Origin of the sequence: Paucibacter sp. PLA-PC-4, from assembly GCF_026241155.1 — a bacterium.
GTDB lineage: Bacteria > Pseudomonadota > Gammaproteobacteria > Burkholderiales > Burkholderiaceae_C > Roseateles_E.
On record NZ_JAPFGP010000006.1, the window covers coordinates 108,904 to 216,686 of the forward strand.

Annotated in this window: 116 protein-coding genes and 1 pseudogene (2 of these 117 only partly in view); 60 read left to right on the forward strand and 57 right to left on the reverse strand. The window is 66.7% G+C overall.

Features of this window, described 5'->3' with window-relative positions; all coding sequences use genetic code 11:
• Together OOZ63_RS11075 and proC are read right to left on the reverse strand one after the other, a co-directional pair.
• Positions 1-450 carry the 5' portion of a chorismate--pyruvate lyase family protein gene (locus OOZ63_RS11075; protein WP_266005534.1) on the reverse strand. The gene continues 84 nt to the left of window position 1, outside the view, so only the first 450 of its 534 coding nucleotides appear in the window; the start codon lies at positions 448-450; the stop codon falls past the left edge of the window.
• A gap of 10 nt (positions 451-460) precedes the next feature.
• Positions 461-1,273, reverse strand: a complete 813-nt coding sequence (gene proC, locus OOZ63_RS11080; protein WP_266005535.1) for a pyrroline-5-carboxylate reductase — start codon at positions 1,271-1,273, stop codon at positions 461-463.
• 230 nt (positions 1,274-1,503) lie between these two features.
• Between proC and OOZ63_RS11085 the strand changes: the two genes are divergently transcribed.
• Positions 1,504-2,352, forward strand: coding sequence for an AraC family transcriptional regulator (locus OOZ63_RS11085; protein WP_266005536.1), 849 nt, complete (start codon positions 1,504-1,506; stop codon positions 2,350-2,352).
• Positions 2,353-2,394: 42 nt separating this feature from the next.
• Entirely contained in the window at positions 2,395-3,294 is a 900-nt protein-coding gene (locus tag OOZ63_RS11090; RefSeq protein WP_266005537.1) for an SDR family NAD(P)-dependent oxidoreductase, read from the forward strand.
• Positions 3,295-3,341: 47 nt separating this feature from the next.
• Here the strand turns inward: OOZ63_RS11090 and OOZ63_RS11095 are convergent, their stop codons facing one another.
• The 3 genes from OOZ63_RS11095 to OOZ63_RS11105 are packed head-to-tail and all read right to left on the reverse strand — an operon-like array spanning position 3,342 to position 5,894.
• Positions 3,342-3,977 carry a general secretion pathway protein GspB gene (locus OOZ63_RS11095; protein WP_266005538.1) on the reverse strand — a complete coding sequence of 212 codons (636 nt, stop codon included), beginning with the start codon at positions 3,975-3,977 and terminating at the stop codon, positions 3,342-3,344.
• Between the two features lie 6 nt (positions 3,978-3,983).
• Positions 3,984-5,729, reverse strand: a complete 1,746-nt coding sequence (locus OOZ63_RS11100) for an ExeA family protein (protein ID WP_266005539.1) — start codon at positions 5,727-5,729, stop codon at positions 3,984-3,986.
• 24 nt (positions 5,730-5,753) lie between these two features.
• Entirely contained in the window at positions 5,754-5,894 is a 141-nt protein-coding gene (locus OOZ63_RS11105; protein ID WP_266005540.1) for a hypothetical protein, read from the reverse strand.
• 58 nt (positions 5,895-5,952) lie between these two features.
• Here OOZ63_RS11105 and OOZ63_RS11110 point away from each other — a divergent pair, with 58 nt between their 5' ends.
• Positions 5,953-6,288: a hypothetical protein gene (locus tag OOZ63_RS11110; protein WP_266005542.1), complete on the forward strand. Its 336-nt coding sequence runs from the start codon at positions 5,953-5,955 to the stop codon at positions 6,286-6,288.
• 16 nt (positions 6,289-6,304) lie between these two features.
• On the opposite strand, the gene OOZ63_RS11115 is transcribed toward OOZ63_RS11110, so the two are convergent.
• The gene (locus tag OOZ63_RS11115) at positions 6,305-6,778 is read right to left on the reverse strand and encodes an Lrp/AsnC family transcriptional regulator (RefSeq protein WP_266005543.1); all 474 of its coding nucleotides are present in this window, start codon (positions 6,776-6,778) and stop codon (positions 6,305-6,307) included.
• 371 nt (positions 6,779-7,149) lie between these two features.
• Here OOZ63_RS11115 and OOZ63_RS11120 point away from each other — a divergent pair, with 371 nt between their 5' ends.
• The 3 genes from OOZ63_RS11120 to OOZ63_RS11130 are packed head-to-tail and all read left to right on the forward strand — an operon-like array spanning position 7,150 to position 10,023.
• Positions 7,150-7,542, forward strand: a complete 393-nt coding sequence (locus tag OOZ63_RS11120; protein ID WP_266005544.1) for a hypothetical protein — start codon at positions 7,150-7,152, stop codon at positions 7,540-7,542.
• 25 nt (positions 7,543-7,567) lie between these two features.
• Complete coding sequence (locus OOZ63_RS11125) at positions 7,568-8,008, forward strand: c-type cytochrome (protein WP_323055741.1); 441 nt, start codon at positions 7,568-7,570, stop codon at positions 8,006-8,008.
• Positions 8,005-10,023 (forward strand): DEAD/DEAH box helicase, encoded by a 2,019-nt coding sequence (locus OOZ63_RS11130; protein WP_266005545.1) that lies wholly within the window; start codon positions 8,005-8,007, stop codon positions 10,021-10,023. Before OOZ63_RS11125 ends, OOZ63_RS11130 begins: the two co-directional genes overlap by 4 nt.
• Here the strand turns inward: OOZ63_RS11130 and OOZ63_RS11135 are convergent.
• Positions 9,956-10,276, reverse strand: coding sequence for a hypothetical protein (locus OOZ63_RS11135; protein ID WP_266005546.1), 321 nt, complete (start codon positions 10,274-10,276; stop codon positions 9,956-9,958). The two genes, OOZ63_RS11130 and OOZ63_RS11135, sit on opposite strands and share 68 nt — an antisense overlap.
• Before the next feature lie 83 nt (positions 10,277-10,359).
• Positions 10,360-10,656 (reverse strand): DUF1016 N-terminal domain-containing protein, encoded by a 297-nt coding sequence (locus OOZ63_RS11140; RefSeq protein WP_266005547.1) that lies wholly within the window; start codon positions 10,654-10,656, stop codon positions 10,360-10,362.
• A 231-nt stretch (positions 10,657-10,887) separates the two neighbouring features.
• Here OOZ63_RS11140 and OOZ63_RS11145 point away from each other — a divergent pair, with 231 nt between their 5' ends.
• Positions 10,888-11,133 carry a hypothetical protein gene (locus OOZ63_RS11145; protein ID WP_266005548.1) on the forward strand — a complete coding sequence of 82 codons (246 nt, stop codon included), beginning with the start codon at positions 10,888-10,890 and terminating at the stop codon, positions 11,131-11,133.
• Positions 11,134-11,208: 75 nt separating this feature from the next.
• Here the strand turns inward: OOZ63_RS11145 and OOZ63_RS11150 are convergent, their stop codons facing one another.
• A complete protein-coding gene (locus OOZ63_RS11150; RefSeq protein WP_266005549.1) occupies positions 11,209-11,622 on the reverse strand; it encodes a RidA family protein in 414 nt (137 codons plus the stop codon).
• A gap of 180 nt (positions 11,623-11,802) precedes the next feature.
• Here OOZ63_RS11150 and OOZ63_RS11155 point away from each other — a divergent pair, with 180 nt between their 5' ends.
• From OOZ63_RS11155 to OOZ63_RS11170, 4 genes are all read left to right on the forward strand, one after another.
• Entirely contained in the window at positions 11,803-12,741 is a 939-nt protein-coding gene (locus OOZ63_RS11155) for a LysR family transcriptional regulator (protein WP_266005550.1), read from the forward strand.
• 120 nt (positions 12,742-12,861) lie between these two features.
• A complete protein-coding gene (locus OOZ63_RS11160; RefSeq protein ID WP_266005551.1) occupies positions 12,862-13,794 on the forward strand; it encodes a LysR family transcriptional regulator in 933 nt (310 codons plus the stop codon).
• A 242-nt stretch (positions 13,795-14,036) separates the two neighbouring features.
• Entirely contained in the window at positions 14,037-14,756 is a 720-nt protein-coding gene (locus OOZ63_RS11165) for an SDR family NAD(P)-dependent oxidoreductase (RefSeq protein ID WP_266005552.1), read from the forward strand.
• 30 nt (positions 14,757-14,786) lie between these two features.
• A complete protein-coding gene (locus tag OOZ63_RS11170) occupies positions 14,787-15,026 on the forward strand; it encodes a tautomerase family protein (RefSeq protein WP_266005553.1) in 240 nt (79 codons plus the stop codon).
• Positions 15,027-15,083: 57 nt separating this feature from the next.
• Here OOZ63_RS11170 and OOZ63_RS11175 read toward each other — a convergent pair whose 3' ends face one another.
• The gene (locus OOZ63_RS11175; RefSeq protein ID WP_416234723.1) at positions 15,084-18,683 is read right to left on the reverse strand and encodes an L-glutamate gamma-semialdehyde dehydrogenase; all 3,600 of its coding nucleotides are present in this window, start codon (positions 18,681-18,683) and stop codon (positions 15,084-15,086) included.
• A gap of 100 nt (positions 18,684-18,783) precedes the next feature.
• Here OOZ63_RS11175 and OOZ63_RS11180 point away from each other — a divergent pair, with 100 nt between their 5' ends.
• On the forward strand, positions 18,784-19,248 hold the full coding sequence (locus tag OOZ63_RS11180) for an Lrp/AsnC ligand binding domain-containing protein (protein ID WP_137944351.1): 465 nt from the start codon (positions 18,784-18,786) through the stop codon (positions 19,246-19,248).
• A gap of 165 nt (positions 19,249-19,413) precedes the next feature.
• On the forward strand, positions 19,414-19,617 hold the full coding sequence (locus OOZ63_RS11185) for a hypothetical protein (protein WP_266005554.1): 204 nt from the start codon (positions 19,414-19,416) through the stop codon (positions 19,615-19,617).
• On the opposite strand, the gene OOZ63_RS11190 is transcribed toward OOZ63_RS11185, so the two are convergent.
• The 3 genes from OOZ63_RS11190 to OOZ63_RS11200 form a co-directional block, all read right to left on the reverse strand.
• Positions 19,550-20,269, reverse strand: coding sequence for a phosphatase PAP2 family protein (locus OOZ63_RS11190; RefSeq protein ID WP_266005555.1), 720 nt, complete (start codon positions 20,267-20,269; stop codon positions 19,550-19,552). The genes OOZ63_RS11185 and OOZ63_RS11190 overlap by 68 nt on opposite strands.
• 33 nt (positions 20,270-20,302) lie before the next feature.
• Entirely contained in the window at positions 20,303-22,552 is a 2,250-nt protein-coding gene (locus tag OOZ63_RS11195) for a putative bifunctional diguanylate cyclase/phosphodiesterase (protein WP_266005556.1), read from the reverse strand.
• 151 nt (positions 22,553-22,703) lie between these two features.
• Complete coding sequence (locus tag OOZ63_RS11200) at positions 22,704-24,764, reverse strand: NADPH-dependent 2,4-dienoyl-CoA reductase (RefSeq protein ID WP_266005557.1); 2,061 nt, start codon at positions 24,762-24,764, stop codon at positions 22,704-22,706.
• Positions 24,765-24,905: 141 nt separating this feature from the next.
• Between OOZ63_RS11200 and OOZ63_RS11205 the strand changes: the two genes are divergently transcribed.
• From OOZ63_RS11205 to OOZ63_RS11215, 3 genes are all read left to right on the forward strand, one after another.
• Positions 24,906-26,186, forward strand: a complete 1,281-nt coding sequence (locus OOZ63_RS11205) for a DUF4397 domain-containing protein (protein WP_266005558.1) — start codon at positions 24,906-24,908, stop codon at positions 26,184-26,186.
• A gap of 129 nt (positions 26,187-26,315) precedes the next feature.
• Complete coding sequence (locus OOZ63_RS11210; protein ID WP_266005559.1) at positions 26,316-27,269, forward strand: DMT family transporter; 954 nt, start codon at positions 26,316-26,318, stop codon at positions 27,267-27,269.
• Positions 27,270-27,315: 46 nt separating this feature from the next.
• A complete protein-coding gene (locus OOZ63_RS11215) occupies positions 27,316-28,080 on the forward strand; it encodes a substrate-binding periplasmic protein (RefSeq protein ID WP_266005560.1) in 765 nt (254 codons plus the stop codon).
• On the opposite strand, the gene OOZ63_RS11220 is transcribed toward OOZ63_RS11215, so the two are convergent.
• Positions 28,052-28,363, reverse strand: coding sequence for a DUF2834 domain-containing protein (locus tag OOZ63_RS11220; protein WP_266005561.1), 312 nt, complete (start codon positions 28,361-28,363; stop codon positions 28,052-28,054). The two genes, OOZ63_RS11215 and OOZ63_RS11220, sit on opposite strands and share 29 nt — an antisense overlap.
• Before the next feature lie 121 nt (positions 28,364-28,484).
• On the opposite strand from OOZ63_RS11220, the gene OOZ63_RS11225 reads away from it, so the two are divergent.
• Positions 28,485-29,249 (forward strand): helix-turn-helix domain-containing protein, encoded by a 765-nt coding sequence (locus OOZ63_RS11225; RefSeq protein ID WP_266005562.1) that lies wholly within the window; start codon positions 28,485-28,487, stop codon positions 29,247-29,249.
• 83 nt (positions 29,250-29,332) lie between these two features.
• Here the strand turns inward: OOZ63_RS11225 and OOZ63_RS11230 are convergent, their stop codons facing one another.
• Positions 29,333-29,530, reverse strand: coding sequence for a glutathione binding-like protein (locus tag OOZ63_RS11230; RefSeq protein WP_266005563.1), 198 nt, complete (start codon positions 29,528-29,530; stop codon positions 29,333-29,335).
• An 80-nt stretch (positions 29,531-29,610) separates the two neighbouring features.
• A complete protein-coding gene (locus tag OOZ63_RS11235; protein WP_266005564.1) occupies positions 29,611-30,234 on the reverse strand; it encodes a hypothetical protein in 624 nt (207 codons plus the stop codon).
• A gap of 151 nt (positions 30,235-30,385) precedes the next feature.
• Here OOZ63_RS11235 and OOZ63_RS11240 point away from each other — a divergent pair, with 151 nt between their 5' ends.
• Positions 30,386-30,796, forward strand: coding sequence for a TfoX/Sxy family protein (locus tag OOZ63_RS11240; protein ID WP_266005565.1), 411 nt, complete (start codon positions 30,386-30,388; stop codon positions 30,794-30,796).
• On the opposite strand, the gene OOZ63_RS11245 is transcribed toward OOZ63_RS11240, so the two are convergent.
• From OOZ63_RS11245 to OOZ63_RS11270, 6 genes are all read right to left on the reverse strand, one after another.
• Entirely contained in the window at positions 30,779-31,672 is an 894-nt protein-coding gene (locus OOZ63_RS11245) for an alpha/beta fold hydrolase (RefSeq protein WP_266005566.1), read from the reverse strand. The genes OOZ63_RS11240 and OOZ63_RS11245 overlap by 18 nt on opposite strands.
• Positions 31,673-31,718: 46 nt before the next feature.
• Positions 31,719-32,720: an NADP-dependent oxidoreductase gene (locus OOZ63_RS11250; RefSeq protein WP_266005567.1), complete on the reverse strand. Its 1,002-nt coding sequence runs from the start codon at positions 32,718-32,720 to the stop codon at positions 31,719-31,721.
• A gap of 70 nt (positions 32,721-32,790) precedes the next feature.
• A complete protein-coding gene (locus OOZ63_RS11255) occupies positions 32,791-33,393 on the reverse strand; it encodes a TetR/AcrR family transcriptional regulator (RefSeq protein WP_266005568.1) in 603 nt (200 codons plus the stop codon).
• Between the two features lie 9 nt (positions 33,394-33,402).
• Positions 33,403-33,681, reverse strand: coding sequence for a hypothetical protein (locus OOZ63_RS11260; RefSeq protein ID WP_266005569.1), 279 nt, complete (start codon positions 33,679-33,681; stop codon positions 33,403-33,405).
• 229 nt (positions 33,682-33,910) lie between these two features.
• On the reverse strand, positions 33,911-34,912 hold the full coding sequence (locus OOZ63_RS11265) for a S41 family peptidase (RefSeq protein WP_266005570.1): 1,002 nt from the start codon (positions 34,910-34,912) through the stop codon (positions 33,911-33,913).
• A 42-nt stretch (positions 34,913-34,954) separates the two neighbouring features.
• Positions 34,955-35,239, reverse strand: coding sequence for a YciI family protein (locus OOZ63_RS11270; RefSeq protein WP_266005571.1), 285 nt, complete (start codon positions 35,237-35,239; stop codon positions 34,955-34,957).
• Between the two features lie 131 nt (positions 35,240-35,370).
• Here OOZ63_RS11270 and OOZ63_RS11275 point away from each other — a divergent pair, with 131 nt between their 5' ends.
• The 3 genes and pseudogenes from OOZ63_RS11275 (at position 35,371) to OOZ63_RS11285 (ending at position 36,687) form a co-directional block, all read left to right on the forward strand.
• Positions 35,371-35,646 carry a winged helix-turn-helix transcriptional regulator gene (locus OOZ63_RS11275; RefSeq protein ID WP_266005572.1) on the forward strand — a complete coding sequence of 92 codons (276 nt, stop codon included), beginning with the start codon at positions 35,371-35,373 and terminating at the stop codon, positions 35,644-35,646.
• A gap of 131 nt (positions 35,647-35,777) precedes the next feature.
• Positions 35,778-36,209, forward strand: a pseudogene (locus OOZ63_RS11280) (VOC family protein); the annotation flags it as partial.
• A 43-nt stretch (positions 36,210-36,252) separates the two neighbouring features.
• Positions 36,253-36,687: a response regulator gene (locus OOZ63_RS11285; RefSeq protein WP_266005573.1), complete on the forward strand. Its 435-nt coding sequence runs from the start codon at positions 36,253-36,255 to the stop codon at positions 36,685-36,687.
• A gap of 9 nt (positions 36,688-36,696) precedes the next feature.
• Here OOZ63_RS11285 and OOZ63_RS11290 read toward each other — a convergent pair whose 3' ends face one another.
• Complete coding sequence (locus OOZ63_RS11290) at positions 36,697-37,413, reverse strand: DNA alkylation repair protein (RefSeq protein ID WP_266005574.1); 717 nt, start codon at positions 37,411-37,413, stop codon at positions 36,697-36,699.
• A 51-nt stretch (positions 37,414-37,464) separates the two neighbouring features.
• Between OOZ63_RS11290 and OOZ63_RS11295 the strand changes: the two genes are divergently transcribed.
• Positions 37,465-38,019 (forward strand): DUF1697 domain-containing protein, encoded by a 555-nt coding sequence (locus tag OOZ63_RS11295; protein WP_266005575.1) that lies wholly within the window; start codon positions 37,465-37,467, stop codon positions 38,017-38,019.
• Positions 38,020-38,104: 85 nt separating this feature from the next.
• On the opposite strand, the gene OOZ63_RS11300 is transcribed toward OOZ63_RS11295, so the two are convergent.
• Together OOZ63_RS11300 and OOZ63_RS11305 are read right to left on the reverse strand one after the other, a co-directional pair.
• On the reverse strand, positions 38,105-39,559 hold the full coding sequence (locus OOZ63_RS11300; RefSeq protein ID WP_266005576.1) for an HD domain-containing phosphohydrolase: 1,455 nt from the start codon (positions 39,557-39,559) through the stop codon (positions 38,105-38,107).
• 76 nt (positions 39,560-39,635) lie between these two features.
• Positions 39,636-40,400 carry an alpha/beta fold hydrolase gene (locus OOZ63_RS11305; protein ID WP_266005578.1) on the reverse strand — a complete coding sequence of 255 codons (765 nt, stop codon included), beginning with the start codon at positions 40,398-40,400 and terminating at the stop codon, positions 39,636-39,638.
• A gap of 464 nt (positions 40,401-40,864) precedes the next feature.
• On the opposite strand from OOZ63_RS11305, the gene OOZ63_RS11310 reads away from it, so the two are divergent.
• On the forward strand, positions 40,865-42,418 hold the full coding sequence (locus OOZ63_RS11310) for a thioredoxin family protein (protein WP_266005579.1): 1,554 nt from the start codon (positions 40,865-40,867) through the stop codon (positions 42,416-42,418).
• Here the strand turns inward: OOZ63_RS11310 and OOZ63_RS11315 are convergent.
• The 5 genes from OOZ63_RS11315 to OOZ63_RS11335 form a co-directional block, all read right to left on the reverse strand.
• On the reverse strand, positions 42,399-42,974 hold the full coding sequence (locus tag OOZ63_RS11315; RefSeq protein ID WP_266005580.1) for an NUDIX hydrolase: 576 nt from the start codon (positions 42,972-42,974) through the stop codon (positions 42,399-42,401). The genes OOZ63_RS11310 and OOZ63_RS11315 overlap by 20 nt on opposite strands.
• Entirely contained in the window at positions 42,971-43,579 is a 609-nt protein-coding gene (gstA, locus tag OOZ63_RS11320; protein ID WP_266005581.1) for a glutathione transferase GstA, read from the reverse strand. Before gstA ends, OOZ63_RS11315 begins: the two co-directional genes overlap by 4 nt.
• A 47-nt stretch (positions 43,580-43,626) precedes the next feature.
• The gene (locus OOZ63_RS11325) at positions 43,627-45,363 is read right to left on the reverse strand and encodes a putative bifunctional diguanylate cyclase/phosphodiesterase (protein WP_266005582.1); all 1,737 of its coding nucleotides are present in this window, start codon (positions 45,361-45,363) and stop codon (positions 43,627-43,629) included.
• On the reverse strand, positions 45,356-46,906 hold the full coding sequence (locus OOZ63_RS11330; RefSeq protein ID WP_266005583.1) for a PAS domain-containing methyl-accepting chemotaxis protein: 1,551 nt from the start codon (positions 46,904-46,906) through the stop codon (positions 45,356-45,358). Before OOZ63_RS11330 ends, OOZ63_RS11325 begins: the two co-directional genes overlap by 8 nt.
• A 157-nt stretch (positions 46,907-47,063) precedes the next feature.
• Positions 47,064-47,711 (reverse strand): Crp/Fnr family transcriptional regulator, encoded by a 648-nt coding sequence (locus tag OOZ63_RS11335; RefSeq protein WP_266005584.1) that lies wholly within the window; start codon positions 47,709-47,711, stop codon positions 47,064-47,066.
• A gap of 153 nt (positions 47,712-47,864) precedes the next feature.
• On the opposite strand from OOZ63_RS11335, the gene OOZ63_RS11340 reads away from it, so the two are divergent.
• Positions 47,865-48,749: a tetratricopeptide repeat protein gene (locus tag OOZ63_RS11340; RefSeq protein ID WP_266005585.1), complete on the forward strand. Its 885-nt coding sequence runs from the start codon at positions 47,865-47,867 to the stop codon at positions 48,747-48,749.
• Positions 48,750-48,759: 10 nt separating this feature from the next.
• Here OOZ63_RS11340 and OOZ63_RS11345 read toward each other — a convergent pair whose 3' ends face one another.
• Positions 48,760-49,092 carry a hypothetical protein gene (locus OOZ63_RS11345; protein ID WP_266005586.1) on the reverse strand — a complete coding sequence of 111 codons (333 nt, stop codon included), beginning with the start codon at positions 49,090-49,092 and terminating at the stop codon, positions 48,760-48,762.
• Between the two features lie 147 nt (positions 49,093-49,239).
• Between OOZ63_RS11345 and OOZ63_RS11350 the strand changes: the two genes are divergently transcribed.
• The 9 genes from OOZ63_RS11350 (at position 49,240) to OOZ63_RS11390 (ending at position 57,170) form a co-directional block, all read left to right on the forward strand.
• A complete protein-coding gene (locus tag OOZ63_RS11350) occupies positions 49,240-50,586 on the forward strand; it encodes a DUF1800 domain-containing protein (protein ID WP_266005587.1) in 1,347 nt (448 codons plus the stop codon).
• 4 nt (positions 50,587-50,590) lie between these two features.
• The gene (locus OOZ63_RS11355) at positions 50,591-51,739 is read left to right on the forward strand and encodes a DUF1501 domain-containing protein (protein ID WP_266005588.1); all 1,149 of its coding nucleotides are present in this window, start codon (positions 50,591-50,593) and stop codon (positions 51,737-51,739) included.
• Positions 51,740-51,757: 18 nt separating this feature from the next.
• Positions 51,758-52,192 carry a DUF3106 domain-containing protein gene (locus tag OOZ63_RS11360; protein WP_266005589.1) on the forward strand — a complete coding sequence of 145 codons (435 nt, stop codon included), beginning with the start codon at positions 51,758-51,760 and terminating at the stop codon, positions 52,190-52,192.
• A complete protein-coding gene (locus OOZ63_RS11365; protein ID WP_266005590.1) occupies positions 52,189-52,797 on the forward strand; it encodes an RNA polymerase sigma factor in 609 nt (202 codons plus the stop codon). Before OOZ63_RS11360 ends, OOZ63_RS11365 begins: the two co-directional genes overlap by 4 nt.
• Entirely contained in the window at positions 52,794-53,111 is a 318-nt protein-coding gene (locus OOZ63_RS11370) for a hypothetical protein (protein WP_266005591.1), read from the forward strand. The genes OOZ63_RS11365 and OOZ63_RS11370 overlap by 4 nt, the downstream gene beginning before the upstream one ends.
• Positions 53,112-53,170: 59 nt before the next feature.
• Positions 53,171-53,644, forward strand: a complete 474-nt coding sequence (locus OOZ63_RS11375) for a MaoC family dehydratase (protein ID WP_266005592.1) — start codon at positions 53,171-53,173, stop codon at positions 53,642-53,644.
• A gap of 108 nt (positions 53,645-53,752) precedes the next feature.
• A complete protein-coding gene (locus tag OOZ63_RS11380) occupies positions 53,753-55,210 on the forward strand; it encodes an alpha/beta hydrolase (RefSeq protein WP_266005593.1) in 1,458 nt (485 codons plus the stop codon).
• On the forward strand, positions 55,207-55,995 hold the full coding sequence (locus OOZ63_RS11385) for an ATP-binding cassette domain-containing protein (RefSeq protein ID WP_266005594.1): 789 nt from the start codon (positions 55,207-55,209) through the stop codon (positions 55,993-55,995). Before OOZ63_RS11380 ends, OOZ63_RS11385 begins: the two co-directional genes overlap by 4 nt.
• Complete coding sequence (locus OOZ63_RS11390) at positions 55,992-57,170, forward strand: ABC transporter permease (protein WP_266005595.1); 1,179 nt, start codon at positions 55,992-55,994, stop codon at positions 57,168-57,170. Before OOZ63_RS11385 ends, OOZ63_RS11390 begins: the two co-directional genes overlap by 4 nt.
• A 17-nt stretch (positions 57,171-57,187) precedes the next feature.
• On the opposite strand, the gene OOZ63_RS11395 is transcribed toward OOZ63_RS11390, so the two are convergent.
• The gene (locus OOZ63_RS11395) at positions 57,188-57,460 is read right to left on the reverse strand and encodes a hypothetical protein (RefSeq protein ID WP_137945381.1); all 273 of its coding nucleotides are present in this window, start codon (positions 57,458-57,460) and stop codon (positions 57,188-57,190) included.
• A gap of 251 nt (positions 57,461-57,711) precedes the next feature.
• Here OOZ63_RS11395 and OOZ63_RS11400 point away from each other — a divergent pair, with 251 nt between their 5' ends.
• From OOZ63_RS11400 to OOZ63_RS11420, 5 genes are all read left to right on the forward strand, one after another.
• A complete protein-coding gene (locus OOZ63_RS11400) occupies positions 57,712-58,425 on the forward strand; it encodes a helix-turn-helix transcriptional regulator (protein ID WP_266005596.1) in 714 nt (237 codons plus the stop codon).
• A 111-nt stretch (positions 58,426-58,536) separates the two neighbouring features.
• Entirely contained in the window at positions 58,537-58,704 is a 168-nt protein-coding gene (locus OOZ63_RS11405; RefSeq protein ID WP_266005597.1) for a hypothetical protein, read from the forward strand.
• 59 nt (positions 58,705-58,763) lie between these two features.
• Positions 58,764-60,002, forward strand: a complete 1,239-nt coding sequence (locus OOZ63_RS11410; RefSeq protein WP_266005598.1) for an HlyD family secretion protein — start codon at positions 58,764-58,766, stop codon at positions 60,000-60,002.
• 7 nt (positions 60,003-60,009) lie between these two features.
• Entirely contained in the window at positions 60,010-62,148 is a 2,139-nt protein-coding gene (locus OOZ63_RS11415) for a peptidase domain-containing ABC transporter (RefSeq protein WP_266005599.1), read from the forward strand.
• A 93-nt stretch (positions 62,149-62,241) separates the two neighbouring features.
• Positions 62,242-62,454 (forward strand): DUF2061 domain-containing protein, encoded by a 213-nt coding sequence (locus tag OOZ63_RS11420; RefSeq protein ID WP_266005600.1) that lies wholly within the window; start codon positions 62,242-62,244, stop codon positions 62,452-62,454.
• On the opposite strand, the gene OOZ63_RS11425 is transcribed toward OOZ63_RS11420, so the two are convergent.
• Together OOZ63_RS11425 and OOZ63_RS11430 are read right to left on the reverse strand one after the other, a co-directional pair.
• Positions 62,441-63,367: a Bug family tripartite tricarboxylate transporter substrate binding protein gene (locus OOZ63_RS11425; RefSeq protein WP_266005748.1), complete on the reverse strand. Its 927-nt coding sequence runs from the start codon at positions 63,365-63,367 to the stop codon at positions 62,441-62,443. The two genes, OOZ63_RS11420 and OOZ63_RS11425, sit on opposite strands and share 14 nt — an antisense overlap.
• 108 nt (positions 63,368-63,475) lie before the next feature.
• Complete coding sequence (locus OOZ63_RS11430; protein ID WP_266005601.1) at positions 63,476-63,730, reverse strand: YkgJ family cysteine cluster protein; 255 nt, start codon at positions 63,728-63,730, stop codon at positions 63,476-63,478.
• A gap of 114 nt (positions 63,731-63,844) precedes the next feature.
• Between OOZ63_RS11430 and mnmG the strand changes: the two genes are divergently transcribed.
• The 4 genes from mnmG to OOZ63_RS11450 are packed head-to-tail and all read left to right on the forward strand — an operon-like array spanning position 63,845 to position 68,029.
• Positions 63,845-65,788: a tRNA uridine-5-carboxymethylaminomethyl(34) synthesis enzyme MnmG gene (gene mnmG / locus OOZ63_RS11435; protein WP_266005602.1), complete on the forward strand. Its 1,944-nt coding sequence runs from the start codon at positions 63,845-63,847 to the stop codon at positions 65,786-65,788.
• 1 nt (position 65,789) lies between these two features.
• Positions 65,790-66,437, forward strand: coding sequence for a 16S rRNA (guanine(527)-N(7))-methyltransferase RsmG (rsmG, locus tag OOZ63_RS11440; RefSeq protein ID WP_266005603.1), 648 nt, complete (start codon positions 65,790-65,792; stop codon positions 66,435-66,437).
• Positions 66,438-66,497: 60 nt separating this feature from the next.
• Entirely contained in the window at positions 66,498-67,268 is a 771-nt protein-coding gene (locus OOZ63_RS11445; RefSeq protein ID WP_266005604.1) for a ParA family protein, read from the forward strand.
• A complete protein-coding gene (locus tag OOZ63_RS11450; protein WP_266005605.1) occupies positions 67,268-68,029 on the forward strand; it encodes a GNAT family N-acetyltransferase in 762 nt (253 codons plus the stop codon). Before OOZ63_RS11445 ends, OOZ63_RS11450 begins: the two co-directional genes overlap by 1 nt.
• Before the next feature lie 13 nt (positions 68,030-68,042).
• On the opposite strand, the gene OOZ63_RS11455 is transcribed toward OOZ63_RS11450, so the two are convergent.
• Both OOZ63_RS11455 and argC read right to left on the reverse strand, forming a co-directional pair.
• Positions 68,043-68,477, reverse strand: a complete 435-nt coding sequence (locus OOZ63_RS11455; protein ID WP_266005606.1) for a GNAT family N-acetyltransferase — start codon at positions 68,475-68,477, stop codon at positions 68,043-68,045.
• Positions 68,477-69,418, reverse strand: coding sequence for an N-acetyl-gamma-glutamyl-phosphate reductase (argC, locus tag OOZ63_RS11460; RefSeq protein ID WP_266005607.1), 942 nt, complete (start codon positions 69,416-69,418; stop codon positions 68,477-68,479). Before argC ends, OOZ63_RS11455 begins: the two co-directional genes overlap by 1 nt.
• A 51-nt stretch (positions 69,419-69,469) precedes the next feature.
• Here argC and OOZ63_RS11465 point away from each other — a divergent pair, with 51 nt between their 5' ends.
• From OOZ63_RS11465 to OOZ63_RS11485, 5 genes are all read left to right on the forward strand, one after another.
• Positions 69,470-70,006: an RBBP9/YdeN family alpha/beta hydrolase gene (locus OOZ63_RS11465; RefSeq protein ID WP_266005608.1), complete on the forward strand. Its 537-nt coding sequence runs from the start codon at positions 69,470-69,472 to the stop codon at positions 70,004-70,006.
• Positions 70,007-70,022: 16 nt separating this feature from the next.
• A complete protein-coding gene (locus tag OOZ63_RS11470) occupies positions 70,023-70,940 on the forward strand; it encodes a ParB/RepB/Spo0J family partition protein (protein ID WP_266005609.1) in 918 nt (305 codons plus the stop codon).
• A 397-nt stretch (positions 70,941-71,337) separates the two neighbouring features.
• Positions 71,338-73,260, forward strand: coding sequence for a PrkA family serine protein kinase (locus tag OOZ63_RS11475; RefSeq protein ID WP_266005611.1), 1,923 nt, complete (start codon positions 71,338-71,340; stop codon positions 73,258-73,260).
• 14 nt (positions 73,261-73,274) lie between these two features.
• The gene (locus tag OOZ63_RS11480) at positions 73,275-74,555 is read left to right on the forward strand and encodes a YeaH/YhbH family protein (protein ID WP_266005612.1); all 1,281 of its coding nucleotides are present in this window, start codon (positions 73,275-73,277) and stop codon (positions 74,553-74,555) included.
• An 86-nt stretch (positions 74,556-74,641) separates the two neighbouring features.
• On the forward strand, positions 74,642-76,150 hold the full coding sequence (locus OOZ63_RS11485; protein ID WP_266005749.1) for a SpoVR family protein: 1,509 nt from the start codon (positions 74,642-74,644) through the stop codon (positions 76,148-76,150).
• A gap of 13 nt (positions 76,151-76,163) precedes the next feature.
• Here OOZ63_RS11485 and OOZ63_RS11490 read toward each other — a convergent pair whose 3' ends face one another.
• Together OOZ63_RS11490 and OOZ63_RS11495 are read right to left on the reverse strand one after the other, a co-directional pair.
• Entirely contained in the window at positions 76,164-77,585 is a 1,422-nt protein-coding gene (locus OOZ63_RS11490) for an FAD-binding oxidoreductase (RefSeq protein WP_266005613.1), read from the reverse strand.
• Positions 77,586-77,667: 82 nt separating this feature from the next.
• The gene (locus tag OOZ63_RS11495; protein WP_266005614.1) at positions 77,668-80,172 is read right to left on the reverse strand and encodes a penicillin acylase family protein; all 2,505 of its coding nucleotides are present in this window, start codon (positions 80,170-80,172) and stop codon (positions 77,668-77,670) included.
• A gap of 141 nt (positions 80,173-80,313) precedes the next feature.
• Here OOZ63_RS11495 and OOZ63_RS11500 point away from each other — a divergent pair, with 141 nt between their 5' ends.
• From OOZ63_RS11500 to OOZ63_RS11510, 3 genes are all read left to right on the forward strand, one after another.
• Positions 80,314-81,816 (forward strand): OmpP1/FadL family transporter, encoded by a 1,503-nt coding sequence (locus tag OOZ63_RS11500; protein ID WP_266005615.1) that lies wholly within the window; start codon positions 80,314-80,316, stop codon positions 81,814-81,816.
• A gap of 73 nt (positions 81,817-81,889) precedes the next feature.
• Positions 81,890-82,132 (forward strand): hypothetical protein, encoded by a 243-nt coding sequence (locus OOZ63_RS11505; protein ID WP_266005616.1) that lies wholly within the window; start codon positions 81,890-81,892, stop codon positions 82,130-82,132.
• Between the two features lie 60 nt (positions 82,133-82,192).
• Positions 82,193-82,789 (forward strand): cob(I)yrinic acid a,c-diamide adenosyltransferase, encoded by a 597-nt coding sequence (locus OOZ63_RS11510; RefSeq protein WP_266005617.1) that lies wholly within the window; start codon positions 82,193-82,195, stop codon positions 82,787-82,789.
• On the opposite strand, the gene OOZ63_RS11515 is transcribed toward OOZ63_RS11510, so the two are convergent.
• Entirely contained in the window at positions 82,774-83,754 is a 981-nt protein-coding gene (locus tag OOZ63_RS11515; protein WP_266005618.1) for a helix-turn-helix transcriptional regulator, read from the reverse strand. The genes OOZ63_RS11510 and OOZ63_RS11515 overlap by 16 nt on opposite strands.
• A 125-nt stretch (positions 83,755-83,879) precedes the next feature.
• Between OOZ63_RS11515 and OOZ63_RS11520 the strand changes: the two genes are divergently transcribed.
• A complete protein-coding gene (locus OOZ63_RS11520; protein WP_266005619.1) occupies positions 83,880-84,917 on the forward strand; it encodes a hypothetical protein in 1,038 nt (345 codons plus the stop codon).
• A 6-nt stretch (positions 84,918-84,923) separates the two neighbouring features.
• Here OOZ63_RS11520 and OOZ63_RS11525 read toward each other — a convergent pair whose 3' ends face one another.
• The 12 genes from OOZ63_RS11525 to OOZ63_RS11580 form a co-directional block, all read right to left on the reverse strand.
• Complete coding sequence (locus tag OOZ63_RS11525; RefSeq protein WP_137945357.1) at positions 84,924-85,142, reverse strand: hypothetical protein; 219 nt, start codon at positions 85,140-85,142, stop codon at positions 84,924-84,926.
• Positions 85,143-85,185: 43 nt separating this feature from the next.
• Positions 85,186-85,647, reverse strand: a complete 462-nt coding sequence (locus tag OOZ63_RS11530; protein WP_266005620.1) for a hypothetical protein — start codon at positions 85,645-85,647, stop codon at positions 85,186-85,188.
• Positions 85,644-86,015: an AbrB/MazE/SpoVT family DNA-binding domain-containing protein gene (locus OOZ63_RS11535; RefSeq protein ID WP_266005621.1), complete on the reverse strand. Its 372-nt coding sequence runs from the start codon at positions 86,013-86,015 to the stop codon at positions 85,644-85,646. Before OOZ63_RS11535 ends, OOZ63_RS11530 begins: the two co-directional genes overlap by 4 nt.
• Before the next feature lie 144 nt (positions 86,016-86,159).
• Positions 86,160-86,678, reverse strand: coding sequence for a GNAT family N-acetyltransferase (locus tag OOZ63_RS11540; RefSeq protein ID WP_137945355.1), 519 nt, complete (start codon positions 86,676-86,678; stop codon positions 86,160-86,162).
• 103 nt (positions 86,679-86,781) lie between these two features.
• On the reverse strand, positions 86,782-87,447 hold the full coding sequence (locus tag OOZ63_RS11545) for a PolC-type DNA polymerase III (RefSeq protein ID WP_266005622.1): 666 nt from the start codon (positions 87,445-87,447) through the stop codon (positions 86,782-86,784).
• 20 nt (positions 87,448-87,467) lie between these two features.
• Complete coding sequence (locus tag OOZ63_RS11550) at positions 87,468-87,782, reverse strand: nucleotide pyrophosphohydrolase (RefSeq protein WP_266005623.1); 315 nt, start codon at positions 87,780-87,782, stop codon at positions 87,468-87,470.
• A gap of 228 nt (positions 87,783-88,010) precedes the next feature.
• Complete coding sequence (gene queE / locus OOZ63_RS11555) at positions 88,011-88,646, reverse strand: 7-carboxy-7-deazaguanine synthase (RefSeq protein ID WP_266005624.1); 636 nt, start codon at positions 88,644-88,646, stop codon at positions 88,011-88,013.
• Positions 88,643-89,776 (reverse strand): 6-carboxytetrahydropterin synthase, encoded by a 1,134-nt coding sequence (locus OOZ63_RS11560; protein WP_266005625.1) that lies wholly within the window; start codon positions 89,774-89,776, stop codon positions 88,643-88,645. Before OOZ63_RS11560 ends, queE begins: the two co-directional genes overlap by 4 nt.
• Positions 89,777-90,125: 349 nt before the next feature.
• Positions 90,126-90,938, reverse strand: a complete 813-nt coding sequence (locus OOZ63_RS11565) for an alpha/beta fold hydrolase (RefSeq protein WP_266005626.1) — start codon at positions 90,936-90,938, stop codon at positions 90,126-90,128.
• Positions 90,939-91,033: 95 nt separating this feature from the next.
• Positions 91,034-92,740: a hypothetical protein gene (locus OOZ63_RS11570; protein WP_266005627.1), complete on the reverse strand. Its 1,707-nt coding sequence runs from the start codon at positions 92,738-92,740 to the stop codon at positions 91,034-91,036.
• A 114-nt stretch (positions 92,741-92,854) separates the two neighbouring features.
• Entirely contained in the window at positions 92,855-93,763 is a 909-nt protein-coding gene (locus OOZ63_RS11575) for a c-type cytochrome (RefSeq protein WP_266005629.1), read from the reverse strand.
• Between the two features lie 101 nt (positions 93,764-93,864).
• Positions 93,865-94,560: a class I SAM-dependent methyltransferase gene (locus OOZ63_RS11580; protein ID WP_266005630.1), complete on the reverse strand. Its 696-nt coding sequence runs from the start codon at positions 94,558-94,560 to the stop codon at positions 93,865-93,867.
• Positions 94,561-94,655: 95 nt separating this feature from the next.
• Between OOZ63_RS11580 and OOZ63_RS11585 the strand changes: the two genes are divergently transcribed.
• The gene (locus OOZ63_RS11585) at positions 94,656-95,576 is read left to right on the forward strand and encodes an amino acid ABC transporter substrate-binding protein (RefSeq protein ID WP_266005631.1); all 921 of its coding nucleotides are present in this window, start codon (positions 94,656-94,658) and stop codon (positions 95,574-95,576) included.
• Positions 95,577-95,612: 36 nt separating this feature from the next.
• On the opposite strand, the gene OOZ63_RS11590 is transcribed toward OOZ63_RS11585, so the two are convergent.
• From OOZ63_RS11590 to OOZ63_RS11600, 3 genes are all read right to left on the reverse strand, one after another.
• Positions 95,613-96,281, reverse strand: a complete 669-nt coding sequence (locus OOZ63_RS11590; protein WP_266005750.1) for a glutathione S-transferase family protein — start codon at positions 96,279-96,281, stop codon at positions 95,613-95,615.
• Positions 96,282-96,329: 48 nt separating this feature from the next.
• Positions 96,330-96,821 carry an RcnB family protein gene (locus OOZ63_RS11595; protein WP_266005632.1) on the reverse strand — a complete coding sequence of 164 codons (492 nt, stop codon included), beginning with the start codon at positions 96,819-96,821 and terminating at the stop codon, positions 96,330-96,332.
• 79 nt (positions 96,822-96,900) lie between these two features.
• Positions 96,901-99,102, reverse strand: coding sequence for a helicase-related protein (locus tag OOZ63_RS11600; RefSeq protein WP_266005633.1), 2,202 nt, complete (start codon positions 99,100-99,102; stop codon positions 96,901-96,903).
• 243 nt (positions 99,103-99,345) lie between these two features.
• Between OOZ63_RS11600 and OOZ63_RS11605 the strand changes: the two genes are divergently transcribed.
• Positions 99,346-99,702, forward strand: a complete 357-nt coding sequence (locus OOZ63_RS11605) for a cupin domain-containing protein (RefSeq protein WP_266005634.1) — start codon at positions 99,346-99,348, stop codon at positions 99,700-99,702.
• 62 nt (positions 99,703-99,764) lie between these two features.
• Entirely contained in the window at positions 99,765-99,896 is a 132-nt protein-coding gene (locus OOZ63_RS11610) for a hypothetical protein (RefSeq protein WP_266005635.1), read from the forward strand.
• A gap of 114 nt (positions 99,897-100,010) precedes the next feature.
• On the opposite strand, the gene OOZ63_RS11615 is transcribed toward OOZ63_RS11610, so the two are convergent.
• Positions 100,011-100,457, reverse strand: coding sequence for a methyltransferase family protein (locus OOZ63_RS11615; RefSeq protein WP_266005636.1), 447 nt, complete (start codon positions 100,455-100,457; stop codon positions 100,011-100,013).
• 96 nt (positions 100,458-100,553) lie between these two features.
• Between OOZ63_RS11615 and OOZ63_RS11620 the strand changes: the two genes are divergently transcribed.
• From OOZ63_RS11620 to OOZ63_RS11630, 3 genes are read left to right on the forward strand one after another with little or no spacing between them, the layout of a single operon-like run.
• On the forward strand, positions 100,554-101,177 hold the full coding sequence (locus OOZ63_RS11620; protein ID WP_266005637.1) for a Crp/Fnr family transcriptional regulator: 624 nt from the start codon (positions 100,554-100,556) through the stop codon (positions 101,175-101,177).
• A gap of 46 nt (positions 101,178-101,223) precedes the next feature.
• Positions 101,224-101,673 carry an SRPBCC family protein gene (locus OOZ63_RS11625; RefSeq protein WP_266005638.1) on the forward strand — a complete coding sequence of 150 codons (450 nt, stop codon included), beginning with the start codon at positions 101,224-101,226 and terminating at the stop codon, positions 101,671-101,673.
• A gap of 51 nt (positions 101,674-101,724) precedes the next feature.
• Entirely contained in the window at positions 101,725-102,123 is a 399-nt protein-coding gene (locus tag OOZ63_RS11630) for a VOC family protein (RefSeq protein WP_266005639.1), read from the forward strand.
• 79 nt (positions 102,124-102,202) lie between these two features.
• Here the strand turns inward: OOZ63_RS11630 and OOZ63_RS11635 are convergent, their stop codons facing one another.
• Positions 102,203-102,574: a hypothetical protein gene (locus OOZ63_RS11635; RefSeq protein ID WP_266005641.1), complete on the reverse strand. Its 372-nt coding sequence runs from the start codon at positions 102,572-102,574 to the stop codon at positions 102,203-102,205.
• 167 nt (positions 102,575-102,741) lie between these two features.
• Between OOZ63_RS11635 and OOZ63_RS11640 the strand changes: the two genes are divergently transcribed.
• The 3 genes from OOZ63_RS11640 (at position 102,742) to OOZ63_RS11650 (ending at position 106,807) form a co-directional block, all read left to right on the forward strand.
• Positions 102,742-103,869, forward strand: coding sequence for a DSD1 family PLP-dependent enzyme (locus tag OOZ63_RS11640; RefSeq protein ID WP_266005642.1), 1,128 nt, complete (start codon positions 102,742-102,744; stop codon positions 103,867-103,869).
• A 91-nt stretch (positions 103,870-103,960) separates the two neighbouring features.
• Positions 103,961-105,934 carry a GGDEF domain-containing protein gene (locus tag OOZ63_RS11645; RefSeq protein WP_266005643.1) on the forward strand — a complete coding sequence of 658 codons (1,974 nt, stop codon included), beginning with the start codon at positions 103,961-103,963 and terminating at the stop codon, positions 105,932-105,934.
• Between the two features lie 84 nt (positions 105,935-106,018).
• The gene (locus OOZ63_RS11650) at positions 106,019-106,807 is read left to right on the forward strand and encodes a substrate-binding periplasmic protein (RefSeq protein WP_266005644.1); all 789 of its coding nucleotides are present in this window, start codon (positions 106,019-106,021) and stop codon (positions 106,805-106,807) included.
• Between the two features lie 24 nt (positions 106,808-106,831).
• Here the strand turns inward: OOZ63_RS11650 and OOZ63_RS11655 are convergent, their stop codons facing one another.
• A protein-coding gene (locus tag OOZ63_RS11655; RefSeq protein WP_266005645.1) for a sensor histidine kinase crosses the window boundary here: on the reverse strand, positions 106,832-107,783 show its final stretch. Its footprint extends 1,142 nt past the window's final position; the window shows 952 of its 2,094 coding nt (coding positions 1,143-2,094); the start codon falls outside the window, past its right edge — the gene reads right to left on this strand; it ends in the stop codon at positions 106,832-106,834.

Sequence of the window (107,783 nt, forward strand, 5' to 3'; positions counted from 1 at the left end):
GTTGCGCGACCACAGCATCTGCGGCGAGGCCTCGGTGCCCGTCGCGGAGAACCACTGCTTTTGCATCTGGCGTCGCGTGTGGCCATGGCGCGAGAGCCGGCGTGGCTGCAGCTCGCTGCGCGCGACACGTCGGTCGGCATAGAGCAGATGGCCCAGCGGCTTGGCGCCCAAGCCCTTCAGCGCCTTCCAAGGCCCGGCCAGCGCGCTGCCGTGCAGCGCCGAGCGGGCCCAGACCAGGGGTTGGCCGTCAACGCGCAGAATCACCTCGCGCACCACGGTACAGCCGCGTCGCGGCAGGCCCAGCGCGGCACGCTCGGGGCCGCGCAGCGGAGCCACCTGCTGCCGCAAGACCTGGACCTCGTAGCGCTGGCCCAGCGCCGCCAGCCGCCGGCTCAACGAGCCCGGCGCGCGCAACCAGTCGCGCAGGCCGCTGCGGCATGCAATTCCCATCGCAGCAGACTCAGCGCCCGAACTCTTCGCCCAGCTCGCGCGCACGCTGCTCGGCGGCGCGCACCGCGCGCACGATGGCGGCGTCAACCCCGTCGGCCTGCAGGCTGCTGATCGCCGCATGGGTAGTGCCGCCCTTGGAGGTGACCTTCTCGCGCAGCAGGGTCGGCGAATCGCTCGATTGCAGGCCGAGCGCCGCCGCACCGCCACAGGTGGCCAGCGCCAGCTTGCGGCCCTGCTCGGCCGACAAGCCCATCTGCTGAGCGGCCACCATCATCGCCTCGACGACAAAGAAGAAGTAGGCCGGGCCGGAGCCCGACAGTGCGGTCACCCCGTCGAGCTGCGCCTCTTGGTCCACCCACAGCGTCGCACCCGTCGGGGCCAGGACTTGCTCGACGCGGGCCCGGTCGGCCACCGACACAGCGGCGCGCGCAAACAGGCCGGCAATGCCCTGGCCGATCAGGGCCGGGGTGTTGGGCATCGCACGCACGACCCGCTCGCTACCGGTGGCAGCGGCGAGCGCATCGCTGCGGATGCCAGCCATCACCGAGAGCTGCAGGGCCTGGACCAGCAGGCCGGCACAGGGCGCGGCAGCCTCGGCGAAGAGCTGGGGCTTGACGGCCCAGACCACCAGGCCGGCGCCGGCCAGGCTGGCATCGGGGCTCGCCAGTGCACGCAGGCCGAAGTCGCTTGCGAGCTTGGCACGCTGCGCCTCGAAGGGCTCGACCACGATCAGGGATTGCGCTGCCCGACCGGCCCGCAACAAGCCGCCGATGATGGCGCTGGCCATATTGCCGCCGCCGATGAATGCAATGGGGGTACTCATGGAGCGCAAGTGTAGGGCCCGGCTCGCCGCCCCACTCCATGCACCAGCCGGGTGCAGGTCTTGCCCCCGAACAGGGTGGGCGCACCGCTACGGGCAAAAAAAGGGCCCGGGGCGTGAGCCCCAGGCCTGAATCCATCCAGGCGGATGGAGGAGACAAACGAAAGTACTTTCCCTACAGCAGCTTCCGTGCCAGCTTGCTGCCGTCTCAGCCGCTAGCATCGGTCCAAGCCATGAACGAACGCCTGTTTCTGCGTCTGGAAGACGACGAGCTGCATGGGCCCGAGGCCCACATGCCGCCGGGCACGCTGCGCGCCTGCACGGTCGAGGTGCCGCTGCGCCCCTATGTGTCGCACATCCTGGCCTACAGCGAGACCATCCCGGCCGGCTCCGAGATCCTGGAGCGGGTGCTGCCGGACGGAGCGCTGCGCCTGATCGTCGAGTTCGGCGATGCGCCGACCGTACAGGTGCTGGGTGCCTCGGCAGCGCCGGTGCTGCTGCACTTGCAAGGTCGTCTTGAGGGACTGTCGCTGACCCTGCGGCCGGGTGCGGCAGCGGCCTTGCTCGGGCTGCCGGCCGGCGAGCTGACGGGTCAGGTCTTGCCACTGGACAGCCTGTGGCGGGGTGCCGGCGCCGAGCTGGGCGAAAGGCTCTCCACCACCTGCGGCGACGCAGCCCGTTTGACCGTGTTGCAGGGCTTTTTGCAAGGGCGCTTGCCGGACCCGACGATCAACGACCGCCCGGCGGTGATGCAAGCGCTGCAGCTGATTGGCACGTCCGAGGGGCGCCGGCCGCTGCGCGAGATCGCGGCGGCGCTCGGCGTCGGCGAGCGCCGGCTACAGCAGCTGTTCCAGCTCGAGGTGGGTCTGTCGCCGCGGGCCTGGAGCCGGCTGGCCCGGCTGCAGGCTTGCCTGCGCCGGCTGCGGCTGCAGGGCGCGACGCCCGGCTGGGTCGGTCTGGCGCTGGACAGCGGTTTCTACGACCAGGCCCATCTGGTCAAGGAATTCCGCGCGCTGTGCGGCCTCAGCCCCACAGAGTTTCTGGCTCGAGCCGTTTCGGGTTCTTCCAAGACAGGGTCCTGAGCCGGCGCTACCGTGTGGCCTCGACATCAGCAAGGACAAGCCATGCAGGACTCTCCAACACCGCAACCGCTGCACGGCCGCGTCGCCGTGGTCACCGGCGCCAGCCGCGGCGCCGGGCGCGGCATCGCGCTGGAGCTGGGTGCGGCCGGTGCCACCGTCTATGTGACCGGGCGCAGCACCCGCGAGCAGCCGGCCGATGGCTATGGCCAGATCCTGGCGCTGTCCGGGCTAGAGCGCCTGCCCGGCACGATAGACGATTGCGCCGAGGACCTGAACCGGCTGGGCGGGCGCGGTATCGCCGTGCGTTGCGACCACACGCAGGACGAACAGGTGGCCGCACTGTTCGCCCGGGTCTGGCACGAGCAGGGCCGGCTCGATCTGCTGGTCAACAACGCCTGGGGCGGCCATGAGTGCTTTGACGGCGTTTTTGAGGCGCCGTTCTGGCAGCATCCGCTGGCGCAGTGGGACGCGATGATGGAGCGTGGCGTGCGCAACCATCTGCTGGCCGGCCGCCATGCGGCGCCGCTGATGGTGAAACAGGGCCACGGCCTGATCGTCGGCACCACCTTCTGGGACCGCGACCGCTATTTGCGCGGCAATCTGTTCTACGACCTGGCCAAGGCTGCGATCAGCCGGCTGGCCTTCGGCATGGCCGAGGAGCTGCGGCCGCATCGCGTGGCCTCGCTGGCGCTCTCGCCGGGCTGGATGCGGACCGAGTTCGTGCTCAGCGGGCACCGGACCGACGAAGCCCACTGGCAGGACAGCCCGGCGCTGGCACGCACGGAGTCGCCGCGCTATCTGGGCCGCGCGGTGGCAGCACTGGCGGCCGACCCGCAGGTGTTGGAGCGCAGCGGGAGGGTGCTGAGGGTCGCAGATCTGGCACGCGAGTACGGCTTCAGCGATATCGATGGCCGCCAAGTCGGAGCCTTCGAGCTGCCGTAGGGCGGAGGCAGCCCTTGCGCTTGCCGGTCGATAGGACCGCGGATGCTTCAGTAACTGACGCTGAAGCGCTGCCCGCGCGCCAAGAAAATTGCGCGCTTGAGCTGGATCTGCTCAAGCACCAGTCCATCGGCGATCTTGTCGCCCTCGCGGAACAGCTGCCCGTTGACGATCAGCATGCGCTGGGCAGGCGCGTCGGAGTACATCGCGCCGCTGGTCGCCAGCGGCGGCAAGCCGCGGCGGAAGGCCTCGGGCAGCTCGGCCAATGCAGGCACCGCGCGTTCGGTGACGGTAGGCGCGGTCGTCGAGGCGCTGGTCACGATGGGCAGGGCCGGGCTCGGTTTGGTTTCGACTGGCGTCTCGATGATCAGCGGGGCCGGCTCCAGCCGCTTCAGCTCGGGACCGGGCTGGGGCGCGGCGGCCGGCGGTCGCGGCATCGGTGGCGAGGGGGGCGCGATGGCCACTTGCACCGGTGCGCTGGGGACACCGGCCGAAAGCAGCCAGGCAGCAAGGCCTGCTGCGCCAAGCAGTAGCACAGCCGCGCCCCACAGCCAGCGCCTTGCCGGCGCGGCCGCCTCGTCATCATCGGCATGGTCGGCGGGCAGGGGGTTGGCGTGCAGGCCCGGCACGCCGCCGCGCTCCCGTTCGGATTCAGCGCGCCGCAAGGCATCGAGAATGTATGACATGGTGCTTCAGTGCCCGGCCAAGGCTTGTTGAAGACGCGGCTCGCCGATGCCGCTGGCGCGGTTGAGCAGCATCAGCGTGACGGGGCCGGCCAAACCGTCGCTCTTGAGGCCCTGGGCGCGCTGGAAGGCTGCCACCTTGGCACGCAGCGCCTGGTCGTACTTGACGCTGAGCGGCACAGGTGCACCATCGGCAGCCGGCGCGCCGGAGAAAGCCTGGTCGAGCTGGGCATCAAGCCATGCCGGCAGCGGGCCGCTGGTGATGCGGCCCTGGTAGGCCGGCGGCGCGCGCCACAGGGTTCTGAATTCGCCGCGCCACTGCCGGTCCAGCGCCAGCAGGCTGACGGTCTGTGTGTGGCCGCCGGCGCTGACGGTGGCGTGCTGGCTCCCCAGGCTTTGCAGCAGCACATAGGCGGGCTCGCCGCTGGCGTCGTGCAGGGTCAGGATGGCCGGGCGGTCCAGCAGGCGCAGCAGGGCCAGGCCGCCATCGGCAGCGCTGCTCTGGGTGAAACACTGGGGTGCCGGATCGGCGCGGGTCTGCGCGGCCTTGCGCAGGCCCGCGCAGAGCTCGGCGAAGTCGGCGTCGGCCTTGGGCGGCTGCAGCGCCCAGGCCGCCGCCAGTTCGCGCCAGGCATCGGCCTCGCTGCGCAAGGCCAGCGTGATCGTCGCGGCCGGGTCGGGTCGGGGCGCCGGGGCGGAGGCCGCTTCGGCTACGGCCGTGCTGGCCGCAGACGCAGCAGCAACGGAAGATGCGCCCGACGCGGCGCTCGCTGGGGCCGATGCAGCCGCAGCGGTAGCAGTGACAGGCCGTCCGGCCTCGGGCCCCAGTGAGCGCGTGGCCAGTGCGAACACCGCTGCGGCCGTCAGTGCGCCGCCGGCTCCGAGCATCCACGCCCGCCGTCGCCCAAAGCCGGAATTGCGCCGCGAGGCCGCATCGTCGAACACCTCGGCGGCGGCCTTGTCCAGCGTGGCGCGGTCGATGCGTTTGCGGCCCTGGGCATAGGCGCCCAGCAAGGCCCGGTCGCACAGCAGATTGATGCGTCGCGGCACACCGCGCGAGAGCCGGTGGATCTGGCGCAGCGCCGTGCGATCAAAGGGCAAGGCCAGCGCCCCACCGAAGCCGGCAACGCCCAGCCGATGCCGCACATACTGCGCGGTCTCGGCCTCGGACAGGGCCTGCAGGTGAAAGCGCGCGATCACGCGCTGGGCCATTTGTTCCAGCTCCGGGGCGGCCAACATGGTGCGCAGCTCGGGCTGGCCGATCAGGATGATCTGCAGCAGTTTGCGCTCGCGGGTCTCCAGATTGGTCAGCAGGCGCAGTTGCTCCAGCAACGAGGGCGCGAGGTTTTGCGCCTCGTCGATGATCAGCACTGTGTTACGGCCGGCGCCATGCTGGGCCAGCAAAAAGTTGTTCAGCGCGTCGACATACGGCTTGACCGTCTGGAGCTCGCCCGGGCCGAGCTCGATGTGATATTCCTCGCACACCGTCTTCAGCAGCTCGGTGACGGTCAGCTTGGGGTTGAAGATGTAGGCGACATTGCAGTCCTGGGCCGGGATCTGCTCCAAGAAGCAGCGGCAAACCGTGGTCTTTCCGGCACCGATCTCGCCGGTCAGCAGCACGAAGCCGCCACCACCGCGCAGGCCGTAGAGAAGATGGGCCAGCGCCTCGCGATGGCGCTCGCTCATGAACAGATAGCGCGGGTCCGGCGCGATCGAGAACGGCTCTTGCTGCAGGCCGAAGAAGTTCGCGTACATGGTGACGATGTCAGCCCCGGTGCATCAGCCCAGCACGCGGGCCAGTCCGTAGATGGACAGCGCGCCCGAAACGATCAGGGCCAGAGTCTTGGCCGAGCGGTTGCCCAGCACGGCACCGATGACGCTGCAGGCCAGGATGGCGCCGAAGAGATAGCTTGTTTTCATCCGGCGATGGTAAGGGCTGGCGCAGGCATTTTCTTTGGCCGCGACAATTGCGGCTGCCATGCCGCCGCGCCCGCGCCAACACCATCACCACGTCTATGTCGTCGAGCTGTCCGACCGCGTTTGGAACCTGGCGAGCTTTCGCCGCGCCAATCCCGACCACGATATCCGCAAGCCCTGCGTCTATGTCGGCATGACCGGGCTCGACCCGGACCTGCGCTTCGACCGCCATAAAGCTGGTGTGCAGGCTAACCGCCTGGTGCGCGACTACGGGCTGCGCCTGCTGCCCGAGCTCTACGCGGTCTACAACCCCATGCCTTACGAGGCCGCCCGGGAGATGGAGGTCGAGCTAGCGATCGGACTGCGCGAGGCTGGTTACGCGGTTTGGCAGGCCTGAGCCCAGATGTCGGCGCTTAAGCAGCCAGATGGACCGGCACCACCGAGTCCTTGAGCACGCTGCGCAGCACAAAGCTGCTGTGCACACCCGTCACCCCGGAGATGCGGGTCAGATGACCCAGCAGCAAGGCCTGGTAATGGTCCATATCGCGCACCGCCACTTTCAGCTGGTAATCCGCGGCCTGGCCGGTGATCAGCAAGCACTCCAGGACCTCGGGCAGCAAGGCCACCGCCGCCTCAAAGCCGGCAAAACGCTCCGGCGTGTGCACATCCATCGAGATATGGACAAGGGCCATCAAGGTCAGGCCCAGCTTCTTGGCGTTCACCACCGCACGATAGCCACTCACCAGCCCAGCCTCCTCCAGCGCCCGCACGCGCCGCAGACAGGGCGAGGGCGACAGCCCGATCCGGTCCGCAAGCTCCTGGTTGTTGATGCGACCTTCCTTCTGAAGGATTTCCAGAATCTGCCGGTCAAACTTGTCAATCTCCAATTAGTCACCTCAAAGAAATCATTAATTGGCAGATTATTGCGCGTTGGAAAAAATCCAAGCCATCTTCGCAATCATCTGCCAAGCCCTGTTGCATACACTGAAGGCACTGAGTTATCCACTCCGACAGCGCCCAGGCCATCCGCCCGATCTCGCGTCAGGACCACCGCTTCACAAGAGCACCGGTTCGAACGCCACCCAGACCCCAAGCACAGCAATGTGGCTTGGGGTTTCGCTTTGGGGGCATGCCGCCGCGCCAGGTGGCTCAAGCCGTATTCATCCGCGAGGCGGCGCCGTCGTTGGCGCTGGGATACTGTCGCCATCAGCCCTGCCCCTCGCGGTGGCCGATCAACGCAATCCATGAGACCACTCACATGCGCAAACCCGCCATCGCCGTATTGCTGATGCTCGCCGTCTCGGCACATGCGGCCAACAACGCGACCTGTGATCGAGCAAGCTTGCTGGCAAAGTTCAACCAGGCGCCGGCACTTGGCGGCGCACCGGAAATTCCGGCAAAGCTCGAGACCCAACTCAAGCGCTTCGTTCTGTTCGACTCGCCGTTGGCGATGGATGGCTACAAATACAACGGGCTGGTCGACATGGGCGGGACGCGGGCATGGATCATTCGCTTCGGTGGCATTGCCGGGGCGGTCGAGTGGTTCGGGCCTGTGACTGTCGAGCCGGCCAAGTTCGTCGGCTGCCCTGACAGCCCTGGGACCAAGCATCCCTCCGGTAGTACCGAAAGCGGCAGGCAGATCAAGTCCTGACCCCGACACCCTGGAGCTCGCGGCCTTGCCTTCTTGGACCTTGTCGACGTCGACCTACACCGGCCTGACTCTCGCCGCGCTGCTCGCGCTCGGCCCCTCAGACGCTGGCGCAGCCGGCCCTGCGGGCACTATCGCAGCCGGCAAGGCGACTTTCGTGGCCGCCTGCGCGTCATGCCATCAGGTCGGCCCCTCGGCGCGCGGCGGCTTCGGGCCACAGCTCAATGGCATCGTCGGGCGGCAGGCCGGGTCCACGCCGGACTACAGCTACTCGGCCGCGATGAGGAAATCCGGCATCGTCTGGTCGGAGACCAGCCTAGCAGCCTTCATCCGAGATCCGCAGCGTAGCGTGCCGGGCACCAAGATGCGCTTCTTCAGCATTGGCTACAACGACCAGAAGATGGCGAATCTGCTGGCCTATCTGGCGAGCGTGCCAGCCACCCCGCCCTCCTCGCCCACTGCCCGATGAGCCTGGCCGACCTGCGCGAGGCGCTGGCCGCCGAGCTGGCGGCGACGCCCGAGTTCTACGACTTCAAGGTGCTGCGCAGCGAGCGCGAGGGCGCGCTGTGGCGTGTCACGCTGGAGCCGGGCTATGTCTATGCCGAAGGCCAGCGGCCGGGCGCCGCCTCGGCCCAAGCCCTGCTGGACGACAGCCTGGACGGGGCCTCGGCCTGGTGGGGCGCGCCGGTCAAGGGCGGAGCCAGCGTTCTGGCCGTGCTGGCCGAGGAGGACCAGCTGCTGCTGCACAACGCCAGCAGCGCGCCGCCGGGGCCGGACTGCCTGATACGCCTGTACCCGACCCGCTTTCTGAACGCCGTGGCCGATGCCTGGTGGGACACACCCTGGGCCGAACGTGCGCTGGCCTGCCTGCCCGATCTGGGCCAGCCTCGCCCGGTGGACGCCGCCACGGCGTTGAACGGTGCGCCGTTTCGCTGGCTGCGCCCGGCCCAGCGCGCAGCGCTGGCGCTTGTGCAGCACAGCAGCGCCTTTCTCTGGGGCCCGCCCGGCACCGGCAAAACCACAACGCTGGGCGTCTTGCTGGCCGAGTATCTGGATCGCCGGCCCGAGGCCCGCGTGCTGCTGCTCTCGACAACCAACCAGGCGGTGGACCTGGCCACCATCGCAGTCGACAAGGCGCTGGTAAAAGGCCGGCGCGAGCATTGGCGGGCCAGCGTGCAGCGCCTGGGCACCCGCTTCGATGCCGCAGCCTATGCCGGCCGCGAGCACCTGCTCCCGAGCGACGACCAGGGCCTGATCGGTCGGCTGGCTCGGGCCGAGGCGGCGCGGCCTTCGGCGCGCGGCGATGGCACTGCGCTGAAGGCTTGGGCTGACCGCGTCGCGGCGCTGCGCGAGGAGCTTCGCGCAGCCTCGCTGCAGGTGATGCGGCGCTGTAGGCTGGCCAGCATGACCACCACCCGCGCCGCCTTTACGCTGAAGACGCTGCGCGAGCTGAGTGACGATGCCGACGAGCCGCCGTTCGACCTGCTGGTCTTCGACGAAGCCAGCCAGGTCAGCCTGGCCCATGCGCTGGCGCTGATGCCGCTGGGCCGCGCCAGGCTGTTCGCTGGCGACCCGCGGCAGCTCTCGCCGGTGCTGCGCAGCCCGGATCGCGGCGCGCGCCGCTGGCTAGGCCGCTCGGCCTTTGCCGAAATGCCGCGCCAGGGCCCATCGGTAGCCCTCCTGGACGAGCAGTCGCGCATGGCCGCGCCAATCAGCGAGCTGGTCAGCGCGCTGTTTTACGAGGGCGCGCTGCGGGTAGCCGTCGACGCGCAAGCCGCGCCAGCCTGGGCAACGGCGCGCCGGCGCGCGCTGGGCGAGACCGATGCAAGCACCCATGTGCAGCTGCGCCGTGTCAAAAGCGACGGCGCCTGGTCGGCGGCCGAGCGCGGGCCAGTGCGGCGCGAGTCGGCAGAGGCGATGGCCGATGCCGTGGCGGCCGCGCTGCACGGCGGCGACTGGCTGGAGCAGGAGCTGATCGTGCTGACGCCGTTTCGCGCCCAGCGCGCGCTGATACGCCGCTGCCTGCGCGAGCGCGGCGTGCCCGATGCGGCCGTCAAGGTCAGCACGGTGCACCGCGCGCAGGGCAGCGAGGCACCGGTGGTGCTGTTCGATCCGGTGGACGGCAGCCAGCCTTTTCTGCATGGCGAGGAGGCGCAGCGCCTGCTCAATGTCGCATTCAGCCGTGCCCAGGCCAAGCTGATCATTTATCTCTCGGCCAGCGACGCGGCCAGCCCCTTGCTCGCGCCCCTGGTGCAGCGCCTGCGCCTGGCCGGCGATGCGCGGGTGGCGCTGGACCTCAGGGATCTGGCGCGGCAACCGGACTTCCCGGCCAATGCCCTGGGCCGGCGCGTGCGGGCCGGCCGCCACACCGGCGAGGTCAGCAGGCTGAGCCTGGACGGACAGCAGTTCTGGCTGGTCAACGAGGTGAGCGGCACCGAGCAGTTGATCGATGCGGGGTTCTGGCGCGCTCGAGCCAGCGAATGAGGACCGTGCCATGGGCTTGCCTCGTGGGCTGGCCCGCCACCCTCAGCGTCTCCTCCAGCTCTGTGCGCAGGACCTCCCGGTCCGGCAGATAGAGCTGGTACTTCTGTACAAAGAGCTGGCTGCTCATGCCGCACGTCGCGTGTTCGACCAGCAGGGTTTCAAACTCGGTCTGCGAGACCTGGTGCGGCTCGGGGATCTTGAGGAACTCGAACACATAGGGCGTGCGCAGCAGGTCGGCCGGCCGCTCCGCCACCAGGCCCTGCTGGGCCAGCTGCAGGATGCCGGGCTTGTCGTGGCTGGCGGCCAGACGCAGAAACAGGCGACGGCCTTCTGTCGCTACAGTTCCGGCACTGACCAGCGCTCGGCCCGGGCCTGTTGCTCGTAGAAGCCGCGCTCCAGCGCGTCTTCGATCTTGAGCAGCTCCACGTAGTGCGACCAGCTCAATTGGTAAGAAGGCTTCTGACTTATCGGCGCGCTGGCTGGGTAGGGTTGGTACAGCGGGCGCAGATAAACCAGAATGCGGCGGCTGAAACCAATGCCATGCCGCAGGCCCAAGTCAACGGCGAGAGTCTGGATCAGCGCCGTGCCGTATTCGGCCTGCTGCTCCGTGAGGTGCTGGTCAGTTCCATGCAAAACCCTGTTTCTTCAGGTGCTCGTCGGCTTGGCGGGTACTGGCAATCGACCATTGTGCCAATGACACCGGCAGGCCCGAACTCAGGGCTCAGACGTGTGCCGGCTCGGGGCAGCAGTTATGGAGCCGCGCCGCGCACTGGGGAGAAAAGGCCGCACAGTTGCGATGACGTAGAGGCTACCATCCGTAGCATCCAGTGCAGGCACAAGCCCCACATAGAGCGGAGGTTTACGATGACTTCAACAGACCACAGTCCAACGTCAAAGCTCGTCTTGTCATCGGGCGTGATCGCCGTCCTTTGCTACGCCATGGCAACCGTCGGCCAGGTGCTGTCCGGCTCCACAAGCCTGGCCGTGGCGTGGCTGATCAAGCTATTGCTCGCTCTCGGTGCCAGCGTGGTGGCCGCAGCGTGGGTTAACCGGCGCGGTGTTGATCGCGAGACGGGGGTGCCTGCCCAGTCCTACCGAAACGATTCTTGACGGATGGATGTCGCTGGCCGCGCCGAAAGGCGCCGTGTTGAGGAACGTCGGCGGCGAGCGTTGGGACCTCTGGCATTATCGCGTCGAGCGCGCAAAGGCCTCTGGCAGCTTAGCGATTACCTTGATCTCGAACTGGAAACCGGACAACCAGGTGACGCCAATGGCGGTCGCGGTCGGATACGGCGCCTCGCCCCAGTACTCTGCGGCCACGGCCCAGGCACGTTCGAAATGCTCTTGCGGGTTCACCATGAAGACTGTCACATCGATCACGTCGGCGAAGCTGCAGCCGGCCTCGGCCAGGATGGCATTGAGATTGCGGAAGGCCAGGCGCACCTGCTCATCGAGCTGCGGCTCGGGCGAGCCATCGGGCCGGCTGCCGACCTGGCCCGAGACAAACAGCAAACCATTGGAGCGGATGGCCGGCGAGTAGCGGTGCAGCTCGTAGAGCGCGTGACGGCCGGCGGGGATGACAACATCGCGTGTGGACATGCGGGAACTCCTTGAAGGCATGAATGAAGTGAAAAGGGATCGGATGTCGAGACTTTAGGAAGTCCGCGCCGCGCGATAAACAAGCAGCTCGCACAATGACTGTTTGGCGATTCGGGACAATCGCCGCCGAGCCCTCATTCCATTCCCCACCTCTTTCGCCACACCAGCCAACCCGAGCCGATGGACCGATTCGACACGCTGCAAGCCTTCGCCCGCGTGGTGGAGGCCGGCAGCTTCACCAAAGCGGCTCAGACCCTGCACCTGAGCAAGACCTCCGTGACGCAGCTGGTGCAGCAGCTGGAGGCACGGCTGCGCGTCAAGCTGCTGCACCGCACGACCCGGCGGGTGACGGTGACGCCCGAGGGGGCCGCGTACTACGAGCGCGTCGTGCGCGTGCTCGCGGACCTGGAGCAGGCCGATGCCGGGCTGGCCGGCCTGACGGCGGCGCCGCGCGGCCGCCTGCGAGTGGACGTGCCGAGCCCGTTTGCGCGCCTGATCCTGATGCCGGCGCTACCCAAGTTCCATGCGCGCTATCCGGAGATACAGATCGATATGGGCGTCAGCGACCGCATCGTCGATGTGATCGGCGACAACGTCGACTGCGTGCTGCGCGGCGGCGAAGTCACCGTGCCCTCGCTGATCGCACGCCGCGTCGGCGAGCTGCAGCTCGGCATCTATGCCGCGCCCGACTACCTGCAGCGCGCGGGAACACCCAACCATCCCGCCGAGCTGAACGACGGCGCTACGCCTCACCGCATCGTCGGCTTCCTGCGCTCCGGCAGCGGCCGGGTCGCGACGATGCCGATGCAGCGCGGCCGGGGCGCCGCGGAGGAATCCGTCGAGGTCTGCGGCCGCTACGTCGTCGCGGCCGACGACGGCAACGCCTATCTCGCGGCCGGCCTCGCCGGCATGGGCGTGCTCTGGCTGCCGCGCTATCTGGCCGAGCCCCATGCTGCGCGCGGCGAGCTGCTGCCCCTGTTCGACGGCTGGCAGCTTGACGCTATGCCCCTGTACCTCGCCTACCCGCCGACACGGCATGTCAGCGCCAAGCTGCGGGTGTTCATGGACTGGATTGATGAGTTGATGGCGGGGGATGCGCTGGGGTCGAGCCGTCCGTGAGCGGCCTGTCCCGGCCGGCACGGCGAGATTGCGTGTGCCGTCGGATCGCCCAGCGGCAAGCGGATCAACTGGCCCCAGCTGCTCCATAGAATCACGAATCCCGACCGCGCGACGCAAGCCATGGAACGCAACCTCAACGACGTGATGCTGGGCAGTCTCGAACTGTTCTGCCTGGCGGCCGAGTTGCAGAGCTTCACGGCGGCGGCGCAGGCGGCGGGGCTGAACCCAGCGGCGGTCAGCCGGTCGGTGGCTCGTCTTGAAGTGCGCTTGGGTGTGCGACTCTTTGTGCGCAGCACGCGGCGCATCCACCTGACCGACAGCGGGCGCACCTACTACGACCACTGCCGTCAGGCCCTGAGCCTGATGCGTGACGCCGAAGCCAAGCTGACCGGCGCGCAGACAGCGCCCAGCGGCCTTCTACGCATCAGCATGGCCTCGCCCTACGGGCATTGCCGGGTGCTGCCGCTGCTGCCGAAATTCCGCCTGCGCTACCCGCTGGTGCAGTTCGAGCTGAACCTGAGCAACCGCAACGTCGACTTCACCGCCGAGGACTTCGACCTGGCTATCCGCGGCCGCACGCCGCCCGACTCCACGCTGATCGCCCGCAAGCTGGAGGATGCGGAATTGGTGCTGGTGGCCTCGCCCGACTACCTGGCCCGCGCCGGCGTGCCACGGTCGCTAGACGACTTGTCGCGGCATGACTGCCTGCAGTTCGTACTGCCCAGCACGGGGCAGTTCGTGTCATGGCAATTCCGCGTCGATGGCCGGGAGGTCGACCTGGCCACGCCGCCCAGCTACCGCTGCGTCGAGGACTACCTGGGCATGGTGACGCTGGCGCGCCAGGGGGCGGGGCTGCTGCAGACCTACCGCTACATCGTCCAGGAAGACCTCGCCTCGGGGCGGCTGCAGGAGCTGCTCCCGGCCTTCGGCGGGCGCTCCCGCGCCTTCTCGCTGATCTACCCCAACCGCGAGCACACCGCGTTGCGGGTGCGAGCCTTGATCGAGTTCCTGATCGAGGAACTCGCACACGGCCCCGTCAGCGCCGAACGCTGAAGCCTGGGTTCAGCGGCTGACCGCCGCCCCTCGAAGCGCTCGCGCAGCGCGTTGATCCTGTCGAGCCTGTCCGCAGCGCCGGCGTAGCCCGCCAAGACCGGGTGACCTCAGCGCGCAATTCAGTCGTTCCATCGTGGTGACTTCTGCTGCCGGCCCGACATCCCTAGATTCAGGCCATGGTCGATTTCGGCCACGGAGCCGTCGCCACTCTCTCCATGGCGTCCCATCAGGAGCAATGAAACATGAGCAACCGTCATCAACAGCATAGAGTCGCCGTCATCACTGGCGCATCGCAAGGCATCGGCGCCGGCGTCGTCAAAGGGTTGCGTGAGCACGGCTACCGCGTCGTCGCCACGTCCCGCTCGATCAAACCGTCCGACGATCTGGGCGTGGTCACCGTGGCTGGCGACATCGGCTCGGCCGACACCGCCCGACGCGTCGTCGACGAGGCCTTGCAACGCTTCGGCCGCATTGACCTGCTGCTGAACAATGCGGGCATCTTCACCGCCAAGCCCTTCACGCAGTACACGCTGGAAGACTTTGAAGCGAACATCTCGACCAATGTCGCCGGCTTCTTCCACATCACGCAGGCCGTAGTCGCCCAGATGGAGCGCCAGGGCTCGGGCCATGTGGTGAGCATCACTACCAGCCTGGTCGACCATGCGAACTCGAACGTGCCGTCGGTCACTGCCTCGCTGACCAAGGGCGGACTGAACGCCGCGACGAAATCGCTGGCCATCGAGTACGCCAAGAAAGGCATCCGCTTCAACGCGGTCTCGCCCGGCATCATCAAGACGCCGATGCATCACGAGTCGACGCACGAATGGCTGGCCGCACTGCACCCGGTCGGTCGCAACGGAGAGATCGCCGACATCGTCGACGCAGTGCTCTACCTCGACGCTGCCAACTTCGTGACCGGCGAGATCCTGCATGTCGATGGCGGCCAAAGCGCTGGCCACTGACATCGAGTCGACCCAAAGGAGAAACCCATCATGCCCATCGTCACCATCCAGATCACCCGCGAGGGTTCCAAGCCCGGCCAAGATCGCGCCACTGCCGAAGAGAAGGCCTGCCTGATCCGGGGCGTCAGCGAACTACTCAGGGATGTCCTGGGAAAGCCGCTCGACAGCACCTTCGTCGTCATCGACGAAGTCCCAACCGAAAATTGGGGCCGGGGCGGTCTGCCAACCCTGGAGCACCGACGGCGGCTTGCCGAAGCTGCCGGCAACTGACGACCGACATCGCAGCAGCTGCAGGCACGCGCTGGCAACGACTCAAGCCGCCGCCACTCAATGCCCTCCCGCCAGCAACGCCGCATTGCCCCCGGCGGCGGCGGTATTGATCGTCAAGGTCTGCTCTGCCGCAAAGCGGTAGAGCTGGCCGACGCTGCAGGCTTCGAAGGCGGTGATCAGCGGGAGGATAGCTCCGGGGCGTTCGGCCAGCTGGCGTTGGACCTCGCGGGCCAGCGCGGCGTCGGGCGTGGCCAGGCAGACGCCGGCGATGCCGGGACTGGCGATCCAGGCGGTCTGACCCTCGTGGCCGATGAGTTGCACCAATCTCAGGTCCAGGCCGGTGCCGCTGAGCGCATGCAGCAGCTTCTCGGCAAGGGGCCGGCTGTGCTCATCCACCAGCACGGCCAGCGCATTGCCGGCCAGCAGTGCACTGGCGACCACACCACTCAGGCCGCGCTGGCCGGCGCCGGCAGCCAAGGCAACGAAGACGCCGCGGGCATGCTGGCGCAGCTCGTTGCTCTCGCCGGTGGGGCCCGGCAGCGTCTTGGGGTCCAGGTCTTGCTCGGCCTGCTGAGCCAGCGCGGCGATCAGCGCGGCGCTGGCGGTGTCCAGGCCCGCGCCGGCGCGCTTGAGCAGCGCGGCGCGTTCGGCCACCGGACGCTCGCTCCAATGCGCCTGGGCCTGCTGCAGTGCGGCCAGCGCATCAGCGGGAACCGGTGCCGGGCCGCTACTGCCTGAAGTGGAGACGACCGCTGCGGACGATTCGAGGCCGGCCTCGGCCACCGCGGCAAAGCGCTGCAGATAGTGCGGACCGCCGGCCTTGGGGCCGGTGCCGGACAGGCCCTCGCCGCCAAAGGGCTGGACGCCGACCACGGCGCCGATGATGTTGCGGTTCACATAGACATTGCCAATCTTGGCAAGGCTCGCAAGCCGCTGGGCGCGGCTGTCGATGCGGGTCTGAATACCCAAAGTGAGACCAAAGCCCAGTGCGTTGATCTGCTCGATGACCGCATCCGGCTCGCCGCTCCAGCGCACCACATGCAGCACTGGGCCGAAGATCTCGGCGCCCAGTTGATCGATGCGGCCCAGCTCGAAGGCCACCGGCTGCACCAGGCGCGGCATGCTGTCGTGCACCGGCGCCTCGGCGATGAGTGTCGCCTCGCGCTTTAGGCGCTCGACATGGCGGCTGATGTTGGCGAAGGCCTCGTCGTCAATCACCGGGCCAACATCAGTGGCCAGATCGTCCGGCCGGCCGACCCACAGCTCGCGCAGCGCGCCGGCCAGCATCTCGATCAGGCCGTCGGCAATGCTCTCGTGCACGCACAACAGGCGCAGCGCCGAGCAGCGCTGGCCGGCCGAGCGGAAGGCGCTCTGCACGACGGCGTCGATGACCTGCTCGGGCAAGGCGGTCGAGTCGACCAGCATCGCGTTGATGCCACCGGTTTCGGCGATCAGCGGCACGATTTTGCCCGGCTTGGCGGCCAGCGTCTTGTTGATGATTTGCGCAACCTGGGTCGAGCCGGTGAAGCAGACACCGGCCGTCAGCGCATGGGCCACCAGCCCGGCGCCGACGGTCTCACCGGCGCCGTGCAGCAGCACCAACGCATCGGCCGGCACGCCGGCGGCGTGCAGCAGCTCGACCAGCTTCAGCGCGACAAACGGGGTCTGCTCGGCGGGCTTGGCCGCCACCGTGTTGCCGGCCACCAGGGCCGCGACCACCTGGCCGGCAAAAATGGCCAGCGGGAAGTTCCAGGGGCTGATGCAGACGAACACGCCACGGCCGCTCAAAGGCGAAGGCTGGGCCTGTGCCTCGTCAGCGTAGTAGCGCAGGAAGTCGACCGCCTCGCGCACCTCGGCGATGCAGTCGCCGGCGGTCTTGTAGGCCTCCTTGACCAGCAGGCCGCTGAACTCGTGCAGCCGCGCATCAAGCGCATCGGCAGCTCGACGCAGGATGGCGGCGCGTTCGGCCACCGGCGTGGCGTTCCAGGCTGGGAAGCCGGCCGCCAGGCCCTGCATTGCGGCCTCGACCTCGGCGGCCGAGGCCTCGGCCACCGGCGCGATGCGCGCAGCAGCAATCGCATCGACAAAGGGCTGGCGCTGGCCCGGCGCGGTCAGGTCGGCGCCGGTGGAGTTGGCGCGGCGGCTGCCGTACAGCGCCGCGGGCAGCGGCAGGGCGCCCTGGGCAGCCACCTGCTGTAGCGGCGAGCCCAAGAGCTCGGGGACCTGCACATTGACATCGGCCAGCTGGTGGACGAAGGAGCTGTTGGCACCGTTCTCCAGCAGGCGGCGCACCAGATAGGCCAGCAGATCGCGGTGCTCGCCGACCGGGGCGTAGACGCGGCAGGGGATGCTGCCGTCCTTCAAGACCTCACGGTAGACGCCCTCGCCCATGCCATGAAGGCGCTGCATCTCGAACGGGGCCTTGGCCTTGCGCGCCATCTGCACGATGGCCGCGATGGTGCCGGCGTTATGGCTGGCGAACTGCGGGTAGATCACACCGGCATGCGCGATCAGTGCCTGGGCGCAGGCCAGATAGGACACATCAGTGTGCTGCTTGTGCGTGAACACCGGGTAGGAGGCCAGGCCCTGCTCCTGGGCGCGCTTGATTTCGCCGTCCCAGTAGGCGCCCTTGACCAGGCGTACCATGAAGCGCAGCCCATGCTTGCGGGCAATCGCCGCCACCTCGTTGACCACGTCCAGCGCACGGGTCTGGTAGGCCTGAACGGCCAGGCCAAAACCGCGCCACTGCGGGTAGTGGCCGGCGATGCGGGCCGCCAAGGTGTCCAGCACATCTAGCGAGAGCTCAAGGCGGTCGACCTCCTCGGCGTCGATGGTCAGATTGATATTGGCCTGAGCGGCCAGCTCGATGAGCTGCCAGACCCGCGGCAGCAACTCGGCGAAAACGCGCTCGCGCTGCAGCACCTCGTAGCGCGAGAACAGCGCGCTGAGCTTGATCGAAATGCCGTCGGCGGACTCCGGCGAGGCCGCCTTGGCGCCGGCGGCGATCGCCTTGATTGCACCGACGTAGGCAGCTTGGTAGCGGCGCGCGTCGCTCTCGGTGCGGGCGCCCTCGCCCAGCATGTCGTAAGAAAAGCGCAGCATCGGCTCGGCCTTGCGGGCGTCCGTCGCCTCGCCCATCGCCTCCTGGATATTGCGGCCCAGTACGAACTGCCGGCCCAGCAGCTGAATCGCGCGGACAGTGGCCGCGACCACGGTCTGCGCGCCCAGGCGGGTCAGCAGGCCGCCCTCGCCCTCGGCATTGGGCAGGAACTTCTTGGACAAGGAGATGGCCGAGGCGGACAGGCTGGCCAGCATCTTGTGCGGGCCCTCCGACGCGCCATCAAACTGCCCCCGACCCAGTTGGTCGGCCGTCAGCGCAATCGCGGTCGGCACATCGGGCACGCGCAGCAGCGCCTCGGCCAGGCGCATCAGCGCCAGGCCCTCGCTGCTGGTGATCGGATACTCGCGCAGCAGTGATTCCATCGCCCAAAAGGGCGCGGGGTTGGCGCGCACCTGCTGCACCCAAGGGCCGGCGTGATTGATCACCGCCGGCCAGTCGAGGCTGACGCTGGCGGCCAGCGCGGTGACCACCGGGATCTCGGCGCGGTAGGGGTCGGGCAGACGGGCAACTTCGGTCGGTAGGGCAAAGGCGGTCATGACGGTCCCCAGAGTGGTGGAGCTAGTGAATGCCTGAACTTTATTGATCTCTCACATGGATTAAATTCGGAAGCAACGCACTTCATACGATAAAAATCCTGTGACCGACGAACTCGACAAGATCGACGCCCGCATTCTGCGCGCGCTGCAGGCCGATGGCCGCATCTCCAACCTGAAGCTGGCCGAGGCGGTGCACCTGTCGCCGACCGCGGTGCTGGAGCGTGTCAAGCGGCTGACCCGCGAGGGCTACATCCTCGGCTACGAGGCGCGGCTGAACCCGGCCAAGCTGGGGGCCAGCATGCTGGTCTTCATCGAGATCCTGCTGGACCGCACGGTGCACGATGTGATGGACAACTTCAAGGCCGCCGTCCAAGCCCGGCCCGAGATCATGGAATGCCATCTGGTGGCCGGCGGCTTCGACTACCTCTTGAAGACCCGGGTGGCAGATATGGGGCACTACCGCGAGTTCATCGGCAGCGTGATCTGGACCCTGCCGGGCGTGCGGGAAACCCGCACCTATGCGGTGATGGAGGAGGTCAAGCACACGACTGCACTGCCGATCTGAGGCTCAAAGACGGTGAAAGGCGGGGTTTCAAGGTTTTTCGAAGCCCCCGGCGGAGGGTAGGAAGGCCACCCTCTCCCCCATCGCCCCCCCCTGCGTGTGATGGAAATGCGCCCAGCAGCAGACCACACTGAATCCATCGCCAGCCCGCATCCCTCGGAGTCCACCATGAAAGTCCAGGCCCGCCAGATCACCGCCGCCGCCCTACAAGCCGGCCAGGCCCTGATGGCCACGTTGTTGCCGGAGCCGGGTGCGCGCTGCGGCTGGTTCGACTCCAGCTTCGAGTTGAGCCAGGGTCTGGTGATCAGCGAGGAGGCAGACGAGGCGGTGCTGGCGCTGTGGTGCCAGCAAGGCGGTGCGGCGCTGCACTGAGCTTGGGCGGCATGCGGCGGCGATGCAGGTCCTGGCGGGTGTAGACCTGGGGCCGGCCCGACAGCTGCAAGGACAGCTCCACCATCAGATCATGGCTGCGTGAGCGCGGCGCACTCAGCGGCAGGATCAGCAGGCCGGCGGCCAGTGCGGCCGGCAGCCATAGCGGCAGGGCCAGGCGCAAAGCCGGCGCGCAGCGCAGCGCCATGAAGCTGGCCAGCGCGCCGAGCGCGAAACCGCTCGCCGACTCCGAGGCTGAGTGAGCGTGTACTTCCAATCTGGAGTAGGCCACGAGCGCAGCCAGCACAAAGCTGGCGATCACGGCCAGCTTCTGCATAAGTTTGTCCCGACCCAGCAGTGCGACCCAGGCCAGCAGCGGAAAGCAGGCGGCGGCAAACATCGCATGGCCCGAGAACCCGGTGAAATCCCAGCGCGCCGACCCATGGCCCCAGCCCATGAACGCCACTTTGCTGAGCGCGGTCAGCCCGGCGACCAGGGCCAAGCCGGCCAGCCAGCGCAACGCCAGCCGCCCCTGACCGGCGCCCAGCCACAGCCACAGCATCGCAGCCAGCAGCAGCGGGACAAGGATTTGCGCTTCGCCCAGGCGGGTCAGAAGCGCCCAGGTGGCGGCAGAGGGATCCGGGTTTTCCAGCATGGCCGGCATGCTACGCGATGAAGCGCTGGCCGATCACGCCAGCTGCAGGCGGCGCACGGCCGGCTTGCGGTCCGGCTCGGGTGGTGGCGTGAAGCTGAAGTCCTCGGCCGGCATCGCGCGGCCGTAAAACCAGCCCTGGGCCCAGTCACAGCCCTCGCGGCGCAGCCAGGCGGCCTGCTCGGCGGTCTCGACGCCCTCGGCCAGCACATCCAGGTTGAGACTGCGCGCCAGCACGATGACGGTGCGGGCAATCGCCGCCACATTGCTGTCAATGCCCAGTTCGGAGACAAAGCTGCGGTCGATCTTCAGGGTCTGCACCGGCATGCGCTTCAGATAGGACAGCGACGAGTAGCCGGTGCCGAAGTCGTCGATCGCGACCCGCACGCCGCGCTCGGTCAGCTGAGTCAGCAAAGCAATGGCCGCCTCCGCATCCTCCAGCAACAGGCTCTCTGTGACCTCCAGCTCCAGCGCCTGCGGCGGGCAGCCAGTCTCGGCCAGGATGAAATCGACGGTCTCGACGAAATCGGCCTGGCGCAGCTGGCGGGCCGAGACGTTCACCGCGATCTGCTGTGGCTTGCCCGGCTGGCCATGCCAGCGCGCGGCCTGGGCGCAGGCTTCCTGCAGCACCCAGCGGCCGATCGGGATGATCAGACCGGTGTCTTCGGCCAGTGGGATGAACTCGGCCGGCGAAATCGGGCCGCGGGTCGGATGGCGCCAGCGCAGCAAGGCTTCGGCGCCGATCAGCTCGCCGTCGGAGAGGCGCACCTGAGGCTGGTACTCGATGCGGAACTGCGCCGCCTCGTTGGCAAGGCGCAGCGCGTGGGTCAGCTCGAAGCGCTGCTGAACCGCCAGTGTCAGCTCGGGCCGGTAGGCCTGGACCGTGTTGCGCGCGCTCAGCTTGGCGCGGCACATCGCGGCCTCGGCATTGCGCAGCAGATCGTCCACCGTCGTGCCATCGGTCGGGAACAGCGCCAAGCCGATGCTGGCGCCCAAATTGAAACGCTGGGCGCCAACCATGATGGGCTCGTCCATCGACTGGATCAGCCGGTCGCCCAGGCGCATCGCGGTCTCCTCGTCGACCAAGCCCGAGAGCACGACGACGAACTCATCGGCGCCGACTCGGGCCACCGAGTCGCTGGCCCGCACGACATTGATGAAGCGCTCGGCCGTGACCTTGATGACCTCGTCGCCGGCGGCGTGGCCGGCGATGTCGTTGACATCGCGGAAGCCGTCAAGATCGATGTAGAGCACGGCCACGCAGGTGTGGTCACGCTGGGCAATGCTGATCTGGCGCGTCACGCGGTCCCGCAGCAGGGCCAGATTGGGCAGGCCGGTCAGCCGGTCGTGCAAAGACTGGTGCAGCAGCTCGGCCTCGGTCTGCTTGATCTTGGAGATATCGGTCAGCACCAGCAGATGCTGCAGCGGGCTGGAGCTGCCGGGCTGCACCCGCACCAGCGTCGCCCAGACTGGCACTGGCTCCCCGTCGCGCCGGCGCAAGGTCAGCTCGCCGCACCACTTGCCCTCGCGCTCCAGCGCCTCGGTGAGCTGGGTCTGCAGGTCCGGCGCCTGTTCGCCGGGGCGCAGCGGCTGCGGCAGCCGGCCCAGCACCTCGCGCGAATCGAGGCCGCTGATCTGGAAGAAGGCCGGGTTGGCGTCGACCACCCGCACCTGGTCGTCGAGCAGCAAAATACCCTCGGCGCAATGCTCAAACACCATGGCCGCACGCTTGAGCTCGTCCAGCGCCAGTTGCAGCTCGGTCATATCGCGCGCCACGCCCAGCAGGCCCAGGGCCTGGCCGTCGGCCCGCACCGGCGCTTGCTGCATGTCCAGGCACAGGCGCACGCCGTCGGTGCCGCGCGCCCAGGCGCGTCCGCGCTCGGGCAGCGGCTCGGCCAGGTCGGCATCCCGCTTGCCCTGCAGCTGCGCCTCGCTGAGGCCGATCAGACGCTCGAACGCCGGGTTGCAGGCCTCATAGGCACCGCTGGCGTCCTTCAGATAGACCGCGTCGGGGATGGCATTGAGCAGGGCCGCCAGGCGGCTGCGCTCGCGGCGCGCGGTCACCAGCTCGGCTCGGCGCTGGCGCAGCCAGCGCCGCTGCTGCCAGACCAGGCCCAACGTCGCACCCATGGCCAGCGCGCCGACCACGCAGAAGGCACCCAGCCACAGCGTCGGGTCGCGCAGTCCGCTGGCCACGGCGGTGTCCGCCCAGGCGGCAGCCGCCGGCAGCGACAGCAGCGCGAATCCAGCCAGCGGCCGGTGACGGCGACGGTTGATCAAGCTCATGGACGGACAGACCCTCGGTTCACGACATGCCGGCGCGACGCGGTGCCGGTGGTGACTGCTTTATGTGCCACAAGCGCTCGTGGCGCTTGTGCCCTCATCATTCCCTGAGGCTGTCGGAAGTGTCTGCGCCCGGCTTGAGTCTGGCTAGGGTTTACAGGCTGCTGCCGACCCGGGTTCCCTGCAATATTGCACGCTTGGCATCGAGTTCACCGGCCTCCAGCGCACCGCCGATCAGGTGCACGCTGCGCCCGGCCGCGCGCAGCGGCGCCTCCAATTCGCGCAGGGGCTCCTGGCCGGCACATAGCACCACGGTGTCAGCCGCCACCAGCTGCATGTCCTGGCGTTTGTCGCCGTAGCTGACCCACAGGCCCTCGGCGCTGATGGCCTCGTAGTTGACGCCCGCCACCATCTCGACCTGCTTCATCTTCAGCGCCGCGCGATGGATCCAGCCGGTGGTCTTGCCCAGGCCCGCGCCGGGCTTGCCGGCCTTACGCTGCAACAGCGTGATCGCGCGGGCCGGCGCCGAGGGCTGCGGGCGGCGCACGCCGCCGCGCACCTCGCTGGGATCGGCCACGCCCCACTCGCGCTGCCAGGCAGCCGGATCAAGAGTCAAGGAGTGAGCCCCTTCAACCAGGAACTCCGCCACATCGAAGCCGATGCCACCGGCGCCGACGATGGCCACGCGCTGCCCCACCGGCGCGCGCTTGAGCAGCACATCGATATAGGACAGCACCATGCCGGCCAGCGCCGGATCGTCCTGGCCCTTGATGCGCGGGTTGCGCGGCGTCACGCCTGTGGCCAGCAGCACTTCGTCATAGGCCATCAGCTCGGCGGCGGCCACTCGCTGCTGTAGATGCAGCCGCACGCCCGTGATCTCGATGCGGCGGCCGAAATAGCGCAGCGTCTCGCTGAACTCTTCCTTGCCGGGTATTCGCCGGGCCAGATTGAACTGGCCGCCGATCTCGGCCGCGCTGTCGAACAGGTGCACCTCGTGGCCGCGCTCGGCCAGCGTCGTCGCCGCCGCCAGGCCGGCCGGACCGGCGCCGACCACGGCGATTTTCTTGCGCTGCGTCTGGGTGGCCGCGATCGGGACGATGCGCAGCTCCTGCTCGAAGGCTGCGCGCGGGTTCACCAGGCAGGTCGAGATCTTTTGCGCAAAGGTGTGGTCCAGGCAGGCCTGGTTACAGGCGATGCAGGTGTTGATCTCGTCGGCCCGGCCCTCGCGCGCCTTCTTGACGAACTCGGGATCGGCCAGAAAGGGCCGCGCCATGCTCACCATATCGGCGCTGCCGTCGGCCAGCACGCGCTCGGCCACCTCGGGCGTGTTGATGCGGTTGCTGGTGATCAGCGGCGTCGTGATGCCATCCTTGCGCAGCTCGGCCCTGAGTTTGGCGGTCACCCAGGCAAAGCCGGCACGCGGCACGCTGGTGGCAATCGTCGGGATGCGCGCCTCGTGCCAGCCGATGCCGGTGTTGATGATCGTCGCGCCGCCGGCCGCGACCCGCTTGGCCAGGGTCACGACCTCGTCCCAGTTGCTGCCACCGGGCAGCAGATCCAGCATCGAGAGCCGGTAGATGATGATGAAGTCGGGGCCGACCGCCGAGCGCATGCGCGCGAGGATTTCCAGCGGCAGGCGCATGCGGTTCTCGTAGGAGCCGCCCCAGCCGTCGTTGCGCTGGTTGGTGTGTGTGACCAGGAACTGGTTGATGAAATAGCCTTCTGAGCCCATGACCTCGACGCCGTCATAGCCGGCCTCGCGGGCCAGCCGGGCGCAGCGCACAAAAGCGCTGATCTGGCGCTCGATGCCTCTTGCTGACAGCTCGCGCGGCGTGAAGGGGGAGATCGGCGACTGGATCCGCGAGGGCGCCACGCAAAAGGGGTGGTAGCCATAGCGCCCTGTGTGCAGGATTTGTAAAGCGATCTTGCCGCCCTCGGCATGCACGGCCTGGGTGATCTGCCGGTGCCGCCGCGCCGCGCCCGAGGTCGCCAGGGTGCCCGCGAAGGGCTTGGCCCAGCCCTCGATATTGGGGGCGAAGCCGCCGGTCACGATCAGGCCGACCTCGCCGCGCGCGCGCTCGGCGAAGTAGACCGCCATGCGCTCGAAGTGCTTGCGCCCGTCCTCCAGCCCGGTGTGCATGCTGCCCATCAACACGCGGTTCTTCAGCGTCGTGAAACCGAGGTCCAGCGGCTGCAGCAGGTGGGGATAGGACATGGCGGGAAATCCTCGGGGGTCAGGTCACGTCGGATGACGCCTGGAATGGTAGCCCCAACACTTCTTCACACTCAGCAATACGAGGACAAAGCCCAGCAATGTCGGCCCGCTCCAATCGCGCCCAACAACAAGGAGTGAGATATGGTTTCGAGGCGCTTGATCATGGGTGTGGCAGTTTGCGCAGCAATGCTGGCGGCCTGCGGCGGCGGCGGCAGTGACGACGACAGCGGTAGCGCGCAGATCCGGCTGGTCAACGCCAGCAGTGCCTACAGCGCCTTGGACCTGACGGTCACCGACAGCAATGTTGCCACCGGCGTTGCCTACGGCGGCGCCAGCAGCTACGCCTCGGCCAAGGCGGGCGAAAGCGTCACCGCCTTGGTCAAGTCGGCCGGAAGCACCCTGAGCTCGCTCTACCCGACCCTGACCAAGGGCAACCACTACAGCCTGATCGCCTATGGCTGGTCCGGCAATATGAAGAGCACGATTCTTCAGGAAGAAGAAGAGGCACCGGCCGAGAACTACAGCAAGCTGCTGGTGCTGAATTTGGCCGCCGATGCCGGCACGCTGGACGTCTATCTGACCCAGAACACCGACAGCCTGGACAACGCCTCGCCGACCATCAGCGCCATCGCCGGCGGCGGCAGCAGTGGCTACACCTCGGTGGCCAGCGGCACCTACCGGGTGCGCGTCACCGGAAGCGGCAAGAAGAGCGATCTTCGACTGGACATTCCCAGCATCACGCTGAGCAGCAAGCAGGTCGGCTCGCTGGTGATCACGCCCACACCCGGCGGCGTGCTGGTCAACAGCATACTGATGACGCAGCAGGGCAGCGTTGCCGCCCATGGCGCCACCAATGCGCGGGCCCGCGTTGTCGCGGCGGTGGCCGACGGCGCCCAGGTCAATGTCACACTGGCCGGCACCCCGCTGATGCCGACTTCGATCGCACCCAATATCGGCGAATATCAGATCGTTGCCGCAGGTAGCCCCAACCTGCTGGTCAATGTCAACGGTCAGGCGCTGCCCGTGGCCACCCCGGCACTGACGGCGGGCAATGACTACACGGTGCTGGTCTGGGGCGAGCCGGGCGCGCCGCAGATCAGCGTGATCAGCGACGACAACCGCCTGCCGACCACCAGCGGCACGGCCAAGTTCCGCATCATCAACGGTGTCGCGCGTCTGAACGCCGGCCTGACGATGACGCTGGACTACAGCGCCATTGCCAGCAACGTGCTGCCGGGCACGGCCTCGACGGTCGCCACGGTCAACAGCAGCGCCAGTTCCCTGCTCAATGTCGGTGCGCCGACCTCAGGCACCCCGGTCTACAGCGTCGCCAGCCTGCCGGTGCTGTCCGGCGGCATCTACACCGTCTTCATGATGGGCGGCGCCAACAATATCCAGGGCACCTTGCGCCGCGAGCGCTGAAACGCCGACCCCTCCCAGAGTTCCTCCCCTGTGACCCCGTCCAGCGCCCGGCGCTGCGGGGTCTTTTTTTGCTCGCGCATGCCGCCAGGCGCACAAGCCCCGCGCAGGCCTGGTGCAAGATAACCGTCCATGTCCGCCAGCGCCGCCGCCGCCCGCCAGGCCCTCTGGGTCGGCCTCGCCACCATCCTGGTCTGGGGTCTGAACTTCCCGCTGCAGAAAACCTTGTTCGCAGCGATGGGGCCCGAGGGCTTTCTCTTCTTGCGCTATCTCTTGATGCCCTTGTGCGCGACCGCCCTGCTGCTCTGGCATTTCGGCCTGAGCTGGCCGCGCCTGCCGCGCGCCGACTGGCTGGCGCTGTTGCGCCTGGGCCTGATCGGCCAGGGCCTGCATCTGGCGCTGGCCACCTATGGGGTGCATTGGTCGACCGCCTTCTCCAGTTCGGTGCTGCTGGCCTGCGGGCCGGTATTCACCTTGCTGATACTGCGCGCCTCGGGGCTGGAGCGGCTCAGCCGCGCCCAGGTCGGCGGCGTCGCGCTAGCGGCGGCGGGCGCACTGCTCTTCATGTCGGACAAGCTGCTCGGTGCCCAGTGGCGGGCCAGCGGCGGCGACCTGGTGCTGCTGCTGGCGGCCGCGCTGTTCAGCTACTACACGGTGGCCAGCAAGCCACTGATCGCGCGGTATGGCGGCGTGCTGGTGATGGGCCATGCGACGCTGATCGCCACGATGCCGGTGCTGCTCTTCAGCGCGCCGGCCGCGCTGCGTGTCGACTGGGCCGGCCTGTCGCCCTGGCTATGGCTGGGCGCGGTCTGGGCCGTGGTCGCCAGCGGTTTCGTTGGCTGGCTGGCCTGGGGGTGGGTCAATGCCAAGCGCGGCGTCGCACGAACCGCGCCACTGATCTATCTGATGCCGCCGATTGCCGGCCTGGCGGCCTGGGCCAGCACCGGCGAGTCCTATACCGCCGTCAAGCTGCTGGGCGCGGCCCTGGCGCTGAGCGGCGTTGCGCTGAGCGGCGTTGCGCTGGCCCAGTTTGCCAAGCAGGGTCAGGCTGCCTTGGTGGCCAAGGACACGCCACCGCTGGACTGACGGCGCGCGCTTGTCGGCCGACACGCCGATGTGCGAGCATCGCCTCATGTCCATCCAACGCCGCCCGTTCCTTGCCGCCGGTCTGGCCCTACCCGGCTGGGCCAGCGCCGAGCCTGCATCCGTCACGCTGCGCATCGTCAGCGGCGACCTACCGCCGTTTGCGATCGAGGGCCAGCCCGGGCGGCCCGGCGTGCTGGTGGAGCTGGTCGAGGAGCTGACCCGACGCACCGGGCACGCGGTCAAAGTCGACTTCTACCCCTGGGCTCGGGCCATGCAGATGGCCAGCGCCCAGCCCCGCGTTGCAATCCTGCCTCTGACGCGCACGCCCGAGCGCGAGCCCCATTACCAATGGCTGCTGAAACTCTATGTGCAGCACTTTGTCTTCATCAACCGCGCCGGCCGCCCCCCGGTCAGCAGCCTGGAGCAGGCCAGACGGCTCAAGCTGACGGTGCTGCGCGCCAGCCCGAATCTGGCCCAGCTGCAGCGTCACGGCTTCAAGGACGAACTGGTACTGCAGGCCCACAGCGTCGAGGACATGTTGCGCCAGCTCGAACGCGGCCATGTCGACGCGATCTATGGCGGCGATGTCATCAATATGGACAAGGTACGCGGCAGCGGCCGCGACATCACGCAATTCCAGATCGGCATGGAGCTGGAGGCCGGCGAAGTCTGGCTGGCAGCCAGCACCGGCGTCACCTCAGCCGAGCTCGCCGCGCTGCAGCAGGCCCGCCACACGATGCTGCAGGACGGCAGCATCGAGCGTCTGTTCAGGGCCTATGGCATCAGGCCGCGCGCGGAAGACCTGCGCTAAGCTTGTCGGCACGCGGTGCCAGCAACAGGTACAGCAACGGGCCGAAGGAGCCGGCCGCCAGGGTCAACAGCACATAGGGCCAGAAGCGCCGGCGGCTGCGCTGCGCATCGCGCCACAGAAAGCCCAGCAGCAGCACCGAGGCGATCAGCAGGTCCAGCACCACCTGCCTGCCGGCAAGATTGCTCAGCAGGGCTTGCCACAGGCCCAGATAGCCGAGCTCGGCGATCACATATAGCGAGTAGGCGCCAAAGACGGCGAACACCAGGGCAAGAGCGACTTTCATCACAGGTCCTTTCATCACGGGTTTGGCATCGGAAACGGCGCCAGTCTCGGCGCCGGACCGGCCTGCCGCAATGACCTTTCAGGTCATTGCGGCAAGACCTGGCCCCGTTAGGATTCAAGCCATGAACACCTCCACCCTCGCCGCCCTGCGGGCCCAGCGCCGCATCAGCCAGCTGGAACTGTCGCTGCGGGTGGGCGTCTCGCAACGCCATCTCAGCTGTATCGAGACCGGCCGCTCGCGCGCCAGCCGCGAGATGCTGATGGCCGTACTGGACGCGCTCGATGCGCCGCTGGCCGAGCGCAACCAGGCCTTGCTGGCGGCCGGCTATGCGCCCGCTTATACCGAGACCAGTCTCGACGACCCCGGGATGGCGCCGGTGCGTGCAGCGCTTACCCATCTGCTGGACGCCCATGATCCGGCCCCGGCCCTGGTGATGGACGGTAGCTGGACCCTGCTGATGTCCAACCGCGGCCTGCGTGGCCTGATGCGACTGCTGGGCGTCGATCCGGCCCTGCTGGACAGCGGCGACTTCAATCTGCTGCGCGCTTGTCTGCGGCCCGGCGGACTGCGCCATCTGTGCGTCAACGAGGAGGAGGTCTGCGCCGGACTGTGGCAACGCGCCTGCGGCGAGGCGCAGCATGTGCCGGCGCTGCGCCCGCTGCTGGAGGAGCTGCGCCCCCATGTGCCGAAGGCGCTGGCGCCTGCGCCCGTCACACCGCTGATGCACACGCGATTGCGCTCCTCGGCAGGCGAGCTCGCGCTGTTCTCGGCCTTCACCACCTTCGGCACGCCGCTGGACGTGACCGTGGCCTCGCTGCGGGTCGAGCACTTCTTCGCGGCCAATGCGGCGACGCGGGAGGCGTTGGCGCGGGCCGCTTCGGACTAGGCGCCGCTGCGGCCGGGGGTCGCGACGGCCGAGTGCAGCAAGCCGGCGTTGTGGCGGCTCAGAAAGTCGATCAGCTGATCACCTTAGTCGGCCGCTACGGCGGCCCGCACGCTGGGCCGTTGCGAGAGCTCGTGGCGCCAACGGCGCAGCCTGGGCGTGTCAGTGAAGACACCGAGCTCGCACAGGCCATCGAAGGTGTCGAGATAGCGCCAAGCCGGCGCGAACACCGCATCGACGAGGCCGAAGCTGGCACCGGCGAAACAGGGCCCGTCGCGGAGCACGCTTTCGAGGCATGGCTTGAGGCAAGCCGACCCGAGCTGGACGGCACGGCCGTCGGCTAGCAGCCAGCAAGCACGGCACATCACTGTGGCAAATACAGCTGGTCGGAATAAGTGGCCAGCCACTGCGGCCGGAAGGCCACGAAGATGGCGGTGAGCATCCCGGTGATGAAAGCGTCGCCCCAGGCGCTCAGCCAGCGACCCAGCATCAGGTCGGCCTCGCTGAGTGAGGCCATGCCACCGTGCAGAGCCAGCGCCGCCGCGCCGCTGAGTGTTCCGGCCAGCAGGGTCGCGACAAAGCCCCGCCCCAGGATGTAGACCATCAGATGCTGCGGCAGCCAGCGCCGCACGCCGGCGCCCAGCCCCAGCGCCAGCGTGGCCGGCAGCAGGCCCTGCCACACACCGCGCTGCAGCGCCTCGGCCCATGACAGATCGGCCAGCCAGGCCGTCAACAAGGTCACCGGCACCAGCCCGAGCACCGCCAGAGGCCAGCCCGCCATCAGCAGCAGCAGGCAAGCCCCCGACAGCGGCTGCAACACCGCCGACTGCGCCAGCCGGTCTGCGCTCCACAGCAGCGGCATCCCCGCCACGCCCCAGGCCAACCAGGGCCAGGGCGGGCCGCCCGGCGGCAGGCCGCGCCAGGGGCGCAACAGCAGCGCGATACCGATGGCGGCCAGGGCCAGCAGGAGGTTCAAGAGCCAATGCATGGCAGGATTGTCGGCACTTATGCGAGCGGTTGGCTGAGCCGGCTTAGCCCTTAGCATCTAAAGCCCGTGCCAACTGATGCCCTCTCGGCATGCGTCGCCAACCTCTGCGGCTTGCCTGTTTGTTTTTCTGCACCGACACCGTGGAGTCTCCATGCCGCGCAGCACTGCCCCCGAATTCACCCGCGCGAAGGTCCGGCCACCCGGCGCGGACTTCGCCGACTACTGCTGCGAGCTGCTGGGGAGCCTCGGCGAGGTGCAGGCCAAGCGCATGTTCTCGGGCTGGGGTTTGAGCGTGGACGGCCTCACGGTCGCGATCATTGCCTGGGACCGGCTCTACCTCAAGGCCAACGCCAAGACTCAGGACCACTTCGCCAGCGCCGGCTGCCAGCTCTTCGAATACGAAGCCAAAGGCAAGACCCGGCGCCTGCATTACTACACCGCCCCCGACAGTGCGCTTGAGTCGCGCGCCGCGATGCAGGCCTGGGCGGAATTGGCCATGCGGGCGGCGGTGGCGGCGAGAAAGCCGGGCAAGCGCAGCCATACCCTAGCAGCGCCGAGCTGATGCCGATTCGCGAGCCAGGAACGCAAGCGCCTTGATCACGAAGTCCGCGTGGAACTGGAATACCGCGCCGTGTCCGGCATCGGGATAGATCAGGAGTTCGCTGTTCGGAAGCCGCCGCGCCAGGTCGTAGGTAAGCTTGCTGGGGACCATGCGATCGCTGTCGCCGTTGGCGACGAGCACTGGATGCACAAGCCTGCTCAGGTCCGCCTGGGCTTTCTCGCCCCACAGTCGCAGCGCCTTCAGCTGGGCACGCAACGCGGCAACCGTGATCTTCTTGTCTCGGCCTTCGGCGCGTTCCTGGATTCGCTGCAGGAATTCCTTGCCCGCACGGATCCCTGTCGGCGTCCTGGTGAAGAACAGAAACTGCTTTGGGTCCTGCCCGGTCAAAAAGCCCCGGAGCATGTCCAGATAGGTCACGCGGGCCAACTTGCTGATGCCTTCGCCGCCTGCGGGGCCGGTTCCCGTGATGATCATCCTGCGCACCAGTTCCGGCCTCATCAGCACGATCTCCTGCGCAATCATGCCGCCCATCGAAAAGCCGAGAAGATCCACCTGAGCCAGCCCCAAGCCCTCGATGAAGGTGATCGCATCCTTGGCCATCTCTTCGATCGAGGCCGCCGGAGCGCCGCTGGACGCGCCCACGCCCCGATTGTCGAAGGCGATGACACGATGCCGAGCCGCCAGTCCGTCGATGACGCGGGGGTCCCAATTGTCCAGTACGGCGGCCAGGTGGATCAGACAGACGACCGGTGTGCCGGAGTTCTGCTCCCCGAGCTCGCGGTACGCGAAAACCACGCCTCCTGCGGTGATGCTCCGGGTTGGAACATCCTTCCAGGTGGGCGTCGAGGGCTGCGATGCCAGCGGTTCGATGAGCATAGTGGTCTTTGCGTGAGTAGCTGCGTTCAGTGGCTGTGAACCCGGTTCACTTGACCTTGATGACGACCTTGCCCTTGGCGCGGCCGGCTGCAACATAGGCCAAGGCCTCGTTGGTCGATTCGAAAGGGAATACCTTGTCGATGACGGGACAGATCGCACCCGCTTCGATGAGGTCGGTGATCTGCCGGAGCTGGACACCGTCGGCCTTCATGAAGAGGAAGGCATAGCCAATGCTTCGGCCTCGTGCGCGGCGTCTGATGCCCGCGCTCAGCAGCCGTATCACCAGCTTCACGAACCCCGGTGCGGCGATCTCCCGACCGAACTCGGGGTCCGGTGGCCCGGAGATGGAGACGAGCTTTGCGCCGCTCTTGAGCACCCGCAGCGATTTGTCGAGCGTCTTGCCATCCTGGCTGTTCAGCACCAGGTCATAGTCCTGCAAGACATGCTCGAAGTCCTGTGTCTTGTAGTCGATGACGACGTCGGCCCCCAGGCGCGTGACCAGCGCAACATTGGCTGCGCTCGTTGTCGTGGCGACGGTGGCGCCCAAATGCTTGGCCAGCTGGATCGCGAAAGTGCCAACGCCGCCGGAGCCCGCCTGAATGAAAACCTTCTGCCCCTTCTTCAGGCCAGCCTTCTCGACCAATGCCTGCCACGCGGTCAGGCCCACCAGCGGGATGGAGGCAGCTTCCTCCATCGAAAGGCCCCGGGGTTTGAGCGCCAGCGATGCCTCCCTGACCGGAACGAACTCGGCAAAGCTGCCGATCCGGAAGTCATCAACACGCGCATAGACCTCGTCGCCCACCTTGAACTTTCGCGCGCGCGCTCCCGTGCTGACCACGACACCCGCCACATCATGCCCCAGGATGATGGGCAGCCGGTAAGGCAGGATCAGCTTGAACTCGCCGTCCCTGATCTTCGAGTCCAGCACATTGACGCCTGCGGCATGGACTTCGACCAGAACCTCGTCATCGCGCAGCGACGGACTCGGCATGTCGGCCAGGCGTAGTTCGCGCTGCTTGCCGTAGCGCTCCAGAACGAATGCTTTCATGGGATTTCCTTATTCGCATGATGTTCGTAATATCAAAGTTCGAGCAAAAACTGCAAGCCCGGCCATGGACTCAGCGAGCCGATGGGCTCAAGTGATTGAGCGCAGCCTCGCGCAGGCTGTCCGACAGCCCGGGCTCATCGACGGCGCGTGCCAGCAACAAGGCGCCGACCATGGTCGAGATGGTTACGAGTGCCCGTTCATGGGCGCCGGGCTGCCCCCAATCCGGTGACTGGCGGGCGATGAGATCGACCATCTCCTTGATGTGCCGGGTCGCCACCCGACGCACTTCGGGCGCTTGGCGCGAGGTTTCCGAACCCAGCGCGGCCAAGGGGCAGCCCAGGTCTGCGTTCTCTACATGGGCCTTGGAAAGGTAAGCGCTCAGCATGTATGCCAGCGCCATGCCGGGAGGGACTCTCGTCACGACATCGGCCGCTGCGGCGGCGGATTCGGCACATGCTCTGCCAGCCGCTTCCGCCAGCATCGCCTCGCGTGACGGGAAGTGGGAGTAGAAGGCCCCATGCGTCAGGCCCGCCTCCTTCATGATGTCGGCAACCCCGGTCCCGTCGTAGCCGCTTCGACGAATGGCTCGGGCCGCCACCGTCACGATGCGCTCGTGTGTCGCATCCTTCGCTGCAGCCCTGGTGCCGATGTTTGACTTTCGCATGACGATCATCCTACGTCATCATGACATAGCGTGCAGGCCGGGTTGGACGGGCGAGGCGCTCGCCGAGAATCCATCACGACATCCGAGCCGCCCGCATCGCGAGGCGACCCGGCGGCGCGGTGTGGCTGACCAGGCACCTGGGTCTGCCCCTGCCCTGCGCGCCCAGAACAGCAGGTCCGTGACGGCGCCGCCGTAGGGCCGGGGCGTGATGATGACGCGCTTGCCCTGCGGGTCGTCGGCCTCGCGAAAACCGTACTCCGCCGGCATGGGGCTCGAGGCGGTGGTGGACATGGTCATCATGGCCTCCTTGCAAGCGTGGTGTGTGTCCGCTCAGCGCCCGGCACGCCGCAGGGCCGCAGCGCTGCCAGGGCCAGCAGGCCGGCAGCGATGCAAGACAGGATGCGGGTCATGCGGTACTCCTCGGGCGGCGGATGACCCGGGCGATCTTGCGAGCCGGCCAGGCCCGGCGCCACTCCTGTTTGGGAGCGGTCGGCATGCGACCCGGCGGGTTCTCGATCCCGTCGCCCTACTCGTTCAACTTCTTGTTTATTTCTTCCAGTTGACGAGGGTTGCGCGTGGATTCCTTCAGTGCCGAGAGCGCCATCCTGTAAGCCACGTGGTGTGCCTCTGCGCTCGTCGCTTTGACGTCGGGCTGAACGCCGACATGCTCCCAGTTTGCCTTCGTGATGGGGTTGATCGCCTGCCCGATGGGAATGGCAGCGCGATACCCATGGCCCAGTTCGAAAAAGCGCCAAGGGTTCGCACCCCCTTTGGTGGTTTCACCGACGATAGTTGCCCGACGCAGATGTTTCAGGTTGTACGCAAACTCCTCGGCGGCCGAAAACGTCTCGGCGCTGGTCAGAATATACAGCGGAACATCCGTACGCCTTTTGCCGTCAATGTCTTCCAGGGTCCAAAACTCGGTGGTGGAGTTCGACGGCTTCCAGTAGAAGCTGTTCAAGTGAACCTTGCCTGCCAGCAGATAGCTGCTGATCAGTCGCACCATGTCGCCACTGCCGCCACCGTTCTTCCTGAGGTCGAAAATGATGGCATCGGTATCGGCGACCATGGCCATGACCGTTTTAACCCGAGTTCTCGATGCATTATTGACATTGTCAAAACCCCAAAAATTGACATAGCCGATATTGCCGTCAAGTATTTCCACCTTCTCAAATCCTGAATTCTTTCGTCCTAGCTTGGCGAACCAGTCCTCGCCAGCCGCCCGCGCGCCCGTTTGGTTCTGATCTCTCCACTGGACACCAAAATGCTTGTCGAACCGGCGCAACGATGCAGTCAACAGCTCGGTCATTTCCTGGTGTGTTGAAACACTTTTCATCGCACCCGAACGGATCGCGTCATCCAGCGTCTTGTTGATGGCACCGACATGCTCGCTGAGCACGTAGTTATCGCCAATCTCTTGCCTGAGCTTGCCTACGACGAGGTCTTTCTCCTGTTGCGTCATTTCGGCACCAGAAGCGAGCGTCGAAATCGCCAGCAAGAAGGCACCGGCAAAGTTCTTGGTTATCAAGTTGCGACTCCATGGTTAAGGGTGGGCATGAACTCTTCGGGCCTACACAATGCCGACAAGCGCAGCGCAGCGCATCACTGGCTCAAACTCGACAATTGAGTATTTTGCGGCCTTGGCAAGGATGAGAGGATCACTATTGAAAATCTCCTCGACCTCTTGGCGGCTTTCCAGACGAGTCAAAATGATGCCACCACAGCGTGGGATTTTTCTTCCACCGAAGAGCAAATTGCCGCTCTCATAGTGTGCAGCAAGATATTCGCGATGCTGCCCAATGTGTTCGTCAATGACATCAAGCGGCGCGTCAAATATTATATCTATGAGAAACATGGTCCTCCCTATGTCTTACAATCTGCAAGCAGTCAATTTATAATATCACTTCTTTTTTAGAAGTGCAATTCCTTATGAACATACCAAAGCCTGGCTCACCTGTCAGAGGATCTTCGACGGGGCGTCCCGTGATGGCTTTGCTGGACCTGTTGGGTAGACGCTGGGCCATGCGAATCCTGTGGGAGGCCAACAACTATCCCCTCTCATTCGGAGAGCTTCAAGAGAAGTGCGGCCAAATATCTTCGAGCGTGCTAAGCACCAGGCTGGCAGATTTGAAAGAAGCAGATCTGATCATTCTTGGTGAGCATGGATATGAATTATCCGAGTGTGGCCGCGAGCTGATGGAGCTGATATCGCCGCTAAGAGACTGGTCTGAAAAATGGGCGGCTTCACTCAAAGGCTCTTGACTGGATCGAGTCTGGGGCGCATGCGGGAGCGCCCATACTCAGCCGCCTGTAGCCTCCCCGCACCCCCACCTGTCGGAGCCCGCGATGCTCCCCCCAAGACCACCCTCTGGCTTTGGTACGACGGCACCGCACTGGACGCCGCCACCTTCTATGCCGCGACTTTCCCGGACAGCGCGGTGAAGGCCATCCATCACGCGCCGGGCGACTACCCCTAGGGCAAGCAGGGCGATGTGCTGACGGTCGAGTTCATGGTGCTGGGCATTCCCTGCCTGGGGCTCAATGGCGGCCCGGCGTTCAAGCACACCGAGGCGTTCTCATTTCAGGTGGCGACTGAGGACCAGGCCGAGACCGACCGGCTGTGGCACGCGATTGTCGACAACGGCGGCCAGGCCAGCGCCTGCGGCTGGTGCAAGGACCGCTGGGGCCTGTCGTGGCAGATCACGCCGCGCGCGCTGACCGCAGCGATCACCGACCCGGACCCGGCGGCGGCCAAGCGGGTCTTCGAGACGATGATGCAGATGGGCAAGATCGACATCGCAGTGATACAGGCGGCGCGGCGCGGCGCGGAGGGTAGCATTCCCTCCTCACGGCGGAGGAGGGCCCTATATGGTCACGACGATCAAGCGCGAAGATTTCTGTTTTCTGGTGGTGGACGACTTCTCGACGATGCGGCGCATCATCTCGGGGCTGCTGCGCGAGCTGGGATTTCGCAAGATCGTCGAGGCCGAGGACGGCCAGGCGGCCTTGCGCACCCTGGAATTGGCGGCCGAGTCGGGTGAGCCGGTGCACTTCGTGCTCAGCGACATCAATATGCCGGTGATGAACGGCTTCCAGCTGCTGGAGGCGTTGCGTAAGAAGCCCGAGACCGATTCACTGCGCCACTTGCCGGTGCTGCTGGTCACGGCCGAGGGACGCAAGGAAGACATCGTCCGCGCCGCCCAGCTCGGCGCCAGTGGCTATGTGGTCAAGCCCTTCAACAAGGACACCATAGGCGACAAGATCCATGTCGTGCTGAAGAACCGCCACCTGCTCGTGGAGTAGGCCGACGGCTCAGCTCCGCCCCGGCCGGTGGACCCGTGGCCCCAGCTCACGCAGCGCATCGGCGCCTATCCAGCACGCGCTTTTCTCGGGCCGCTCGCGCAGGCGCTCGGCGCAGGCAATTGCCTCGGGCAGCAAGGTGTCCGAGCGCTTGCCGATTTGGCGCAATGCCCAGTTGACGGCCTTCTTGACGAAGTTGCGATCATCGTCAGCCGCCGCTTCGATCAACGCCAGCATAGCGATGAAGTCGGCGTCGGGCCGTTTCTGGTCATGCACGGCCATTACGGCCAGCAGCGCATAACCGGCACGCCGCACGAACTCCTCGCGGCTTGCGGCCCAGACGCGAATGCGCGCCCAGGCCAACGGCGATTTGCGAAAGGCATTGTTGCAAGCCTGGTCGCAGACATCCCAGGCTGCCATGCCTTGGGTCCAAAGGTCCATCTGTGCCAGCGTCAGTTGCGCCGGCTCGGCGATCAGACTGGCGACGATCTGCGCGTCGGGTACGGCGGTGTCCCACAGCGCCAGCGCCAGCGCGTGGTCGCGGCCCAGCCGCTTGGCCACAGCGCGCATCTGCGGCACCGACAGGCCCAGCCGCCCCTCGCCCCAGATCGCGAAGCGGGCCAGCGCCTGCAGCGCCTCGGGCCGGGCCTGGGCCCGGATCAGCTCCATGGCCTCGGCCAAGCGTTCGGACATACCTTCGGCAGGATCTGGCACCGTGGGAATGTTCATGGCCGCTAGCATAAGCTTGGGAAAGGAAAGCTGGCGGAGCCGCCACCACCGATGAGATACGTCGTCTTCTTCCGCAATCTCAATCTGGGCCGCCGGAACTGCCCGGACAAGGCCTTGCTGGAACAGGCTTTCGAGACGGCCGGCGCGCTGCGACCGGCCTCCTTCCAGGTCAACGGCACCCTGGTGTTCGACGCTCGCAGCGATGCGGCGGCACGCCGCGTGCTGGCGGCAGCCTCGGCCCATCTGCGCGCGGCCTGCGGGCTGCGCGAGCCGGGCTTTCTGCGCCGACTCGCGGCCGTGGCCGAGCTGGTGGCCAGCCAGCCCTTTTCAAGCCAGCGGCTTGACGATGTCTACGACTGCTGCATCAGCTTTCTGTCCGCCAAGGCCAGCGAGGCACCGGCACTGCCGCTGTGCTCGGCTCGCGGCGACGCCGAAGTGTTCGCTTATCACGCCGCCAGCCGCACGGCGCTGGGGCTGAGCCGCCAGCTCGGCGCAAGCCCCGGCAGCAGCAATGCACTGCTGGAGAAGGCACTGGGCACGCCGACGACAATGCGAAACTGGGGCACGCTGACCCGGCTGGTGGCCAAGCATTTCGGTCAATCTTGAGCGCTTGAGCAGATTCAACGCAGGCAGCCACCTGCCAGCATCCAGTGGACCGGCGCTTGCAACGGGCGGACATCCAAGCCCTTGCCTACAAGAGCCCCATCGTCAGCGCCTTCAGCGTGGCGGCGGCGCGCGTCGTGCAGTCGAGCTTGCGAAAGATGTTTTCCAAGTGCGCGCGTACCGTGCTCGGGCTGATGCCCAGTGCGCGCGCCGCCTCCTTGTTGCTCTGGCCATGACTGATGCGGCGCAGCACCTCGACCTCGCGGGCGCTCAACAACCCGGCCGGGTCGGCGGGCGCAGGGATGGCCGATGCCCACGCCGCGCCGGTCAGCGCAGCCACCACACGCGCATCAAAGCGGCCCCGCTTCGCCTCGTCGCGCAGGCACTGGCTGGCCTCGGCCGCGTCCAGGCCCGGTTGACCGGGCCGGTCGGTCTGCCACATCACCCATTGCGCGGTCGCGGCCAGCACGCGGCCCTCGATGCCGATCGCGTCGCCCGACGTACCACGGAAAAAGCCCGAGCCATCCAGCCGCTCATCGACATGGGAGGCGATGTCGGCCTCCTGGCTCAGGCTGCCGATGCGACGCGCGGCACGCCCCGTCCAGTAGGGCACCAGACGCAGCCGCTCCATCGCCGCCTCGCTGCGCGGGCCAGGCTGGTTCCAGATTTCGTTGGGCACAGCTGCGCGGCCCATGCCGTGGATCAGCGCGGCGCGGTAAATGCGCTGACCTTGCGCCTCGGTCAAGTCAAGACGTAGCGCAGCGGCGCGCGCTGCCTCGGCCACGCGGCGCGAGTAGCCGGTAAGCCAGGGTAGCTTCAGGTCGATCACATCGGCGATCAGCTCCAGCGACGCGGTCGGCACCGGCAACGCCACCATCGCCGGCGCGGGCGACGCATCGATGCAGGCCGGGTCGCGCTCCAGCGTATGCAGCCAGTCTGCCGCGTGGCGGCGCAGCACTGGCAGCCACGCGGCGGGATAGTGGCAACCGGCACGCGCGGCCAGGTTGGCCAGCGCGCGTTCCAAGTCATGGACGCGACTGTGGATCTCCAGATCGTTGGCGACCTGGGCCAACTGCACCTCGACCGGCACCTCGGCGCCGGCGAGTGCGTTCGGCTGGCCGCTGCCATCGAGCTTCTCGAAGATGCGGCGCAGCGCGCACTCGATGTCCGGTGGCAGGCCGAGCGTGCGCGCGACGTCGCCAGACACCTCGCAATGGATTTGCGCCGCCGGGATCAGCAGTCCGGACAGATGGGCCGGCAGGCCGACCGCCAGCATCGCCTGCCGACCGCCGACATCGTCGCCGATCACATCGGCGACCTCGGGCGCGTTGGCGGTGCAACCGGACCAGCGCAGCAGCGCGACGTAGACCACGTTGGCCTGCAGCCGGGCGTCGAGGCCCAGCGCCACCGCCAGTTGGACGGCCAGCCAGGCGGTGCGAGCGGAATGGTCGATTGGCTGGCCCATGCTCAGATCGCCAACGAAGGCAAGCGCCCTGACGGCATCGAAGACCTGGACCTGTGCGGCGGCGGGGACAAGAGACATGGCGAGCTGGCAGGCGTCGAATGTAAGCAGCAGGGCGCGCCGCGTCGGGCAGCACGCCCCGCTCATCATGCCTTCCTTACTTGACGCTGTGCACCGCGTCCAGTATCACTGCGGCCACCTTGGCCGGCTGCGACTGCTGCGGCACATGGCTGGCGTTGACGGTGCTCAGCTTGGCGTTGATAGCCTTGGCCGTGGCGCGCTGCAGCTCCGGTGCGATCATGCGGTCGGCCTCAGCCAGCAGGTACCACGAGGGCTTGTGCTTCCAGGCGGCCACCGAGAGCTTATCGCCGAAGGCGGCACCCAGGATCGGGCCCTGCGTGGCCGCCATCACTTTGGTGGCTGCAGCCGGGAGATCCTGGGCGAAGTGCTTGCTCATGCCTTCGGGGGTCAGGTAAAGCCAGCCTGCGGGATCGGGAGCGAAGTGGGCCAGGCCCGAGGGAGTCGGGTAGTTCTTGCCGAGCTCGCCGACGGCCTGGCCGACATCGGGCGCGAAGGCCGCGACGTAGACCAGCGCGGCAACCTTGGGAGTGGCGCCGGCCTCGGTAATAACCGCGCCGCCCCAGGAGTGGCCGACCAGCACCACCTTGCCAGGCTGCGCGTCGATCGCGCGCTTGGCAGCGGCCGCATCGTCGGCCAGAGAACTGAGGGGGTTCTGCACGGCGGTCACGCGCACGCCTTTGGCCTGCAGCAGCGGGATCACTTTGGCCCAGTCGGAGCCGTCGGCAAAGGCGCCGTGGACGATGACGACGCTGGGTTTCGTGGCATCAATCGGTGTGGCGACGGCGGAGCCGACCGTGATGGAAGCGGCGAGGCTGAGGACGGCGCACTTGAGAATGTTCATGATGGAGCAAAGGACTGCTTGGTTGAGGGAAGCCCCACTGTCTCCCGGCAGCGCCCGGCGCGCCATTGGACGAATGTCCAGTCGACCGCTGGATGCCTCGGCTGCCCTTCGCGCTGGCCGCTCTGCCGACCTACCCGTGGAACCTGGCGCAATGCCAGCTGGTGATCGGCTCGGCTCGGCCCGGCTGGTGCTGAGCCTGGCCTGTTTGCCTGGCAAGAACGTCGTGGTGTCGACCCTGGCCCGTGTTTTGAACGGCTGAATGTTCTGTTTGGCGGCGCCATCGTGCTCAACGGTCTGGCCGCACGGGGCTGAGCGGGCCGGGTCGGCAGGGGCCGCGCACCGCCAGTGCGCTGCGCACGTGGGCTCCTGCTTTCCCCTCATGGTCAGCACCTGGCTGTTGGGCACAGAATGTCACCACTGATCAACAAGCCCTGCCCGCCTCACAAGGGCGGCGCACTCGCCCCATGACACCTCGCCTGACCGCCCTCGCCCTGGCGCTCGCCCTGAGCAGCCCCGCCGTACTGCGAGCCGCCGCGCCGGCCGCCAGCGGCGTCGGTTGGCAGGCGGCCGCCGCCGACGTCGACATCGAACGCGCCTTCGCTCAGGCCAAGGCCGAGAAGAAACCGGTGCTGCTGTACTGGGGCGCCAAATGGTGCCCTCCCTGCAACCAGCTGAAAGCCACGCTGTTCAATCGGCAGGACTTCATCGAGCAATCGCGCGCCTTCGTCGCGGTCCATATCGACGGCGACCTGCCCGGTGCGCAGAAGCTCGGCAGCCGCTTCAAGGTGCGCGGCTATCCGACGATGATTCTGTTCAGCCCGCAGGGCAGCGAGATCACCCGCCTGCCCGGCGAGGCCGATGCCCCCCAGGTCATGAAAGTGCTGCAGTTGGGGATGGCCGGCGGCCGCCCGGTCAAGGCGGTGCTGGCCGATGCGAAGGCCGGCAAGAAGCTGGCCGCTAACGAGTGGCGGCTCTTGGGCTTCTATTCCTGGGAGACCGATGAGCAGCAGTTGGTGCCGGCCAACGAGCGGCCCGGCCTACTGACCCAGCTGGCCGTGGCCAGCCAGGGCGTCGATGCGCAGACCACCACCCGGCTGTGGCTGAAGGCGCTGGCCGCTAGCAACGATGGTCAAGGCGTCAGGGCAGACGACGCGCTGCGCGAACGGGTGCGCGCGGTGCTGGCCGACGCCAGGCAAAGCCGCAGCCAAGCCGATGTGCTGACCAACGAGGCCGCCGACATCGTCCGGGCCCTACACAACGAGCCCGGCGCCGAGCGTCAGGCCCTGGTGGCCGAGTTCGAGGGCACACTCAAGCGCCTGGAAGCTGACCCCACGCTATCGCGCGCCGATCGCCTTGGCGCGCTGCTGGCCCGGGTCGGCCTGGCGCGCATCGACCAGCCCAAGACAGAGCTGCACCCCAAGATCGCCCCGGCCCTGCAGCAGGAGGTCAAGGCTCATGCGGCCCGTGCCGACCGCGAGATCACCGACGGCTACGAGCGCCAGTCCGTGATCACCTCGGCCGCCTATCTGCTGGGCCAGGCAGGGCTGTGGAAGGACAGCGACGAATTGCTGAAGGCCAGCCTGGCCAAAAGCCACTCGCCCTACTACCTGATGAGCCAGCTGGGCGGCAATGCCAAGAGGCAGGGCCGCAACGACGAGGCGCTGCGTTGGTACGAAGAGGCTTTCAACAAGAGCGAAGGCCCGGCCACTCGGCTGCAATGGGGCTCCAGCTACTTCAGCGCGCTGGTCGAGCTGGCGCCGCTGGACGCGGCCAAGATCGAGAAGACCGCCGCCCAGCTTTTCGCCGAAGCCGCCAAGGACAAGGGAGCCTTCTACGAACGCAGCGCCCGCTCACTGCAGCGCGTCGGCACGCAACTGGCCAGCTGGAGCGTTGAGGGCCAGCACCAGGCGGTGCTGAGCCGACTCAAGACCCAGCTCAATAGCATCTGCGCCAAGGTCGACACCGCCGACCAGCAGCGCGCCACCTGCGAAGGCCTGATCAAGGCGCCGAAGACCTGAGGGCCAGCAGTTTGGCGCCCAGGCCCCTGTAGCGGGGCTCGTCGCTGGCCGCCAGATAGGCATCCAGCGGCCGCCAGGCCGCAGCATGTACCTCGGCCAACTGAGGGGCCACGTCCTGCGTCAGCGGCGCAATCACCAGATAGGCGTAGTCGTGATGCCAATGATCGCCCTCGCCCTTCTTCGGATTCGCGGCGATCGGATGGCTGTCGATATCCAACGGCAAGGCCTGACCCCAGGCCGGATGGGCGTGCAGCTCGGTCACGCCGGTCTCCTCGGCCACTTCTCGCAGCGCCGACCCCCACAGGTCCTGACCGGGCTCGTAATGCCCGCCAGGCTGCAGCCAGCGGCCGATCACGCGGTGGTGTATCAGCAGGATGTGGCGCAGCGACGCATCCAGCACCAGGGCGCTGGTCGTCACATGGCCGCGCATATTGGCTCGGCTCAGCGGGTCGCCGGCGTCCTCGTCGAGCTGCGCACGCAGCGCTGCCAGGCGCTGCGCCTCCGCCGGAAAGCGCTGCAGATAAAGCGCCAGTTGCTGGCGCGCCTGCGCTCTCACTTAATCAGACCTTCGGCCTTCATCGCTTCCTGCACGGCCGGGCGAGAAGCGACGTGCTCGCGCCAGGCCAGCAAATGGGTGTAGGCGCCGAGATCGACATGGACCATCTTGGCCCAGTTGCTGACAGTGAACAGATAGGCGTCGGCCACGGTGAACTGATCGCCCATCAGGAATTGCTTGCCGGCCAGTTGTGCGTCAATCCAGCCCAGGCGCTCGGCCAGCTTGGCAAGCGCCAGCACCTTGGCCTCCTCGGGCATGGCCGGGTTGAACAGCGGCGAGAAGCCCTTGTGCAGCTCGGTGCTGATGAAGTTCAGCAGCTCCTGCAGGCGGTAGCGCGCCCAGCTGCCGTTGGCCGGCGCCAGATTCTTGTGAGGCACCTGGTCGGCGATGTACTGGACGATGGCCGGGCCTTCGCTAAGGCGCTCGCCGTTGTCGAGCTCCAGCAGCGGCACATAGCCCTTGGCATTGATGGTGTAGAAATCGGTGCCGTCCTGCAGCTTGTGGGTCTTGGTGCTGGCCAGCACCAGCTCGAAAGGCAGACCCGCCTCGCGCAGCACGATGTGCGGGGACAGGGAGCAGGCGCCGGTGCTGTAGTAGAGCTTCATCAGGGTTCTCCGTTGCGAGTTCACAAAGCCGTGACGATACGACGGATTCAGCCGGCCTGCCGGACAGGCCCGAACAGCCCGCAGGGCACCGCGAAACGCCGCACCAGCGCCGGGATTTCCTCAGCCGGCAGCGCGCGGGCAAACAGCCAGCCCTGCAGCTCGTCGCAGCCTTGCTGCTGCAAAAAGGCCTGCTGTGCTGCGGTCTCGACACCCTCGGCCACGACGGTCTTGCCCAGGGTCTTGGCCAGGCCGATGATGGCCCGGGCCAGCACAGCGTCTTGCGGGTTGTGGGTGATTCCCTGGATGAAATCGCGGTCCATCTTGAGTCGCGATACCGGCATCTGCCGCAGATGGCTCAGCGAGGAGTAGCCGGTGCCGAAATCGTCCAACGCCAGCTGCACGCCCAGCGCTGCAACCCGCTCGAGCTGGGCCTGGGCCTGGTCGTGGTGGGTCATCGCCGCCGTCTCGGTGATCTCCAGCTCCAGCAGCGCGGGCGGCAGCTGCCAGCGCTCCAGCAAGCCCTGGATGCGGTCGGCAAAGCCGGGCTGGCGCAGCTGGTGCACCGACACATTGACCGCCACCCGCAGCGCCAGCCCTTGGCCGCGCCACAGCGCGATCTGCCGGCAGGCCGCGTCCATCACCCAGTCGCCCAGGCCCTGGATCAGGCCGGAACTCTCAGCCACGGCAATGAAGCGCGCCGGCGCCACCTCGCCCAGCTCGGCATCGTGCCAGCGCAGCAATGCTTCGACGCCGACCACCCGACCGCTGACGGCGCACAGCTGTGCCTGGTAGTGCAGACGCAACCCAGTGCCGTCGAGCGTCTTCTTGAGCCGGCCCTGCAGCAGCACACGCTCCTCCATCTGTCGCGCCATGCCGAGATCAAACACCGCATAGGTGCCGCGCCCGGCCTCTTTGGCGCGGTACATCGCCATGTCGGCGCGGCGCAGCAAGGTCTCGGCGTCTTCGCCGTCATTGGGCGCGAACACCACGCCGATGCTGGCGCCCGGGTAGCTCTCCTGGTGGGCGAACTGCCAGGGCCGCGAGATCGCCTCCACCAGCTTGTGGGCCACCGTGGTGGCGGCCACTACATCGGCCTGCTCGCGCAGCAGCACCGCGAACTCGTCCCCGCCCAGCCGAGCCAGCGCATCGCAGCCGCGCAGCACGGCGCGCATGCGCCGCGCAACCTCTTTCAGGAGGGCGTCGCCGACGTGATGGCCGTGGCCGTCATTCACTGCCTTGAAGTCGTCCAGGTCGATCAGCAGCACGGCCATCGGCTGGCCGCTACGGCGCGTATGCTCGACCGCCTGGGCCAGCAGCTCGCCGAACATATGGCGGCTGTATAGCCCGGTGAGTTTGTCGTGCATCGCCAGGTAGCGGGCCTGCGCATGCATGGCCTGGATCTGGCTGATGTCGCGGATCACCGCCAGCGCATGGTCGCCCTCGGCGCTGCAAAAACGTCCCAGGGAGATGTCGACCGGCACGGCACGGTCTTCGCTGTGCCACAGGCTCAGCTCCTGCACCCGCCCCATCGCCCGACTGCGTGGCTCGGCGAAGAAGTAGCCGATGTGCTGGAGATGCCGCGCGCGCTGCTCCGGCGGCAGCAGCAGGGCCAGCGGTTGGCCGAGTAGCGCCTGCGGCTCCCGCCCGCTGAGCTCCGCCAGCGCGGCATTGGCGCAGACGATCAGGCCCTGTCCGTCGATGATCAGCACCCCATCAGGCAACAGATCGATCAGCTGCCCGACCTGAGCAAGGGACAGCGGCAGCCCGGTATGCGGGTCAACCATCTCGGAACACCTCGATCGCACGCGCAAGCCAGCCCGACTGGCTGCGCATCTGCCGCGAGGCCACCAGAGACTGCTCGGCCATCGCCGCGTTCTGCTGCGTCATGCGGTCAAGCGCCTCGATGCGGGCGGCCACGCCCTCAACGCCACGGGCCTGCTCTGCGCTGGCCGCGCTGATGTCGGCAATCAGCGCGGCCGACTGCCTCACCTGCTCGACCAGACCGTCCATCGCGATACGCGAGCGCCCCACCAGGGCCGAGCCGGTCTGCACATGGCCGGCACTGGCGCCGATCAGATCTTTGATCTCGCGGGCCGCCCGCTGGCTGCGTTGCGCCAGGCCACGCACTTCGGCCGCAACGACAGCGAAGCCGCGCCCCTGCACGCCGGCCCGAGCCGCCTCGACGGCCGCGTTGAGCGCCAGAATATTGGTCTGGAAGGCAATGCCGTCGATCACTCCGATGATGTCGCCGATGCGCTCGCTGGCCCGGCTGATTTGCGCCATGCTGGTCTCGGCCTCGGCTACCAGGCCGCCGACCTGCCTCACCGAGGCTGCCATAGCGCTCGCCCGCTGGCTGGCCTGACTGGCGGTCTGCGCGTTGTGCCCAACGCTGCCGCTCAGCAGACTCAGCGCCATGGCGGCCTCGGCAAGGCGCGCCGAGGTCTGCTCGGTGCGCTCACCAAGATCGCCGCTCGCCGCCTCGACCTGGGCCGCCATCGATTGCAGGCCCGCGACCTGCTCGCTGACATCGGCCACCAGGGCGCGCACATTGAGGCCGGCCTGGTTGATCGAGCGCAGCAGCATGCCAATCTCGTCGATCCGCTCCATCCGCACATCGGCGTCGAAGTGACCGGCGGCAACGGCCGCCGCCTGCCCAGCGACGCGCCGCAGCGGCGCGGCCAGCTGATGCTGCAGGCCCGCATCGAGCGCCGCGAGCCCCAAGCCGCTGCCCAACGCCATCGGCAGCAAGGCGTCGACTTCATGCAAGCCGCAGGCCCAGGACAATCCCAGCAGCAGCGGCCACATCGGCCAGACCGCCAGCCGTATGCGCGCCGGCAGGGCCAGCCGCTTCAGTAGATCGGTCCCTCCCCGAAGTCCGCGCCGCAGCACCAGGCCGCGATAGAACGCCAGCCCCTGCGCCTGCCCATCACGAAAGCGCCGATACATCGCGTCAGCGCCCGCGACCTCCTCGCGCGTGGGCCGGGTGCGCACCGAGATATAGCCGATGACCTGCCCGCGACGCGCCACTGGCGCCACATTGGCCCGCACCCAATAGTGATCACCGTTGCGGCGCCGGTTCTTGACCAGACCCGTCCAGGCATGGCCGCCGCGCAGTGTGGCCCAAAGATCGGCAAATGCTTGGCGCGGCATGTCGGGATGGCGCACCAGCTGGTGCGGCGCGCCGATCAAGGCCTCGGGCTCGAAGCCGCTGACCGCGACAAAGGCGGCATTGGCGTACTGGATGTGGCTGTGCACATCGGTGGTCGACATCAGCGTGGCCTCTGCCGGAAAGCTGTACTCCTGCTGCGTCACATGCCGTTCGGTCATCCTGCGTCCTCTGCTGTGCTTGTCTTCGGCGCGGGCGTCTGCCCCGCCCCGGTTCCATTTAGGGGCGCTTGCATTCTGTGAAGGGCGACCACGGCCGGGCGCCGGCGCCGACCGCTGCTGTGAGGCAGCGCACAGCCCGGCCCGCAAAAAGTGCGCATCAGTTGTCGGCCGTCAACAGTTTCTCCAGGGCCTGCATGTCGAGATCGACTGCGCGGGCATGGCGACGGCGCACGATGCCGCGGGTTTCGAGCTCGCGCCAGGCGCGGTTCACGCTCTCGCGCGTCACGCACAGCAGCTCTGCCAGCACCGTCTGGCTCGGCAGCTGGATCGCCGATGCGGGCTGAAACGCAGCAATCAATCGCAGCGCCGAGGCCAGCCGTCGCATCGGGCCCGGAATGCGCACGACCTGGCTCCAGCCGGCCAGCGAGAGCACCGACTGGCGCGTATAGCGGGCGATGCACACTGGCAACGACAGCTCGCAGACCGACACTGGGGTCAGCGCCTGCACGCTCAGCACCGCGGCCTGGCCATGGACCATGGGCTGCCCCACCAGAAATCCCGGGCCGATGACGGCGATGGCGCGCTCCACGCCGTCCATACCGGTCTGGCGCACACCCAGTAGGCCGGACTTGATGAACAGCAGATGGGCGGGGCGCTCGCCCTCCCGCTGCAGCCGCGCACCGCGCGCGAACAGGCGCGGCCGCGCGCCCCCGCGCAGCGGGTGCGCCGCCGGACATTGGTCCGCCAGAACGCACTGCACACAGGGGGGGTCACGCCCACCCTGCGCCATCTCATCAGGCTTCATCAGTCAAGGTCTCGTCGAATCAGGGCCGGCCGAAGCAGCGGATTCTGTGTGCCGGCCAGCGCGGCGGCTGTGATGCAGATCACAGCCGCCGCGCTGGCACGGGCGAGCAGCGCGCAACAACCCGCCCGATTGCGGGGGGGCAATAATCCGGCGATGAGTTCATGCCCCGATTCGATGCGCCATGCGGTCGCGCTGGCCTTGACAGCGCTGCTACTGATCAGTGCTCGGCCGGCCATCGCACTCGACCTGAACGCGCTCTGGGACTTTGGCGACCCTGCCTTGAGCGAACAGCGCTTTCGTGCGGCGCTGCCCGGTGCGAGTGGTGACGAGGCACTTATCTTGCAGACTCAGATCGCCCGCAGCTACGGGCTGCGCGGCCAGTTCGAGCCGACCCGCACGCTGCTGGCCAGGCTGGCGCCACAGCTGGCCGAGGCCGGTCCGGAGGCCCGCACCCGTTACTGGTTGGAAGTGGGTCGCAGCCTTGCCTCCGCTACGCACCCGCCGGCATCGCAGACCGAAACGAGCCGGCAGCAGGCTCGCGCCGCCTACGAGCAGGCCATCGCGCTGGCCAGGGCCGAGCGGCTGGACGGATTGGCAATCGATGGCCTGCATATGCTGGCTTTCGTTGATACCTCGCCGACCGATCAGCTGCGCTGGGGCGAAGCTGCGCTAGCCATCGCGGTGGCCTCAGAGCAGCCCGCCGCGCAGCGCTGGCAGGCCCCGCTGCGCAACAACATCGGCCTGGCGCTGCAGCAGCTAGGCCGTCACGCCGAGGCGCTGGCGCAGTTCGAACAGGCCCTGGCGCTGCGCGAGCGCACCAGCAATCCTGGCGCCACCCATGTGGCACGCTGGCGGGTGGCGCAAAGCCTGCGTTTGCAGGGTCGTGCAGATGAAGCTTTGGCGATCCAGCTGAAGCTGGCGCAGGACAGCCCGCCCGACCGCTATGTGTTCGAGGAGCTGGAGATCCTGTACCGGGCCAGCGGCGATACGAGCCGGGCCGCACATTACGCGGCACTGCGCGAGGCACTAGCGCCTTGATGGTCCGCGCTCAGGGGCGCGCCTGTCCGTCGTTGCGCGCGCGCTTGATGGTGCGGCTGTTACGGTCCTGGCGCTTCTCCATCCGCAGGGCCTCCTTGCCCGTCACCCGGCCGTCGGCCTCGAGCCGCTGCTCCAGTCGGGCGGTCCTGGCCTGCTGGTGCTCCAGGCGCAGTTGCTCTCGTCGGGTCAACTGGCCGGACTCGATGCCGGACTCGATGCGTCCGGTCTGGCGCTCCTGGCGCTGATCGACGCGTTGCTCTTGGCTGTCGGCCCAGCCGGCATGGACGGTGCCGGCAGCCAGGCTCAGCAGGGCAATGGAGATGAGGCTTCGAACCACGGTCATGATGCTTCCTTTCGGGGTTGAAAAAACCTTGTGAAGGTCTACGGCGCTTGAACCCGCGCCAGCCGGCCGGCTTACGGCTTGGCGGCATATCCCTGCGCCCAGCTCGGATATGCCGTAAGAGCCGGCGGCCGGCCGGGTTCAACAGCGATGCAAGCCCCTGCCCTCGCCGCCCATCGCTTCGGTTACTCCGAGACCAGCCTGCGTGCCATGCAGGCCGACCCGCGTGGCTGGGTCCAGGTCCAGTTCGCCGCCGATCGGCAAGACCCGACCCCTTTCGACGCCAGCGGCCTTCCCGGCAGCGCTAGCGCGCTGGCGCTCAGCGCCGAGCTGCTGCAGGCGCTGCGCCAGCCGGGGGAGACCGGGGCGGCCCGTGAAGCCCGGCAGCGCTTGCGCGCGCTGAATGCCGCCGGCCTGCAGCGGCGCTGGCAGCACATCATCACAACTGAGGCACCGGTGGCGGAGCGCTGGGTGCAGTTCTGGGCCAATCACTGCTGCGTCGCCGCAACCAAGCTGGCGGTGGCCGGCCTAGTCTGGCCGCATGAGAACGAGGCGATACGCCCACAGGCGCTGGGCCGCTTCCAAGACCTGCTGCGCGCGTCGACCCTGCATCCGGCGATGCTGCTGTATCTGGACAATGCGCAGTCGATCGGCCCGCAGTCGCGCGCCGGCCGGCGCCGCGAGCGCGGCCTCAACGAGAACCTGGCCCGCGAGCTGCTGGAGCTGCACACGCTGGGCGCCAACGACCAGTTTCAGGGCGGCTACACCCAGACCGACGTCACCGAGACCGCCCGCCTGCTGACCGGCTGGACCGTGCGCCTGCGGGGCGATGGCCTCGCCGGGTTCGAGCCGGCCCTGCACCAGCCGGGGCCCAAGACGATACTCGGCAGGCGCTATCCGGAGGGTCCGCAGGCCCTGGACTTACTGCTGGCCGATCTGGCCCGCCACCCGGCCACGGCCCGCCACCTGGCGCTGAAGCTGGCCCGACATTTCGTCACCGACGATCCGCCGGCCGCCCTGGTCGAGGCGGTGGCCGCGCGCTTCCTGGCCAGTGACGGCGATCTGCGCGCCACCGCGCAGGCTCTGTTCTCTCACGAGCAGAGCTGGCGCACCGAGCATCGCCCCAAGTTCAAGCGGCCCGAGGAGTTGCTGCTCTCGGCCCACCGCATGCTCAAACTGCCCATAAGCCCGCAGCAGCTGGGTGCCACCAGCCAAGCCCTGCTGGCAATGGGCCAGGCACCCGGTCGTGCGCCCTCCCCACAGGGCTGGCCCGACCGCAGCGAGGACTGGCTCTCGCCGGACGCGCTGCTCAAACGGGTGCAATGGGCCGAGCGCTTCGCCCAGGACCATGCCGACGCGGCCGATGCCCGGCTGCTGGCCCCGCTGAGCCTGGGCTCTGATCTGGGCGCGGCCACACGGCTGCAGGTCGAGCGCGCGGCCAGCCCGGCCCAGGCGCTGGCGCTGTGGCTGGCCAGTCCCGAATTCCAAAGGAGGTGAGCAAATGACGCGCATTGACACACAACGTCGGCTGCTGCTCCAGGGCTTGGGGCTGGCCACCCTGCTGCCGACCCGCCTGGCCCTGGCCGCGGGCAACAAGGCCGCACCCGAGGCGCCGCGCCTGGTGGTCGTGATGCTGCGTGGCGCGCTGGACGGGCTGGCGGCGGTGCCGGCCCCCGGGGACCCGGCCTGGGCCGCGCTGCGGGGCAGTGAGGGCCCGGTCCCGCTGCCGCTGGACGGCTTTTTTGGCCTGCATCCGGCGCTCACGGGGCTGCAGCGCTGGTGGGGCGAAGGCCAGCTGCTAGTGCTGCATGCTGCGGCCAGTCCCTACCGCGAGCGCTCACATTTCGATGCCCAGCAGCTCCTGGAAAGCGGTGGCGAGCGCCCCTTCGAGCTCGGCACCGGCTGGCTGGGCCGGGCCCTGCAGGCCAGCGGCCAGGGCAGCGCGGTGGCGCTGAGCAGCAGCCTGCCGCTGGCGCTGCGCGGTGCACAGCAGGCCGGCACCTGGACCCCGACGCGACGCGCCGGCGCTGACGAGGACCTGCTGGCCCGCGTCGGGCAGCTCTACCAGGACGACGCCGCGCTGTCCGCCGCCTGGCAGCGGGCGATGGCTCAGCAAGGCATGCTGGGTGGCGATGCGGCCGGCGGCGGCAGCGGCTTTGCCGCGCTGGCCCGTCAGGCCGGTACTTTTCTGGCGGCCGAGCAAGGTCCGCGCGTCGCCTGGCTGGAAGCCAACGGGTGGGACACCCACACCAACCAGGCCGGCCGTTTGCAGCGCCTGCTGGGCGGCCTGGATGAGGGCCTGATGGCGCTGCGCGACGCGTTAGGCTCGCAGTGGCCGCGCAGCACCGTACTGGTGATGACCGAGTTTGGCCGCTCGGCCGTGCTCAACGGCAGCGGTGGCACTGACCATGGCACGGCCGGCATGGCATTGCTCGCCGGCGGCGCGGTGGCCGGCGGTCGGGTGCTGGCCGACTGGCCCGGCCTGGCCCGCACCCAGCTGCTCGAAGGCCGCGATCTGCGCCCAACCCTGGACCTGCGCCAGGTGCTGGCCGCCGTCTTGCAGCGCCAGTTCGGCCTGAGTCAGGCGCAGCTGGCGGGCGGCGTGATGCCGGGTGTGAGCGCCCGAGACCTCGCGCTGTGGCGCGCCTGAGCGATGATGGTGAACACCATGAAAGAAGGGCTGATTTCTCTTGTGATTGCTGGGCTGGTCTGCGCTGCGGCCCAGGCTGCACCCCCGGCCGTGCCCGACCCGCAGGACTGGGCGCGGTTGACGCCCGAGCAGCAGCAGGAACGCCGCAATGAACTCAAGCAGCGGCTGCAGCAGGCCACGCCGGCCGAGCGCCGCGAGTTCCGCGAGCAGCTGCGCCAGCGGCTGGAGACGCTGAGCCCGGCCGAACGCCGTGCCCTGGTGGCCCAGACACGCGAGCGCTGGGATCAGATGCCGCCCGAGCAACGCCAGCGCATGGCAGAGCAGCGCCGCCAGGAGATCAAGGCCATGTCGTCCGAGCAGCGTCGCGAGTTGCTGCGCCAACGCCGGGCCATGCTGGACAAACTCAGCCCCGAGGAGCGTCGGGCGCTGCGCGAGAAGCTGCCCGAGCGATGAGCGAGGGCGCTGCTGCCACCGCGCCCGGCCTGATGGCCCGCTGGTTCGGCCGCGCGCCGCGCCAAGCCGGCGAGGATTGGGCACTGTGGCGCCGCGCCTGCGAGGGCGAGGCGGTCGCCGCCACCGAGTTGGTGCGCCGGCTGACACCCCAAGCCCGTGGCCTGGCCCTGCAGCTGCTGCGCCGCAGCGAGGACGCCGAGGATGCAGTGCAGGAGTCCTTTCTGCGGCTGTGGGGCTGCCGGCCCAGCGATGCCCGCGGCGCCAGCCTGGCCACCTTCTTCAACACCATCGTGATCAATCGCTGCAAGACTTCGCTTGGGCGGCGCCAAGAGCTGGCCACCGAACATGAGCTGCTGACCGTGCTGGCCGATGCCCAGCAACAGCCTATCGAGCCCGACCCGGTCCGCAGCGCTAGCGAGTTGGGCGAGGCCATGCAGCGCCTGCCAGCGCGCCAACGCATGGCACTGGCGATGTGGGCCTACGCCGACGCCTCGGTAGCCGAGATTGCCGCCACGCTGGAACTCGAAGCCAATGCCGCTCACCAGCTGCTGCACCGCGCCAAGCTGGCGCTGCGTCAACAGCTGCAAAAAGGAGAGTCACCATGAAGACCGACCCCGACGAAGCGCTGCGCCAGGCCCTGCGCGCCGGCCTGCACGCGGCCGACGACTCGCGCGAAGCGCTACAGGCGCGCGTGCTGGCCCAGTGGCGCCAGCGCCATGCACCGCTGTCCACTGAGGCCAGGCTGGCAAGCGCAGGCGGGCAGGACTGGTCCGCCTCACGACCGCGTCGCTGGCTGGGCGCCGCCGCGCTGGCAGCCTCGCTGCTGGTGGCCCTGGCCTGGTGCAGCCGGCCCGACCCGGTGCTGGACGAGCTGATGCAGCTCGACGTGCTGTCGCAGATCGCGATCGGCGAGCTGTAGCAGAGCCGGCTGTCGCCCAGGCGATGCCCGGCCGACCCGGCCCTGCCTATAGTGGGTGCATGGACGCCACGACAAAAACCCATGCTTTCGAAGACTTCCAGGTCGGCCAGGTGCGCGAGTTCGGCGGCCGGGTCGTCGACAAGGCCGAAGGCCTGAGCTTCGCCGCCGCCTACGACCCGCAGCCCCTGCACCTGGACGAGGATGCCGCCAATGCCTCGGTGCTGGGCGGGCTGTCCGTCAGCGGCTGGCACACCTGCGCGATGGTGATGCGCATGATGTGCGACGCCTACCTGCTGGACTCGACCAGCCAGGGCTCGCCGGGCATCGACAGTTTGCGCTGGCTCAAGCCGGTTCGCCCCGGTGACACCTTGCGCGTACGCATGACGGTGCAGGAGACGAAAGCCAGCAAGCGCCGCCCGCAGATCGGCCTGGTGCGCTCGGCCTGGGAGGTCTTCAACCAGCGCGACGAGGCGGTGATGACGATGGAAGGCTGGGGGATGTTCGGCCGACGCGAGGCCGCGGCCACCAGCTGACGAAAACTCGCCGTTCGCCGTCCCCGGCCGCCGTTCGGGACATCGCCGCGCGGCACTTGTCGCAAGCCTGCTCATAATCCGCTCGCATCAAGCAAGGAGCATGGGCAGATGGCGATGTGCAGAAGAATCCTGGCGCTGGCCCTGCTGGCCGCGGCGCTGGGCCAGCCGGCGCTGGCCATGGCAGACCCCACAGAGCGCTGTCGCGTCGAGGGCGTAGCCACCGAGCTGCGCTGCGGCCGACTGCAGCGGCCGCTCGATCCGGGCCAGCCGCAGGGCCGGCAGATCACCGTCCACTATCTGGTGGTGCCGGCCATGGCGCGCAACAAGCAGCCCGATCCGGTGTTGCTGCTCGCGGGCGGGCCCGGGCAGAGCGCGATCGAGATCGCAGGCCGGGTCCTGCCCCGGCTCGCGCGGTTGAACAACCGGCGCGACCTGGTCTTTATCGACCAGCGCGGCACCGGTCGCTCGGCGCCGCTGCAGTGCGCCGATGACAGCCGCCTGGCGATAGCCGAGGCGCTGGACCCGCAGGCCCAGCAACGCCGCTTTGCCCAGTGCCTGATCGAGCTGCAGAAGCTGCCTCATGGCGATCTGCGCTTTTACACCACCACGATTGCGATGCAGGACTTCGACGCGGTGCGCGAGCAGCTCGGTGCCGCGCAGTGGAATCTGATCGGCGCCTCCTATGGCACGCGCGCCGCTCTGGAGTATCAGCGCCAGTTTCCGAAGCGGGTGCGCCGCGCAGTACTGGACGGCGTAGCACCGCCCGACATGGCCTTGCCGGCCAGCTTCTCGACCGACGGGCAGGCGGCTTTAGACGCCGTCTTCAAGGCCTGCGAAGACGAAGCCGCCTGCAAGACCGCCTTTCCCCGGCTGCGCCAGGACTGGGCGGCCGTGCTGCAAGGCCTGCCTCGGCAGGTGGTGCTGGCGCATCCGCTCAGCGGTGAGCCCGAGCGGCTGACGTTCACGCGCGAGCTGCTGATGCGGGCGGTGCGCGCGCCCATGTATGTGCCGGCTTATGCGGCAGGGCTGCCTGCCGCCATCAACGCGGCGGCCGGCGGCCGCTTCGAGGCAATCTCGGGATTGAGCGGCGCGCTGGGCAGCGGCCGCAGCGGCAAGCTGGCGATGGGCATGCACTTGTCGGTCATCTGCAGCGAGGACCTGCCGCGCCTGGACCGCTCGGCCGATCCGCCAGGCGCCGACTTTGGCCGCATCGATGCCCTGCTCTACCGCCAAGCCTGCGCGCAATGGCCGCGCGGCACGGTGTCCGAGGACTTCTACCGGGTGAGCGCCGCACCCGCGCCGGTGCTGCTGCTCAGCGGCGGGGCCGACCCCGTGACACCGCCGCGCCACGGCGAGCGCATCGCCAGCGCGCTCGGCGCCAAGGCCCGGCATCTGCAGGTACCGGCGGCCGGGCACGGCGTGCTGGCCATCGCCTGCATGAGCGAGGTGCTGCACCGATTCATCAACAGCCAAACCGACGCCGAGGCGCTGGCCGTCGAGGCCGGCTGCGCCGCCAAGATGCCGCGCCCGACAGCGGTGTTCCCCATCCAGACCGCGACGCGATGATCAGCATCAGCCAGCTCAGCAAACAGTTCACGTCCCGCCCAGGGGGCTCGGTGTTCAAACGCGCACCCAAGCAGATTGTGCGGGCGGTGCAGCATCTCGACCTGGATGCACCGAACGGGCGTATCACCGGCTTGCTGGGCCCCAATGGCGCCGGCAAGACCACCAGCCTGCGCATGCTGGCAGGCCTGTTCGCGCCGGACAGCGGCGCGATCAGCGTCGACGGCATCGATGTGCGGCAAGCGCCGCAGCAGGCGCTGGCGCGCATGGGGGTGCTGGGCGATGCCCACGGCCTCTATCCGCGGCTGTCGGCGCGCGAGAACATCGTCTATTTCGGCCGCCTGCAGGGCATGGAGGCGGACGCGGCGAACGCACGCGCCGAGGCGCTGGCCGAGCTTCTGGATATGCGCGCCATCCTGGACAGACGCAGCGAGGGCTTCAGCCAGGGCGAACGTATGAAGACGGCGCTGGCGCGCGCCCTGGTGCATGACCCAGCCAACATCGTGCTGGACGAGCCGACCAACGGGCTCGATGTACTGGCCACCCGCGCGCTGCGCGAGGCGCTGCGCCATCTGCGCTCGCCAGCCGGTGGCAGCAAATGCATCGTCTTCTCCAGCCACATCATGCAGGAGGTCGAGCTGCTGTGTGACCATGTTGTGGTGATGGCGCGGGGCCGCTCGGTGGCCGAAGGCTCGGTGGCGGCACTCCTGGAGCGCACCGGGCAGCGGCGCTTCGAAGACGCCTTCGTGGCGCTGGCTTTTGCCGACACGCTGGAGGCACGGCCATGAACAAGAGTTTCACGCGCGCGCTTGGGGTGGTATTTGCCAAGGAGGTGGTCGACGCGCTGCGCGACCGCCGTACCCTGCTGAGGCTGCTGATTCCGGCGGTGCTGATGGGGCCGCTGCTGCTGTTGGCCCTGTCCGGCCTGATCGCCTCGTTGGAGGAGCGGGCGGAGAAGCGCGAGATCTTGGTCATCGGCATCGAGCACGCCCCGACCCTGCGCAACTTCCTGGAGCGCCAGACCTACACGATCAAGACCGCACCGCCCGACTACGAGGCCGGGCTGCGCGCCACCACCCTGCTCGATCCGGTGCTGGTGATAGCCCCGGACTTCGAGGCCGCGCTGGCGCGCGGCGAGCAGCCGGCCGTTGAGGTGGTCAGCGACAGCGCCAACCAGCGCGCCAACGCCGGCGTCGGCACGCTGGGCCGGCTGCTGCAGGGCTTCAACCGCGAACGCGCCGGCGTGCTACTGGCGCTGCGCGGCGTCTCGGCAAGCCTGCTGCAGCCGGTGCTCGTGGAGGAGCGCGATCTGGCCAGCACCCAGGCTCGCGCCGCGCGGCTGACAGCCATCGTGCCGATGTTCATCATCATGGCCGTGCTCTACGGCGCGCTGACCGCCGCGTTGGACAGCACTTCGGGCGAGCGCGAGCGCGGCTCGCTCGAGCCGCTCTTGATGAACCCGGCCCCGCATATGGCCCTGGTGCTGGGCAAATGGGGCGCAGTGGCCCTGCTGGGCATGGTCGTGGCCGTACTGGCCAACCTCAGCTTCATCCCGGCCCAACGCCTGATCCAGAGCGACAGCCTGCAGGCGATGTTCCAGTTCGGCGGCTACGAGGTGGCTGTGTTCGTGCTGCTGCAGCTGCCGCTGGCGGCCGGGCTGGGCGCGCTCTTGATGGCCATCGCGATCCGCACCAAGACCTTCAAGGAAGCCCAGGCCAGCACCACCATCGTCATCACACTGGTGGCACTGGCGCCGATGGTGAGCCTATTGAATCCGGGCGGTGAGGCGGCCTGGTATTACTGGGTGCCGGGCCTGGCGCAGAACAGCCTGATGATGCTGGTGCTCAAGGGCGAGGCCCTGCTATGGCCCAAGCTGCTGCCTTCGATGGTCGTGGGCGTGGTGCTGACTTGGGTCTGCCTGGCCTTTGTGGCCCGTTCGATGCGCAGCGCGGTGGCGCGGTGAGGACGTGCAGGATCGCTTCAGTGCAGACCAAGCACGCGCTGCACCTCATTTTGCCAGGGCAATGCATGCACGATCTCGTTGAGCTGCAGCACCGATTGCATAGGCGCCAGCACCTCGCCGGCGGGGCTGAGGAACTGCAGATTGGTCACCAGCGACATCGGATCGACCATCGCCACCACGCCCTCAGGCAGTCGGATCCAGTCCCAGGCGACCCCGGCGGCGCCGCTGTCGGATTCACCGGTCCACAGGGTTTGTCCCAGGGCAGGATGCTCGGCGTCTCCCGACACCAACACCCGGGTGCTTAAATGCGCGAAATGCAGACGCGGTGCGCGTTCCGCCTCACACAAAATCCGCGGCCATGCGTACACAATCCAAGCTGGAGTCATTGTCAATAGATTTTCGGGTGCGGTTGTGGGACCAAGCGTTCTGGGTGTTGCCAGTTTGCTGACGGGCAACGTAAATCGCTAGCTGTAAACCTTGTCAGGGATATGACGTCCGATGTCGCAGCTGCGACCCGGTCAAGCCATTGGAAACAAGTTAGATGCTGCAGGGCGGTTACCAGTCGGTGCTCGAAGCCAGAACCCGTGATGAATTTCGCGGGGAGATCAGCCGCTTCACGGAAGCCTTGGAATTCGAGACCTTCTCGGCGATCACCGTGGTCGACCATGCGATCAGCAAGTCGGAATTCATCGTTATCGACAACTGCCCCCCCGGATTTAGGGAGGCGATGGACAGCCCCCAGCTCGGCCGGCAAGACCCGGTGATGCAGCACTGCAAGCGTCATAGCGTTCCAATCGTCTGGGACCAAAAAACGTATGCGAAAGAGGGTGCGGGCGACCTATGGGAGACCCAGGCGCGCTTTGGCTATCGAACCGGCATCTGCCTGGCCCTGCATCTGCCCGAGGGGCGACACTTCGTGCTGGGCGTGGACCGCGACAAGGCCTTGCCCAAAGACGCCACCGAGCTGACCCGGCTGGTGGCGGATCTGCAGCTGTTTGCCGTCCATGCATTGGACGCGGCGATGCGCGTTTTGCTGCCACCGGAGCAGCAGCTGGACGCGCCCAAGCTCACGCCGCGCGAGCTCGAATGCCTGCGCTGGACCATGGAGGGCAAGACGGCGTGGGAGGTCGGCACAATATTGAACATCACCGAGCGGACGGCGGTGCTGCATATCAATAACGCGATGCACAAGCTGGGTAGCCATAACAAGCATCAAGCCGTTCTCAAAGCACTGCGCTTAGGCCTAATACGCTAGCACGCTGCCGTACATCCCCCACTGTAAGAGTTGACAGTTACTCATGAATGTTCTTGCTGCTCAAATTCGTTCTGTGCACTTCTTCGCACTTCAACGAATTTGGAGCCGGTCATGCAAAACCAAAAGCAAGTTTCCCCGTCGCAAACCCTGTCGAACGACAAGCTGGCAGCACCTCGCGAGATCGACGCCAGCTTGCTGCATCTGGTCAGCGGCGGTGCACCGAAGAGCACTTGGTCCGTGCAGACCCTGTCCACCCAGGCTCCCAAGAGCACCTGGTAAGTCACAAGTTTTCGCTGTCATCGGCTCGCGCGAGCGGGCATCAGTTCTGCCGAGTCTGAATGCTGTTTCGTAAAGAGGCGCTGGCCGGCCAGCAGCAAGCTTGGCTTGGCAGCATTCAACTTCTCAGACCCCTCTCGCTGAAGCTGCTCACGGCTGTTGCCGTGGGCAGCGTTGTTTTGGTCGTCACTTTTCTGTGCACGGCCGAATACAGCCGCAAGGCACGTGTCGCCGGCTATCTGGTGCCCGACCGCGGCGTGCTGCGCATCAGCTCGCCGCAGGCAGCCACGGTGCTGGCTCGCCAGGTCAGCGAGGGCCAGGCCGTCAAGGCCGGCGATGTGCTCTTTGTGCTGAGCCTGGACGCCGCCAGTGGCGCCGGCGAGGGTGTGGCGCAAAGCCTGAGCGAGCGCCAACTTTCTCTGAATGAGGCAGCCGAGCAGCAGCGCCGCCTGGCCAGCCAGCAAGACGAGAGCCTGCGAGCACGCATCGCCACCTTGCAGCGGGAGCTGGCGGCTGCCGCCGTTGAGGCACAGGCCTATGCCGAAAGGCAGCGCCTGCTGCGCGAAGATCTGAGCAAGCATGAAGCGCTGCGCCAACAGGGCTTCTACTCCGATACCCTGCTGCAAAACAAGCGTCAGGAGCTGCTGCTGGCCCAGGCCCAGGCCCAAAACCTGGCTCGCGAGCGCGAGGCTTCTCAGCGTGATCTGCTAGCCCTGCAGGCCGAGGCGCGCGAGTTGCCTCTGCGCAGCCAGGTGCAGCAAGGCCAGATCGCCCGCGACCTGGCCAGCCTCAAGGCGCTGGGCCTGGAGACCGAGGCGCGGCGCCGGCTGATCCTGCGCGCGCCCGCCGATGGCGTCGTCAGCACCGTGCAGGCCGAGCCGGGTCAGCCGGTCAACCCCTCGATGGCGCTGGCCCAGGTGCTGCCGGCGCAGACCCAGATGCTGGCCCATCTGTATGCGCCGTCCAGCGCGGTCGGCTTTGTGCGCCCCGAGCAGGCCGTGCGCCTACGCTACCAGGCCTTCCCCTATCAGCGCTTCGGTCATCAGCACGGCCGGGTATTGCAGGTCTCGCGCACCCCGCTGGCGAGCCAGGATCTGGCGGCCCTGCCGCTGGGCGAGAACAGCGGCAACGAGCCGCTGTACCGCATTACCGTTGCCTTGGAACATCAATCGGTGGCCGCCTACGGGCAGGAACAACCGCTGGCGGTCGGCATGCAGCTGGATGCCGATGTACTGCTGGAGAAGCGCCGCCTGATCGAGTGGATTTTCGAACCTTTGCTGAGCCTGGCCCGACGTGTCTGAGTCCTTGTTGAACCGTTTGCACTTGGGCTTGGGCCGGCGCTCCAAGCTGCCGTTGATCCTGCAGACCGAGGGCGCTGAATGCGCGCTGGCGTGTCTGGCGATGGTGGCCAGCTTCCATGGCCAACGCTGCGATCTGGCCGAGCTGCGCGGGCGCTTCTCGCTGTCGCTGAAAGGCGCGACGATGGCCGACCTGGTCCGGATGGCCGACCAGTTGGGCCTGGCCAGCCGTGCCCTGCGCGCCGAACCCGAGCATCTGGCCCAGCTGCAGCTGCCCTGCATCCTGCATTGGGACTTCAAGCACTTTGTCGTGCTGGCCGAGGTGCGCGGTCAGCGGGCGCTGCTACACGATCCGGTGGCCGGTCAGCGCTGGATCACGCTGGCCGAGCTGTCGCGTCACTTCACTGGCGTGGTGCTGGAGCTGCGGCCCGGGGCCGATTTCGCGCCCAAGCCGGCACCGCCGAAGATCCGCTGGCAACAGCTGCTGGGTCGCATCTCCGGGCTCAAGCGCTCGCTGGCCCAGATCCTGGCGCTGGCGCTGGCGCTGGAGTTGCTGGTGCTGCTCTCTCCTTTCTTCATGCAATGGGTGGTGGACGGCGTGCTGGTCAGCGCCGACCACGACCTGCTGGTGACGCTGGGCCTTGGCTTCGGACTCTTGGTGCTGCTGCAGGTGGCCATCGGCGCGCTGCGCTCCTGGGCCGTACTGCAGCTCTCAGCCAGCCTGAACCTGCAGTGGCTCAGCAATGTGTTCACTCATTTGCTGCGCCTGCCGCTGGCCTGGTTCGAGAAGCGCCATCTGGGTGACATCTTGTCGCGCTTCGGCAGCGTGCAGCAGATGCAGCAGACGCTGACCACCCACTTCATCGAGGCCCTGCTGGACGGGCTGATGGTGCTGATCACGCTCGTCATGATGTGGATCTACAGCCCACGCCTGGCACTGGTGGCGCTGGCTGCCGTGCTGGCCTACGGCCTGCTGCGCTGGGTCTATTTCCGGCCGCTTCGGTTGGCCTCAGAAGAGGCTCTGGTGCACGAGGCACGGCAGACCAGCCACTTCCTGGAGTCGCTGCGCGGCGCCCAGGCCGTCAAGCTCTTCAACGCCCAGGCCGATCGCAGCGCGCGCTTTGCCAATCTGGTGGTCGAGACCATGAACGCCCAGCTCGGCACGCACCGACTGGAGCTGGGCATGGGCGTGGCCAACAAGCTGCTGTTCGGACTGGAGCGCGTCATCATCATTTGGCTGGGCGCGCTGCTGGTGCTGGACCGGCAGCTGTCGGTGGGCATGCTGTTCGCGTTCATGGCCTACAAGGAACAGTTCAGTCTGCGCATCAGCGCGCTGATCGACAAGGCCGTGAGCCTGAAGATGCTGGGCCTGCAGGGCGAACGTCTGGCCGATATCGTGCTGACCGCACCCGAGCCGCAAATGAACGAGGCGGCCGCCCTGCCCCGCCCGGTCGAGCAGGCCGCGGCGCTGGAGCTGCGCGAGGTGTCGTTCCGCTATGCCGACGGCGAGCCCGAGGTGATCTGCGGCTGCAGCCTGCGCATCGAAGCCGGTGAGTCAGTGGCCATCGTCGGCCCCTCGGGCTGTGGCAAGACGACCTTACTCAAGCTGATGCTGGGCATCCATGCGCCGCAATCCGGCGAGATTCGGCTCGGCCAGCAGGCGCTGTCGCAGATCGGTCTGCAGGACTGGCGTGCGCGCATCGGCACGGTGATGCAGGACGACCAACTGTTTGCCGGCAGCATCGCCGACAACATCTCCTTTTTCGACCCCGAGGCCGATGCCGCCTGGATCGAGCGCTGCGCGATGTTGGCCTGCGTGCACGAGGACATCGTCGCGATGCCTATGGCCTACGAAAGCCTGATTGGCGATATGGGCTCCAGCCTCTCGGGCGGCCAGCGCCAGCGCGTGCTGCTGGCCCGCGCGTTGTACAAGAAACCGGCCTTCCTCTTCCTCGATGAGGCCACCAGCGCACTGGACGTAGAGCGCGAGCGCCAAGTCAATGCCTCGCTGCGCCAGCTTCCTTTGACCCGCATCGTGATCGCGCATCGGCCCGAGACGATTGCGGCAGCGCAGCGCGTCATCACCCTGCAGCAGGGCCGGGTCGCGCAGGACTTGCGCAGCGTGCCGCCGCCCGGCGCCCAAGCCTAGCTATGACCACGATGGCCAGATTCAACTGGCCGGGCAGGATGGGAATCATTAGCATTCTCCTATCTGAACTTCGGCATTGATAGGAGTAACACCATGGCCAAAACCGCAAGCTTCGGCATCCTGCATCTGGGCACCGCCTTCGGTGTCACCTATGCGCTGACCGGCGACGTCGCGATCGCTGGGGCCGTGACCTTCGTCGAACCGATGGTCAACACCGTGATGCACTACTTCCACGACAAGCACTGGGACCGCATTGCCCAGCACCTGCCGCGTCTGGCCCTGTTCTCCAGGTTCAATCGGGCTTGATCTTGGCGCGGGCGATCACGGCCTTCCAGCGCTGCTGCTCCTGGGCAATGAAGCTGGCGAACTGAGCGGGGGTGTTGCCCACCGGCTCTGCGGCATCAGTGGCCAGGCGCTCCCTGGCGCTGACCGAGCGGATCGCCTTCACGGCTTCGGCCGCTAGCTTGTCGATATGAGCCTGCGCCATCGAGGCTGGTGCGTTCAGCCCGTACCACTGCGTCATCTCGAAGCCCGGGAAGCCCTGCTCGGCAACGGTCGGCACATCGGGCAGTTGGGGCAGGCGCTCCTTCGAACCGGTCGCGATGCAGCGCAGCTTGCCGGTCTTGATGAATTGCAGGATGGCCGGCGCACCGACGGCCGCCGCATCCAGCCGGCCGGCCAGCAGATCGGTCAGCTGTGGGCCCGTGCCGCGATAGGGCACGTGCAGGATGAAGAGATTGCCGGTCATCTTCAGGTATTCGAAGGCCAGGTGGCCGGCGCTGCCATTGCCGGCCGAGCCGTAGTTGAGCTTGCCGGGCTTGCTGCGTGCCAGCGCGACGAACTCCCTCAGATCCTTGGCCGGCACATCCGGATGGACCACATAGAGGCTGGGCACCTTGGCCAGCAGAGTCACCGGTTTGAAGTCTTTGTTGGTATCGAAGGGCAGCTTGTCGTAGATGAAGGGATTTACTGCCAAGGTGCCGATATGGCCCAGGATCAGCGTGTGTTGGTCATCGGCTCGGGCCACCTCGCCCATCGCGATATTGCCGCCGCCGCCGGGCTTGTTCTCCACATAGACGGTCTGGCCCAGCGTCTTGCTGAGCTCGAAGGCGGTGGCGCGGGCAACGATCTCGCTGCTGCCCCCCGGCGCAAAAGGAACGACCAAGCGCACAGAGCGGCTCGGCCAGGGGCCGGCCTGAGCGGCGGCCGGCAGGCCCATCAGGCCGGCGGCACCGGCTAGGCCGGATTGCAAAATGAGGCGGCGGTTTGAGGTGCTCACGGGCTAGTCTCCATCGTTGTTGTGGAGTCAGTCTAGGCCCGATGGCTGTCAAGGTGCTGTCTCGCGCTCCATCCAACCGAGCCAGCGCAGCGCCTGTTCGCGCGTTTCGCCACACATCATCTCGCTGGGCTGCAGCGAGCCACAGACGGCCGGACGCTCGGGCCGACCAAAGATCTTGCAAGCGTCCTGCTCGTCGAGCTGGATGCAGCGCACACCGGCCGGCTTGCCGTGCGGCATCCCGGGTATGGGTGAGCTGATCGACGGCGCGATGCAACAGGCGGCGCAATGGTCTCGGCACTTCATCGCGATATTGTCGCGGCCCTTGGGGCCCCCAGCCGTGACTTATCCACAGGCCCCCGGTAAAATTCAGGGTTTGCCCGCGCCGGCATTTTCGGCGCCCGATTGAGGCACTCCTCCATGCTCTACCCCAAGGAATTCGACGTCATCGTGGTTGGCGGTGGCCATGCCGGCACCGAGGCCGCGCTGGCCGCCGCCCGCATGGGCGTCAAGACCCTACTGCTGACCCACAATATCGAGACCCTGGGCCAGATGAGCTGCAACCCCTCGATCGGCGGCATCGGTAAGGGCCATCTGGTCAAAGAGGTCGATGCCTTGGGCGGTGCGATGGCAGCAGCCACCGATGAAGGCGGCATCCAGTTCCGCATCCTCAACGGCTCCAAGGGCCCGGCCGTGCGCGCCACCCGCGCCCAGGCAGACCGGGTGCTCTACAAAGCCGCAATCCGGCGCCGGCTGGAGAACCAACCGAACCTGTGGCTATTCCAACAGGCGGTCGACGACCTGATGGTCGAGGGTGATCGCGTCGTCGGCGCCGTCACCCAGATCGGCCTGCAGTTCCACGCCCGCGCCGTTGTGCTGACGGCCGGTACCTTCCTGGACGGCCGTATCCATGTGGGCCTGCAGAACTACAGCGCCGGACGTGCAGGCGATCCACCGGCAGTCTCGCTGTCTGGTCGGCTCAAGGAGCTGAAGCTGCCACAAGGCCGACTGAAGACCGGCACGCCGCCGCGCATCGACGGCCGCAGCATCGACTTCTCGAAGTGCGAGGAGCAGCCCGGCGACCTGGATCCCGTGCCGGTGTTCAGCTTCATGGGCTCGGCCGAGCAGCACCCGCAGCAGGTGCCCTGCTGGATCACCCACACCTCGGTACGCACGCACGAGATCATCCGCTCCGGCTTCGAGCGCAGCCCGATGTTCACTGGCGTGATCGAAGGTGTCGGTCCGCGCTACTGCCCCTCGATCGAGGACAAGGTCAATCGCTTCGCCGACAAAGACAGCCACCAGATTTTTCTGGAGCCCGAAGGCCTGACGACGCACGAGTTCTACCCAAACGGCATCTCGACGTCCCTGCCCTTTGACATCCAGCTGGCCGCCGTGCAATCGATTCCCGGCCTCGAGAACGCCCACATCCTGCGCCCTGGCTATGCCATCGAGTACGACTACTTCGACCCGCGCGAGCTGAAGAGCAGCTTTGAGACGCGCGCGATCCAGGGCCTATTTTTCGCAGGACAGATCAATGGCACGACAGGCTACGAAGAAGCCGCGGCTCAGGGTCTGTTCGCCGGCCTGAACGCCGCCCTGCAGGTCAAGGATGAAGGGCCTTGGTTGCCTGGCCGCGAGCAGGCCTACCTGGGTGTGCTGGTCGACGACCTGATCACCAAGGGCGTGACCGAGCCCTACCGCATGTTCACGAGCCGCGCCGAGTTCCGACTGCAGCTGCGCGAGGACAATGCCGATATGCGATTGACAGAGGCCGGACGTGAGCTGGGCCTGGTCGACGATGCACGTTGGGAAGCATTCAACCGCAAGCGCGACGCTGTTTCACGTGAAACAGAGAAGCTGAAGTCGACCTGGGTCCACCCCAGCATCCTGCCGGCAGCCGATGCCGAGCGCCTGGTCGGAAAGGCGCTGGAGCGCGAGTACAACTTCATCGACCTGTTACGCCGACCGGGCGTGGTGTTCGACACGCTGGTCGAAGTCGCGTCGATCGCACGACCCGAAGCGGATGTTTCACGTGAAACGCTGAGTAGCGAGCTGGGCACGGCGATGGCCAATGCCGTGATCGAGCAGATCGAAACCAGCGTCAAGTACGCCGGCTATATCAACAAGCAAGTCGAGGACGTCGCCCGTGCTGCTCACTTCGAAAACCTGAAGCTACCGGCCGAGCTGGACTATGGTCAGGTCCAAGCCCTCTCCTTCGAGGTGCGCCAGAAACTCAGCAAGCATCAACCCGAAACCCTGGGCCAGGCCTCACGCATCTCCGGCGTGACGCCAGCGGCGATCTCGCTGCTGCTGGTACATCTCAAAAAAGGTCGATTCAAGGGATTCGTTGATGCTGCATGACATGAAGCCGGCGCTGGCCGACGCCGCCACCGAACTGGGCCTGGCGCTCACCGAGGCGCAACTCGATCAACTGCTGACCTATCTGGCACTGATCCAGAAGTGGAACAAGGTCTACAACCTCACCGCCGTGCGCGAACCCCAGGCCATGCTGACCCAGCATCTGGTGGACAGCCTCAGCTTGATTCCTGCCTTGCGTCGGCATGCCAAGGGCCAAGCCCTGCGCATGATGGATGTGGGCAGCGGCGGCGGCTTGCCGGGCGTAGTCGTGGCAATTTGTGACCCCTCCATCGACGTCACCTGCGTCGATGCCGTCGCCAAGAAGGCAAGCTTCATCAAGCAGGTCGCTGCTGAGCTGGCTTTGTCGAATCTGCACGGTGAGCACTCGCGCGTTGAGGCACTGGAGACCCCTCCCTTCGACGTGATCACCTCACGCGCCTTTGCCTCCCTACTGGACTTCACGACGCTGACTCGTCAGCACCTGAAACCCAACACCGAATCCGGAGCGATATGGCTGGCCATGAAGGGGCAGCACCCTGCCGAGGAGTTAGCCGCCCTCCCCTCCGATCTTGATGTGTTTCACGTGGAACAGCTGCAGGTGCCCGGGCTCGATGCCCAGCGTTGTCTCATCTGGATCAAGCCGCGGGCCTGATCCGGGCTTTTGCCCCGCCCATCCGGGCTACCATCGCTGCCTGCTGAGAAAAACTAGACCATGGCCAAAATCTTCTGCATTGCCAATCAAAAAGGGGGGGTCGGCAAGACCACCACGACGGTCAACCTCGCGGCCGGTCTGGCCCAGGTCGGCCAACGGGTGCTGGTTGTCGACTTAGACCCTCAGGGCAATGCCACGATGGGCTCGGGCATCGACAAGCGCGCCTTGGAGTTGAGCGTCTATGACGTCTTGCTGGAATCTGCAAGCATCGCCGAGGCCAAGCAGCGCAATGACAAGGTCGGCTATGACGTGCTCGGTGCCAATCGCGAGCTGGCCGGCGCCGAGGTCGAGTTGGTCGAACTGGACCGCCGTGAGCGCCGCCTCAAGGGTGCGCTGTCTGCAGCCAAGGACGACTACGACTTTGTGCTGATCGACTGCCCACCATCGCTGTCGATGCTGACCCTGAATGGCCTGTGCTCGGCCCATGGCGTGGTCGTGCCGATGCAGTGCGAGTACTTCGCGCTCGAAGGCCTGTCCGACCTGGTCAACACGATCAAGCAGGTACATGCCAATCTGAACCCGGACCTGCAGATCATCGGCTTGCTGCGGGTGATGTTCGACCCACGCATCACGCTGCAGCAGCAGGTCAGCGAGCAACTGAAGAGCCACTTTGGTGATAAGGTCTTTGACAGCGTGATTCCCCGCAATGTGCGCCTGGCCGAAGCACCCAGTTACGGCCTGCCGGGCGTGGTGTTCGACCCCGCGTCCAAGGGCGCGCAAGCCTTTGTCGAATTCGCCCGGGAGATGGTGCGTCGCGTCGGAGCGATGTGATGGGACTCGAAGAGCTGGCGCGTCGCGCCGAAGAGGCCGGCCTCAATGCCAGCGCCCCACCCCAGCAAGCCCGGGTCGACGGTTGGCTGATTCGCTTGTCGCCGGGCAAGGCCAAGCGCTCGCGTTGCGTCAATGCATTGAGCACGGGCAGCACAGCGCTGGAGCACTTGCTGGGCCGGTGCCGGCAAGCCTTCGATGCGGCCGATCTGCCGCTGATCGTGCGCATCACCCCCTTCAGTCAACCGGCCGATCTGGACGTCCAGCTGGCAGCCAAAGGCTGGTTCGAGTTTGATCCGGCCGATGTGATGGTGCGCCCTCACCTCGATGAGTTGCCGGCCGTCAATGAGCGGCTGCAAGGCATCGAAGCCACGCGCTACGCGCAGATCGTAGGCGAGCTGCGCGGCTCCAGTGCCGGCGCGATCGCTGCGCATGCCGAGCGCATGCAGGCCGCTCCTGTACCTTATCAGGGCTTTGTGCTGCAAGGCGGCGCGGGGCAGTTGCTGGCCTGCGGGCAATTCGTCCGAGAGGGCGATATCGTCGGCCTCTATGACATCTTCACGCCACCCGAGCAGCGTGGCCTGGGCCATGCCCAGCAGCTGTGCAGTGCCTTGCTGCAGACCGCCAAGGCCCAGGGCGCAGCGCAGGCCTATCTGCAGGTCGGCACTGACAACGAGATCGCCAAGCGCCTGTACACCCGCCTCGGATTTCGCTTCGCCTACCGCTACCACTACCGCAGCGACAACCCGGCCGCCGTGGACTGACTGAGGGCGCGGCTCAGTCGCGCGGCTTCCAGACCTTCAGCAAGGTGTGGCGCGTGAAGCCGGGTACAAAGTCGTGGACATGGGCGATGCAGGCATAGCCGAGGTGCTCGTAGATCTCGGCCACTTCGTCCAGCAGGGTCTCGATCAAGGCATCAACGCAGCCACGACGCAATGCCTGAGCCTCCAGCTGGCGCAGGCAGTCGCCGCCCAGGCCCTGGCCGCGATCACCGTCGCGCACCCACAAATAGCTGACATAAAGGCGCTGGAACTCGGTCCGGCCCCAGGCACCGGCGACCAAGTCCTCGCCCTCGTACAGCGCACAGGCAATTTCAGCCGCATCGCTGCCCTGGGCCTGCTGGCGACCATGGCTGATGACGCCGTCGCGGATCGCCTCCAGCGCCGCCTGCGGCACGGCGTCATCGCGACGCCATTGCCGCGCTGAGCTCATCAGAGGCCCAGGCCTTCGTCCAGGCCCAGGTGCACATTCATCGCCTGCACGGCGGCGCCGCTGGCGCCCTTGCCGAGATTGTCCAGCCGTGCCATCACCAGCACTTGCGTCTCGCTGCCGAACACAAACAGATCGACCCGGTTCGTGTCGTTGCAGGCCTGCACATCGAAAAAGCCCTCTTCCAAAGTCACCGCATCGCGCAGCGGCATCACGCGAATGAAGCGCTCGCCTTCGTAATGGGCCGCCAAGGCCTGCTGGATGTCCTCGGCCTTGGCGCCGGCGCGCAGCTGGCTCAGGTGCAGGGGCACGGTGACCGCCAGGCCCTTGTAGAACTTGCCGACGATGGGCATGAACACCGGCGCTGTCTTCAGCCCCGTGTGGGCCATCATCTCGGGCAGATGCTTGTGGGCCAGACCCAGCGCATAGGGGCGCGGCGAATCGAGCTTGGCATCGCCGCCGGCCTCGTACTGCGCAATCATCGATTTGCCGCCGCCCGAGTAGCCAGTTATCGAAGTCGCCGACACCAAGGCATCAGCCGGCAGCAGGCCGGCATCGACCAGCGGGCGCAGAGCCAGAATGAAGGCGCTGGCATGGCAGCCGGGATTGGCAATGCGCTTGGCGGCGCGGATCTTGGCGCGCTGCTCGCGCGCCAGCTCGGGCAAACCGAAGGCCCAGCCGGGCACCGTGCGGTGCGCGGTGCTGGCGTCGATCAGACAGGTGTTGGGATTGCTGATCATCGCGGCCGCTTCGCGCGATGCCGCGTCGGGCAGGCACAAGAAGGCGACGTCGGCCGCGTTCAGCAGGCGAGCGCGTTCAGCCGGATCCTTGCGCTTGTCTGCATCGATGCGCAGCACCTCGATGTCTCGACGCGCGGCCAGATACTCATGAATACGCAGGCCGGTCGTGCCTTCTTGGCCATCCACAAACACCGCGTACGTCATGACATCTCCAGCACAATGAGCAACAAAGGAAGCGAAGCATAAAGCATGACGATGTCAGACGAACGCGTATTGTTGCTGCCGGGTTGGCTGAACTCCGACCCCGATCATTGGCAAAGCCGCTGGGAGCGGCAGTTCGGCTATCAGCGCGTCGAGCAGGCCGACTGGCAATGGCCGCGGCGTGGTGACTGGATGGCCCGGCTCGACGAGGTGCTGCTGACCGATCCGCGCCCCGCTGTGCTGGTCTCACACTCGCTGGGCTGCCAGCTCGTAGCTGCCTGGGCCGCGCACTCGCAACACGCGTCGCGGGTCATTGGCGCCCTCATGGTGGCGCCACCCGATACCGAGGCCGAGCATATGCCCCCGCAGCTGCACAACTGGCGGCCCATCCGCCGCCCGCGCCTGCCCTTCAAGGCTATCGCCGTGGTCAGCAGCGACGACCCCTACTGCGATCCGGCACGCGCCAGCCAGATGGCGGCCGACTGGGGTGCCGAACTGGTGATCGCCGGCCCACGCGGCCATCTGAACAGCGAATCCGGCCTGGGCGACTGGCCCGAGGGTCAGGCCTTGCTGGCCTCACTGAGGTCATAAGCGACAATCCACCCCTATGGTCACGAAAAAACCCAAAGGCCTCGGCATGGGCCTGGAAGCCCTGCTGGGCCCCAAAGTCAGCGAGAACGCTGGCGCCGCAGCCCGCGACGGCGAGCCCAGCAGCCTGCGCCTGGAGCTGATGCAGGCCGGCAAATACCAGCCGCGCACGCGCATGGACGAAGGCTCGCTGTACGAGCTGGCCGAGAGTATCAAGGGTCAGGGCATCATGCAGCCCATCCTGGTGCGCCCCATCAGCGCCGAGTCCTCCAAGGACGGCGAGGCTCGCTACGAGATCATCGCCGGGGAACGGCGCTTTCGCGCCGCCAAGCTGGCGGGACTGCGCGAAGTGCCGGTGCTGGTCAAGACGGTACCCGACGAGGCCGCGGCCGCGATGGCCCTGATCGAGAACATCCAACGCGAGGACCTGAACCCGCTAGAAGAAGCGCAAGGCCTGAAGCGCCTGACCGAGGAGTTCGGCCTGACCCACGAGCAGGCTGCCCAGGCGGTGGGCCGCTCGCGCAGCGCCGCCAGCAATCTGCTGCGACTGCTGCAGCTGGCCGAACCGGTGCAGAACATGCTGATGGCTGGCGATCTGGACATGGGCCATGCCCGCGCGCTGCTGCCGCTGGACGGCGCCCACCAGATCACCACGGCCACCGAGATCGCCGCCAAGAAGCTCAGCGTGCGCGAGGCCGAAAAGCTGGTCGCACGCCATCAGGGCGCGGGCCGCCAGTCGCCCTTGCTACGCGTCAAGAACGACAAGAGCCGCGACCTCCTGCGCCTGGAGGAAGAGCTGTCGGATTTGTTGACAGCCCAGGTCGAGGTGCGCGTGAAGAAGCGCACCAAGCGCGGCGAGCAGGGTGAGGTGTCGATCCAGTTCGGCTCGCTGGACGAACTCAACGGGCTGATCGACCGACTGCGCGGCCCGCAGTAAATCCGCAAGTAAAGCCGTGCAAAGCCGTGACTCGTTCACGGCTTTTTTATCGGCGCCGAGCAAAGCTGGCACGCCCTATGCATATTGATATGCGCTGCCCATCCACCGTTTTCGGGGGGGTACTCAGGGGGTCAGGTCTTGCCTTGCACGAAAAATCACAGAAGGGCGTAGCATGGTGTCAACGCAGGGAGCATTCGACGTGTTGAAGGACTAAGACAGGGCTTATCCTGTCTTCAAGGCAGACGCCTTGAACGAAGCTAGAGTTGAAGAGATCACGCTGAACCTCGGAAAGCTCTGATGACGCCTCGGCCCAGATTTAGGGGCGCCATCAGAACTTCCCAGACGACGCCGGGTGGCCCATGACCCGCGCCGTCTCACCCCGACACAGGAGGTCAGCATGGACGTGATCAGCAGCTTCGCCGCTCGCTACGAACGCACAAGGGTTGAAGAGATCTCTCTCGAAGAGTATCTGGCCGAGTGCAAACGCAATCCCCTCGCCTACGCCACCGCCGCCGAGCGAATGCTGCAGGCCATCGGCGAGCCGCAAATGGTGGACACCCGCAACGACACGCGGCTGTCGCGCATCTTCGCAAACAAGACCATCAAGATCTATCCCGCCTTCGCTGAGTTCTACGGCATGGAGGACGCGATAGAGCAGGTGGTCAGCTATTTCCGCCATGCCGCGCAGGGACTGGAGGAGAAAAAGCAGATCCTCTATCTGCTGGGCCCGGTCGGCGGTGGCAAGAGCTCTATCGCCGAGCGCCTCAAGTACCTGATGGAGCAGGTTCCCTTCTACGCGCTGGCCGGCTCACCCGTCAACGAGTCGCCGCTGGGCCTGTTCAATGCGGCCGAGGACGGCCCGCTGTTGGAGAAGGAATATGGCATCCCGCTGCGCTACCTGAACCGCGTGATGAGCCCCTGGGCCGTTAAGCGGCTTGAGGAGTTCGGCGGCGACATCCGTCGCTTCAAGGTCGTCAAGCGCTATCCCAGCGTGCTCAAGCAAATTGGCGTGGCCAAGACCGAACCGGGCGACGAGAACAATCAGGACATCTCATCGCTGGTCGGCAAGGTCGACATCCGCAAGCTCGAGACCTACGCGCAGGACGATCCCGATGCCTACAGCTATTCCGGCGGCCTGTGCCTGGCCAACCAGGGGCTGCTGGAATTCGTCGAGATGTTCAAGGCGCCGATCAAGGTGCTGCATCCGCTGCTGACCGCCACTCAAGAGGGCAACTTCAAGGGCACCGAAGGCTTTGGCGCAATTCCCTTCGACGGCATCGTGCTGGCGCACAGCAACGAGAGCGAGTGGAAGACCTTCCGCAACAACAAGAACAACGAGGCTTTCCTCGACCGCATCTACATCGTCAAGGTGCCCTACTGCCTGCGCGTCTCCGAGGAGGTCAAAATCTATGAGAAGCTGATCCGCGGCTCCTCGCTGGCACAGGCCAAGTGCGCGCCCGGCACCTTGAAGATGATGAGCCAGTTCGCGATCCTGACCCGGCTCAAGGAGCCGGAAAACTCTTCGCTGTATTCGAAGATGCAGGTCTATGACGGAGACAACCTCAAGGACACCGACCCGCGCGCCAAGAGTTATCAGGAGTACCGCGACTACGCCGGTGTCGACGAGGGCATGAGCGGCGTCTCGACCCGCTTCGCCTACAAGATCATCTCCAAGGTCTTCAATTTCGACAGCGCCGAAGTGGCGGCCAATCCGGTGCACCTGATGTATGTGCTGGAGCAGCAGATCGAACGCGAACAGTTCCCCGCCGAAACCGAGCAGAAGTACGTCGGCTTCATCAAGGAACTGCTGGCACCGCGCTATGCCGAGTTCATCGGCAAGGAGATCCAGACCGCCTATCTGGAGAGCTATAGCGAGTATGGCCAGAACATCTTCGACCGCTACGTCACCTATGCCGACTACTGGATCCAGGATCAGGAGTACCGCGATACCGATACCGGCGAAGTCTTCGACCGCTCGGCGCTGAACGGCGAGTTGGAGAAAATCGAGAAGCCGGCGGGCATCAGCAATCCCAAGGATTTCCGCAACGAAATCGTCAACTTCGTGCTGCGCGCCCGCGCCAACAATGCCGGCAAGAACCCGGCCTGGACCAGCTACGAGAAGCTGCGCACCGTGATCGAGAAGAAGATGTTCTCGAACACCGAGGAGCTGCTGCCGGTGATCAGCTTCAATGCCAAGGCCAGCGCCGACGAGGCCAAGAAGCATGAGAACTTCGTCCAGCGCATGGTGGACAAGGGCTACACGGCCAAGCAGGTGCGTTTGCTGTGCGAGTGGTATCTCAGAGTCCGCAAGAGCTCATGATCTGAGGAGCCCCGATGCTTCAACAAATCATCGATCGCAGGCTGTCAGGGAAAAACAAGTCGATAGGCAACCGCGAGCGCTTTTTGCGCCGCCACAAGGAGCAGATCCGCGAGGCGGTGAAGCGGGCCGTCGACGGCCGCGGCATCCGCGATATGGAGCGCGGCGAAGAGGTGCGCATCCCGAAGAAGGACCTCAGCGAGCCGGTGTTCGGCCACGGCGAGGGCGGTGTACGCGAAGTGGTGCGGCCCGGCAATACCGAGCACGTACGTGGTGACCGTATCGCCAAGCCACCCGGTGGCGGCGGTGGCCAAGGTGGCGGCAAGGCCAGCGATTCAGGCGAGGGTGAGGACGACTTCGTCTTTCACCTCAGCCGCGAGGAGTTCATGCAGGTCTTCTTTGATGACCTGGCCCTGCCCAATCTGGAACGCACCCAGCTGGCTGACACACCCGAGTACAAAAGCCACCGCGCCGGCTATGTCTCGGACGGCACGCCAACCAATCTGCACGTGGTGCGCTCGATGCGCGGCGCCTTGGGCCGCCGCATCGCGCTGGGTACGAGCAAGCGGCGCGAGCTGCTCGAGCTGCAGGAGCGGCTGGACCTGCTGCACCGCGAGGATGCTCGCAAGCCCGATGTGCTCGCAGCGCTGCAGGAAACCGAGGCCCGCATCCAGTTTCTGCGCCAACGCATCAAGGCCATTCCCTTTCTCGACCCGATCGATCTGCGCTTTCGCAACCGCGTGCGGGTGCCGGTGCCGACCAGCCGGGCCGTGATGTTCTGCCTGATGGATGTCAGCGGCTCAATGGACGAGAGCCGCAAGGATCTGGCCAAGCGCTTCTTCATCTTGCTCTATCTGTTCTTGACCCGGCATTACGAGAAGATCGAGGTGGTCTTCATCCGCCACCACACCCAGGCCCAGGAGGTCGACGAGCAGAATTTCTTCCACGCCACCGAGACCGGCGGCACCGTGGTCTCCAGCGCCCTGGTGCTGATGGAAGAGATCATCCGGGAGCGCTATCCGCGCAGCGAATGGAACATCTATGGCGCCCAGGCCAGCGACGGCGACAACTGGCACCATGACAGCGGCCGTTGCCGCGAGCTACTGGCCGACAAGATCCTGCCGCTGTGCCGCTACTTCGCCTATGTGCAGGTGGCCGAGGCCGAGCAAAACCTCTGGGAGGAGTACGCCAAGCTCAGCGACGAAGTCGGCCACTTCGCGATGCGCAAGGCCGTCGAGGCCGCGCAGATCTACCCGGTCTTTCGCGAGCTGTTCAAGAAGGAAGGGGTCAACAAATGAGCGTGATCGAGAACCGCCGCAATATCGGCATCGCCCCTGACAAGCATGAATACGGTGGACGTCGCCACCATGAGCCACTGCGGCAGATGCTGCCGCTGAAGCAACGTCCCGGTGCGCTGCTGCCCTCTCCCAGCGACTGGACTTTTGGTCTGATCGAGGACTACCACGACGTCATCCGGGCCACGGCCGAGCGCTACGGCCTGGACACCTATCCCAACCAGCTAGAAGTCATCAGCTCTGAGCAGATGATGGACGCTTATGCCTCGGTGGGCATGCCGGTCAACTACCGGCACTGGAGCTACGGCAAGGAGTTCATCGCCACCGAACGCAACTACTCGCGCGGCCAAATGGGCCTGGCCTACGAGATCGTGATCAACTCCGACCCCTGCATCGCCTATCTGATGGAGGAGAACACGCTGGCCATGCAGGCCCTGGTGATCGCCCATGCCTGCTACGGCCACAACAGCTTCTTCAAGGGCAACTACCTGTTTCGCATGTGGACCGACGCTTCGTCCATCATCGACTATCTGGTCTACGCGAAGAACTTCGTCGCCGAGTGCGAGGAGCGCCATGGCCTGGATGCCGTCGAGCAGACGCTGGACTCCTGCCATGCGCTGATGAACCACGGCGTCGACCGCTACCGCCGACCCGCCAAGCTATCGCTGGCCCAGGAGCGTGCCCGCCTGCACGACCGCGAAGCCTATGCCCAGCAGCAGATCAACGACCTCTGGCGCACCTTGCCGCGCCGCGCCGAGAAGGCCGAAGAAGAGAAGGAGGTGCGACGCTTTCCCGAGGAGCCACAGGAAAACCTGCTGTACTTCATCGAGAAGAATGCACCCTTGCTGGAGCCTTGGCAGCGGGAGATCGTTCGCATCGTGCGCAAGATCGCGCAGTACTTCTATCCGCAGCGCCAGACCCAGGTGATGAACGAGGGCTGGGCCACCTTCTGGCACCACCGGCTGCTCAACCAGATGTATGACGATGGCTACCTCAGCGACGGCATGATGATCGAGTGGCTCAAGTCCCACACCAATGTGGTGGCGCAGCCGCCGATGGCCAATCTGAACCCCTATGCGCTGGGCTTCGCGATGTACACCGACATCAAGCGCATCTGCGAAAAGCCCACTGACGAGGACCGCCGCTGGTTCCCCGATTTGGCCGGCGCCGATTGGCTGCCGACGCTGGACCATGCGATGCGCAACTTCAAGGACGAGAGCTTCATCGGGCAGTATCTGAGTCCGCATCTGATGCGCGAGTTCAGGCTGTTCTCCATCGTCGATGACGCCGCGCAGCGCGAGTACGAGATCTCGGCCATCCACGACGAGGCCGGCTACCAGCATGTGCGCGAAGCCTTGTCACGCCAGTACGACCTCAGTACCCGGGAGCCCAATATCCAGGTCTGGAACGTCAATCTGCGCGGCGACCGCTCGCTGACCCTGCGCCACACCCAGCATCAGAACCGGCCGCTGCATGAGAGCGCGCAGGAGGTGCTCAAGCATGTGGCGCGGCTGTGGGGCTTCGGCGTCCATATGGAGAGCGCCAACGACAAGGGCGATATCACCAAGCGATGGAGCGTACCCGCCCCCGAGCATTGAGCCCACCGCAGGGTCAAAGCGCGAAGATCTTGCCCGGATTCATGATGTTCCGGGGATCCAGAGCCTTTTTCAGCTGACGCATCACGTCCACGGCGCCCTCCCCGGCCTCCTCGACCAAAAAGCCCTGCTTGTGCAGTCCGATGCCGTGCTCGCCGGTGCAGGTGCCCTCCAGGCGCAGCGCGCGCTGCACCATCTGGGCACTGAGTCGCTCGGCGGTCTCGCGCTCCGAGGGGATCGTCGGGTCGATCAGGTAGCCCAGGTGGAAGTTGCCGTCGCCGACATGGCCGACGATGAAATAAGGCAGTCCGGCCTCCTCGACCTCGCGTACCGACTCATTGATGCTCTCGGCCAAGCGCGAGATCGGCACGCAGGTATCGGTCGTGACGCAGCGGCAGCCGGGCTTGGTCTGCAGCGCCGACAGATAGGCATGGTGGCGCGCGGTCCAGAGCCTGGTGCGGGCCTCGGGCGTGGTCGCCCACTCAAAGTCCTCGCCACCGAACTCGCGGGCGATTTCCTGCACGGTCTGGGCCTGCTCGGCCACGCCGGCCTGCGAGCCATGGAACTCCATCAGCAGCATCGGCGCCTCGCGCAGGCCCAGCTTGTCGTGCAGATTGACGGCTCGCACCGAGTGCGCATCCAGCAGCTCGCAGCGCGCGATCGGCACGCCCATCTGGATGATTTGCATCGTGGTCTGCACCGCCGCATCAATGCTGGGGAAGAAGCAGATCGCCGCAGACAGCGCCTCGGGCAGCGGATAGATGCGCAGGCTCACCTCGGTGATCACACCCAACGTGCCCTCGCTGCCGACGAACAGGCGGGTCAGGTCATAGCCGGCGCTGCTCTTGCGGGCGCGCGACCCGGTGCGGATGACCTCGCCCTGAGGCGTCACCACCGTCAGCCCCAGGACGTTCTCACGCATCGTGCCGTAGCGCACCGCGTTCGTGCCGCTGGCCCGTGTCGCCGCCATGCCGCCCAGCGAGGCATCGGCACCGGGGTCGATCGGAAAGAACAGGCCGCTGTGCCGGATCTCGTTGTTCAGCTGATTGCGGCTAACGCCGGCCTGTACCGTCACAGTCAGGTCCTCGGCGTTGACGCGCAGGATCTCGTTCATCCGCGAAACATCCAGACTCACACCACCCTGTACGGCCAGCAGATGGCCCTCCAACGAGGATCCGGCCCCATAGGGGATCACCGGCACATGGTGTTCATGTGCCAAGGCCAGCACAAAGGCCACGTCCTCGGTGCTCTGCGCAAACACCACGCAATCGGGCGGCGCTACATCGAAAGGCGACTCATCGCGGCCATGCTGCTCGCGCACCGCCAACGCGGTGACGCAGCGCTCGGCAAAGCGGGATTTCAGCCGCTCCAGCATCACAGCCGGCAAGGGCCGGCGCTCTGCGGCGAGGAGATGGGCGGGAGGGGAAGAGGCGTTCATTGCGGGCGCTCCGGGTGTCCGAAGCGCCCATTTTGCGCGTTTGCGGCAGCGGTCTGAGCGCGATGCGCCCAGACCTTGACGCTCACTCGCTGATGCTCATGCTCTTGTAGGCCGGGTCGGCCTTGATCTCGGCCTCGCTGAAGGGCAGCTTGGCCCACTTGGCACCTTTCAGGAAAATGTCCGAGTAGAGCTTGGTCTGGTCCGAGAAGTGTGGCGACAGCAGATGGCTGGACTGCGAGTAGGTCAGCACCCCCTCAGCCACCGGACCGTTGGCATCGAAGGTGACAAACTGCATATAGCTGTTGCCATAGACGGGATCACCATACAGGCCCGAGGCGCCCAGATTGCCGCGTACATTGTTAAAGGTGTAGCGGCCGCCCGGGAAGGGGATGGGCGCGCTGTCGCGAATGATCACCTGCTTGCGCGCGTTGACCTCCTCCAGTGCAAACTTGTTCGTCGAGAACCATTGCACCGTGTCCGCGAGCAAGGTGACGGCCTTGGTGTTGGCGGTGTTGAATCCGCGCGGCGTCATCACCGGGTCGGCCGGGCTGAAGGGCACGCGCCAGTAGCTGGCCTCCTCCAGCTCGCCGGCCAGCTCATAGAGCTTGCGGAACAGCAGCGCGCCCGGATCGGTCAGACCCTCGGTCTTCTTCCAGATGGCAAGCACGCCGCAGGCCTTGGTGATGTCGGTGTCGACGCCGTTCGTTCCCTTGACGACGATGGGCTGCGCCTTGCCAGCGCAGGTGGCGGCCAGGAACTCGTCCAGCCACATCTCGGCGCGGAAGAAGCGGCTCTTGGCATAGACCTGCTGCAGGTTGGCGAGGGTGAAGCGGTTGCCGCCCAGGCCGTCGGCATTGCTGAGACGGTCCTTGACCTGGACGATGCCCATGCGGGTGCGCTCGCCCTGGGGCATGCCTTCGGCGTCAGGCCCGGTGGCGATGATCTTCGGGAAGCCCGTCAGGCGCTCGTGTTCGTTGGGCAGCCAGTGGCTGTCGTTGGCGTTGACGATGTAGTCGTCGCGCAGCACATAAGGCCGCTGGGCGGCCGGGATCGCGCCCGTCCACTGGCAGCTGCTCTTGCTACCGTCCATCAGCACCAGGCCGCGTGTGGCCAGCAGGAACTGTCCCGTGGGACTGTTGACGCAGCCCGCCAGCTGGGAATCGCTGACATTGGCCGCCACCGAGTAGTTGGCGTAGAGGGCCTTGCCGTTCTTGTCGGCCGCCATCGTATTGACCCAAGGCATCGCGTTGTGCGTAGCCAGGTTCTGTCGCAGGCTCTCGGCGCTGGTGGACATGCTGTTGAGCAGCGCCTGGTCGATCAACTTGTAGTTCGTGTAGTTGGCGTCGCGGATCACAAAGGCCGCCGCACCGCTCCAACTGAAGGTGGCGCCGTCGCTGAGCAGCGGGCCGAAGTCGGTGCCGTACAGAGTGCGCTGATGGGTCTTCAGGCTGCCGTCGGGCTGCAGCGCCTCAACCGTCAGCGCGGTCTTGCTCATCGCCTTGTAGGTACCGTCGACCTGGTAGCGAGTCGGGTCGGCCGGGTCCAGCTTGAGTTGGAACAGCGTGAAGCGGTTGTCGGTCGAGAAAGTGTGGGTCCAGGCCACGTCCTTGTTGAAACCGATCAGCGGCACCGGCGCACCCAGCAAAGTGGAGCCGAAGACATCGAGCTTGCCGGGAATGGTCAGGTGCAGCTTGTGCAGGCGCAGCGCACCCCACCAGGGGAAGTGCGGATTGCCCAGCACCATGCCGGCACCGCTTTGCGTCACGTCCTTGCCCAGGCCATAGCCATTCGAGCCGACCGCGTGCTCAAACAGCGGGTTGGTGGCCTGCACCAGCGGGCTGTTCAGCACCGCGAGCTGGCTACGCTGCGTCTTCAGTGCCTTGGCGCTCAAAGCCGGGGCCGCCGCCACCTTGACGACCGGCGGCTGAGCACCGCCGATGGCCTCGATGAACTGGATCGAGCTGCCGGCCATCGCCGCTTGGCTAAAGCGCCAGTAGGCCTCGTCCTCGGTCATCGGCTTGACCCAGGCCGCACCCTTGCACTCGACCGGCAGCCCGTTGACGCCCTTGTCGCGCAGGTAGCGGTTGTAGCCGGCCACAAAGCCGCTGACCAGATCGCGCGTGTCGGCGCCGGCGGCAGCCCGCATCGCCTGCGCCAGGGCCGGGGTCAGGTGCAGCTTATAGAAGAAGTCGGAGGCTAGATTGGGCGTGGCGGCACCGAACTGGCCCAGGTAGTTGATCGGCACACCCTTGGCATCGAAGTCGCCGAAATAGCGTGAGCGCTCGCCGCGCATCGTCACCAGCTCCTGGGCGAACAGGCAGACATGGTCTTCGGCAAAAGCGTAGCCGTAGCCATAGCCGGCGCCCTTGAAGTTGTCGGCCTTGATATGGGGCACACCGTAGCTGGTGTAGCGGATCTCGGCGGCGAAGCCGGGCGCGGCCGGCGGTGGCGGCGCGGTCGGATCGGCATCGCCGGAGCCGCCACAGGCGCTCAGCAGCGCAGCCAGGGCCAGCAGGCTGCAGGCGCCGGCAACGGGAGTCAGGCCTTGCCTGCGTTGGCTGGCCGGGGTTTTTGTCTGTCTTGTCATCGGGTGTCTCCTTAGTGTTTTATCGCGACAACGGCCTGTGCGAGCCGTAACGCAGAGCGGGCTTCCGTATACGTCAGGCAGGCTATCATCAAATGCAAAAGGCCAGCTACCCGGCCTACCCTCAAAACACACGGAGACAGCATGCGATTCGCCCCCACCCCTTTGTTGCTTGGTCTGCTGTCCGCTCTCAGCGCCTCCTCCGTGATGGCTTCGGGCTATCACTTCGGCTCGCAGTCGGCCTCTGCCCAGGGTACGGCCAATGCCAACGCCGCGGAAGCTGGCGATGCCACGGTCGTGTTCTACAACCCGGCCGGCATGACCCGCCTGGACGGCACGCGCACCAGCGGCGTGCTCAATGTCGTCGTGCCCGAGGGCAAGTTCAAGGACCAGGGCACCGTCACCTCGCTGGGCCTGCCCATCAGCGGCAGCAACGGTGGCAAATTCGTCGAAGCCACGGCCGTACCCCATGGCTATATCACCCATAAGTACTCGGATCGTCTGAGCCTGGGTCTGGGTATCTTCGTACCCTTCGGCTCCAAGAGCGAATATTCGGCCGACTGGACCGGCCGCTACAACAGCATCGGCACCGAGCTGAAGACCCTGGCCTTCAATCCCTCGATCGCTTTCAAGGTCAACGACAAGCTCAGCCTGGGTGCCGGCCTGACGGCCCAGCACATCGAAGGCAAGCTGTCCAAGGCCGCCGATTTCGGCTCGGGCGCGATGAATCTGGTGATCGAGCAGCAAGTGGCTGCGAACGCGGCACCGGGCGTACCGCTGGACGTGGTGCGCGCCGCTGTGATCAACCAGCTGGGCGGCCTGATCAAGCAGGTCTCCGGCAATCCGACCTATTCGGGCCGGGTCGATGTCGAGGGCAAGGACTGGGGCTTGGGCTTCAACCTGGGCCTGATGTACCACTATGACGAGAGCACGCGTTTCGGCATCGCTTACCGTTCGCGGATCAAGCATCAGCTCAAGGGCGATTCGCAATGGCAGGTGCAGACCCCCGCCGGCAATCTTGGTGCGCTGCTCAACGCTGCCCTGCCTGGCGCTGGCACCCAGGTTCAGCAGCGCCTGGTCGGCCTCTATACCGACAGCGATGCCCGCCTGAAGGTCAACACGCCGGAATCGCTGTCCTTCTCCTTCTACAAGGAGCATGACAAGAAGTTCGCGGTGATGGGTGATGTGACCCTGACCAAGCATTCGCGCTTCCAGGAGCTGCGCATCGACTTCGCCAACAACCTGCCCGACTCGACCACGCCGCAGCGCTGGGAAGACACGGTGCGTGCCTCGCTGGGCATCAACTACAAATGGAGCGATGCGCTGACCCTGCGAGGTGGCGTGGCCTTCGACCAGTCGCCGGTGACCGCGGCCCGTCGCACCCCGTCGATCCCAGACAACGACCGTACTTGGTTGTCCGGTGGCTTCAACTGGAAGCTCGACAACAAGCGCTCGGTGGACTTCGCGATGAGCTATATCCATGTGGCCGACAGCCAGATCGATATGTTCGACAACGGCGGCCAGCGCAATGCAGTCGGCTCCGCGGTCTGCAACACGGCCGGCAACACGTCCAGCTGCGCCACGCTGCGCGGTCGCTATCAGCTGAGCTCGGCCCTGTTCGGCCTGCAGTACAACCATCAGTTCTGAGCCCGGCGCCGGCTTGCCGCCAAGGCCGGCCGGTGCCACCATAGAGCCCTGTTCCTGATGAAGGAGGTCGGCCATGTCGGATTCCGCCAGCCTTTTGTTGCTGCTCGTCCTTGTGCTGGCCCTGATCGGCGCGCTGCGCTTCGATCTGATGGGCCTGATCTGGCGCGAGTGGCTCAAGCTCGGCAACAAGGGCACTGCCCTGCCGCCGGCGGACTCTGCTCACGGCCCCTATCAGGGCCGCTCCGGCCAAGTTCCGCATCGCGGCCCGGGCGCCGCCCACAAGCCGGACTTTCACCGAAGCGGCAGGCGCGGCTGACCCCAAGGCCGAACTCGGGCAAGATGCGGGTCTCCCCAAGATCCGCAGACATCAAGCCACATGGCCAACCGACTCTCTCAAATCGCAACCCGTACCGGCGACGACGGCACCACCGGCCTGGGTGATGGCAGCCGCGTACCCAAGGACCACCTGCGTGTGCAGGCCATGGGCGACGTCGACGAGCTGAACTCGCAGATCGGCGTGCTGCTGGCCGAGCCGTTGCCCGACGATGTCCGCGAACTACTGATCACGATCCAGCATGAGCTCTTCAATCTCGGCGGCGAGCTGTGTATGCCCGGCTATGAGCTGCTGAAGATGGACGCCGTGCTGCGCCTGGACGAGGCTCTGGCCCACTACAACGCCGCCCTGCCACGGCTCAAGGAGTTCATCCTGCCGGCTGGCACGCGAAGCGCCGCGATCGCCCATGTCTGCCGTACCGTGGCCCGCCGCGCCGAGCGCGCCGTCGTCACGCTGGCCGCGCAAGAGAGCATCAACGCAGCGCCGCGCCAGTATCTGAATCGCCTCTCCGATCTGCTCTTCGTGCTGGCCCGCGTGCTCAACCGCGCCAACCTCGACGGGCTGGGTGGTGACGATGTCTATTGGCACAGCGAGCGCCTGAAGCGCCAGGACGCCGCCGACGATCAGCAGTCCAGCTGAGCCGCCGCCTCCCTGAGCCGCTTCGCATACGCCTGGCGCAGCGCAGGCGGCGCCAGCACCTCGACCTGCCCGGCATGGCGAAGCAGATCCATCAACAGCTCGGTGGCGTCCACATACGGCACCACCAGCTGCCAACGCCCGTCCGCCAGCCACTCGCTTTGCTGGCTGGCGTGCCACTCCTCGCGTGAGACCCAGGCCGCCGCCTCGGCGCTGAACACCAGCCGTGCCTGCTGGGTCTGGCCACCGGCAAAAATGCCATAGCCCTGGTCCAGCTCGCTCTCCAGCGCCTTCAGTGCCACCGGCTTGGCCTTCTCGTCCAGCAACTCGGCAGCCTCCATCGCGTCCAGCGCAAAGCGGCGCAGGCCCTCGCTTTGGTGGCACCAAGCATCCATATACCAGGTGTTGCGGTAATGCACCAGGCGCTGCGGCGATACCACCCGCGAGCCCACCGTGCCGCCGCCCTTGCCGCGCTTGCGATAGCTGATGCGCAGCTTCTGGCGTTGCACCACGGCGCTGCCGACTGTCTCGAAATACTCGCTGGCCACGCGTCGGCGAGCGGTGCTGATCAGCTTGACGCGCCGCGTCATCTCCTTGGCCTCGGCCGCATCGGTGCCCAGCATGCCGGTCAGCTTGTCGAACATCGGCTGCAGATGTCGGCTCAGGATGCCGTTCTCGTCGAGCCCCGACAGCAACTGGTGCATGGTCAGCAGCGCATGCAGCTCTTTCTCGTTGAACCAGACCCCAGGCAGCTCATGCTGCTGGCCGCGCCATTGCTGGCCAAAACGGTAGCCATTGGCCAGCGCGTCGTACTCGATCGGCGCATCCATGCGCTCGCGCAGGTACTGCAAATCTCGCTTCAAGGTTGCCGGCGACACCTCCAGCGCCTCCAGCAAGGTCGCAAAACTGACACATTCACGCCCGCGTATCAGCAGCTCGATCTTGTAGAAGCGCTCGGTCCTGTCCATGCTGTGGCCATCTTTCCCTGATTTCTTTCCCGGGCTCTTACTGGCTCATCCCATGAGCTAGTGAGGCCAGACACTGTGCCACATGGTTGCTGACAAATCGATGGCAGCCGCAACCGGAGCACCTCATGGCACAGATCGCAGAAGCATCCGCCCAGATGGAACTGGGTATCCTCCCCGTCGAAGAGGCCACACCGGCCAATGCCAGCCTCGGCTTCGAGCTCGGCTGGGATTTCGCCCACCATGGGGTAGCGCCGCCGGTGACCCATCTTTATGCGCAGTCGCCGCTGCTGCAGGGATGGCAAGCAGGCTCGGCGACCTTCGGCCGCCGCACGCTGAAGCCCTCCCGCCATACCCAGCTGTGGCTGCAACTGCGCACCCATGCCTGGGCACGCGGGCGCAGCTTCGAGGATGTGCAAGTCACGCCCAACTATCTGCAGCAAATCGCGGTCGACTACTGCCCCATCCTGCGCCAGCCGCTGCTGGGCCAGGTCTCCATCGACCGCGTCCGTAACGATGCAGGCTATGCCGCAGGCAATCTGGCGATGATGAGTGCCGGCGCCAATGCGGCCAAGGCCGCCCATGGCTGGGCTGAGGCGAACGAGATCGCCCGCAGTGTCAGTGACGGCCCCTTCAAGCGCATCGCCGGCCTGGGCCCGGCCGAATGGCAGCGGGTTGCGGTGCTGTGCAGCTTCGTCACCGAGCTGTCCCATGAAGAAGCGGCGATGATCCCGCTGCATCTGCTGCCGCCGAACCGGCTGCGCCTGTTCAACCCGATCCAAGCGCTGCAGGCGCTGGTGACCCGCCAGCTCGCGACACCGGGCTGGAGCGCACGGCTGGCGCGCATCGAGGCTCTGCTGCCGGGCGATGCGCTACGTACCGACTTCAACCGCTTCCTGATGGCGCTGGCACCCCGGGTGCTGCGGGTCGCAGCGCTGACCGACGCCCAGGACATCCGTTGGGCGCTCGAAGACGCCTGGAGCGATGCACTGGTGCAAAAGCGCTGGGTTCGTTTCGCGCTGCAGCTCAACGCCGCCCAGGCCGAGAAGCTCGTGCAGCGCGCCGCCGCCAAGCGCCTGAGCACCGTCCATGTGCAGCGCCATCCGCGCCTGACCGCCACCGAGGGCTGGGCGCTGGAACGCGGCGGCTACCGGGCGGCCGCTTGACGAAAGTCAGCCCGGCAAACCCTGGCTGACTTTTTCCATGCCGCCGCTTTGGTCCTGCAAGGCCACATGGTGACCGCGCTCGCCAAACCAGTGCGCCCATTGCTCGGCCAGCTTCTTGTTGGGTAACCAGGGACCAGTGCGGTCCATCTGTACGCGGTTGCCACGGCGCTCATAGAACACCACGCGCCACATGCCGCTGGAAATTGATCGGTCGAAGTTGCTCATCGGTGGGCGAATCTAGCAGAGCTTGCGTGACGCTGCCGCCCCGTCAAACCCTCAGCGCCGCCAAAAATTCCTCGCTGCCCAGCAGCTTGAAATCGGGCTTGCCTGAACGTGCGACACGCGCCCGCAAAGCCCTGCTGTCGCTGACCAGTACACGGCCGCGCGCCCCCTGTGCCAGGCTCAGTGCGAGCTGCTCAAAGGCCGGCAGCCGCGCGGTCCTGGCAGCTCGCGCCGCCTCGGCCGGTAACACCTGGGCATAAGGCAGATAGTCGGCTAGCAACTCATGCTGCTGTGTCGTAGACAGCCCCAGCAACGGGCAGGCCAGCGCCAGCATCAGCGCCCGTGCGCTGGCCGGATCAACCAAGGCCTGACAGCGTCCGAGCTGCCAGCTCTGGCGCAGCCGCTGCCCGCGGGCGTCGCCCGACAACAGGGCGCCCAGCAGCAGCCGGGTGTCGAACACCACGGCCGGCGCAGCGTCCGGTGTTGACAATCGACGAGCGGTGCTCATCGCGCGGTCTTGCGCTTGCTGACTGTCTTGACGGCAGGCTTGACAGCACTCGATGGTTTCGCCGCCGTCGTCTTACGCGCCGCCACCAGCTTCTTGACCGCAGGTTTCTTGGCCGGCGCGGTCTTTTTAGCACTCAATGGTTTTGCCGCTGCTTTCTGGGCCCAGTCCAGCGCCGCATCCAGCGTCTTCTCGTCGATGGCCAGTTCGGCCAACTTGGCCCGCAGCGCGTCCCCGCGCTGGATGCGTACCGGGGTCAGGATGATTTGCCCGGCCCTCTCCTGCACCTCGAAGTACTGCACCGGCCCGAGGGCCTGAGTCACGCTCTTGGGCAGCGTCAATTGATTCTTAGAGGTGATCTTGGCCAGCACTTGGAGGACTTGTGGAAAGTAAGGGGCCATTACTTTAGCGTTTTCCGAACGCCGGAAAGTACGCAGGAATTAGCTGACCCATATGAATCGGAGAGTCGAAAAAAAGCGCCCTTTGAAGGGCGCTTGATCAGCGGAGTGAAGGTCTTAGACCAGCGAACGCTGCAGGCGCAGCTCTTCGAGACGTACGCCGCTGACCTCGGTGGTCTTGGTGCTGCCGAGCTCGCGTTTGAAGCCGGCCAGCTCGAAGAAACGCAGTGCGCGCTCATTGCGCAACCAAGTCCACAAGGTGACTTTGGTGCAACCTTCTTCCTGCAGGCCATCGCGGGCCGCATCCCAAAGGGCCAGGCCGACGCCCTTCTCCCAATGCACCGGCGAGGCATAGATGGCCCAGATTTCGCCAGTGGTCGACGGCGTGCCCTTGTCGCGGGAGCGGTCGAACCCGACAAAACCCATCACCTCGTTGTCGATATGGGCCACCAGCACCTGGGGCTCGCAAAGATCGATGGCCTCACGCCAGAAAGCCTGGCGCTTTTGCACCGACAGCGCGTCCAGTGCGGCATCGGGCAGCAGCCCCTTGTACGCGTCCTGCCAGGCTGCAACATGGATTTCGGCAATGGCTTTGGCGTCACGCAGGGTGGCCGGACGGACCTGAATACTCGACATACGAATGAATAGAACTCTGGGAACTCAAACAAAAACGGAAGGGCGGAATTTTGCGCCCCTAAAGCGCCTCGATGAGCGCTTGACAGCGCGTTTTTTTCTGCTGTCAGTTCGCGGCCAGTGCCGGACTGCGTGCCGCCAGCAGCGGCCCGGCGTAGTCGGATACACAGCGTTGCAAAGCCGTCTTGGACGTGCGCTGCAGCCGTGCCAGTAGCGCATGCTCGACCTGCAAAGGCCCGAGCTCGCGCGCAAAGCGTTGCGCGAGGTCGGCCTGCACGCGCAGCAACAGATGGGCGGTGGTCTGTGCATCGGCCAGCGCGCGGTGGGCCCGGCCCATGTCTGGCAGCGCATGGAACTGGGCCAGCGTGCCGAGCTTGCAGTTCGGCGCCTGCGGGTAGAGCCGGCGCGCCAGCAGCACGGTGCAGGCGAACTCATGGGCGCTGTCGCGCTCGCAGCCGGCCCGCTCCAACTCGTGGAACCAGAAGCCACGGTCGAACGAGGCGTTGTGCGCCACCAAAGGGCAGCCGCGTGTGAACTCGGCCACCTCGCGCATTACCCGCGCCGAGTCGGGCGCCTGGGCCAGCATCGCATTGCTGATACCTGTGAGCTGCTCGATGAAGGGCGGCACCCAGGCACCGCTGTTCATCAGGCTCTGGTAGCTGCCGACGATCTCGCCGCCGCGCACCAGCACCGCCGCGATCTCGGTGGCACGGCCACCCGCGCCGGGTCCGAGGCCGGTGGTTTCAAAGTCGATGACGGCGATGGTCTGCATACGGGTGAGAGATAAGCGCTTCAGGGTGGGGGGTACTTGAGGGCATTCTTGGCCAGTTTGCGCTCGACCGCCGCCTCCATATCGACGCCGCTGTGATCGGCAATCTGTAGCAAGTAGAGCATCACATCGGCAACTTCATCGCCCAGATGCTCAAGCTTGGCAGGGTCCTGCGCAATCGCCTGCGACTCCTGCGGCGTCATCCACTGAAAGATCTCCACAAGCTCGGCCGCCTCTACCACCATGGCCATCGCCAAGTTCTTAGGCGTCTGGTAGGGCTGCCACTGCCTCTGGGCGGCGAACTGGCGCAGCCGCTGCTGCAGGTTCCGGATGTCCATGTCTTCAATCTCTGTATTTAGATCTTTTAACTTGGTAGTCGTAGTAAAGCCGGCAGCCTGCTGTGGACAGCTGGCAAAGTTGCTTTGGTTTCAAAGACTTAGCGGTGCCAAAAGTCTGTGCGCCGAAGACGGGACAGCGCAGGGCCGAGCAGACAACAACTTGGCCATGAAAGGCGCCACTGTGGATAAGCGCCCACTTGCTCAATACTTATCCACAAACTTATTCAATCACTCGATGCCGATGACCTTGTGCATCTGCACGCTCAGCCGCCATTGCGGATGTTCCATGCAATAGGCTACCGCCGCGCGGGTGTGCTGGGCCTTCAGCAGCGAATCCATGGGCTGCAAAAAGAAATGCTCGAAGTCCAGGCCGGCAAAGCGCTCGGGCATAGCGGCCGGCTGCGGATAGACCAGCTTCAGCTCATGGCCGCGGGTCAGCACGATCTCGCTGTCGGCCTTGGGGCTGACACAGATCCAGTCCAAACCCTCGGGCGCAGGCTGTGTGCCATTGGTCTCTACCGCGATTTCGAAGCCTCGGGCGTGCAGGGCCGCGATCAGCGCCTCGTCAAGCTGCAGCAGGGGCTCCCCCCCGGTGCAGACCACATAAGGCCTGCCAGGCCGATCTGCTGGCCAGCGCGAGGCAATCGCGGCGGCGAGGTCCTCGGCCGTGGCGAACTTGCCGCCACCTTGTCCATCGGTGCCGACGAAGTCGGTGTCGCAGAAGTTGCAAACGGCACTGGCCCGGTCCTGCTCGCGGCCGCTCCACAGATTGCAGCCGGCAAAGCGGCAGAACACCGAGGCCCGGCCCGCCTGCGCGCCCTCGCCCTGCAAGGTATAGAAAATCTCTTTGACAGCGTAGGTCATACCGGAATCAGATCATCAATGCCCGAGGCGCTGACGATGGCGCCGCTGCCGCGGGTTTCGTACATATCGACCCGGTCCAGCTGCGGCAGCACGACCCGGCCCTTGGCCAGCACCCAGGCCGCCAGGCTCGCACTGTCGCCATCGGGCAGGTCGGCGATCTCGTAGAGCGGGCGGTGGTCGATGGCCTTGAAGATCGGATCGAAGCGTGTTTTGACATCGCCGAAGTCCACAGTCCAGCCCTTCAGCGCGTCGAGCTCGGCGCTCAGGTGCAGGCGCAAGGTGTAGGTGTGACCATGAATCGCCCGCAGCGGGCTGCCGGCCGGCGCGCGCTTGAGCTGAATCGCGCTGTCCAGGGTCAGCTCCTTCCAGATCCGGTACTGCAGGCCGTCGAAGTTGGCGCCGCAGGAGCCGGTTTCATAGACCGTGACCCAGGAAAGCTCGGGCAGTTGTGGCTTCAGCCGCTGCCACAGCCAGGCGGAGATCACCTCGCTGGTGGGGTTGTCCAGACCCTCGATCTCGTTGAGGCACTGGTAGTTCAGCTGCATGTGCAAGGGCGCCCAGACCTCATCCAGATGGTCGTAGTCGATGCTCAGATCTCGCTCGCCCAGATCCTGGTTGGCATGAACGATGGCCTCGAAGCCATGGCCGTGCATGCGGCCGCATTTGTGTCCGGGCGGCACGTTGGGCAACTGGTGCGCGGCCTGGAAGCGGTAGCGCCGCCAGACATGGGCACGGCCGCTGACATCCAGATCGACCCCGCTGTGCGCGGTGCTCTGGATACCGATCTGCTGAATACCCGGCACATCGAAGGTCTGCTCTAGACGCTTTTTGATCCAGCGCGCGATGTTCTCGTCGGTCGGCTGTTCCAGCGTGGTGTTCAACAAGCCGTGGTCCAGCGGCGCCAGACAAGTTTCCAGCCGCCGCCGCAATTCCTCGACCTCGGCACCTGGAAAAGGCGCCCATTGGGGAGGCAGCGCGGCCCTGACGGTGGCGAGATAGCTGTGGCCGTGCAGACCGCGGCTGCGATGTCCCTCGGGCAAGGCCGAGATCTGGCAGGCGGCTTCGAAACCGCAGGAAGCCGAGTACAGCGTAGAGGGAAGTGGGGCGGAGGATGTGATGGTCGTTTGCATGGCGCTCCGTGGCGCGATGCACACGGGGCCGCAGTGTGACATGAGCCTGGCGTTGTGCGCTAACCGCGCGATCAAGCCCGCCCCGGCTGCTCAGGCTTGGAAAAACAGCGGAGAAGCGCTCCGCTCTTCTTACTGGTATTTCTATCTTTCAAATTAGTAGTCTTAGTAGAGCAGCGCTGCGTCTGTGGACAAGCTACTTTTTCCTTTTTGATTCAATCACTTGTAAGCGGTCAAAGCATGTGCGTCGCTTGGGGTCGGTGCGGTACACCGACAGATAACAACTCCGGCGCAACGCGAGTAGCTGTGGATAAGCCAGGTCTTGTTCAAATGTTGTGCACAGCTTTGTCCGTCACATGGCCGGTACCGCCTCCAGCAATTGCCCGACCATCGAATTGAACGCCGCCGCATGGCTGATCGGCCCCAGATGACCGGCGCCGGGCAGCATGCGCAGCTCGGACTGCTCCAGCGCGAGGGACAGCAGCTCGCTGACCCGGCGTGCCGGGGACCGGGTCAGCGAACCGCAGACCAGGCGCAGCGGCAGCGCCCGCAGCCGGGCCAGCTCGCGCGGCCCCCAGGTGGCTGCGAACAGAGCGGCGAAATGCCGATCGACGCTGGGCATGCAGCGCGAGACGCGCCGCTGCTGGTTTTCGTTCATGCCCTGCCATGCCGGACCGGCCGCCCAGTAGTTGCAAAACATCTGGCCCGCCGCCTCGAAGCGGCCAGCGCCAACGAGCTCGCTGACGATGCGGGCGATCTGGGAGATTTCGCTCCAGGCCTCGCCCCAAGGCTCGTGCCGGTGGAGCAGCCCGAACAATACCGGCTCATACAATGTGAGTGAGCGCACACAATACGGACGCTCAACCGCCATCTGCAGCGCCAACGCGCCGCCATAGGAATGGCCGACGATGTCCAGCGGCGTGTCGATATCGTCCAGCGCGGCCCAGACCGCGTCGCTCTCTAGTTCCAGCCCGACGGGCGCATCGGCGGGCCAGTCCGGGCTGCGGCCGTGACCGGGCAGATCGGGGATCAGCAGCGCGCGATGGTCTTGCAGTTGCTCGACCAGTCCGCGCCATTGGCCGGCACTGGCGCTGCTGGAATGCAGGCACAGCAGCGGCCTGCCCAGGCCCAGGCGCTGCATGTTCAGGGAGAGGGTGGCGTTCATCGTGCGAGCCTTGTCTTGTTCAACATCAGGCTTGCAGTCTCGGCCGCTGCGGTTTCAGCCCGGCTTCTAAGGCCGAGCCTGGTGGTTTCGTTTGTTCAGGCGTGGATCCAGAAGGCGCTCTCGGCAAACTCCTGCCCCAGCCACCACCCTGCCTTGCCGGTGCCGAAGCGGAAGTTGCTGGCTCCGGCCTGGCTTTGAAGCGGCGCCGTGACCTCGCCTGCACTGTCGCGCCTGGCCCGCAGCTCGCCGAGCTCGGGCACCACCGGCACGATATGGCCGGAGCGTCCGTCCTCCTTGCGACGCGCGATGATCAGGCCAATCGCGCCCTGGTTGGCCGCCTGCTGAAGCTTGGTCAAGGAGCCGGTCTGGCGCCAGCCAAAAGCGGGGCCATGGTCGCGCAGCCAGCGGAACAGATCGTTGGCACGCAGCTCGACAATGGTGTTGCCGATCAGCGGCGCCAACACCTCGCCCTGGGCCAGCTTCAGCAAGGCATGGGCCGACCACCAGACACGCGGGAGATAGACACCGGCCAGATGGCAATAGTCATGCGCGTAGATATTGCAGAAGGTTAGACCGCTGCGCGGTTGGTAGCGCCCATGGGCCGGCTTGTCCACCGCCAGCCAGTCGATGATGGCGGACAGTTCCTGGCGCAGGGTCTGGGCATCCGTGCCCTTGCGTTGCGGCTGACCAGCTTCATTGAGCGAATGAGCGTTGGCCAGGTCGATGCGGCGCGTCACCGAGCCACTCTTGCGCGGCATCCAGACAGCAACGATGCCGCTGCTGGGCAGCTCCGGCGCCGGCTCGACGACGGCAATTGGCTCCGGCGCGGCATCGGCCACCAGCAGCTTGGCTGAGACAAAACCATGGATCAGCGCGCCGGCCAGGCTGGTCTCGATCTCGAGAAAGCCCTTGACCGGTTTGCCGCTGACGGCCCGCACCGGATGGCCGTCTGGCAGGTGGCTGATCACATTGGCGGTCTCGGGCTGGCTGATCAGCGGCTCGCTGCGCACCCGCAGCATAGACAGCTGGGTCTTGACCCGGAACTGCGGGCCGCTGGCTGTCACGGCGCTGGGTGGTGGAACGATGGCCTGGCCGGGTGGCGGCGCTTCGAGTTCGGCCTGCTCGCCGCTCAGCGCTACCGTATGAGCCAGGCGGATGAAGTCGAACAGCGCCTCACCGTAGAACTGCGTGCCGTTGAAATGCCCCTGCTTGAGCCCCTTGGCCGGCTTGAAGCCACCGGTGTTGTAGGCGATGCCGACAGCGGCCAACTCCTGGTCACTGAGCTCGCTGCGGTCCTGCAGACCCAGCTTGCGTAAGCCCTTCTTGAGCTCGTCGACGCACAGGGCCAGGGTGTCCTCGAAACGCGCATAGCGCTTTTCGAGAAAGTAGTCGGGGTCGCTGAGGAAGAATTGCAGATCGCGCTGGAACAGGCCGAAGCCATGGCAGAACTTGTGCGGGCGGGCCGCTACGCCCGCGAAGCCGGGGATGTGCTGGGCCATGTCGACCAGCGCCTGGTGGGCGATCTCGAACATCGCCGCGCCATTGGGCGCCGCGAGCAGATCGGCCTTGGTCTGCGGGAAGGCGCGGCGGCCCTTGTCGGCATCGAGCGTGTCGCCGACGCACAGGGCCAAGATCTTGTTCGTCCCCAGGTTCTTGCGACGCAGCAGCGACCAGATGGCCCCAGTTTCCTGGCACGCGATCGCGGTGATCATGTCCACTGTCAGCGGCGTGCCGGCCAAGGCCGGCGTGATGCGGGCCTGGAACTGCTTCTTGAACCACAGGATGTCGGCGCTGTCGGGCATGGCGGTCTCCAGGGAGTGTGCGCCCGACGTTAGGGGATCGCAGGGCCGGCGCCTAGCCGTCCGCGCCGGCTTTAGTCCTGCAAGATAGGGATGCCGTGCTTGTTTGCGAGCACCTCAGCGCCGGCCCGCCGACTTGGCCGGCAGGGTCTGCAGATAGGCGTACATCGCATGCAGGTCGGCGTCGTTCAACTCCTTCAGCGCGTTAAAGGGCATCACTGAGCTGACCGCACTGCCGTCAGGGCGCCGGCCACTGCGCATCATCGTGGCGAACTGCTCGGCACTCTTGTAGGCCGGCATCGCACTGCCCTCGCCCGGCGTCAGGTTTGAGGCCGGCGGCCAGTCGGGCGGCGTGCCTGGGATCTTGCCGCCCGAGAAACCGGGCCCGTGGCAGCCTATGCACATGCTGGCTACATAGGCGCCGTTGGCGACGCTGACGGTCGATGCCATCGGTGGCGAGGGCGGCAGGCTGTGGTCGATCTTCTCCGCTGCATCCTCGATCAGGCCCAGGCCGTACATGGCCTTGAAAGGCAGCGACAGCTGCACGATCGCTGGCCCCCCCTCGACCCGGGGCATGCGTTGCAGATGCGCGATCAGCGCGCCCATGTCCTCGTCGCTGAGCCGGTTGTAGTCCTCGCTGGGCATCACGATGGCGGGCCGGCCATCGGGTTTGACGCCATGGCGGATCGCGCGCACCCAATCCTCGACCCGGTAGTTGGCTACGGTGAGTGAGCCCTGCGCGATATTCGGGCCGCGCACGAGCAAACCCTTGCCATCGTCGATCAGCACCCTGCCGCCGCCGGCGCGGTCATGGCAGTCGACGCAGCCACGCGATAGATAGAGATAGCGGCCCCGCTCGAGCGCGGCCGCATCGTCCGGCAGCGGGACGGCCGCCACCTGCAGATCCACCTGGCGCTGCAGCTTGTAGTCGGCGCGTGCCAGGGCGAGGCCGACGGTGGCGGCCAGGGCGGCCGTGAGGCCAAGCAGTGTCAAGAGGCTGCGGCGCAGCCAGGTTCGCTGGGGCATGGACGGTTCCTCGGTTCGGTGGCATCAAGCCGGGCCGCACCTTAATCGCTGTCCGAAGCGAAAAACCGGGGCTGAAACAAACGAAGCCGGGCTGAAACAATCTAAGCGGGGCTGAGAGTGGCCAGGGTGTCGCGCCGGTATTGCAGCAGCCGGCCGCTGTAGCCGGGCTGCTTGATAACGGTCTCCTCCAGCCGGTAGCCCAGCGTCGCCATATGGCGGCTGAAGGCCGGGCGATTGCCGCGGTTGGGGTCGACGATGATGACTTCGCTGGCGGGCCGCGCATGCAGCGCGATGAAGGCGGCAAGGCTGCCGACCTCGTCGCGCTCGTACAGCACATCGCTGCCGATGATCAGATCGAAGCGGCCCTGCACGCGCGGCGCGCTCTGGCCACGACCGGTGGTGCCCGGGCCCCAGTCGCCGTGGCAGTAACGCATAGGCGCCAGCGCATTGAGCCGCAGGTTCTCCAGCAGGAAGCCCGCGGCCATCGGGTGGCAGTCGCTGGCCGTCACCAGCGCGCCACGCCGGTGGCTGACCAGGCTTGCCAGCGCCAGGCCGCAGCCGATCTCCAGGATGCTCTCGTCGGCCAGCAAGGGCCGGCAGGCCATGGCCGCCGCCAGGTGCAGGCCAGAGGGCCACAGCAGGCCGAACAGCGGCCAGGCCGCTGACGAGATGCCGCGCGCCAGCGCTTCGCCCAGCGGGTCGTCGAACTGCTGCCGGTCCAGCAGCGAGCGGATCTGCAGATCCGCCACGCCAGCGATGGCAATGCGCTCCTGCTTGACCACATAGGGCCGGCTCACGACGACGGCCCCGAAAAACCGGCAAGAGTTGGCAGACTGCAGGGCCTGCCGGGCCTATATTCCCGGCCATCCGAGAGATTCAGGCAGTGAACACGATGAAAAGCCATGCATTCCGCCACGGGCAGCCCGCCCACGCGCTGCTGCTGACCTTGCTGCTGCTTCAGCCCGCGTTGCCCTGCGGCTCGGCACACGCCGGCCCGACGCTGGATCGCATCAAATCCAGTGGCCGCATCGTGCTGGCGCACCGCGAGTCTTCGGTGCCTTTTTCCTATCTGGATGCGCAGCGTCGGCCAGTCGGCTATGCGCTGGACCTCTGCCACCGGCTTGGCGAGGCCTTGCGCAAGCATCTGCAACTCAAGAGTCTGGCCACCGACTATGTGCAGGTCAGCTCCAGCGACCGCATCGCGGTGATCGCCGAAGGCCGTGCCGACCTGGAATGCGGCTCGACCACCAATAACGCCGAGCGGCGCGAGAAGGTGGCGTTCACCGTGCCGCACTACATCACCGGCTCGCGCTATCTGGTGCGCGCCGATTCGGGCATCAAGGAACTCAGCGATTTCGCCAAGCGCCGGCTGGTGTCCACTAAGGGCACGACCAGCTTCAAGGAGATCCAGGCCGTCAACCGCGACCGCCTGTTGGGCATCCAGATTCTGGAGGCGCCCGATCATGGGCGCGCCTTCGAGATGGTCGAAAAGGGCGAGGCCGACGGTTTCGTGATGGACGATGTGCTGCTCTATGGCCTGATCGCCGGCAGCAAGAATCCTAAGGGCCTGGAGGTGGTAGGCAAGTTCCTGACCATCGAACCGCTGGCGGTGATGATGTCTCGCGAGGACGCCGAGCTCAAGCGCTTCGTCGATGCCGAGATGAAGCGCCTGATTGCCAGCCGCGAGGCCCATGCCCTCTATGAGCGCTGGTTCCAGCAGCCGATACCGCCCAAGCAGACGGCGCTGAATTTGCCGATCAGCTATCTGCTGCGCGACTTCTGGAAGTATCCGAGCGATCAGGTGCCGAACTGAGCGAGGGCCGTACTCGTTGCGGCCCATGGCGGCCGCTCAGCTCAACAGCGTGTAGGGACCGCCGCGCTCGAGCGCGCGCTGGTAGGCCGCTCGCGCATGGATGCGTTTCAGGAAGTCCGTCAGCCGGGGCCGGTCCGCCGCCAGCCCTCCCCGGGAGGCGGCAGCCTCCAGCGCAAAGCTGAGCTGCACATCGGCGGCCGTGAACTCGCTGCCGGCGAACCAGGGGCTCTTGGCCAGCTCGGCCTCCATGAAGTCCAGATGGCTCTTGATCGCCGGCTGGATGAAGCCAGCCTTGACCTTGGCCGCGATGCCCTTGGCAATTGGCTTGACGAAGAAGGGCATGGGCGAGCGCTCGATGCGGTCGAAGATCAGCTTCATCAGCAGCGGCGGCATTGCCGATCCCTCAGCGTAATGCATCCAATAGCGGTAGCGCAGCGCGTCGGCGCTGTCGGCGACGGGCTTGAGCCGGCCCTGACCGTAGCGATCCACCAGGTACTCGAGGATGGCGCCCGACTCGGCCACCACCAGCGCGTCGTCGGTGATCACCGGCGACTTGCCCAGCGGGTGCACAGCGCGCAACTCGGGCGGCGCCAGCATCGTTGCCTTGTCGCGCTGGTAGTGCTTGATCTCGTAGGGCAGGCCCAGCTCTTCGAGCAGCCACAGCACACGCTGCGAGCGCGAGTTGTTGAGGTGGTGAACGGTGATGGCGATGATGAACTCCCGTGAGTGGCCCCCGGAGTCTAGAGGAAGGGCTCAGTTGCTCAGCAGCAGTTGCAGGATCACGCCGGTGGCAATGGCTACCAGCAGGTAGTCGCCGCCGCTTTGCACCCAGTGGTAGCCACGCGGCGGTGCGCGCAGCTGATGGCTGCGCCAATCGTCCACCACATAGCGACGCTGGTGATAGGCGGGCGGCAGCCGGGTGCCCTTGTAGAAGTTGTGATCGGGGCCGGCACCGCGGCCGCGGTTGGCGTACTTGCCGTTCCAGTAGTCGCGGCCGTCGCGCTCGTCCCAGCGGGGCGGGCCGTCGCGACGCGAGAGCTGATACTGCTGCTGAGTCTGGTCGCGCCGCTGTTCCTGGGCGTTGCGCTGTTCACGACGCTGGTCATGCCGGCGATCGCTTTGGCGATCATCCCCGCGCTTGCCGTGATCACCATGGCTGTAGCCCTGGGCCTGTACGGGGCCCAGCGGTGCCATCGCCTGGGCGGCGACGGCGCAGGCGAGCAGCAGGGTCTTGATCTTGCGCATGATGAGTCCTCAACAGTGGACGAGAACTCGCTTTTAGGCCGGTCCACACCGGCCCGTCTGTGCGCTGTCGAACAGTGGCTCAGCGCCGGCCGCGCGTCTGCCACAACGGCTTCTTGCCCTTCAGATGGCGCTCGATGCCGTCATTGAGCCGGCTGCGCAGATCGCCGACGGCCGTCACATGGCCGTAGACGCCAGGGAAGCGCAGGTCCAGCCACAGCCACAGCGTGCAAGAGCGCAGCGCTTGCTCCATGCGGTCGAGCCGGCTGTGCTCGTCCACATCGTCGAGGAACCAGGGCGCACCGACCCTGCCGGTCAGCGCGTGGCGGCTGGCCCAGTCCAGATACTCCTGCACCTGGCTGTCGGTGCGACTGTCCACCGGCGCCTGCGCATAGATGAAGCGGGCCTTCAGCGGCAGACCGCCGGCTGCGCGGTCCAGCTGCTCGGCCAGCGCCAGCATCTGCTCCAGCTCGGCCACCTCGAAATGGGCGTTGTCCAGCAGTAGCTGATCCATGAAGACCATCAGCACCGCATGCAGCTTCTTCAGCCCCAGGCGCTGCGCGATGGTGTCGATATGCCACCAGTTCGGCGCCACCGCGGCCTTGAAGTCGCGCGGCGCGCGCGGGCTCTTGGGCAGGAGTTCCTTGAGCGTGCGCGCGGCCGTCGGTTCGGCCTCGCGCAGCACGCCGACAAAGCCCTCGTCATGCATGCCGTAGCGCCCGGCCCGGCCGGCGATCTGGTGCACCTCGGTGACTTCCAAGGTGCGGTCCCCGACGCCATCGAACTTACTCATCGTGCTGAAGAGAACGCGGCGGATCGGCAGGTTCAGCCCCATGCCGATCGCGTCGGTGGCTACCAAAATATGCGAGGCCCCCTGCGCGAAGCGCTCTGCCTCCCTGCGTCGCACCTCGGGCGGCAGCGCGCCATAGATCACGGAGACCGGATGGCCGGCCGCACCGATCTGGTCGCGCAGCATCAGCACCTCTCGGCGGCTGAAGGCCACGACCGCATCGCCATGCTTGAGCGCTGCGATCGGCACCGGCGCCGGCAGCAGCTGCACCTCCTGCTTGCGCTCGAAGTGGCGCACCGTACAGCGCTCCCCGCATAGGCCCAAGAGACTTTCGATGGCCGGCACCGCATAGGCGCTGCAGATGATGATCAGCTCATTGGCCGGCACCGCGACGATGGCCTGGGTCCATGCCCAGCCGCGATACAGGTCGAACAGCATCTGCGCCTCGTCGATCACCGCGACGTCGATCGGCTTGTTGGTGTTGACCATCTCGATGGTGCTGGACACCACGCGCGAGTTCTCGGCCGGCACATTCTCCTCGCCGGTCAGCAGCGAGCACGGCACGCCACGGCCCACCAGTCGGTCACGACCTTCCAGCGCCAGCAGGCGCAGCGGCGCCAGATAGGCGCCCTGCTGGGCCTGGGCCAAGCGCTCGAAGGCCGCATAGGTCTTGCCGCTGTTCGGCGCGCCGACATAAAGCGTGACGGTGCGCTGCATGCGCCGCGCGATATCGAAGGTGTCCGGATAGCCCTGGAAGGCCAGATCCTGGTTCAGCCCTGCCAGCGCATTGAGCTCGGCGACGCGGTGTTCCCAGCGGTCCTGCGCCCGCGTGCAGCCGGCCTTCAGGGTTTCGAAGGACTGCGGCGTCGCGCACTCCGACTGCAGGCGCGGCAGCAGCGTGTCCAGGTGCTCCGGGTGGCCAGACTCGCTGCGCCGATAGAGACTCTCCAGCTGCGCTTGCAGCTCGGCAGTGTGGGCGTAGGCTGGCATCTGGCCGATTGCGGTCTTCAGCGCGTGCAGATCGCCGCTGCGATAGAAGTCCCAGATCGGTGCGTCGTCTGCGATCTCTGCACGGTAGCTGACGGGGATCTCCCAGCCCGGCTCGGAGATCTTGAGCACCAACTTGCACAGCCTGCTCCAGCCCTGGCCTTCGCGGCTCAGGCCCAGCGCAGTCTCCATCTGGGCCGTGCGCTGCTGCATCAGCGCGCGCACCGTCGGCGCGGTGCCGACCACATCGAGATGGGCCAGCGCCGAGGTGATCAGGCGCGGTGCGATCCAGCGGCTGGGCCGCGCGCCGCTGCTTGCCTTTGTGGCCTTCTGGATCTGTATCAGGCCCAGCTTGTCGAGCTGATCCTCGTGGCCGGTCTCGCCATCGAAATCGCCCGGCGTCAGCACCTGCGGCAGCTGATAGGCCGCCTGGCGGATGCGCTGCCATTGCTCGGGAGTGATGTCGGCCGGAAGGCGGGCCGCGTGGCGAGGGTTTGGGAGTTGCATCGTCGCGGGCGGGAGTTGGGCGGCCGGCGCGGGGGTAGGGAGATTTTTTGTATCGGGCACTTCTGGAGTGGAACACAAGAGGGCGGCGGGCTGTGTCTGTGCCGCCGCAGAACAATGCACTGCCAGCCCACGCAAATCACGCAGATGCCGCCGTCACGAGCACCGACTTCGGCAACTACCGAGGGCGGTCTGTGCATAGCATGAGGGCCTGCGCTGACCCATGGCCGTGAGCCGTCTTCCTTCATGTCAAACCATCTGCTCGTCTCTTTCAACTTCGACCAACTCGGCCAGGCGCATGAGTACCGGCCGCCGGCCGACCGCGTCATCGAGGGCGATATCGTCTGCCGCAGCTGGGATGTCGACAGCGCCAAGGACGGCAAGGTGCGCGCCGGCGTATTCGAGGCCACGCCGGGCGCCAACCGCTCGATCAAAGGTGATACCTGGGAGTTTTGCCTGATCCTGTCCGGCAGGGTCGAGATCACCGAGGACGGCCACCCGCCGGTCATCTACAAGGCCGGCGACTGCTTCATCATGAAGCCCGGCTACACCGGCACCTGGCGCACTTTGGAAACCGTGCGAAAGGTTTGGGTCACGGCCTGATGGGGTCGGCAGCGTCGCCGACCACCTGCCCGAACACTTCCAGCGCCCGCTGCCCTCACAGGGTGCGCAACGTTGTCAACTCGGCCCTGCTCAGCGCCGAGGAGGGCACCGATGTGCCGCTCGCCGCGCTGCAAGCCCTGCTGGCCGCAGCGCGCGCCGGCGCCAGAGCGAGTCCCCTCAGGCCCACCGCTTGAGCGGCATGCCACGATGAAAAGCCGTGGCAGGGGTCGCAGTACCGTGCCGTGCGTCAAGGCCGAATGTGGGCGTCGGTCAGGGCACCGAGTTGGCGGCCCCCGAGACCATCATGCTCAGAACCAACGCCGCACCGCCTGCCGATACCGTGCGTATTCCGCCCCGAACTTCGCCGCCATCGCCCGTTCCTCTAGCGGGATGTACCAGCACTGCGCCAGCACAAAGAAGCTCAGCGGCCCGAATAGCGGCGACAGCGAGCCCAGTGTCAGGGCCAGCCCCAGCAGCGCGATCAGCAGGCCCAGATACATCGGATTGCGGCTGCGGCGGAACAGGCCCTGCGTGGTCAAACGGTCGGGTTCTCCGAAGGTGTTGATATTGGTGCCGATCCGGCTGAACAGCCGGGCATGCCATTGGGCCACTCCCAGACCCAGGGCGATCAGGCCTAGGCCGGCCCAGCTCAGCGGTTGTAGCAACCACAGGCCCAGTGGGGCGCAGACATGCGCGACCCCCATGAGGCCGGCCAGTATCAGAAAGACAAAAGGGGGAAGCAGCAGCACTCGCATCGCATCGATCTGTGTGGAAATGAGGCAGCCAGTCTGCCGACCCATGGCCACGCTTGCGATAACCTGGGTTAACTGCGCAACAAGTGACCGACAGACATGAACAACCCCGCCACTGCCTTGTCCGGCTTCGAGCTGTTTTGCCGGCTGGCAACCTCGCCGCTGCCAGAGCGGGAGCTGCTGGAGGGCGCGACCCGGCGCTTGCGACTGGCCCACGGCGAGCCGCTGTTTCTTGCCGGCGAGCAACGGCCCCAGGTCTTTGCCGTGTTGTCGGGCGTGATCAAGATGGTTTACGAGACGTCGGGCGGTGAGGGCTGGATCAAGGGCTTTGCCGAGGCCGGCACCTGTTTTGCCAGTCTCACCGCGCTTGAAGAGGGCGAGCAGGCGCGCACCAGCTACTCGGCCTATGCCGAGCGAGCCTGTCTGGTCGAGCAGATCGACTATCGCCAGATTCAGCGGCTGGCTGGGCGCCATCTCGGCTGGCAGCGTGCGCTCAGCCAGGCCTTCAAGATTTACGGCCAGCGCAAGGAAAGACGTGAAATGGAGCTGCTGACCCTGTCGCCCGAGCAGCGCTATCTGGGATTTCTGCGAGAGCGCCCCGGACTGGCCGCTCAGCTGCGCCAGCGTGATATCGCCAGCTATGTGCGCGTGACCCCGGTGGCGCTGAGTCGTATCCGGGCGCGTCTCGCTGGTCGACCCGGGGGCCGGCCGGACGTCGTCTGAACGCAGACATCCTCCAAACTGTCTCAAGCAAAGGAGAAACTTCCCCATGAGCACGACCACCATCCGCCTGCACCGCGTGCTGCGCGCGCCGGCCGAGCGCATCTACCGCGCTTTTCTCGATGCGGCGGCCTTCAGCAAATGGCTGCCCCCGCATGGCTTCACCGGCACGGTCCACGAGATGGATCCTCGGGTCGGCGGCAGCTATCGCATGTCCTTCACCAATCTGACGACCCAGCAAAGCCATGGCTTTGGCGGCCGCTATCTCGAGTTGGTCCCGCATGAGCGGCTGAGCTACACGGCCGTCTTCGACCTAGCGCTCAATCTGCCCGGTGAGATGCGCACGACCGTGACGCTCAAAGCGGTGTTCTGCGGCACGGAGGTCCACATCGAGCAGCAGGGCATACCGGCCCAGATTCCGGCCGAGGCCTGCTATCTGGGCTGGCAGGAGTCGCTGACCTTGCTGGCCCAGTTGGTCGAGCCCGAGATCCGCCAGTAGCATCACCGGCCCGCGTATCCCGCCATCCGTCCGAACACCAGGAGCCCGCCGATGTTTTCCCATGTCTTTGTCGGCGTCAGCGACTTTGAGCGCGCTTTGGCCTTCTACACGCCGCTGATGGCCAGCTTGGGTCTGCCGCCGCGCTTTTGCGATCGCGGCCGCCCCTGGGCTGGCTGGCAGACGCCGGGAAGCGCCAATGGCCGCCCGCTGTTCCTGATAGGCCGGCCCCATGACGGCCAGGCCCATCTGCCGGGCAATGGTCAGATGCCGGCTTTTCTGGCCGCTGATAGAGCCGGTGTAGATGCAGCGCATGCGCTGGCGCTGCGCCTGGGCGGCCGCTGCGAGGGCCCGCCGGGCCTGCGGCCCGACTACCACCCGCATTACTACGGCGCCTACTTCCGCGACACCGAGGGCAACAAGCTCGGCGTGGCCTGCCACACGGCCGAATAGCTGGGTCGGCATCAGCCGGGCTTCTTCGACCGCCGCCTCTGCCCCGCCCCGGCCCCGTGCTGGCGCAGTTCCTGCGCGGTCAGGAAGAAGTCGCGGTTGCCGGCCACCCGCTCCACCGCGAGATCGATGAAAGCGCGCACCCGAGCCGGCTGCCGTGATAGGCATACAAGCCCAGGTGCTCGGCCACATGGTCGATCAGCAGCGGCACCAGCAGACCGACGCGTATCAGCGGTGCGGCGCTGACGCCAACGAGCTGGCCGATGAACTCGCCGCCCAGCACGGCCTTCTCTTCGAGCTCGACATCGTTGGTGCACAGCCGCGCCGGGATGGCGTGCGAGACGATGTCTTCGCCGACCTTGAAGTCCCAGCTCATCAGTTTGCTGGTGGCCGGGTGGCGAAAGCCGCTGCAGCGGTGCTGCGAGGACAGCAACTCGTCGATGCTGGCGGGCATGCCGCGGCGCCGCAGATAGCGGGGAGCCGCGCAGACAATCAGCTGGATCGGCAGCAGCCGTCGCCTATCGAAGTAATAGATCTCGGTGCTCGTGCAAAGCAGGGCTTGGCATCGGTACGAGGGCGGGAGACAAGCAGAATCGACCTGTCGCCACAATATTGCCCGCCATGATCCCTGCCCTGCCCCCCGTCGCACGCCCCGGCGATGCGCTGTCGGCCGTCGACACACCGGCCCTGCTCCTCGATCTGGACGCCTTCGAACGCAACCTCGATCGCATGCAGGCCGCTGCCGCGGCTGCCGGCCTGGCTCTGCGTCCTCATGCCAAGGCGCACAAATGCCCGGCCATCGCCCAGGCCCAAATCGCCCGCGGCGCCGTGGGCATTTGCTGCCAGAAGGTCAGCGAGGCCATCCCTTTTTTGCAGGCCGGCATCAGCGACATCCACATCAGCAACGAGGTGGTCGGCGCCGCCAAGACCGTGTTGCTGGCCCAACTGGCACTGCAAGGCCGGCTCAGCGTCTGCGTCGACCACGCCGAGCAGGTCGCGGCGCTGGCCGCAGCCACGGCCGAGGCCGGCAGCCGGCTGGATGTGTTCGTCGAGATCAATATCGGCCAGAACCGCTGCGGCGTTGTCGCGCAGGCGCCTGCCGTGCAGCGACTGGTTGAGGCGATCGCCGCCCATCCGCAGCTGCGCTTCAAGGGCTTGCAGGCCTATCACGGCGCGCTCCAGCACCTGCGCGGCCATGCCGAGCGGCGCGAGGCGGTGGCCGCAGCGGCGGGGCGCACGGCTGCGGTCGTCGCGGCGCTGGCACGGGACGGCGTGCGCTGCGAGACCGTGACCGGCGGCGGCACGGGCAGCGCAGAGTTCGATCTGCACGCCGGTGTCTACACCGAGCTGCAGCCGGGCTCCTACGTCTTCATGGACGGCGACTACGGGCGCAACGACTACGGCCAGGCGCTGCGCTTCGAGCACAGTCTGTTTGTCGCCACCACGGTGATGAGCCAGGGCAGCGGCGATCGCGTGGTGGTCGATGCCGGCTTGAAGTCGCTGGCGGTCGACTCTGGTCTGCCCACGCTCTGGGGCGATGCCGGGCTGAGCTATGTCTCGGCCAACGACGAGCATGGCCTCGTGCAGCTCGCCGATGCGGCCACGACCCGGCCAGCACTGGGCCGTCAGTTGCTGCTGGTGCCGGGCCATTGCGATCCGACGCTGAATCTGCATGACGAAATCGTCGCAGTGCGCGCCGGCAGGGTCGAGGCCGTCTGGCCGATTGCCGCGCGGGGCTTGAGCCGCTGAGCATTTCTTGCGCGCACGGGCCTGCGAGACTTTGCCGAGCACAGACAATCGGCCGTTGGCGATTCGCCGTGCTCGCGCAAGCACCTTCTGCATGGATTACTTTCTTCATCACGACAAGCTGGCCGCGCTCGAGGCGCGACTTCAGTTCCGGCAGCCCGCCAACACCGATCCGGCCTGGCTGGAGCTGGCCTGGCAGCTGCGCCAGCGCGATGGCGAGCGCAGCGAGGCCCTGGTCGCCCGGCTCGCGCAAGCTGCGCTGCCGCTGTCCAGCCGTGGTCGCCTGGGCCTGATACGGGCCGAGCTGGCTCTGCTGGGCGCGCGCTTCGACGAGGCGCGCCAACAGCTGGCTGAGGCTGAGGCGGCGTTCGCGGCGGCCGGCGACAGCCTGGGGCTGGGCGACGCCGGCATCGCCCGCGCGATGTTGGCCGCTGCCGGTGGCGATGTGGCCGGCTGGCGCCGCGAGCTGGAGGCCCAGCAGCGCCACTTCGAGGCCGCCGGTCATGCCGAGCGGGCGCGGCTGGCCGCCGCCTGGGCCAATCTCGCCGCCTTCGGTGACGATACGCAGACCGTGCTGGGCCGGGTGGCCAGCTTGCGCGCGCAGGGGCCGGTCGCCGAGGACGTCGAGGCCTTGCTGGCGATGACCGAGGGCTACCGTGCCTTCGATGCGGGCTCGCATGGGGCGGCGATCGGCCGCTTCATGGCTGCCTTCGAGGCCGCCGAGCGCATGGGTCTGCGGCTCTACCAGATCCGCATCGCTTTCTCAATTGCGGCGGCCCTGTCCAATCTGGAGGATATGGACGCCGCCCTGCCCTGGTTGGAGCGCTCGCTGGAACTTGCGCGAGCCGCCGGCTGGCCGGTGACCCTGGGCGAGGCACTGGCCACGCTGGGCAATTTCTACCGCGAAAACGGCTATCTGGAACGCGGTCAGCAGACCTTGGCCGAGGCGCTGCGCTGGCTGCAGGCGGCGCCCGATTCCCGTGGCAACGGGCTGGCCCATTGCTATGCCGGCCATGCCGAGCTGGCGGCCGATCAATGGCAAACGGCGATCCGCCACGGCCGTCAGGCCGAGCGCATTGCCCGCGCCATGGCCTCGTGGCCCCTGGTGGTCGACGCGTTGGTGGTGGTAGCCAGGGCGGCCAGCCGCAGCGGCGACGCGCAGGCCGGCTTTGCCGCCGCCCGCGAGGCCCAGTCGCTGGCCGACGCGCAGGGCCTGGCTCATTGGTGGATCGTCGCGACGCGCGCCCTGGCCGAGCTGCATGCGTGCCATGCCGGGTCCGGGCCGCAGGGCGGGGCGCGGGCCGCCCTGGACTGCCTGCAACAGGCCAGCGTCCGAGCCAATGCGCTGGGCAGCGGCCGCGAGGGCGTGGAGCTGCTGGTCGAGCTGGCGGCGGCGTTCGAGCGGGTCGGTGATCTCGCTCAGGCCCTGGTCACCGAACGCCAGGCGCGGGCTGCGGCCAATACGCTGGAGCGCCAGCGCCTGGCCAACCGCATGCTGTCCGCCGAGCTGCGCCACGAGCTCGAGTTGCAGCGCCGCGAGGCTGAGCTGCAGCGGCGCCTGGCCAACACCGATGTGCTGACCGGCATTCCCAACCGGCGCTGCTTTCTCGAGCGCATGACCACCGAGCTCGGCCGCTGCCGGCGCAGCGGCCGCGTACTGAGCCTGGTGATGGCCGACATCGACCGCTTCAAGTCCATCAACGACAGCCTCGGTCATGCGGCCGGCGACGTGGTCATCGCAGCCGTGGCCCAGGCGCTGGCCGCACATCAGCGCGCCGGGGATAGCGTGGGCCGGCTCGGCGGTGAAGAGTTCGCATTGCTGCTGCCGGACACCGATCTGGCGGCCGCGACCCTGGTGGCTGAGCGCTTGCGTGCCCAAGTGCAAGCCCTGCTGATCGAATGGTCCGGCCAGCCTGTGCCAGTGACGATGAGCTTTGGCTGCAGCGACAGCCACGGCGAGGGCGACGATGCGCTAGGCGCCTTGATGCACCGAGCCGATCAGGCGCTGTACGAAGCCAAGCGCGGTGGTCGCAACCGTGTGGCCCTGCTGGCGCTCGCGGCGGGCTGAACCGCGCGCCAGGGTCGGCTTCGTTGGCTTGCATCGCCTAAACTGCGCGCTGACCGATATGCCGATGGCCATGGGAGCGAGTGGGTGCGAACACTGCTGCGAAGTCTGTTGTTGCTGTGTTTGCCGCTGAGCGTGGCGGCGCAGCCGATGGTGGCGACGCTCGCGATGGACGAGGCCTATCCACCGTACAGCCATATCGAGCATGAGCAGCCGGCCGGTCTTTACGTGCAGCTGCTGCAGCGTGCTGCACAGGGCGTGCCCGGCTGGACCTTGAGGCTCGCGCCCATGCCCTGGGGTCGTGCCTTGCGCGAAGCCGAGCAGGGTGCGGTGGACGGCGTATTGCCGCCCTACCGTGGCCTCGGGCGCGACTGGATCGCGTTGTACGCCGGCCCGCTGCACCGCGAGGAGGTGGTGCTGCACTGCGCCGGCGCGACCGGGATCGGCCCGACCAGCCACTGGCCCGATGACTTCAGCGGCCTGCGGATCGGCACGATGCGCGGCTATCTGCTGAGCCAGGCGCTCAGCGATGCGGTGGAACACAAGAAGCTCAGCAAGCTCGAGTTCCGCAACGGCCGCGACGCGCTGGCCGCGCTGGCCGGTGGCCAGATCGACTGCTACGCGAACGACCGGCTCAGCATCGAGATTGCACATCAGCAGGCCTTGGCCGACCCGATCTGGGCCAAGCGGGTGCCGGTGCGGCTGGAGCCGGCCTATCTGCTGTCGAGCCAGCTGGCTTATGTGGGCTTCTCTCAGCAGGCGCTGAACAAGCGGCCCGAGCTGGCCGACTTCGTACGCGCGTTGGATGCGCAGCTGGTCCAGCTGCGCACCAGCGGCGAGATGCAGCGCTTCGTGGGCCTGTACAAGCCGCGCTGATCGGACTTCGGCTCACGCCCTGGATCAGGCCTGCATTCGCCGCAGGCGCAGCTCGAACACCACGCCGTCCGCGACATTGCAGGCCCGGATCTGCCCGTCCATCTTGGCCAGGTAGGTCTTGGCGACGAACAGGCCCTGGCCGCGCCGCTGTCCAGGCGACTCCGGTTCCAGATCGGATACGCCGTATTCGAAGATCTTTTCCAGCATGTCTTGTGCGATCTGCGGGCCCTGGTTGTGGATGTGCAGCACGGCACTGTCATCGGCTTCGGCGCTCAGTGTCAGCGTGATCGGCGTTCCGGGCGGACGATAGCGGTCGGCATTGCCGAGCACATGGGTGACCGCGTCCTCCAGCGAGTACTCGTCGGCACGCACCTGGAACGGCGCACCCAGCGGGGTGTAGCGCACGTTCTCGATAGCGGCGAAGCCGGCATTGGCCGCCACATGGCTCAGGAACTCATCGAGGTCCAGGCTGACAAGCTCGAGCGTGGCCGACGCCAGGGCCTCGCCAGGCGAGGCCGTGCCGTAGAGCACCCGCACGGCTTGTTGCATGCGCTGCACATAGCGATGGCTGGCGTCGTCAGTCGATCCGTGCAACACCATCAGCGATTGCAGTGGCGACATGATCTCGTGGCCTACCGCGTGCCACATCTCCCGTTCGCGCTCGGCGCGCAGCTGTTCGCGTCGCAGCCCGTCCTTGACCCGCTGCAGCAGCTCGGCCAGCGAGCCTGCCAAAATTCCCAGCTCGTCGGGGCCGCGCAGGTCCGAGACATCAAGATCGCCTATGCGCTGGTCGATCTGCGGATCTTGCATGTTGTAGCTGACCGCGGCGGCCCGCTTCGTCAGCACCGCGATGCGACGTATCAGCCCCAGTTCGATGATCAGCCAGGCGGCCGCGATGGCGGCCAGCATGGCGCCGACCAGCCAACTCAGCCGCGCCGCGCGGGCGGCGAGACCCCGGTCCAGGCTCGTCAGATCG

What these genes read in the sequence shown, in the direction of transcription:
- OOZ63_RS11165 (WP_266005552.1), top strand. Translation starts at nt 14,037, where the DNA reads ATGAGCAACCGTCATCAACAGCATAGAGTCGCCGTCATCACTGGCGCA.
- OOZ63_RS11475 (WP_266005611.1), top strand. Translation starts at nt 71,338, where the DNA reads ATGGACGTGATCAGCAGCTTCGCCGCTCGCTACGAACGCACAAGGGTT.
- OOZ63_RS11455 (WP_266005606.1), bottom strand. Translation starts at nt 68,477, where the DNA reads ATGAGCTCAGCGCGGCAATGGCGTCGCGATGACGCCGTGCCGCAGGCG.
- OOZ63_RS11235 (WP_266005564.1), bottom strand. Translation starts at nt 30,234, where the DNA reads ATGCATTGGCTCTTGAACCTCCTGCTGGCCCTGGCCGCCATCGGTATC.
- OOZ63_RS11105 (WP_266005540.1), bottom strand. Translation starts at nt 5,894, where the DNA reads ATGAAAACAAGCTATCTCTTCGGCGCCATCCTGGCCTGCAGCGTCATC.
- OOZ63_RS11405 (WP_266005597.1), top strand. Translation starts at nt 58,537, where the DNA reads ATGCAAAACCAAAAGCAAGTTTCCCCGTCGCAAACCCTGTCGAACGAC.
- OOZ63_RS11450 (WP_266005605.1), top strand. Translation starts at nt 67,268, where the DNA reads ATGGGACTCGAAGAGCTGGCGCGTCGCGCCGAAGAGGCCGGCCTCAAT.
- OOZ63_RS11525 (WP_137945357.1), bottom strand. Translation starts at nt 85,142, where the DNA reads ATGAGCAACTTCGACCGATCAATTTCCAGCGGCATGTGGCGCGTGGTG.
- OOZ63_RS11375 (WP_266005592.1), top strand. Translation starts at nt 53,171, where the DNA reads ATGGACGCCACGACAAAAACCCATGCTTTCGAAGACTTCCAGGTCGGC.
- OOZ63_RS11410 (WP_266005598.1), top strand. Translation starts at nt 58,764, where the DNA reads ATGCTGTTTCGTAAAGAGGCGCTGGCCGGCCAGCAGCAAGCTTGGCTT.
- queE (WP_266005624.1), bottom strand. Translation starts at nt 88,646, where the DNA reads ATGACCTACGCTGTCAAAGAGATTTTCTATACCTTGCAGGGCGAGGGC.
- OOZ63_RS11400 (WP_266005596.1), top strand. Translation starts at nt 57,712, where the DNA reads ATGCTGCAGGGCGGTTACCAGTCGGTGCTCGAAGCCAGAACCCGTGAT.
- OOZ63_RS11255 (WP_266005568.1), bottom strand. Translation starts at nt 33,393, where the DNA reads ATGATCGTCATGCGAAAGTCAAACATCGGCACCAGGGCTGCAGCGAAG.
- OOZ63_RS11175 (WP_416234723.1), bottom strand. Translation starts at nt 18,683, where the DNA reads ATGACCGCCTTTGCCCTACCGACCGAAGTTGCCCGTCTGCCCGACCCC.
- OOZ63_RS11640 (WP_266005642.1), top strand. Translation starts at nt 102,742, where the DNA reads ATGATCCCTGCCCTGCCCCCCGTCGCACGCCCCGGCGATGCGCTGTCG.
- argC (WP_266005607.1), bottom strand. Translation starts at nt 69,418, where the DNA reads ATGACGTACGCGGTGTTTGTGGATGGCCAAGAAGGCACGACCGGCCTG.
- OOZ63_RS11370 (WP_266005591.1), top strand. Translation starts at nt 52,794, where the DNA reads ATGAAGACCGACCCCGACGAAGCGCTGCGCCAGGCCCTGCGCGCCGGC.
- OOZ63_RS11300 (WP_266005576.1), bottom strand. Translation starts at nt 39,559, where the DNA reads ATGTCTCTTGTCCCCGCCGCCGCACAGGTCCAGGTCTTCGATGCCGTC.
- OOZ63_RS11355 (WP_266005588.1), top strand. Translation starts at nt 50,591, where the DNA reads ATGACGCGCATTGACACACAACGTCGGCTGCTGCTCCAGGGCTTGGGG.
- OOZ63_RS11130 (WP_266005545.1), top strand. Translation starts at nt 8,005, where the DNA reads ATGAGCCTGGCCGACCTGCGCGAGGCGCTGGCCGCCGAGCTGGCGGCG.
- OOZ63_RS11285 (WP_266005573.1), top strand. Translation starts at nt 36,253, where the DNA reads ATGGTCACGACGATCAAGCGCGAAGATTTCTGTTTTCTGGTGGTGGAC.
- OOZ63_RS11480 (WP_266005612.1), top strand. Translation starts at nt 73,275, where the DNA reads ATGCTTCAACAAATCATCGATCGCAGGCTGTCAGGGAAAAACAAGTCG.
- OOZ63_RS11090 (WP_266005537.1), top strand. Translation starts at nt 2,395, where the DNA reads ATGCAGGACTCTCCAACACCGCAACCGCTGCACGGCCGCGTCGCCGTG.
- OOZ63_RS11250 (WP_266005567.1), bottom strand. Translation starts at nt 32,720, where the DNA reads ATGAAAGCATTCGTTCTGGAGCGCTACGGCAAGCAGCGCGAACTACGC.
- OOZ63_RS11615 (WP_266005636.1), bottom strand. Translation starts at nt 100,457, where the DNA reads ATGCGAGTGCTGCTGCTTCCCCCTTTTGTCTTTCTGATACTGGCCGGC.
- OOZ63_RS11425 (WP_266005748.1), bottom strand. Translation starts at nt 63,367, where the DNA reads ATGGGCCTGCCGGCCGCCGCTCAGGCCGGCCCCTGGCCGAGCCGCTCT.
- OOZ63_RS11340 (WP_266005585.1), top strand. Translation starts at nt 47,865, where the DNA reads ATGAGTTCATGCCCCGATTCGATGCGCCATGCGGTCGCGCTGGCCTTG.
- rsmG (WP_266005603.1), top strand. Translation starts at nt 65,790, where the DNA reads ATGAAGCCGGCGCTGGCCGACGCCGCCACCGAACTGGGCCTGGCGCTC.
- OOZ63_RS11560 (WP_266005625.1), bottom strand. Translation starts at nt 89,776, where the DNA reads ATGCAAACGACCATCACATCCTCCGCCCCACTTCCCTCTACGCTGTAC.
- OOZ63_RS11275 (WP_266005572.1), top strand. Translation starts at nt 35,371, where the DNA reads ATGGCTTTGCTGGACCTGTTGGGTAGACGCTGGGCCATGCGAATCCTG.
- OOZ63_RS11305 (WP_266005578.1), bottom strand. Translation starts at nt 40,400, where the DNA reads ATGAACATTCTCAAGTGCGCCGTCCTCAGCCTCGCCGCTTCCATCACG.
- OOZ63_RS11490 (WP_266005613.1), bottom strand. Translation starts at nt 77,585, where the DNA reads ATGAACGCCTCTTCCCCTCCCGCCCATCTCCTCGCCGCAGAGCGCCGG.
- OOZ63_RS11385 (WP_266005594.1), top strand. Translation starts at nt 55,207, where the DNA reads ATGATCAGCATCAGCCAGCTCAGCAAACAGTTCACGTCCCGCCCAGGG.
- OOZ63_RS11325 (WP_266005582.1), bottom strand. Translation starts at nt 45,363, where the DNA reads ATGGTTGACCCGCATACCGGGCTGCCGCTGTCCCTTGCTCAGGTCGGG.
- OOZ63_RS11215 (WP_266005560.1), top strand. Translation starts at nt 27,316, where the DNA reads ATGTCCATCCAACGCCGCCCGTTCCTTGCCGCCGGTCTGGCCCTACCC.
- OOZ63_RS11145 (WP_266005548.1), top strand. Translation starts at nt 10,888, where the DNA reads ATGACTTCAACAGACCACAGTCCAACGTCAAAGCTCGTCTTGTCATCG.
- OOZ63_RS11445 (WP_266005604.1), top strand. Translation starts at nt 66,498, where the DNA reads ATGGCCAAAATCTTCTGCATTGCCAATCAAAAAGGGGGGGTCGGCAAG.
- OOZ63_RS11210 (WP_266005559.1), top strand. Translation starts at nt 26,316, where the DNA reads ATGTCCGCCAGCGCCGCCGCCGCCCGCCAGGCCCTCTGGGTCGGCCTC.
- OOZ63_RS11360 (WP_266005589.1), top strand. Translation starts at nt 51,758, where the DNA reads ATGAAAGAAGGGCTGATTTCTCTTGTGATTGCTGGGCTGGTCTGCGCT.
- OOZ63_RS11100 (WP_266005539.1), bottom strand. Translation starts at nt 5,729, where the DNA reads ATGTACGCGAACTTCTTCGGCCTGCAGCAAGAGCCGTTCTCGATCGCG.
- OOZ63_RS11420 (WP_266005600.1), top strand. Translation starts at nt 62,242, where the DNA reads ATGGCCAAAACCGCAAGCTTCGGCATCCTGCATCTGGGCACCGCCTTC.
- OOZ63_RS11605 (WP_266005634.1), top strand. Translation starts at nt 99,346, where the DNA reads ATGTCAAACCATCTGCTCGTCTCTTTCAACTTCGACCAACTCGGCCAG.
- OOZ63_RS11465 (WP_266005608.1), top strand. Translation starts at nt 69,470, where the DNA reads ATGTCAGACGAACGCGTATTGTTGCTGCCGGGTTGGCTGAACTCCGAC.
- OOZ63_RS11645 (WP_266005643.1), top strand. Translation starts at nt 103,961, where the DNA reads ATGGATTACTTTCTTCATCACGACAAGCTGGCCGCGCTCGAGGCGCGA.
- OOZ63_RS11085 (WP_266005536.1), top strand. Translation starts at nt 1,504, where the DNA reads ATGAACGAACGCCTGTTTCTGCGTCTGGAAGACGACGAGCTGCATGGG.
- OOZ63_RS11500 (WP_266005615.1), top strand. Translation starts at nt 80,314, where the DNA reads ATGCGATTCGCCCCCACCCCTTTGTTGCTTGGTCTGCTGTCCGCTCTC.
- OOZ63_RS11220 (WP_266005561.1), bottom strand. Translation starts at nt 28,363, where the DNA reads ATGAAAGTCGCTCTTGCCCTGGTGTTCGCCGTCTTTGGCGCCTACTCG.
- OOZ63_RS11185 (WP_266005554.1), top strand. Translation starts at nt 19,414, where the DNA reads ATGAAAGTCCAGGCCCGCCAGATCACCGCCGCCGCCCTACAAGCCGGC.
- OOZ63_RS11150 (WP_266005549.1), bottom strand. Translation starts at nt 11,622, where the DNA reads ATGTCCACACGCGATGTTGTCATCCCCGCCGGCCGTCACGCGCTCTAC.
- OOZ63_RS11570 (WP_266005627.1), bottom strand. Translation starts at nt 92,740, where the DNA reads ATGCCCGACAGCGCCGACATCCTGTGGTTCAAGAAGCAGTTCCAGGCC.
- OOZ63_RS11595 (WP_266005632.1), bottom strand. Translation starts at nt 96,821, where the DNA reads ATGCGCAAGATCAAGACCCTGCTGCTCGCCTGCGCCGTCGCCGCCCAG.
- OOZ63_RS11485 (WP_266005749.1), top strand. Translation starts at nt 74,642, where the DNA reads ATGCTGCCGCTGAAGCAACGTCCCGGTGCGCTGCTGCCCTCTCCCAGC.
- OOZ63_RS11390 (WP_266005595.1), top strand. Translation starts at nt 55,992, where the DNA reads ATGAACAAGAGTTTCACGCGCGCGCTTGGGGTGGTATTTGCCAAGGAG.
- OOZ63_RS11430 (WP_266005601.1), bottom strand. Translation starts at nt 63,730, where the DNA reads ATGAAGTGCCGAGACCATTGCGCCGCCTGTTGCATCGCGCCGTCGATC.
- OOZ63_RS11350 (WP_266005587.1), top strand. Translation starts at nt 49,240, where the DNA reads ATGCAAGCCCCTGCCCTCGCCGCCCATCGCTTCGGTTACTCCGAGACC.
- OOZ63_RS11540 (WP_137945355.1), bottom strand. Translation starts at nt 86,678, where the DNA reads ATGTCGAGTATTCAGGTCCGTCCGGCCACCCTGCGTGACGCCAAAGCC.
- OOZ63_RS11290 (WP_266005574.1), bottom strand. Translation starts at nt 37,413, where the DNA reads ATGAACATTCCCACGGTGCCAGATCCTGCCGAAGGTATGTCCGAACGC.
- OOZ63_RS11225 (WP_266005562.1), top strand. Translation starts at nt 28,485, where the DNA reads ATGAACACCTCCACCCTCGCCGCCCTGCGGGCCCAGCGCCGCATCAGC.
- OOZ63_RS11575 (WP_266005629.1), bottom strand. Translation starts at nt 93,763, where the DNA reads ATGCCCCAGCGAACCTGGCTGCGCCGCAGCCTCTTGACACTGCTTGGC.
- OOZ63_RS11505 (WP_266005616.1), top strand. Translation starts at nt 81,890, where the DNA reads ATGTCGGATTCCGCCAGCCTTTTGTTGCTGCTCGTCCTTGTGCTGGCC.
- OOZ63_RS11110 (WP_266005542.1), top strand. Translation starts at nt 5,953, where the DNA reads ATGCCGCCGCGCCCGCGCCAACACCATCACCACGTCTATGTCGTCGAG.
- OOZ63_RS11620 (WP_266005637.1), top strand. Translation starts at nt 100,554, where the DNA reads ATGAACAACCCCGCCACTGCCTTGTCCGGCTTCGAGCTGTTTTGCCGG.
- OOZ63_RS11260 (WP_266005569.1), bottom strand. Translation starts at nt 33,681, where the DNA reads ATGACCATGTCCACCACCGCCTCGAGCCCCATGCCGGCGGAGTACGGT.
- OOZ63_RS11190 (WP_266005555.1), bottom strand. Translation starts at nt 20,269, where the DNA reads ATGCTGGAAAACCCGGATCCCTCTGCCGCCACCTGGGCGCTTCTGACC.
- OOZ63_RS11625 (WP_266005638.1), top strand. Translation starts at nt 101,224, where the DNA reads ATGAGCACGACCACCATCCGCCTGCACCGCGTGCTGCGCGCGCCGGCC.
- gstA (WP_266005581.1), bottom strand. Translation starts at nt 43,579, where the DNA reads ATGAAGCTCTACTACAGCACCGGCGCCTGCTCCCTGTCCCCGCACATC.
- OOZ63_RS11295 (WP_266005575.1), top strand. Translation starts at nt 37,465, where the DNA reads ATGAGATACGTCGTCTTCTTCCGCAATCTCAATCTGGGCCGCCGGAAC.
- OOZ63_RS11345 (WP_266005586.1), bottom strand. Translation starts at nt 49,092, where the DNA reads ATGACCGTGGTTCGAAGCCTCATCTCCATTGCCCTGCTGAGCCTGGCT.
- OOZ63_RS11510 (WP_266005617.1), top strand. Translation starts at nt 82,193, where the DNA reads ATGGCCAACCGACTCTCTCAAATCGCAACCCGTACCGGCGACGACGGC.
- OOZ63_RS11170 (WP_266005553.1), top strand. Translation starts at nt 14,787, where the DNA reads ATGCCCATCGTCACCATCCAGATCACCCGCGAGGGTTCCAAGCCCGGC.
- OOZ63_RS11270 (WP_266005571.1), bottom strand. Translation starts at nt 35,239, where the DNA reads ATGTTTCTCATAGATATAATATTTGACGCGCCGCTTGATGTCATTGAC.
- OOZ63_RS11380 (WP_266005593.1), top strand. Translation starts at nt 53,753, where the DNA reads ATGGCGATGTGCAGAAGAATCCTGGCGCTGGCCCTGCTGGCCGCGGCG.
- OOZ63_RS11515 (WP_266005618.1), bottom strand. Translation starts at nt 83,754, where the DNA reads ATGGACAGGACCGAGCGCTTCTACAAGATCGAGCTGCTGATACGCGGG.
- OOZ63_RS11120 (WP_266005544.1), top strand. Translation starts at nt 7,150, where the DNA reads ATGCGCAAACCCGCCATCGCCGTATTGCTGATGCTCGCCGTCTCGGCA.
- OOZ63_RS11635 (WP_266005641.1), bottom strand. Translation starts at nt 102,574, where the DNA reads ATGCCCGCCAGCATCGACGAGTTGCTGTCCTCGCAGCACCGCTGCAGC.
- OOZ63_RS11245 (WP_266005566.1), bottom strand. Translation starts at nt 31,672, where the DNA reads ATGCTCATCGAACCGCTGGCATCGCAGCCCTCGACGCCCACCTGGAAG.
- OOZ63_RS11330 (WP_266005583.1), bottom strand. Translation starts at nt 46,906, where the DNA reads ATGACCGAACGGCATGTGACGCAGCAGGAGTACAGCTTTCCGGCAGAG.
- OOZ63_RS11565 (WP_266005626.1), bottom strand. Translation starts at nt 90,938, where the DNA reads ATGAACGCCACCCTCTCCCTGAACATGCAGCGCCTGGGCCTGGGCAGG.
- mnmG (WP_266005602.1), top strand. Translation starts at nt 63,845, where the DNA reads ATGCTCTACCCCAAGGAATTCGACGTCATCGTGGTTGGCGGTGGCCAT.
- OOZ63_RS11240 (WP_266005565.1), top strand. Translation starts at nt 30,386, where the DNA reads ATGCCGCGCAGCACTGCCCCCGAATTCACCCGCGCGAAGGTCCGGCCA.
- OOZ63_RS11545 (WP_266005622.1), bottom strand. Translation starts at nt 87,447, where the DNA reads ATGCAGACCATCGCCGTCATCGACTTTGAAACCACCGGCCTCGGACCC.
- OOZ63_RS11160 (WP_266005551.1), top strand. Translation starts at nt 12,862, where the DNA reads ATGGAACGCAACCTCAACGACGTGATGCTGGGCAGTCTCGAACTGTTC.
- OOZ63_RS11585 (WP_266005631.1), top strand. Translation starts at nt 94,656, where the DNA reads ATGAAAAGCCATGCATTCCGCCACGGGCAGCCCGCCCACGCGCTGCTG.
- OOZ63_RS11630 (WP_266005639.1), top strand. Translation starts at nt 101,725, where the DNA reads ATGTTTTCCCATGTCTTTGTCGGCGTCAGCGACTTTGAGCGCGCTTTG.
- proC (WP_266005535.1), bottom strand. Translation starts at nt 1,273, where the DNA reads ATGAGTACCCCCATTGCATTCATCGGCGGCGGCAATATGGCCAGCGCC.
- OOZ63_RS11470 (WP_266005609.1), top strand. Translation starts at nt 70,023, where the DNA reads ATGGTCACGAAAAAACCCAAAGGCCTCGGCATGGGCCTGGAAGCCCTG.
- OOZ63_RS11335 (WP_266005584.1), bottom strand. Translation starts at nt 47,711, where the DNA reads ATGAAGCCTGATGAGATGGCGCAGGGTGGGCGTGACCCCCCCTGTGTG.
- OOZ63_RS11195 (WP_266005556.1), bottom strand. Translation starts at nt 22,552, where the DNA reads ATGAGCTTGATCAACCGTCGCCGTCACCGGCCGCTGGCTGGATTCGCG.
- OOZ63_RS11200 (WP_266005557.1), bottom strand. Translation starts at nt 24,764, where the DNA reads ATGTCCTATCCCCACCTGCTGCAGCCGCTGGACCTCGGTTTCACGACG.
- OOZ63_RS11600 (WP_266005633.1), bottom strand. Translation starts at nt 99,102, where the DNA reads ATGCAACTCCCAAACCCTCGCCACGCGGCCCGCCTTCCGGCCGACATC.
- OOZ63_RS11155 (WP_266005550.1), top strand. Translation starts at nt 11,803, where the DNA reads ATGGACCGATTCGACACGCTGCAAGCCTTCGCCCGCGTGGTGGAGGCC.
- OOZ63_RS11530 (WP_266005620.1), bottom strand. Translation starts at nt 85,647, where the DNA reads ATGAGCACCGCTCGTCGATTGTCAACACCGGACGCTGCGCCGGCCGTG.
- OOZ63_RS11495 (WP_266005614.1), bottom strand. Translation starts at nt 80,172, where the DNA reads ATGACAAGACAGACAAAAACCCCGGCCAGCCAACGCAGGCAAGGCCTG.
- OOZ63_RS11520 (WP_266005619.1), top strand. Translation starts at nt 83,880, where the DNA reads ATGGCACAGATCGCAGAAGCATCCGCCCAGATGGAACTGGGTATCCTC.
- OOZ63_RS11365 (WP_266005590.1), top strand. Translation starts at nt 52,189, where the DNA reads ATGAGCGAGGGCGCTGCTGCCACCGCGCCCGGCCTGATGGCCCGCTGG.
- OOZ63_RS11095 (WP_266005538.1), bottom strand. Translation starts at nt 3,977, where the DNA reads ATGTCATACATTCTCGATGCCTTGCGGCGCGCTGAATCCGAACGGGAG.
- OOZ63_RS11550 (WP_266005623.1), bottom strand. Translation starts at nt 87,782, where the DNA reads ATGGACATCCGGAACCTGCAGCAGCGGCTGCGCCAGTTCGCCGCCCAG.
- OOZ63_RS11205 (WP_266005558.1), top strand. Translation starts at nt 24,906, where the DNA reads ATGGTTTCGAGGCGCTTGATCATGGGTGTGGCAGTTTGCGCAGCAATG.
- OOZ63_RS11310 (WP_266005579.1), top strand. Translation starts at nt 40,865, where the DNA reads ATGACACCTCGCCTGACCGCCCTCGCCCTGGCGCTCGCCCTGAGCAGC.